Source organism: Bacillus cereus group sp. BfR-BA-01380 (assembly GCF_022663535.1).
GTDB lineage: Bacteria > Bacillota > Bacilli > Bacillales > Bacillaceae_G > Bacillus_A > Bacillus_A cereus_BB.
The window spans coordinates 1-115,343 of the sequence record NZ_JAKUFS010000009.1 but is presented as its reverse complement, the minus strand read 5'-3'; the positions used below and the strand labels follow the sequence as shown (position 1 = coordinate 115,343).

Below are 115,343 nucleotides of genomic sequence, written 5' to 3'. Positions count from 1 at the left end.
TGACCATGACACTATTAAATGGTAATGGTGTTTGGGATGTATATGGTCCTGCAGCAGCAGAAGCAGAAGTGAAAGTTGTGTCTATGCTTTCGAAATTGATTGGTTATGATCCAAATAATAGTGGTGGTTATACAACATGGGGGGGACAAGGCTGCGTATTTTCAAGTTTACGCTTAGCTATTTCAAAAAGCTTCCCACAAGCAAAAGAACAAGGTGTTCCTCAAAATGTGTATTGTTTTGCTTCTGAAAATGCACATTATAGCTTATTGAAATCGGCTGAGGCAACAGGAATTGGCACAAATCATCTAATTAAAGTGAAAGCTGATCCTTATACAAATTCTATAGACATAGAAGATTTAGAGAAAAAGATCATAGAAGTTATCGAAAAAGGAGGCATCCCTCTTTATATTTTAGCTACTATGGGTACAACAGATACATTTGCAATTGATAATATAAAGAAAGTTAAAGAGGTTGCTGAATTAATAGAAGATAAATACAAATTAAACTCTATTTATATTCACGCTGATTCTGCAATGGGCGGTTTTTATAGTTTTTTTAATAATTATGAGTTTGAACAGAATCCATTATTGTTTGAACCTTCCGTAAAAGATGCCCTGCAACAAATACAAGAACAAATGCAACACATGCATCTTGCTGATAGTGTATGCTTTGATTTTCATAAATTGGGTCAAACCCCTTATGCTACAAGTATTTGGATTGTTAAAAATCATAGTGATTTGCGCCTTATGGACGTAGAACAGGATGACACTCCTTATCTTGGTAATAGATCATATGGTAGTTATCATACGGGTTATACACTAGAATGTTCACGGTCTGGAAATGCTATTCCAATGTATGTGAATTTATTGGCATTTGGCATTGAAGGCTATCAAAAATTATTGGCAAATTATGTTCGAGTAAATCTTTTATTTAGAAAAAAATTAAGAGGGGCTTTACCTCAAGTAGCGGTAACGAATGATTACACATATGGTCCAATTACGACATTTCGCTTCTATATGCATGGCGATGGTGAAGAGAATTGGAACGAAGAAAGAACAGGAAAATCAACGCAAGAAAGTATAGAGGAAACAAACAAATTAAATATTGAAATATTTAATCACCTAGGGAAAAATCGAGATCAGATCTTTTTAGGCGATACAACCCGTTCTTGTTTAGTTAACGTTATAAATGGAAGTGAACGTATTCCAATTTCTACTCTTAAGTTTTTTTCTATCTCTCCATATACAACAGTTGAATGTTTGGATGAGATTGTAGCATTTATTAAAAAACATGTTCTTACTGTAACTAATGATATCTATGCTTGTATTTAATAAGTTCTATATACTATTGATTTAATGTTCAGGGTGTATATAAATACAAATTAAAAAATCGACATAAAAACCATCTTTCTTTTTAGGCGGACGAGAGCATCTGGCCATGCATAGAAGCGGTCAGGGCCTTTTCCTGCCACATGCAAGGTTTAAAACAAAGGGAGCAAGCGAGCCGCTGGAGCTGGATCATAAAGAAAAGCGGAGCTAGACAAAGATGTCGAAAAATGAAAATGGATTTATATAGTTCATTTTTCGTTAAGAAATATCACTAATATTTTTACAAACATACTTAGTTTACTATTTTATGAAAAGAGGAAGAATAGATGAACATAGAAATACTAGGAACTCAGCATATTAAAGATGCAGCTACGTTAATTGCACAATCGTTTGCAAATAGTGAACCCCTTGTGAGTGGTTTACAAATTCCTTTTGCTTCTTTTAATAAAATGTGTGAAGAAATGGTAAGTCAAGCTGTTTCTCAATCTATGTCATTTGTAGCAATGGAAAATTTTCAAATGATAGGCGTTATCTTGGTAAGAAAAGCGAATCAACCACTCATAGATAAAGAAAAAGCAACCGAGACATGTCCTCAAATAGACCCAATTTTTCAACTATTAGATGCGTTAGAAGTAAACTCAATAGAATTCTCCCAGCTACATAAAGAAAATTTAGTTTACCTAGATATGGGAGCTTGTCATCCAGATTGGATGGGGAACGGTGTAGTTACTACCCTTCTTTCACATGTAATGCAAGAGATAGCTCTAAAAAGAAATTTTGATATAGTTGCTGCTTGTACAAATAAAATTTCTCAACAAATACTCAAAAATCGATATAAACCTTTTCAAATTAACGAAATTGTATATAGTGACTTTCTTTATCAAGGTATGTATCCATTTTCAAATATAACATCTACTTTAACAGCTCAGTTGCTATATATACCTCAATCGGCTATTTGAAATATATAGAGACCAACACATACTGAAAGACTTAGGTGCAAATTCCACTATAATTGTATCTAAAGGAGCGGATATAAGTGAAGAATGAAGAGTTAATTGTGAATCAAACAGAAATGACATTGTTTGTTGCTAGAAAATTATCCACGCTAAAACGATAATTCATACTTGTGAGATTCATAGTAATCGATATACTTGATAGAGTGGAATATATATAGCAGGGAGCAATAACAATGATTCGTGTACGTATTGAAGGAACAGAAACTGAAGTTATGCAATTTTTAAAAGATATGCCTGAGGTACCTGGATATGAAAGAACATATTCACGTGAACCGCGAAAGGGAAATAATCCGAAGTATACAAATAGCAAGAGTGTTTTAGCGTATCTCACATATAAGCAAAAAGAACAAATAAAATAACCAAACCTATTTAGGATAACGGGTGCAGTTTAGAGGTGCAAACAAATAAAACATCAGCGGAAACACATTAGGATTCAAAAATGAATTCTAATGTGTTTTTTTGTTATAATATTTCTAAGAATCTAACAAATGTCACTTTTCTAACCGTTTGTATTGAAGTTATAAAGTGAAACTTCCATCAGTGGAGAGTTTTTTCATCTCCCACTGATGGTTAGTTGAACCAATCGGGCTTTTACGGACAGTTATCCCCCACCTATCTTCCTCGCTTCTCTCTGAATTTTGAGGTGGGGGTTTTACTGCCCGTTAATGCGGGATAAAAATAAAAACTTTGGGGGAATAATTTTTATGGTTAAACTCAATGAAATAGTGTCTAAACTGAACGTTGAACTTGATATAAAATCATTTGGGAAGGATACATCTTTTAGTCGGTTCATACCAATGGTTTATGAACCATTAAACTTTGAGTGGAAAGCAGCTTTTGAAAAAGACTTTGTGGAATTGTTTAATGGTCTGATGTTAAAAGGGGATACAAATGTAGAGAAAGTTTTTCTTGCTGTTTTCCCTACAGATAAAGTATTGGAAAGGTTTATAGAAGAAAGCAAGAGCGGAGATTTCCTTTTTATGCACCATCCCTTATTAATGGAGTGTGGAGACCCAAAAGGGGAATGGGGACAAGGCTTTGTGCCAATTAAAGAAAAATACATTAAACAAATTAAAGAGAAAAACCTATCCGTCTATACTTGCCACATACCATTGGACTGTCATAAACAATTAGGAACGAATATTGCTATGGCAAAAATGCTAAATGCCGAAATTCTTGTTGATGATACATTAAATGCTAAAAATGAATATGTCTTATACTGTAATATTGAAAAAACAAACACCGACAATCTCATTTCTACTTTGGAGAATATTTTTGAAATTCCTTATGTTGATTTTGAGGGTCAAAAATTAGAAGATATTCAAAGGATTGTGATTGTAGCTGGTTGCGGAGATGTAGTGGATTGGATGAAAGAAGCTGAAGAAAATGGTGTCCAAGCCTATATTACCGGTGAAATTCATTGTCATATTGATAATGATTATGGCAAACAAAAATACAAACAAATGATGCAGTACGCTTCAAATACTTCGATGTCTTTAATCGGCGTTTCCCATTCGGCATCAGAATATCTTGTTCATAAAACCTTGATGAAAGATTGGTTCGAGAAAAACTTTAGTATTGAGACAGTTTTAATCCCACAAGAAAAATGGTGGTTATAGAGGTATATGATATTTAAAAGAGCTTGGGAATCCAAGCTCTTTTTTTGAATAAATTAAATATATATATAATCTAAAATGTTTTTTCCAATTAAAATAAGAGTGACCACAATAAACAGTATTCTTACATACGAAACACCTTTATTAATGGCAAAGTTTGATCCTACAAAAGCTCCTAAAATCATAGCAATCCCCATTGGAATTCCATATGAAAAATTCACAATGTCTAAGTATAAAAACATGATGAGAGCGGCAATGTTACTACCAAAATTAAGAACCTTTGCATTGCCGGCTGACTGAATAAAATCAAAGCCTATCATTAAAAAGGAAAATAGCAAAAACGAACCAGTTCCAGCTCCAAAGAATCCATCATAAAATCCAATGATAAATACTGCTACCGCAAAGATTGTACCTCTTTTTCGGCTCATTCCTTCATATTTAGAATCTTTTCCCCAATCTTTTTTCAAAATTGTATAGATAGCAACTGTAATTAGTAATACTAGCACTAACGGTTTCAATACTTGTGAGGAAATGTGTTTTACCACATATGCACCAAAAAACGAACCAAGTACAGTCAAAGGGAACAATTTAGATACAAGTCGAAAATTTACTTTCCCTGATTTAATAAACGATATCGTACTTGTTAAAGCTCCCATTGAACTTGCTAATTTATTTGTAGCAATTGCTGTTGAAGGTGGCAATCCTGTAAATAGTAAGGCCGGGATAGAAATCAAACCGCCTCCTCCAACTACTGAATCGATGAATGCAGCTAAAAAACCGGATAATACTAAAAAAGCTAGTGTGTATAAGTTTATATCTTCCATAATAACTACTCCTATAAAATATTTTGTTTTTAGAGAAAGGTCCTAATCATTAGTCACTATTCAAGTAGTGACTAAATATATGTTAGCAAAATTATAAGTATTTGTGAATAAAAAATTTGAAAATAAAGAGTAATAAGGAAAATTGATAAATTAAATGATCTAAACCCATTATGATTTTTCAATATATCAGACGTTGCTAGGGGAAAAAAGTGCTCTGTATCGTTTTCTCCCTTGTCCGTGGCAGGAAAAGGCCCTGACCGCTGCTATGCATGACCAGATGCTCTCGCCCATCTAAAAAGAAAAGGGGTTTTATTTCGGTTTTTAACTTGTGTTTATATAGATGTTAGCAATTGATAACAAAATAGAAATCATTTACTAAAATGTTTTTTAACGATACTATTAGTTTTAGTAGTTAAATGTTTATTGCTATTTCTTATATTAGGAAGGTTATTATGGAAAAAATTTTACAAAAAATTCAGTCGCTAGGTTTTAATCAATATGAAGCGAAAGCGTATGTAGCCCTCGTATATTTAGGGACATCAAGCGCTTATCAAGTAAGTAAACAATCTGGTGTTCCTCGCGCTCGGATTTATGAAGTATTAGAAGGATTAGAAAAAATGGGTGTAGTGATGAAAGAAGAAGTAAATGAGGCTGCACAATACTCTTCTTTACCTGTTGATGTATTTCTAGAATCGATTAAACAAAAATGGGAAGATACATATACATCTGTACAACAAGAATTAAAAGTATTTGAGAGTCAAAGGCCAAAAGCTGATCCGCGTGTTACAACGATAAAGGGAGAAGAAACAATACTTTCATTTTGTCGTATTCTCCTTCGCCGAGCTCAAAGCAGAATTATAATATCTATGTGGGGGACTATGTATGAAAAGCTTGAAGATGACTTACAGGAGATGCAAAAAACTTGTAGTCTAAAGGGAATTGTCTTTCAAGTTGAGAATCCATTACCAAATTTAGTGATTCATCGTAAGACCGATTACGTAGATAACATTGGCGAGAAAAAGTGGTTTATTATTTCTATTGACGGAAAAGAAATGATTTATGGCCATCCTGTAGAACAAAATGGAAATACCTTTTATACTGACGATTCTGTACATGTGTCTCTATTAGAAAATTACATATGGCATGATGTACTAGTGAATCGATTCATGCAAGAAAGTAAAGAGAATTTACAACCTTGGATTTCTACAGAAAGAGAGAAGTTTTTTAATAAATGATCTTCATACTCCTTTATAAAATGTAAAAGTCTATAGAAATGTATACAGAGATCGCTTAACGTTTATTGTAAGCGGTCTTTTTCTAGTATACATTTTGTAAGTGAATAACATTAAAATACCTCATCTTTTTTTCTTCCACATAATTTCTTGTAATTTCCTTTCATTTTATGTTCGAAATTTTAAAAAAGTCTCTGAAATTGATAAGCTTCGCACTTCAAACAAAAATTTTTATGGTTATTGCGAGAGAAAAAATTTTTTCACACGTTATATAGAGTGTAAAAGCTTTTACAAAAATGTAAGGAGAGTTGTTACATGAAGTCTAATGATACAAATTTTATACGGCGATTACAGCGACAAAAAGAAGACGCGCTCGAATTCATAGTGGATATGTATTTACCGCTAATAAAAGGAATTACTTATAAAATCCTTGCTCCACTTGAAAACAAAGGAGTCATAGAAGAATGTATAAATGATGTATTTTTGTCCATATGGAATAATTCGAAAAAGTTTCATGGAGATCAAACCGATTTTAAGAAATGGATTTGCGCGATTGCGAAATTTAAAGCGATTGATTATTACCGAAAGGCTGCAAACAATATAGAATTTCCTCAAAATTTTATGGATGCGAATGTAGAAAAATCGCCAGAAGATGAACTAATTTTAATAGAAGACCGAAATGAACTTATAAAGTTAATGAATCAGTTAGAGCCTATTGATAGAGAGATTTTTATTATGAAGTTTCTTCTAGGTTTAAAAACGGAAGATATAGCACAAAAATTTGGTTTAACTAGAGCAGCTGTAGATAATCGGATTTATCGGGGGAAAAAGAAGCTCCATAAAAATGCTACAAATCTTAACTTGGGAGGTAGTGTAGTATGAAAAATATTTATGAGTTATTAAATGATGTAGATATAGATGAAACGGAATTTAAAGAAATGGAAGTAAGTGAGCTGGAAAAGGAAAAGGTGAAACGTGCTTTAAAACAATCTATACATAATAAGAAAAAAGCAAAAAGTTGGAAAATGAAAATTGTTGCAGCTACAGTTATTGTTGGCTTATTAGCTACCACTTTTGGATTAGCATTTCCCACTTATGCGGGGAGTTTACCTATTATGGGTGATATTTTTCGCTTTTTAGATAATGGGAGAACAGGTCTTTATGATCGTTATAAAGAGTTTTCTACTGAAATGAATATGACAAAAGAAAGTAATGGTATTAAAGTTACTATTAATGATGCGATTTTTGATGGGAAAACAACAACACTAACGTATTCTATAGAAAGTGAACAAGACTTAGGAGATAAGCCTGATGTATTCGATAATTTAGATTTAATGGATGCAAATGGAATGACAGGAAGTTCCCAAATTTCAAAAGTTGCTGAAAAGAAGTATGTAGGCTTAGTAACGGCTACTCATCAAGATCCAAAGAAAAAAGATTCTATAAAGGTAAGTTGGAATGTAGAAGGTATAAAAATTCCGAATCAGAAGAAAGAAATTACAGGAGATTGGAATTTTGCGTTTACTTTAAAAGCAATAGATAATAATGAAAAATCGATTAGCGGTAGTACAGAAAAAGATGGTGTGAAAGTAAATATGGAAAAATTAACAATAACACCAATGTCATTCATTGTCTACTATAACCAAGAGGTCTCTAAGGAAGTTAGAAAGACATGGGATGATGTGGATGTAGAGTTAGAAGTTAAAGACGACTTAGGAAATCAATATTCGGGAAAAGGGAATGGGGGAAGAGGTAAAGATTTGTATAATATTAGCTGGAGTAAAACTTTCCAAAAGCTTGATAAAAATGCAACAAAATTAATTATAACGCCCCATGTTAATTCGCGAATTCATACTCCTAATAATCACGGCGGAGTAGAGATGACAGGAGGGAAAGAAAAGAAAATTTCAGTGCCAGAAAAAGCTGGTGGAGAGAAGAAATTTGTTTTAGAAGATATTGTTATTTATTTAAAGAAATAACAATATAATATGAACATTTTAGCGTATTTTTCCATAAAAATGTAGCATAACTAAAGATAAGTAATTACACACTTGATGTGTTACTATTTTAAGGAGGAAACAGCACATGGCATTTTTATGGTCATTAATTATTGGCGGTATTTTAGGATGGTTTGCTAGCTTAATTATCGGAAGAGATGTTCCTGGTGGTGTTATTGGTAATATTATTGCGGGGATTATCGGATCTTGGATTGGTACAAAACTTCTTGGCACATTCGGCCCTGTGATTGGCGGCTTTTCAATTGTCCCAGCCTTAATTGGTTCCATTATTCTTATTTTTATCGTTAGCTTTTTGCTTCGGATGATGAAAAAGTAAATTAGGAGGACTGCTTGCTTGCGTAAGCAGTCCTTTTTCGTTAATTTTGTTTTATATTCATAAATCTGTTATGCTAAGGACATAACATTTGGAGGTGTCAACATGAAAAATTTCACAGTTAATTTCCATCAAGAAGATCATGCAAAAGCAACGACTGTTTATAAATTAAATGAAGATGACTTTAATAAAGCAACAGAAGGCGGTACACGTCATCTGTTTGATTTAGATACAAATGTCGGTTTTTTTGTCTTCTTTGATGCAGAAGATGCTGAAGGTAATGAGCAATATTTAATGCTTCAATATGAAGGAGATCACGAAGAACCAAGCGCGTGCTACGGTTTTGATTTAAAACTATTTTATCAATTCGTGGCCCTTTACTTAAATGATCTTGAATTCCAAGGTGAAACGGATGAAGAAGAGGAGGAATATGGTCCAATTCATCATTTAGCTCATTTACTTTATCACATCGTAGAAGATGGTAAAGAGATCGAAGCTTAATTACATAAGAAAGGCTGCTCCTTATGCGGACAGCCTTTTTGTTTTGTCTTGTTTAAGAATATAAGTTATAAAGAAATATTGGCACGTACCGCCAATGATAAGAAAAACGGCGCAAATATTAAATAAGAAGCTCCCGCTAAAGTGTTGTAATAATAGCGCTCCGGCCGCTGGGCCAAGCATTCGTGAAATATCCCAGTGTGTACCGTAAATTGAGAAGTAAATCCCTCGCATATGTTCCGGTGCTAATTCTGAAACGAAACGTAACAGATGATTTAAAGCGATACTTTCTCCAATTGTTAAAATGAGTAGTGTAAAAAATAGTAACCATAGTGTATTAGAGTAGCCGTAACCAATCGCAGCAATCGTATAGAATAACAATAATTTTTGCATAGAAAATTTCTCTGCCCATTTTACGACTCCTACTTGCAAAACAATTTCCATAATACCTTTACAAGTAGCCATAAATGTAAAAACAAACATAAAGTTCGTGAATAATTCCTTTTCGGCATATAGTCGATAGTTTGTTTCTATTTGTGCGTAGAAAAAGCTAATAGGGAGCATAAAAATCATAAGTCCAAACACGCTATAATGTTGTGACAGAAAATGTTTCCATTTTATAGAAGTGTTTTTTTGTTCGTTATGTTCAAGGATTGGAGCTGTTTCCGGAAGTTGTGTCCATACAATTAACGAATAGCAAAATAAAGCAACGGCCTCTAGGATAAAAAGAATGGTTGGATTGTCTTTATAAAAGAGATATCCAAGAGATGGGCCAACGATTGCTCCAACAGCTCCAACTGTTTGAATGAGAGCAAATACTTCGGCTTGCTTTTCTTTCTCTGTTACATCAGCAATTTGCGCTCGTTGTGCAGGAATATAAAGAGAACGACCTAGACCATTCATAATATAGAATAGAGCGAATAGTATAACGGATTCGGCGAAAATAAAACCAGTCATAGCGCATGCTTGTAAGAGTAGTCCAGTTAGAATAATTATTTTTCGCCCATATCGATCTGTAATGCTACCGCCAAAAGAAATCGAACCTCGTCTTGCTTTTTATTGGGAATACAATCATACACATAAAATATGGACATTTTATCTTCGGAAAGGTGTTCATTTTCATAATCAAAAAACGTTTACTGCCCACGATGTCTAGTATACTTTCAATCGTTTTTTAAGAACAAAAGACAATCCTTATCGCTGGATGTTACAAGATATGAAAAGAATACATATCGTAAATGAATATACAATCGAAATTCACTTACAAAGAGAAAATGAATTATTTTTACATATTTTAGGTGAAGAACACTGTTCTATCATTTCGGAATCACATGTAACAGGGAATAATCAATTCTTATTAAATGGAACAGGTCCATTCAAACTTGTTAAAAATGATGATGCACTCCTTATTTTAGAAGTAAATCCTTCATATTTTCGTGAGCGCCCATTTCTAGATCGTATTGAGCTTTGGTATTCACAAAATATAAGCAGTTATAGTGGTTATGAAGTTTTATCGGCTTCTTTGCAGCATGATAGAAAGAACGTTCAAAAAGAGATGTCTCAATTAGAAGCGAACGTAACATATATAACACTCAATATAAAAAAGCAAGGTCTCATGCAACATATGGCTTTTCGACAAGCATTAAAACAAATTATCAACGGCATGCAGATATTAAACGATTTAAAAGGTGAACGCGGAGAAGGAGCAACGAATCTGTTATTAGGAAAAACTAATGAAATAAGTGAAGAAAGTTCAATCAAAGAGTTATTAGGAAATAGTGGATATAACGGGGAAACATTATATTTATATACTTTCCAAGAGCAAGATCATGTTGAGGATTCACATTGGATTCAAAGGGAATGTGCTAAGTATGGAATTAAGATAGAATTATCTTTTTTAGATGCACATGAACTTCTTACGCTTCGAACAATACAAGAAGCTGATTTGATTCATGACAGTGCTACAATAAGTGAGAATGCTGAATTAAGTTATCTATATTTACTACTAACGACAAATAGTTTTCTTCATCAACATAGTTCTTTCAATTTAAATGAGAAGTTGAAACGTGTATGTAAGGAACAAAATCGGAGTGTACGTATGCAATTGTTAGGGGAAACAGAACAGGAGCTGTTAGAGAATATTCATATCATTCCTTTGTATCGAAATTATATGACGATACATACGCATGAGACAATACAAAATGTAGCAATTAACTCCCAGGGCTGGACTGATTTTTATCATATATGGTTTAAGCATACACATAACGTAACAAAGTAGTAAAACAAAGCGTTCATAACCCATCATTTCTTTGATCGTCACACGATGAAATGATGGGTTTATTCTTTATATAGAGCAAATAAAGATCTACTAAGCATAGTGATGATTGTAGTCTATTTTTCATAATAATGAGGAAATGTACCTTTACAGCGTAACAATGTTATGTTACATTGAATAAAAAGAAGGGAGAGCAAAATTTTGAGTCAGGACTTAATTTCGAAAAAAGATTTGTTAGATCTTACTGGAATCTCCTATGGTCAGCTATATAGGTGGAAAAGAAAAAACTTAATACCAGAAGATTGGTTTGTGCGAAAATCAACGTTTACAGGGCAGGAGACGTTTTTTCCTAAAGAAAAGATTTTAGATAGAATCGAAAAAATTCAGACGATGAAAGAAAATTTGTCTCTTGACGATTTGGCGGATATGTTCTCACCAAATGTGAATGAGATTTGTTTAACAAAGGAAGAAATTATACAGCGTCGAATTGCTTCAGAGTCAGTGGTGGAATTTTTTATAGAACAAAATCAAGAAATGATTGAATTTCATTTTTCAAAAATCCTGTTTATTTATATTTTAGAAAAGATACTTCAGTCTGGAGAGATTAGCCTTGAAGAAGGAAAAATGGTTTTACATGTTTTAAATGAGCACTATGAAACGATGAAGAACAAGCATGGTGAGCTTATTTTTATTCGAAAGTTAGGTATTTCAACATGTTTCTTACTTTCGAGTGTAGAGGATTTATATTTTGATCAGGGTACTAAAATTGTTACACGTTTACCTTTAATGGTTTGTACAGAAGAATTAAAAACAAAGTTGTTATGATGGAGGGAAAGTAGTGAAAACAGATGACTTATTAATTAATGGGCATGGAATGTCGAACGGAGGGCAGTTTCGCAATGTACAATTAAACGGAAGAGGGACAGTAAATGGGGATTTAGAATGTGTGGATTTCGAATGTAACGGCTCTGGTCATGTAAATGGAGATATAAAAGCTGAGACAGTAAAAATAAGTGGTTCCGGAAAGATAAATGGAAAAATAGATGCCATGCAAATGAGCATTGAAGGCAGCGGCAGTATACAACAGGATGCGGTTGTAAAGAAAATAAAAATTTCCGGTAAAGGAACAGTAGGAGGAAATGTATCTGGTGAGGACATGAATATTCGCGGTAAAGCAATTATTGATGGGAATTGTGAAGTAGATACATTCAATTCAGAAGGACAATTTATCGTGGGTGGCTTATTGAGTGCAGATGATATTTTTATTGATATGCACGGAGAATGTAAAGCAAAAGAAATAGGCGGTCAAACGATTAACATAAAATATAAGAAATCCGCTTTAAGCTGGCTCTTCGAAACAATGTTTACTCCTCGAATGGAAACAGAGTTAATAGAAGGGGACAATATTATAGTTGAGTATACAAACACGAACACAATTCGAGGTAACAATGTTACGGTTGGCCCAAATTGTGAAATTAATCTTATTGAATATAAAGGGGTTTGTACAATCGATAAAAACGCTAACGTAAAAGAAAGTCGGAAAATTTAAATTTTTAATAGAAAGGGAAAGATAGCATGAAAGAACAGTATAACCTTAGTTTAAATGGTTCTGGTAATTCATCAGGCGGTATCTACAAAAATGTCACAATCCGCGGAGAAGGAACAATTTTGGATGATATTGATTGCGATGTGTTTAAGACGTATGGAGCGAGTGAAGTACAAGGAAATGTAAAAGCACACATGGTAACTGTGTTTGGAGAAACGAAAATTCGTGGAGATTTGCATTCGGAAAATGTGAAAGTTAACGGTAATCTTGAAGTTAGTGGTCCGGCAGAAGTGAAACGTACAAAAGTACGAGGGATGTTTGACATTGGTGAAAATTTTACTGGTGAAGAGGTCGATGTAACAGGTGGAATAAACGTGAAAGGAAACTTAGAAGCAGAGAATTTCATATTAAATGGGGGTTTTACAATTACAGGTATGCTGAATGCTGGAGATATTAATATCATTCTAAGATATGAACACAGCAATGTAAAAGAAATAGGAGGCGAGAAAATTACAGTTCGAAAAAAATCGTCTTTCTTTCCTTTCTTGAAACACGGAGGATATCTTCATGCTAATATAATTGAAGGAGATGAAATTTTTCTTGAATATACAAAAGCTGATGTTGTTCGAGGTAACAATGTAACGATTGGTCCAGAGTGTGAAATCGGAGTAGTGGAATATCATGAAACTTATAAAAATGCAGATCAATCAATTGTGAAAGAATATAAACAAATATAGAGGAACACGGAAAACCATGATTTAAGAGCCGTTTTTTCGCGTCTTACCTCAATAAAGAAATTGATGAAAAACACTCCCTTCATTTGAAGAGAGTGCTTTTATCCCGCATTAACGGGCAGTAATACTCCCACCTCAAAATTCAGCGAAAGCATTGTCCAGCTCTAGCGGCTAGAATCTCCGGTCGTTTCGCCCCTCGGACGAGGCCAAAAGCGCCTCTCTGTCGGGTGCGTGGGCGTCCTGCGATTCTGAGCGAACCGTTTCCACTTTTCTTAAGAGGTTAGGTGGGAGATAAACTGCCCGTAAAAGCCCGATTGGTGAGGGCTGATAATCAGTGGGGGATGAAGAAAACCCCCCACTGATTAAAGTTTCACTTTATTATTAATGATTTAGAAACCACAAACTGAAATTATTCTTCAATAATTTCGTATTCTTCATCTGCTAATAATAAAATTTGTAACTTCTTACCTTTATTATGTACTTCAATTACGTCATACGTTCCTAAATTTTTCACCTTATTTGCTGAAGCATTTACCATTCCTTCAACAGAGTCGATTAAAATATCTTCTTCAATGTAGGTTTCAGGTAAAGACATATCTTCAGTTTCTAATACACATGCATATAAATTTTGTAAATCAGTAGTTGACGGGTTTAATTCCTCAACATCAATTATATTTTTTACTGCATCTACATGCTCTTCTTTCGGTTGATATACTTTAATTTTAGCCATATTCTATTCTCCTTTATTTCTTAATCTAAGAGGCTATATATTATTATAACGTTTTTTATGAAAAACATGAAACTGAAAAAGTGATATTATTTTATAAGTTTTTATCGATTTTCTATTTATGCTTTAGAAAAAAGTCATTGTTGCTTCTTTGTGCGAATACAATATAGTAGAAATATTATATGTAAAAATTTTCCCTTCCTAAATTTTTGTATTACATATATAATTTAGAAGAGACGAATCGGACTATTTATTTATAAAAGAATTGAGGTTTAACAAACAATGACAATAAAAATTATTACAGATAGTGCGACGGATTTACCGAAGGAGCTGCTCCATACTTATGATATAGAGGTTATTCCTATTCGTGTATATGATGAACAAGAAAATGAATTTTTTGACGGGGTAACACTAGATCCGATTGACTTGCTTCGAAATATGAAAGAGGGAAAAGTATATAGAACATCATTACCTTCTTTAGAAAAAATCCAAGAAGTATTTACTACATACGCAAAACAAGATGTCACTTGTATTTATTTAGCTTTTTCTTCTGAGCTCTCTGGCACATATCAATCCTCTGTTCTTGTAAAAGAGGAAGTAAAAGAAACATACCCTAATTTTTCTTTAGATATTATTGATACAAGATGCGTATCAATTGGTCAAGGATTAGTCGTAGTAGAAGCTGCCAAAATGGCACAAGGCGGAGCGACAAAAGAGGAAATATTAAACCGGATTGCTTTTATGACTAAACATATGGAACACATATTTACTGTCGCAGATTTACAATATTTAGTTCGTGGTGGACGATTAAGTAAAGTAGCAGGGTTTATAGGTGGTTTATTAAATATTAAGCCTATTTTAAATGTAGAAGATGGAAAACTGATTCCGCTTGAAAAAATACGCGGCCGGAAGAAAGTATTTCAACGTATAGTAGATATTATGGAAACAAGGGGTAAAAACCTTGAAAATCAAACAATTGGAATTTCACACGGCGATGATTTAGAAAGTGTAAACATATTAACAGAAATGATTACCGAAAAATTTGGATGCAAAGTATTTGTAGTAAATTCGATTGGTGCGGCTGTAGGGGCCCATGCCGGTCCGGGAACATTAGCTATCTTTTTCTTAAATGAAATATAGAAGAAAAAAGTCTCTTAAAATAAGAGGCTTTTTTTTGTTAATAAAGCTAACCATTAAAGAATTGAGATTTTTTAAGACAAAACAATAATTTTATTATATAATTTTTACATATTAAATATTGATATTTGAGCGTTTAAAAATTTATTTTAAGGGTGTTAATCATGAAAAACATTGATTTTATTCTTGAAAGTGATGAGGTATTAAAGCCGTCTGAACGACTTATTTTATTACTATTAGAAAAACATAGAATACTATATACAAATGATTTACTTGTATTATCGAATTTATCGTATAAAACATTAGTAGATTCTTTAACAACACTCGTTATGAAATCATATGTCAGTAAAGAGAGTGGAAAAGGTCGCAAGCAAAATAAATATAGTTTAATATAATGTAATTATCGTAAACTAAAAGAGGGAGAGCCGATTTGATAGCTCTTCCTCCCTTTGTTTTAAAACCTCGCATGTGGAAGGAAAAGGAACTGACCGTTTCTATGCAGGGCCAGATGCTCTCGTCTTCACCTAAAAAGAAAGGGGTTTTTATGTCATTTTTTAACTTGTTTATCCCGCTATTCGTGGGCAGTAAGACCCCCACCTCAAGATTCAGAGAGAAGCAAAGAAGATAGGTGGGGGATGAAGAAAACCCCCGCCGACGGAAGTTTCACTTTATATAGAATTAAAACTCATCCTCGTGAATTAAATTTCCAGCGTCATGATCTTTCATTAATCGCTGCTTCAAATAATTCTCCTTCGTTGTTCGATCGTCTTTATGACCAACAGCTGCTGCAATGATATGCGGTGGTAATTGTTTATAGTCATATAAATATTGAACATAAAAATGCCGAAAGAAGTGCGGGGTTATTTTTTCATTCTTTGTAAACGATAAACCTGTTTCTTTTATAATTTTGGTAATATATTGTGACAGGTAATTTTCTTTATATGCTGTGTAATGTTTTGTTTGAAAAATTGTACCGCCATGCTTGATTCCTAACTCAATTGGCAAGCGGCGACGTATTCGAAAAGCAATGATTCGCTCAAACACAGCTTTATTAATGGGTACGATTCGTTCAGAATCTCCCTTTGTATTTACATAAAGATAATAACGATCGCGTAATGCATCATATTCTAAATCTTCCCATCTTGCATGCGCAACTTCAGCAACACGTAATCCAGTTGTTGCTAATATGGAAAGCAAGGCATAATTGATAGGATTATTTTTATAATAGGAAAGCAATTGTTTTACTTCTTCATAAGATAACTCTCTTCTAGGTTTATGTTTTTTCGTTATCGTTGTACTTAGTATCTCAATGTACAATGGTTCTTTAATATATTCAATTTCATATAACCACTTTAAAAAAGAACGTGTAATGCGTAACTTTCTACTTATTGTTGCTGGCTTATAAGTTTCATTTGATTGATAGGAAATAGCTTCTTCAGCAAGCCACTTTTGATAATTACGAATATGTCGTTTTCGTAAATTCCTCCAAACTTTACCTTCTATGAAATGTTCCACATCCATTTGTAAAAATTCAATATGCTCCTTAATAAAAAAATAAAATTGTGATAAATCTCTAGAATAGAGAAGACGTGAAGTATCTTTCACTCGTTTTTCTTTATCAAAATGCGTTTGTCGATTTAAATAATAGTACAAAATTTCTTCATCAGAAAAACCTTCATATGAGTATGTATGTTCACGTTCATTTTGTTCTTTTCGATTTTCAGCTTCCTTTAAAAAATCTTCGTTCCATACCGCAATGGCATTTGCAAATTTTTCTCTATTATTTGTATTATGTAATAACGAATGTTGATTATGAATTGGTATCAAATTAAATTTCATGATGTATCAAATCCTTATTTATTTCTTTTATAGTATGAATGAAAGAAAATAAATTATATCTAATATTTATTTTAAAGTGCATGTATATAAAATACAATATTTATTCTTAACTATAGAAAATCACACATTTTCTATAGTTTAAAATTCATTTGTAAATCTTATATTTTATTAGTCGAATTAAAATCATATAAAATTTAATTTAAAAATAAAAAGAAATTACGTATGTTTGTAATATAATTATAGTTTCGTATTTATATGTGATATAATAAATTTATACTGTATAACATTTATCTTTTAAGTTCTATTTTCATATAAATTATATTTAGTTTTGATTAGAAAGGATTTATTTTTATGTACGATCATACATACGAACAATATATGGATACAAATGAGGTGAAAGAATATTTACATATTTCAAATTTCACATTTAAGAAATTAATGAAGGAACATAAATTAACGCCAATTAATAAAGATACGTGGCGGCTAGACGGAAGTTTTTTGTTTCGAAAAAATGAGGTTACTGCATTACAATCTCAGTTACATATAGAAGGAATTACGTTAAACCAAGCAAGTAAACAGTTTCATATTAGTATGTATCAATTATGGAAATGGATTGAAGAAGGGGAGTTATCCTATACAATTCAAATGCATAGAAATAAAGAAACAAAATTTGTAAAAGAAGAAGATGTCAAGAATCTGGCTGAAAAATTAGATGATACCAATAGTCTTTATACATATTCTCGAAAATATAATGTTGTTTTATTTCAAAAATTTATACAAGGGAATACAATTGCACGCATAACCTCTATTCCAAAAAGGGGAGATATTATCGTAACAGATGAATTTGGAAATGAGATGACATTACACCAGGCAAAAGAAGGGGGCTTTTTTGCGGCATATCAATTATCAGACATGCCGAGAAGCCACCACCAAAAATTCGTGAAGTTTCGCTTTTTGAAAACACACAATTTACGAAGCGATATTTTTCAACGAATGGATTTCTTATTGCAATATGTATCACCACGAAACATTCGAATTTCAGAAGAACACAATTTTTGGATCGTTGAAATTCGCCAATCACTCATTCAAGTTCCTATGCAAATTCAACAAGAGTGGATCGATTCTCTTATGCCATATATAATAGAAGGGAAATTAGCAAAACGCCCAAATAATAGTATTTACTTGGATAGCAATAGTGTTACGAAAAGTATTGTACTATCTTCATCAGAGTATCAATCTATCTCAAATATTGTAAATGAAGAAAAAATTTCAATAGAGGAGTTTATTACTTCAGCAATTCGAGAAAAATTAGATCGTTATATAATGAAACGTTAAAAGACTTATCATGTTGTAGATAAGTCTTTTTATATACAAAAATATCCAGAATATCTTAAAAACGACCTTTCAGATTCTTTTTTAAGAAGAGATAACATATAAAGTAATACGATAAGGTTAAATCCCTATAAAAATCCGTAAAGATGCTTATAGAGGCTTTAAATTAATTCATTATATTTAAAACCACAATTAGTTTACATAATAATTTTATGTATTAGAAGGCTATATAAAATAGCAAAGAAATAGATAACATTTTCTTATACATCTTGATAATGATAATATTATGTGATTATTTTGCAAACTCGTTTATCATGGATGCTATAAATGGGGGGATAGAAATGAATATTCAAATTGTATTATTTAATGGATTTGACGAATTGGATGCGATAGGACCCTATGAAGTATTAAAACGTGCAAATGAATTTGGAGCAAATTTCGACGTGGAAATGGTTTCATTACATTTGAATTCAGTGACTGGATTTTATGGTTTAACAGTTAAAGTCAATGATTTTCTTAGCGAAGACAATTGTCCAGATATTTTAATTGTACCAGGAGGCGGATGGAACCATAAAGGTGAGAAAGGAGCACGAATAGAAGCAGATAAAGGTGTGTTACCTGAATATATTGCTAAGTTTTATAAGCAAGGTGCCATTATCGCTGGCGTTTGTACTGGTGGAATGCTAATGGCTGTTTCAGGTATTACAGCAGGACACAAAACTACAACGCATTATCTTGCACAAAAAGAAATGGAATCATACGGTTGTGAAGTGCTAAGTGCTAGAATTGTTGATGATCATGACATTATTACTGCAAGAGGAGTAACATCCGGCATCGATTTAGCTCTATGGATTATTGAACGTTTTGTAAGTTCTGAAGTAGCGGATTCTGTTGAAAAAAGACTGGAATATGAAAAAAGAGGTACGGTATGGAGAAGAACTAAATAAATTTTATAGAAAATCAGTACTTTATAATAAGTGCTGATTTTTTATTTATCCCGCTATTCATTGGCTACAAAAAAGTGAAAAAGATATCTTTACTAATGAAAATATAGCTTTCTATACATGGAAAATAAATGATATAATTTCAATTAAAGTGTAATGTTACACTTTAATTGAAAGGGGAGGATATATTGAAAAGCACTAAGATAATAATTTCTCTCGTGATATATACAAGTTTACTAACTGTATCTATACATACATATACAAAACAACTAGCGCAACCGGTTATAGCAGATGCGGGGCGGTTACTTCCGACAAAAGTTAAGCGAATTGAGAGTGTTGAAGATGAAAAGAAGTTACAACAAATGGTTCGAGATGCAAATACTTCAAATGAAAAACTCTCTATTGCTGGGATGCAGCATACGCAAGGAGGCCATACATATTATCCGAATGCTACTGTTTTAAATATGAAAATTTACAATAAAATATTGGAGTTGAATCCGGAGCAAAAAAGAATAAGAGTGCAGAGCGGTGCAACGTGGAATGATATTCAAAGAGTAATTAATCCATATGGTCTTGCGATTCAAGTTATGCAATCGCAAAATATCTTCACGATTGGTGGTTCTTTAAGTGCAAATGTACACGGGAGAGATATTCGGCATGATGCACTTATAGATACAGTTGATTCATTTCGGTTATTAATGGCAGACGGTAACATTAAAAATGTAAGTAGAAGTGAAAATGCAGAGTTGTTCTCTCTAGTAATAGGTGGATATGGTCTATTCGGGGTTATTCTAGATGTAACATTAAAGTTAACGGAAGATGAACTATATCAAATACGAACTAAAACGTTAGACTATCATGAATATACTTCCTATTTCAAGAAACATGTGGCAGGTGATGAAGGGGTGCGTATGCATTTAGCGCGTATTTCTGTTGCACCAGATTCATTTTTACGGGAGATGTACGTGACAAATTATGTTCTTGCTATGAATCAAGAAGCGCGCGAGGAATATAGTACTTTAAAAGAAGAGACAAATGTTGCTCTGCCAAAGTTTTTTCTTGGGTTATCTAGGTACAGCGACTGGGGAAAAACAATGTTTTGGAATATCCAAAAGAAGTATTTTGAACGTACGGATGGATCTTATGAAACTCGTAATAACGTCATGAGATCAGATAGTGCATTCATGGAATATGAAAATCCGAATTATACTGAAATTTTACAAGAGTACTTTATTCCAGTTGATCACTTTTCTCCTTATATAGATGACTTGAGAAACGTATTAGAACATGAAGAACTAAATCTTCTTAATATTACTATTCGATATGTAACAAAAAATGAAAGTGCGGTTTTATCGTATGCGAAAAAGGATATGTTTGCTCTTGTCCTGCTTATCAATCAAGGACGTTCTGAAGAAGAAATAGAAAAAACAAAAAAAGTGATTCAGAAGATGGTAAACGTTACTTTACAACATGAGAGAAGCTATTATTTGCCGTATTATCATTATCCGGAAAAACAGCAGTTACAAAAAGCTTACTCACGTTCAAATGAGTTTTTTCAAAAAAAGAGGGAATATGACCCGCAAGAACGGTTTGTTAATCTATTTTACAAGGAGTATGGTCAATGACATATACAAGATTTGTAGTTTCACAAAGTCTCATCATGATGGCAGGAAGTATGGTATTTCCTTTTTATGTATTATTACTAAGAAACGTAGGAAACAGCTTTTCACAATTTGGCTGGGCATATGGTTTATTTGCATTAACATCAGCGCTTGCCTATCCTCTAATCGGTAAAGTATCTGATCGGTTTGGTGATAAAAAACTGCTAATCGTATATTCCTGGTCAATGGCTGTTTTAATGCTATGTTTTCCAATCGCTACAGAAGTTTGGCATGTATATATTTTGCAAATTATGATGGGATTGTTAGGAGCTATGCAGAAAAATGCCGAAAAAACATCGCTTGCAAGGAAGGTAGAACGTCAAGAAGCTGGGTATGAAATCGGAAAATATCACGTTTGGACATCTTTAGGAGCAGCAATAGCTATTATTTTAACAGGATATTTAGTGGACTTTTTAACGATTGGAACAATTTTTTATGTTGCTTCTATTCTATATATGATAAGTGGTATCGTACTTTGGCGTACAAACAATGAAACCATATATACCTGATAACATTTGTTTTCGGGTATATATGGTTTGCGCAGGTTTAATTCACATTTAAGTGCTGTAAAAACAACGTAGCTGATACGTAGCGCTTTGCTAATCTTTGTACATAAGCAGTATGAACAGATAACGTTGCAATAACAATTGCATTACGAATTGCTTCGCGTTGTTCCTTGTTTATATGCTCAATTTTAGCTGCCAACTGATCGGCATGTTCTTTAATCGTTTGTTCAATCGTATAAATTGTATTCGGTGTATTGAATTGAATGAAACCCCGTTGATTCAATTTTTCAAATAGAGAAGAGTAAAAAACATATAATTGAATAGGGTTAATTAAATCGTCAGTACGATCTGCAGGGTCATTGACGATAAGCTTTAACAACTTTCGAATGGAGTCAAAATCGAGCGCTGTTTTTAAATCTTCTACAATAAATAATAAGGCCGCTTGTTCAATTGAATATTTTTTTCCTTTTTGCGGAGAACCAATCATTTCTTTTATATCACGTTTCACCCAATTTTGCAGTGCCGTAACAGAAAAGTTAGTGTTTTCAATTTGATTCCCAAGAGCTACAATTTCATTTAAAGAGAATCCAATATCCGTTTCTTCTATTTTAATAAGTTTTTCGAAAATGGGTGCTAGTGCAGTTGTAATAATAGCTGTAAAACTTTGACCGCTCTCAATATCTTCTTTATGTGACTTTGCCCAGGCTTCTTGTAAAATTGCAAGAGGCTTTTTTGTATCCCATCCTCTAAGAGAAAGAAGGAGCATCGCCATTTCGTTTCGTGTGAGATGAAATGTTTCCATCTTTTCACCTCCAATAATATAAAAGTTCTTATGAACTTATATTATGCATTGTTCTATATAAAGTCAATTGTATTTTCATGATTTCCTTTGTAGTTGAAGAAGTTAATAATCATAAGAAATAACTCTTGATTATTCTTAAGAAAGTTCATATAATAGGTTCATAAGAACTTTTTAATTGACTTTAAAAATTATCTATCTTTTTTGTAATGTAAGAGAAGGATAGATATTATATATATTTATAGTAGAAGGGGAATGAATAGTATATGTTAAAAAAAATCGTTACAATATTGACAGCATTTATGTTTATCTTTGCTGCTAGTAGTTTCGTATCAGTAGATAGTGCTTACGCAAAAAGCTACAAATCTGGTAAAAAATCATTTACGCCAAGTTCAGGTCAAACACAAAAATCAAAAGTAGATTTGAATAAAAAAGATTCTAATATAAATGCAAATAAAACAACAGATTCAAAAACAAAAGCAACAAATACAGCACCAAAAAGCAATAAGGGAAGCTTTATGAAAGGTCTTTTACTTGGTGGTCTTGGTGGTTTATTGATGGGAAGTTTATTTGGTCACATGGGAGCTCTTGGCTCTGTATTAGCATTTATGGTGAATATGCTAGTAATGGTTGGTATTATAATGCTAGCGGTTCGTGCATTCAAATATTTTAAAAATCAACGTAAGAAACAGGTGGAAGAAGCTGCATGGAAACGATAAAAATCTCTGAACAAGAGCTGATCAATGCACTTTGTGTATATATTGCACAAAAACGTCAAGTGGCCCCGGAACAAGTCTTGGTGGAATTGATGTACGATGACGATTACGGTTTCTCAGCTGAAGTAGAAGTAAACGGTCGTCAACAAATTTTAATTCAAGCAAATTTAATCGAGGCACTTCGCTTATGGCTTGAAATGGAATATAACATGAATCCATTTGCTGTAAGATTACAGCTTGAGTTACATGATGAAGAAGGTATTATCGCATTTGCGAATTTAAATAAATCATATGAGTAATAGAAAAACAGCTGTTGAGATGTAACAATCTCAGCAGCTGTTTTTCATGTGTGTAAAAGAGTATAAAGATTGCATTGATTAAGGATGCTCTGATAAGGAGCTCTTAAAAGTATGCGGCGTTGCAGTAGCATTTACTGGTGGGACTGCGATGAGTCATGCTGTTACACTTGTACAGGAATGTATGGAAGAATTACATCAACAAAAGTATTAAAAGACCAAAACACCTTCATCATGGGGTTGTTTTATTACTACCTACGGATTGAATGAAATTATCTACTATATGATTAAAACGGTCCGCCTCTTCTAAAAATGGACAATGACAGCTATCCTCAAAAAGGATAAGTTGAGAATTTTTGAGGTGCTTGTGTAAATGTTCGCCTGCTGCAACAGGAATGAGCTTTTCTTCTTTTCCGAAACAAAGTAAAGTGGGGATGGTAATTTGATCTAGGTAGTCTCGATAATCCACAACAGACTGGTCGAACAAAATAGCACTTGCGATAGACTCTGGGATAGTAGTCACTTCTTTTAATATCCACTCAAAATCATCTTTAGAAAGAGGATTTTTGAACATTAATGATATAAATTCTTTTAGGAAGTCAACTCGATTCATTTGTATTTCTCGCATAATATGAATAAGGGCTGGAAGATCAAAAGCTCCAATTGGGAAATCAGCCCATTTAAAATCAGAAGCGAGTTCATCTACGATAACAGAAGCTTTCACGTTATTTTCACCAAATTGTTTTAAATATTCCCAAACAACAAATGCTCCCATAGACCAGCCAACTAATACAACATTCTCAAGAGATAATTTTTCGATAAAAGCATGTAAATCACGAGCATAGTTTGCAATGGTATGCCCAGATTGAACGTGTGAAGAACGGCCATGACTTCGTAAATCCAGTGAAATCGCGCGGTGATTTTCACTAAAATACGGTAGTTGTTTATGAAAAAAGTGGCTGCTCATCCAAACCCCATGTACGAATATAATTGGGGTTCCTTGTCCTTGATCTTCATAATATATATTTACGTCATTATCAAGTTTTATATAAGACATGCAAATAAACCTCCTTTTCACAGAAAAAATAAGTTTATATATTCGAAAATATGCTTTATTGCGACTATGTATTCAAAACTTCTTATAAAATCCAATGCTATCTTTCATATGGGACATTTTTAACATATTTCCAAAAGAATTCTCCTTTCTCAAAGAATGAGAAGGGTAAGAATTGTACCCCAATGAGTAGGGAGGGGATGAATTTTGGTTGGTGTAAGCTAAAGGAATGAAAAAGGAATTTCCTTAAATCAGACAGAATTTATGTAAAGAAGGCTTTTGGTCTCAAAGTTATTGTTTGCTGGCTGTGGTCGGTGCACCATTAGAAATGCTAAAACAATACATCGAAACACAAGGACAAAACGAATGGGAGGTGATGCCAATGTTGTTGAATCAAAAATATGAAATCTTTCCAACAGAAGCACAAAAAGAAATGTTAGACCGTTGGTTACAATATTGTCGTCAAACCTACAATTCTGCCTTGCTAGACAAAGAACGGAAATATAAGCAAAACAAAGAAAATTATGATCGTTATGATATGCAAAGACAACTTACATTGGACAAGAAGACGTATCCTTTTCTAAAGGAAATGTCTTCTCAGCCGCTACAAGAAGTTTTTGTACGTCTGAAAAAAGCGTTTGATCATTTCTTTCGTAAAGATGCAAAATATCCAAAACAGAAAAAGTATAAAGATTACAATAGTATGACGTTTCCGCAATTTGGATTCAAACCAAACGGAAAGCATCGCTATGCCATGTCTTTTTCTGATCACGATAAGTTATACAATAAAAAATTAGGAGAAATAGACATCTTACTTCATAGACCACTCGAAGGAACAATCAAGCAATTGATTCTCAAACGTCAAGGGAAAAGATGGTACGCTATTTTTAGTGTCGAAAGACAAGTGGTACCATCTGATATCGATACCAATTGTGCGATAAGAATTGACGTGGGATTACATAAGTATGCCGTTCTTTCTAATGGTTCAGAGTTTGAAAACCCTAGATTTCTCCGTGAAAAAGAAAAACAATTAAAGAATGCACAGCGAAAACTTTCTAAGAAGAAAAAAGGTTCTGCTAACTTCATAAAACAGGCCGAGCGTGTTCGCAAGCTACATGAAAAAGTAGCGAACCAGCGCAGAGATTTTCTTCATAAACTTAGTTACAATCTAGCGAAAGAGTATTCTGTTATCGTTGTAGAAAATTTGAACATTCGTAACATGGTTAAAAACAGAAAGTTATCGAAGTCTATTTCTGATGCAGGATGGGGAATGTTTCGAAACATGCTTGCTTACAAATGTGAAAATAATAGCGGTATACTGATTAAAGTAGAACCAAAGTATACTTCGCAAGACTGTTCTGTTTGTGGGAATCGTGTGAAGAAGTCCCTCTCTATTCGTACCCACATTTGTACAAAGTGTGGAATGATATTGGATAGAGACTATAATGCGAGCCGGAACATCTTACAAAAAGGATTAGAAGAATTGCTTGCCACAAACTAAAGTCTACAAACTGTAGGGCAAGGTTATGTCCGAACAGTATAATCTACGCCTGTGGAGACTGTGTAAGACGCAATGGGACACCCTACTATGCAACGGTCTATGAAACAGGAAGCCCCTTCTTCAATCCTTCAATCAGACCGTAAGGTGGATAAGGAGGGGTTATTCACACGGAATAGCCTTATACATCGGTACAAAGTCTCTATTTTTCACGTAAATCTAAAAGAAACTTTGATTATTTCTAAAAAAATTCGCCTAAAATATTGTCATATCCTGTTCTTTAAGATATCCTTTTGTAGAGAGGTGAAATCATGGAAAAAGTACTTATTTTCGGGCATAAAAACCCAGATACAGATGCAATTTGTTCTGCAATTGCATATGCAGAGCTAAAGAAAGAATTAGGAATGAATGCTGAGCCTGTTCGTTTAGGCGAAATCAGCGGTGAAACACAATTTGCTTTAAATTATTTTAAAGTAGAAGGACCACGTTTTGTTGAGACAGTAGCAAACGAAGTGGGCCATGTTATTTTAGTTGACCATAACGAGCGTCAACAAAGTGCGAATGATATCGAATCTGTTCGTGTATTAGAAGTAATCGATCACCATCGTATTGCTAACTTTGAAACGAGCGATCCTTTATACTACCGTTGTGAGCCTGTTGGTTGTACAGCTACAATTTTAAATAAAATGTACAAAGAAAACGGCGTTGCAATTCGTAAAGAAGTTGCAGGATTAATGTTATCTGCAATCATTTCCGATTCTTTACTATTTAAATCTCCAACTTGCACAGACCAAGACATAGCAGCAGCTCGTGAATTAGCAGAAATCGCTGGTGTAGATGCTGAAAGCTACGGCTTAGACATGTTAAAAGCAGGTGCAGATTTAAGCGGTAAAACAATGGAACAATTAATTTCCCTTGACGCAAAAGAATTCCAAATGGGCGATGCAAAAGTTGAAATCGCACAAGTAAACGCGGTTGATACAAATGACGTTCTTATACACCAAGCAGAATTAGAAAAAGTAATCTCTGCAGTAGTAGAAGAAAAAGGTTTAGACCTATTCTTATTCGTTGTAACAGACATTTTAACAAACGACTCTGTTGGCCTTGCAATTGGTAAAGCAGCACAAGTTGTTGAGAAAGCATACAACGTAACGTTAGAAAACAATACAGCTACTTTAAAAGGTGTTGTATCTCGTAAAAAACAAATTGTTCCTGTATTAACAGAAACATTCCAAACTCTATAAGAGAAGCTTTGGACGAAAAGGAAAGAACAAGTAGATATATAGTCTACTTGTTCTTTTTTGTTTTTAGGAAGCAGAAAATTTCGGATAGTAAGGTCTGTTATTTTAATGTTTCATATAGGAAAGATGGAAATTGACTAGGGAGAAAAGAAAAACTTGATATTTTTACCTGTGAATGAAAAATGCTATAATTTTATTACTAATTAATATTTAAAAGTAATAATGAAAAAACAAAGCAGATTATATAGGATTGAAAGAGAAAAGAGGTAAAAAGGTAACAATGAAAAGACTATGCATAATTCCATGTGGGAAAAAGAAGATTTGGGATAAGTACCCTAATATGGGGCCGACAGAAGCAAGAGAAGTGTACATTAGTCCATTCGGAAAAGCGTGCCAAGCGTATGCTTCTCAATTTTTTACACACTGGGTTATTTTATCCGCAAAGCATGGATTTTTACTGCCAACCGATATCGTGAAAGAAAACTATGATCTTGCTTTTCATTCGAAAAGTAGTGAGATTATTCATATAGAACAACTAAAAAAACAGATGATGGATAAAGACTTACTAGACTTTGATGAAATTGTTCTGCTTGCAGGCAAAAAGCATAAAAAAGTAGTGACAAAGTTATATCCAGAAGAGAGCATTTCTTATCCATTAGAAGGCTGTAAAGGAATTGGATATATGTTGCAGAGGCTGAAGATGGCAGTTGAAAATCATAACGAGATTCAGTAAAAGTGTACATAAAGGTGTTGTGTATTGTTAGAAATATAGGCTGATAAGGCGAAAAACTAGATGAGGAGATAGTAAAATGTCCTACAAAAATGAAATTGATAAATTACTATGTATGCTCGAGCGGTTAGAAACTCATGAGGTAGAAATATTAGATATTACAGAAGAAATGATGCCTGTTTATATATTTTCTAGAGATGAGTTTGAAGAAGGACAATTAGGTTATAGTGTAGGATTAGAGAATGAATCTCTTATTGGAAACGAAAAAGGGGATTGGAAAGAAAGCTGGTTTGTTATCGGATACGAGGAGTTAATGGGTGATCCATTTTTTGTTGATGTAAAAGATGTTAATTTCCCAGTGTATACAGCTGAACATGGAATGGGGGAGTGGGAGCCGCTTTTACATAGTAATTCACTAGAAGAATTTTTAGCTGAATTAACATATCGAGAGGAAGATTAATAATTATATAAATCCATTTTAATGTTCCAACACATATATCACTGCTATACAAAACACAATATGCCCTGCACTTGCTTGCTCCTTTTGTTTAAAACATGGTACGTGGCAGAAAAAAGGCCCTGACCGCTTCTATGCACGGCCAGTCGCTCACGCCCTCCCATAAGAAGGAGAACGGTTTTATGTTTTGTATATATATAAATGTTAGTAATAGTTTATCACTTGCTCCATAAGATTTCTGATCTCTTTCACTGGTGGTTTTTTATCGTATATATCAATATGTGAAGAGTAATAATTTAAATTTCTAACAAGTCCTTTTCCGATTTTTTCTTTTAGGAAAGGAAATACTTGTCCAGTATAGTCTTCAAGAGATTTACAATAATATTTTTCATCTAAATAAATGCTATATTTACATGTTAGCTCTACTAGTGGGTTACCTTCAGAATCATATACATCTTTAGAGTCAAAAATGTCTATTAGTGCAAATCTATCATTAAGATAAACTTTTTTCTTCTTTTCAAGCTTATTAGAAAGAATAAAAGCGATACCTATTGCGTTAATCAATATGTTTCCTCCTATAAATATAAAGTGAAACTTCTATCAGTGGGTGGGCTTCATCCCCCACTGATGGTTAGCCCGCCCAATCGGGCTTTTATGGGTAGCACATCTCCCAATTAATTTCTTTGTCTTTGCTGAATTTTGAGGTGAGGATCTTACTGCCTATTAATTCGGTATAAAAAAGATACTAATAAAATATATCGATATACGTTAAATGTAAAGGGATAAGGTGGATTTAGAGAAGAATCTGTTCATTATGTTGGAGAAGCAAATCGTATATATATGTACTTTCTTTTCAAAATTTATGATTATTACTTAGATAACAATGGAAATAATCATATTAAATAGAAAATGATTATTTTGATATTAGTCATTTTTTTGTTAATATTATTGTTAAAAGTGGTTTTCTCTAGCTTTACATGAGTTGTTAATAATTATTCGTAAGCATGCGATAGTACAATGACTTTTGAGTAATGGTATAATACTAATAGATGAAAGACTAAGAAAAGCAGGTGAATCTTTTTTGTTTACAAAAGCAAAAGAACTTTTAGCATCCTATTTTGGCTACTCGTCATTCCGTAGAGGGCAGGATGAAACAATTAAAAATATATTGGATGGAAAAGATACCGTTTGCATTATGCCAACAGGCGGTGGGAAGTCTTTATGCTATCAAATTCCAGCATTAGTGTTAGAGGGAACAACATTAGTTATTTCTCCACTTATTTCTCTGATGAAAGATCAAGTTGATACCTTAACCCAAAATGGTATTCCAGCTACATATATTAACAGTTCTATTTCAATTACAGAAGCAAATCAGCGCATTCAGTTAGCGAAACAAGGGCATTATAAATTGTTATATATTGCGCCGGAGCGTCTTGATTCGATTGATTTTATTGATCAACTTATTGATATGAAAATTCCGTTGATTGCAATTGATGAAGCACACTGTATTTCGCAATGGGGGCATGATTTTCGTCCGAGTTATTTACATATTCATCGTGTACTTGATTATCTTCCATTTCAGCCAATCGTACTTGCATTGACAGCAACAGCAACGCCGCAAGTACGACAAGATATTTGTGACACTTTAGGAATTGCAGAACAGAATACAATAATGACGACATTTGAACGAGAAAATTTATCGTTTTCTGTAGTGAAGGGACAGGACCGCGATGCCTATTTATCAGGTTATATTCGTCAAAATAAAAAAGAAGCGGGAATTATTTATGCAGCGACGCGCAAAGTTGTTGATCAACTGTATGAAAAATTAAATAAAGAAGACGTTTCTGTCGCACGTTATCATGCTGGTATGAATGATAACGACCGAAATGAACAGCAAGAACGTTTTTTACGAGACGAAGTAAATGTAATGATTGCGACATCTGCATTTGGTATGGGAATCGACAAATCAAACATTCGGTATGTGGTGCATTATCAGCTTCCAAAAAACATGGAAAGTTACTATCAAGAAGCAGGACGTGCTGGGCGTGACGGATTAGATAGTGAATGTATCTTGTTATATTCACCGCAAGATATACAAGTACAACGCTATTTAATCGATCAATCAACTGGAGCATCGCGATTTTCTAATGAACTAGAAAAATTGCAACATATGACGGATTATTGCCATACTGAGAATTGCTTACAATCATTCATTCTACAATATTTTGGTGAAGAGCCAAAACAAGATTGTGGCCGATGCGGCAATTGTACAGACGATCGAAATAGTGTCAACGTTACAAAAGAAGCACAAATGGTGCTGTCATGCATGATTCGAACAAATCAACGGTTCGGAAAACAAATGATCGCCCAAGTATTATCAGGATCAAAAAATAAAAAGGTGATGGAATTTAATTTTCACACGTTACCAACGTACGGATTGCTTTCAAATCAGAGTGTTAAAGAAATAAGTGAGTTCATTGAGTTTTTAATTTCAGAAGAACTTATTGCAGTTGAACATGGCACATATCCGACATTAAAAGTAACAGCAAAAGGAAAAGATGTTTTACTTGGGAACCAACTAATTTTTCGGAAAGAAAGAGTAGAAACAAAACAAATAGTGAAAGATCATCCACTATTCGAAGAGTTACGTCATGTGCGTAAAGAAATTGCCCAAGGAGAAGGGGTACCACCATTTGTTATTTTCTCTGATCAAACATTGCAAGATATGTGTGCAAAACTACCGAAAACACGAGAGGAAATGCTAGGAGTAAAAGGAATTGGGGAACATAAACTTGATAAATATGGTAATATATTTTTACAAGTTGTTACAAATTTCCTCGAACAGCATCCCGATATAGAAACGATGATAACGACCGAAACTATAACAGAACGAAAGCAGTCAAAAAAGGTAATGAAAAATTCTCATCATGCTACATATGAGATGTATAAACAAGGGAAAGAACTTTCTCAAATTGCCGCTGCGCGAGAATTGTCTTTGCAAACTGTAGAAAATCATTTAATTCGTTGTTTTGAAGAAGGAATGGAAGTAGATTGGCCAAACTTTGTTCCGAAAGAATATGAATCTATGATTGCAAACGCAATAGACCAAGCTGAGGGTGGATTGAAAGCTATAAAAGAACAACTTCCTGATTATATAAGTTACTTTATGATTCGTGTTTATTTACAAATGAAGAAATAGTAACTTGTATGAAGGCATTTCACTTTAAATGATAGGAATGATTTGTATAAAATATAAACAATCTTTATTACATGTCACTTCTAATGTATCTAGATTTTTCATATATTAAGGAATGAGAGAGGTTTGAAAGGGGAATAAGGTATGAATAACCTTGTATTTAAACAATTTGGTATGACAAGAAGTTATTTTATTAAAAACGTAGAATCACTTTCGAAGGAAATAGTAAATGTGCAGCCAAATGGTTTTAACAACACGATCCATTGGCATATCGGCCATGTATTAACGGTTGCTGAACAGTTTATGCTGGGCTTTCCACATAAAACGACCCATCTTCCTGCAAACTATATCGAATTATTTGGAAACGGTACAAAGCCGGCTGATTGGAAAGGTGATGTACCTACCGTAGAAAAACTCATAATAGAGTTGAAAGATCAGTTAGTTCGTCTTCAACAAATTCCTGCTGAACGGTTAAATGAAAAGCTGGAAAAACCATTTATGGTGCTTGAAACCTTTGGAGAATTAGCAGGTCTTACGTTAATGCATGAAGCAAATCACTTAGGACAAATTCAAGCGATGAAGCGCATCATTGAACATACAGGAGTAAAGAATTAGTACGAAAAATAATTTAGTGACTTTCAAAAGGAGCTATTCTCAGAGAGATAGCTCCTTAATAATTCAGGATTCTCGATTTCTTATACAGTCTTTGATGCGGACAATCAACTGATTGGTACATACAATGCTAATTCACCTTATGGACGCGTATTCAAAGCACAAAAAGACGGTAATATTTCTGTACAATTTCAAGCAGGAGTGAACTCTTCATTTACGAAGAAAATGAATTTTACAACTAAATTCGCGCTTTCTAAATGTAATTAATGATAAGAAATTGTTTATGTTATATAAACAATGAAATAAAAAAAGGCGTATCCTGGTTATAGAATACGCCTTTTAATTATTCTTTTTTTGATAAGGTGATCCTTTAATAATCAGAAAATATTTAGCGATCCAATTATATTATATAAAGGTCACATATTATCACGATCATTTTTCTGGATTTTCAAAATTAACGTTATCTTTTCTGATTTCTATCTGATTTCCACTTCTTGTAAAAATAAACTAATTGAAAAAGTAATATAACAACAGAAACGATTAGTAAAAAATTAGATAACTCTGATTCTATAGAATATAGCATAAATAAAGCTACAACCACTAAAGGAATTGACCAAATAGTATTATAAAAGTGCTTTTTGTAAATTGAATTATCATACGCATTATTAGCCATAAAAGAATCACCTCAATATTTTTAAATTATGAGTAAATTCATTTTAGGATTCCCGTTCGGTCAGATGCGGTAGGTATTTACTACCTATCAAGCATCTGAAAAGGTTATAATATACTTGTAGTCCAACAGCCTATGCACAGGTGCTTCTTATCATGATTCGTGCAGGGATTATCATGGTACAGGCTAAATAGTTGGGTAGCTACATTCTATTTGTTCTTTGACAAACTGAATATATGAGGTTGTGGTAGGAAGTGGTCTACCATGTAAAATATTCAGCCTGTGAGAATCTCAAGTATCTGGAAGTCTTGTGACAACCAGTAGTGGTGTTGGGTACGCCCATGATGTACCGACTTTTGTTGGGAATCCGAAGCTCTCCATTTTAATGGAGATGTAGTTCACAGATTTATACTTTTTCTTATTATAAAATTGTGTGGTGTATACCTAGTATGGAGAAAACATTAAATTCCTAACTAAATGATGCTATATATTCTTATAAAAATTACCTAAAATTAAACGCAAATACAAAAAATAGGAATTTATATAGATATATTATCATGTAATCCTTCCTTATGTCTAAAACTTTTAGGTATTCAAATATCTCGAATAATTAGATTTGATTTATTATGACAGGAATTGTCCATATAATGATCGAAGTGTTGGATAATGTGGATTTTGTTTTATTAGTTTGATATCGATAGGGTCATGCCGACCAAAGGTGAATATTATACACTAATCTGATTTTTTGAATAAAAAACCTGTTTTTCTACGCTAAGCAGAAGAATTAGGTTTTTTTTATTACCTGAGGTCCTGCCGATCGAATGACATAAAACCTACGTTCATACATTTTATGGAAAATTAAAGTTAATTTTTATTATGCTAAAGGAACGCCATCCCATAATGATCAAGTTTATAGGAAGGTATTCAAGCTAATATTTCGAGGCATTTCCATAACGAAAATTTTGTTTTCATTTTGATAGAGGAATGCTTACTTTTACCGTTTAAGGGGTTATCTATTTTTTTAGTTGATGGGCATGTAAGGTGACCATTAAAAGAACAATTTCCTTCATCAGCATGGATTAAAGAGTTAATATGAACTTTTTTAGAAAATTCCCTCTAAGCACTTGACTTATAGGTTTCATTTTTAATAAAATTAATCTTCGACTGAAAATTTCAACGAATGGGAGGGAATTACGAAAATGAAAGACATTTATGAACTAGAGTTAGAGAAATTAAATCACACGCTGTCGCAAATTAATCACCAATTGAATAAGCTAGAGAAAATTCCAGTTTATCATGGAGAAAATTTTACAGAACAAGTGCTTGAAACGATGCGAGAATCTAGTCGTCAAAGACTTCGCATTGCCAGTGAAGAACCTTATTTTGGACGATTAGATTTTCAAGAAGAGGGACACGTGCAGCCAGCACCTGTTTATATTGGTAAAGTTGGTGCTTCTGATGAAGAAACGCAGCAACCGATCGTTGTTGATTGGCGGGCACCTGTTGCCAGTATGTTTTATTCATTTACAGGAGGAGAAGATGCAGCTTTTTATGATTCTCCAGAAGGAATCGTTGAAGGAATTGTTTACTTAAAACGTAATATTGCTGTTAGGAAACAAACACTCGAACGTGTTGTGGATACATATGTAAGGGGAAGTGAGGATCTGTCACTAGCAGATGATTTTCTTCTCTATCGCTTAGGGGAAAATAAAGATAATAAATTAAAAGATATTGTTTCAACGATTCAAGCAGAACAAAATGATATTATCCGTGCTGAAAAAAATGTTCCTCTTATTATTCAAGGTGTTGCAGGTAGTGGAAAAACAACGATTGCTTTGCATCGTCTTGCTTTTTTAATTTATCAATATCATGAGCAGCTCAAGGCTGAGAAAATGATTGTTTTTGCACCTAACAGTATATTTCTCGATTATATTTCCAGTGTCTTGCCAGAACTTGGTGTTGGCAATATTCATCAAACTACGTTTCAAGACTGGGCATTACATACTTTAGAAAATAGTGTTTTTGTAAAGGATACTGATAAACAACTACAACAAGCATTCTCCATTCATAAAAACAAGCATGAGATTATGGCTGGTAAATTAAAAGGATCAATCGAGTTTCAACTCTTTATTAAGCAAAGTCTGTCTTGCTATGAGAAAAGTATAGTGCCAACGAAAGATTTTGAGCCTTGGGATGGTTCAATATTACAAGGAAAGTTAATTCAGCAATGGTTTGAAGCAGAATATAAACACTATCCAGTTGGAAAGCGAAGAGAGCGAATTGTCGCTCGCATGAAGCGTTGGATTGAGATGGAACTCAAAATGATTTCAGACACGAATAAAAAGAAACAACTTAAAAAACAAGCAACGCAAAAACTGAACAGTTATTTGAAATGTTGGCCGAAGATGACTGCATTATCCTTTTACAATATGCTGATGAAACAAGATGATATTGTAAGTGCATTGCCAGCTGAACTGGTACAAGAAACAGCAAAAAACTATCGAAAAAAAGAAGTGGCACTAGAAGATTTGGCACCGCTCATTTATATTCATCACTATCTAGAGGGAATAAAACTTGGACAAAAATTTCATCATGTCGTAATTGATGAAGCACAAGATTTCTCACCATTTCAACTTTCTATTTTAAAAGAAATAACACTTGGTAATTCTTTTACTATTTTAGGTGATTTATCACAAGCTATTCATGAGTATCAAGGCATTGACGATTGGAAGCAGTTTCAAGATGTATTTGATCACAATGCACAGTACTATGAATTAACAAGAAGTTATCGCTCAACAAAAGAGATTATTTATTTTGCGAATGAAGTGATTCAATCAGCAAATATTCCAGTAGGGCTTGCTAATCCTGTGTTTCGCAGTGGTGAAAGTGTAAAAGTCGTCTCAACAAAAGATCAATTGCAATCTATTTTATCTACTGTAAGGACTATGCAAGAACAAAATGTAAAAACGATTGCTGTTATCGGACGAACAGAGGAAGAATGCCGTGAGATATATGGAAAACTCACAGAAGCTGGTATTTCTACAAATATAATAGAAGCGAATCAAAGCAAATATGAAGGCGGTATTTCAGTTGTACCTGTTTATTTAGCAAAAGGATTAGAATTTGACGCAGTGCTGCTTATGGATGTAGATGCAACTCACTATAAACAAACAAAGCAAGATGCCAAATTGTTATATGTCGGGTGTACTCGCTCCCTACATGATTTATGGATTTTTTATTCAGGGACATGTTCACCTTTAATTGAACAAATTCCAAAAGAGTTGTACGAAGAAAGGATAGATGATTAATTAAGAAGGAAACAAATTTAGAAGCTATAACTCTAAAAGTATGTTATGTGCAATGTTACTTTTAGAGTTATGGCTATATAAATGTAAATTAAAAAGCCGACATGAAAACCTGCTTTCTTTTTAGGTGGGCGAGAGCATCTGGCCATGCAATAGAAGAGCGGTCAGGTCCTTTTTCTGCCACGTGAAAGGTTTAAAACAAAGGGAGAAAGCAAGTAGCGGTCATGTTGTATGCGACTTATATGTCAAAAAATTTAAATGGTATATAGTTAATCTTCAGTTGGCCTTGGTCCAGCGTCCATCCCTGATGTCTCTACTGTTAAAATTGGACGAACTGTCATATCTGTATTTACGTATACTTGACATGATAGACGCAAGTGATCCTCTACACCTTTTTCTGCAAATACAGATTTTTCAATCTTACCAGGTTCACAAAAATCACCTTCTAAAATTTCCACACGGCAAGTTGTACATTTTACTTTCCCGCCGCAGCGATGAAGAATGTTCACGCCATTATCTTCTAGCGCCAACACTAATTTTGTTCCTGTTTCCACTTCAAAAGTTCCTTTTCCTGGAACGGTTATTTTTGGCATTTTATACTCTCCTTATATAAAATATGAATAAGATAATTATCACCTTACCCTATAAAAGGTAAACATAAGAACGACAATATTTCTTGGATGAAAAACTTATTATAAAAAATTCATAACACCCGTAACTTTTTTCTTTTTTAAATCGTTTATTAAATAAGCGCGCTTAAAAGGAGTGATCACTTTGAATACGAAAAGAAAGATGATTTCACAATCTAATGTAGAAATGCAACAATTAAATAGATCTATCATTATTAAACATTATGCGGAACTGAAGCGTTATTGTACATTTTTAACAAAAAGCACATGGGACGGAGAAGATTTGGCACAAGAAACGATATGTAAAGTATTGAAGAAATACATGAATGCAGAATGGAACCAAAGTATTTGTTTAACGTTGCTATACAAAGTGGCTCGTAATCAATGGCTGGATCATATGCGGACAAAAGCTTATGAAAAAGAAAGTAATAAAGAAGCTTCTTATGAACCTCATGAAAATGTTGCTGAATTATATGATTTAATCGAAACAATGCTATCTTGTTTAAATGAAATGCAAACTGTTATTTTCTTATTAAAGGATGTGTTTGAATATAGCTTAGCTGATATTGCGGCCATTACTTCTATGTCAGAAGGAGCAGTAAAAGCTTCCTTGTTCCGAACACGTAACAAACTGAAGATGATAAAAGAAGAGGAACGTTTTGTAACCTTCAAAGACATGGAAGAAGAAACTGAAATACTTGTAAAAGCAATTCAACAACAAAGGCCTGAGTTATTCGTAAAACTCATACCAACACTGCAATTTTCAAAAATCTCACTACAACAACCGTTACTTTTATTACACAAAAAATCTTCTTACAACTGTTTCTTATGTGCTGCTTAAACTAAAATAGTGGAGGGATTTTTCATGAATGCGATTCCTTATGTGATAGAACAAACGAAACTTGGAGAACGTTCGTATGATATTTATTCAAGGCTATTAAAGGATAGAATCATTATGATTGGGCAAGAAATTAATGATCAAGTTGCTAGTAGTGTTGTGGCACAATTACTATTCCTAACGGCAGAAGATGCAGAGAAGGATATATCTATTTATATTAACAGTCCTGGTGGTTCAACTTCTGCAGGCTTTGCCATTTTAGATACGATGAATTATATTAAGCCGGATGTGCAAACCATTTGCATTGGTTTAGCAGCTTCGTTCGGAGCGTTATTGTTATTATCGGGAGCAGAAGGGAAACGCTTCGCTTTACCAAATAGTGAAATTATGATTCATCAGCCGCTCGGCGGAACGCAAGGGCAAGCGACTGAAATTGAGATTTCAGCAAGACGGATTTTGAAATTAAAAGAACATATCAATCAAATTATTGCCGATAAAACAGGGCAGCCAGTTGAGAAAGTAGCAAAAGATACAGAACGGGATTATTTTATGAGCGCAGAAGAGGCGAAAACATATGGCATTGTAGATGGGATTATCGGTTAAAGCTGAAAAGAGGTTATTGAACCATATCGTTCAATAACCTCTCATACTGTTGAAAAACAATCTAGTCAATAGTTTGAATAAGTTTCACCTTATATAAAGAGTAGAAAGAATCAACCAAACATTGCTATTGTACGATGTTTGGTTGATTTATTTATTTTGGAAAAGATGCAAGTGCTTCTAACCAGTAGGTCACTAATTTTGAATTCCAGCGGTCTTCATGATAAATCGCATAAATATGCCGTTGTAATTTGAAATCGGGAATGGGCAAATAACAGAGTTCATTTCGTTCTACTTCTTGTTTAATGGCCAGTTTCGAAATAAACGCAATTCCATTTCCATATTTTAAGATTTGTTTCATTGTTTCAAGTGAATCGAGTTCAATTTCGGATTGAAACACGATATTATGCTCAGTCATCCACTGTGTGAGTAGACGTCTTGTTGTAGATGACTGACGATGAAGCAAAATTTGTTCTTTCGAAATGTCTTGCAGTGATATGTTCAATTTTTTTGTGAATACATGATTGGGAGAAAAAGCAAGTACAAGCGCATCTTCTAATACAACTGTTTGTTTTAATGTATCTTCTTCGAATGGTTCGGTGGAAAGAACACCAATATCAATTTCATGGTTCCGTAATAATGTACGGATCTCTGGGGCAGGTTTTACGATAAGTGATACTTTTACATTTGGAAACTCATGATGAAAGTGATAAAAAATTTGTGGTAGCACATATGTTGCTGGAACATAGCTTGATCCAATTGTGAGAGAACCTCTATTAAACTCCGCAAATTCTGCAACTACACGTTTTGCTTCTTTCATAAGCGCATCTATTTTACAAGCATAATGATACAATGCTTCACCGGCTTCTGTTAAAAAATATCGACCTAATCTCACTTCAAATAAAGGGACTCCGAATTCTTTTTCCAAACTTTTTATATGAAATGAAATGGTCGGCTGCTTAACACCCAGTTTATCAGCTACGATAGTTAGTTTCTGGTATTTTTTCACAAGTATAATAATTTTTAATTTTAAGTGATTCATTAAGCAGTCTCCCCTTTTTTATTTTAACTATAGAAAAAATCTATAGAAATAAACAGTTGTTTATAGTTTTTTTAACTCAATCTTTACGAAGGATTAACATTGTATATAACCTTCTTAGCTAAAATAAAAGAAAGTTTCAAAAAGTGTAATAAAAGGAGAGTGATAGATGAAAACAACACGTTCTTGTAAAATTAAAACCATCACAAGAGAACAAAGGGAACAACTTCTTGATTTGATTCGTACATTTGAAAGTGCCAAACGTTATAGTTTTAATCGTTTAACAGAAGGACATCAAGATAAAGAATTGATCAAGAAATTACAGCACGTGTATTCCCTAAATAAACGTTATTGCGAAGATGCAGTTTTACAAGCACAAACCATCATTTCCTCTCAAAAAGAGCTCCTTCCTGTTTATCTAGAAAACAATCAAAAAAAGTTAGAACAAACCATACAAAAAATAGAAGAATATGAAAGTGGTAGAAAAAGACCAAAAAAAGTACCATTAGACGTTTGTTTAAACGGTTTGCGAAAGCGAAAACAAAAATTAGAACAAACAATTGCGATGTATGAAACACATATTGCAAACGGTACATTACCGCCTGTTATTTTCGGTGGTCGAAAAGCCTTTTATGAACGTATGAAACAAAACATTTACAGTCAAGAAGGGAGGGAGCCTGGTTTAAAACTTATATCTCTTTGCGTATAGTTGACTCGGATGAATGATTATACGCAAAACAAGACCGTTTCTAACAGGGACCTGCCGTTATTCTTTCACAGTAGGTGAATGAGAAGGTGATAGCCTTGCGGACAGGAAAAAGGTAAGATTCCTTTTCGGTAGTTGGCTTTTGTCTTGGTTCGCCAACGTTTTGATAGATTTTTATAAGTTTTTTAAACCAGGGTTGGGAAATGGATATTTGTATTCGTGGATTAGAAAAAACATATGGAACAACTCAAGTATTGAAACCATTTGATATTGTAATGAAACATGGTCAATTTACAACATTACTTGGACCATCAGGATGTGGTAAGACAACACTGCTCAGAATGATTGCGGGACTAGAGGAACCAGATGGAGGAGAAATTTACTTTGGAGATAAATGTGTATATTCTTCTTTTCAAAAAGTAAAAATCTCTCCTCATAAACGAAGAATTGGTATGGTTTTTCAAGATTTTGCTTTATGGCCCCATATGACAGTATTTGAAAATGTCGCATTTGGCTTGCGAGCTTCCAAACAAACTGAACGCTTACAAGAAAACGTGATGGATGTGATTAAACGTGTTCGATTAGAAGGATTAGAAAAAAGATATCCTCATGAGTTATCGGGTGGACAACAACAACGGGTCGCTTTTGCAAGGGCGATTGTGACAAAACCCCATTTTATTTTATTCGATGAACCGCTAAGTGCTTTGGATGCAATTTTACGAGAGGAAATGAGATGGGAGCTCATGGACATTGTACAATCAATCGGATTAACGGCATTATATGTAACTCATGATCAGACGGAAGCGATGTCGATGTCCAATCAAGTTATCGTGATGAAACAGGGGGAAGTGCTGCAAAAGGGAAGACCGGAAGAAATTTATGAACAACCTTCTCATGAATTTGTTGCTCAGTTTGTTGGGAAAACAAACTGGCTTGTAAAGAATAAACAAATGATTCGTCCAGAACATATTAGTTGGACGAAAAGCGATGCATGTCAATCATATTCAGGGCGAGTCAAATATGTTACATATCTTGGGGGACATTATGAAGTAAAAGTAGACATGGGGCATCTTGGGATATGGACTGCCTATCACGATACTAAGTTAAGTGTTGGAAAAGCGGTGTCATTATATGTACCGTTAAAATTTATTCATACAGTTGGAGGGGAAACACATGAAACAAGTCAGTTGGCATAAGTTTGTAATCGTATGCACATTACTCATTACCATTTTAATAACTGGATGCAGTACGAAAACGAATGGTACCGATGCAAAAAATAAGAAGAACAATGAAAAGAAAATTGTTGTATATAGCGCAGGTCCAAAAGAATTGGCAGAAAAAATTCAAAAAGAATTCGAGAAAAAAACAGGAACAAAAGTAGAAATGTTTCAAGGAACAACCGGAAAGATTTTAGCAAGGATGGAAGCAGAAAAGAAGAATCCAGTTGTTGATGTTGTTGTCTTAGCATCTTTACCAGCGATGGAAGGGTTAAAAAAGGATGGACAAACAATGGCGTATAAAGATGCGAAACAAGTAAATCAACTTCGTCCAGAATGGTCTGATGAAAATGGACATTATTTTGGATATAGTGCCTCAGCGCTAGGTATTGTTTATAATACAAAAAATGTAAAAACAGCGCCCGGTGATTGGACTGACGTGACGAAGAGTGAGTGGGAAGGAAAAGTAAATATCCCAGATCCAACTTTATCAGGTTCAGCGCTCGATTTTGTAACAGGTTATGTAAAAAAGAATGGAGAAGCCGGATGGAATTTATTTGAACAAATTAAGAAAAACAAAGCTACAGTATCAGGTGCAAATCAAGAGGCATTAGACCCGGTTATAACAGGTGCAAAGGATATAGTCTTAGCTGGTGTAGATTATATGGTTTATAGTGCAAAAGAAAAAGGTGAACCAATAGACATTGTATATCCAAAAAGCGGAACAGTTATCAGCCCGCGTGTAGCTGGGATTATGAAAGATGCTAAAAATGTAGAATCTGCTAAGCAATTTATTGATTATTTATTGTCTGATGAAGCACAAAAGCTTGTTTCAGATGCTTATTTGTTACCGGGTAGAAAGGATATAAAAGCTGGGAAACGACCAAATGCAGACGAAATTCCAACAATCCAAATTGATTGGAAAACAATCCAAAAAGAACAAGAAGAGGACAGTAAAAAATTCAAAAAAATGTTCCAGTAAGATGGTGATTGTATATGTTAAGTCGAATGATATCAGTTAAACAACTAGGAATGGCGATAGCGTTGCTACTTGTGACAATGTTAATTGTCATTCCGATTGTCCTTATCTTATTGTCTAGTGTATATGAAGATGGTGTATGGAATCTTTTGAAACCATTCGAAGTGATTGGTAGTGGCGGATTAGCAGAAGTCTTTATGAATTCTATGCTTCTTGGTGTGCTTGTTGTGATGGGAGCAACACTATTTGCACTGCCACTTGCGTTTATTATGAGTAAAACAGAAATAGGAAAGTATCGTATACTTGACATTATTTTTATGATTCCATTTATGACACCTCCTTATATTGGATCGATGGGTTGGATTTTGTTTATGCAACCTAATGGATACTTTGAGCAGTTCTTTCCATCTTTGAAAACAGTGTCAGCTTCCTTTTTTAGTTTAGGTGGCATGGTGCTTATTATGAGTTTGCACTTATTTCCATTCTTATACTTTATGTTAAAAAATACGTTACTTCAAATTGGCAGCAGTAAAGAGGAAGCTGCTGCTGTTCATGGGGGGAATTTTGCATATTGGTTAAGGAAGATTGTCTTTCCATTACTGTTATCAAGTTATGCGATGGGAGCGCTCCTTATTTTTGTGAAAACGATTGCGGAATTTGGAACACCAGCAACCTTTGGGAAAAGGATTGGTTTTCACGTATTAACATCAGAGATTCATAAATTCATATCAAGCTGGCCCATTGATTTCGGAAGTGCAACAGCCTTATCTTCTTTATTATTAAGCGCTTGTATGATGATTTGGTACATACAGAATGTGCTAAGTCAAAAGTATTCATATTCAATGGTAAGCGGGAAAGGAGTATGGTCCAAAAAGTACGCTCTTTCTCGTACTTCTCGCATTTTAACATGGGGATATGTTGTATGTTTACTCGTCATTGCAATCGGTATACCGTATTTTTCAATTTTGATTGCCTCTTTCTCCAAATTAAGAGGCGGGGGCTTACACTTTGATAATTTCTCCCTAGTTCATTATAAAACATTATTTGCAAATGGATCTTCAGGAATGAAAGCGTTATGGAATAGTTTCATTTTTTCGTTTATAACAGCAGTTATAGCAACAATTATCGGTGTGTTTTTAGCACTCATAATTCGAAAGGGAAAGAAAGTATCAGAAAAAATTATTGATATTTGCGGTATTTTACCCAATACAGTTCCGAGTATTGTTATGGTTGTAGGGCTCATTTTATTTTGGAACTCACCATTTATGCCGCTTCCAATTTATAATACATCGGTTATGGTTATCGTTACATATGTTGTACTCTTTTTGCCATACACGGTGCAATATGTGAAAGCTTCATTAGGACAAATTGATGATTCGCTTCTATATGCTGGAAATATATTTTCCGGAAGCCCATTATATATATTTCGGAAGATTATCATGCCACTTATTGTTCCGGGTATTCTTGCTGGGTGGGCCATGACATTTATTATTTCGATACGAGAATTGGTCGCATCACTTCTTGTAGTACCACCATCTGTGGAAACATCAGCAACATTTATTTTTGCCCAGTTTGAACAAGGTAATGTTTCGGTAGGCATGGCTATGGCTGTCGTTTCAGTAGGGCTAACTACACTTTGTTTGTTACTTCTTCAATATTTACAAGAAAAAAAGAAAGGAATAAGTTCATGAGAGTGAAAGTGTGGGGAGGAGCTGGAGAATATGGACGGTCCTGCTACTTTATAGAGAATAAAGCGGAAACGTTTCTGTTTGATTGTGGCATTAATCGCTCTTGTACAGATTGTTATCCCAAAATGGAAAAAGAAAAAGTCCCATTTTTACAAGCAGTTTTCATATCCCATATTCACGAAGATCATACAATGGGACTTCCGCTTTTAGCTAAATATGGATATAAGAAAAAAATTTGGATCACTAGTTATACACTGCAGCAGCTCCCATTATATTTTGAAAAATGGAAAAGCTACAATAAAGAAAAAGGAGAAGACTTACCATATAATCAATATGATATAGAAAATTTAGATTATATATGTATTGATCAAATGAGTCGTCCAAATGAGTGGGTTGATGTTACATCTAGCTTACGTTTTCAATGGGGATATAGTGGGCATGTGTTAGGGGCTGTGTGGTTTTTAGTGGATATGAACGGAGCGTATGTTTTTTATTCTGGAGACTATACACCAGAATCATATTTATTACGAGCTGATTTACCTACGAATTTAAAAAAGTCTATAAAATTAGCGATTTTGGACGCTGGATATCATACAGATTGTACGTCTCAGAAGGAACGAATTTTCCAGCTATTTGATGAAATAGACGAAACAGTAAGAAAGAATGGTGCAGTTTTATTCCCCGTTCCTCCATTAGGAAGGGCTCAAGATTTATTAATGCTCTTACAAAAACGATATCATGAGATCCCTATACTCGTAGATAGCGAAATAAAAAATGGTTTAGAAAAAATGAAACAATATACAGAATGGCTAAAAGAAAATGTGTTTCCAAAAAAAGATACAGAGGTACGAAATATATTCCTAATAGACGGAAGGATAAAACTGCAAAAGAATAATTGTGCACAAATCATTCTTATACGGGATGCAAATATGCAGACAGATGATGCGAAGGATTTGTACAAACAATTAAAAACGGACAATCGTAATACCATTATTTTTACAGGGAATATCGCAAAAGGAAGTTTCGCAGAAAAAATAAGAAATGGACGAGGACTTAATACTCAATATATTCCATATAAAGTTCACCAGGGTATAGAAGAAGTTAAGGAAATGCTTCAAAATATATCGCCCCAATATACTTTACTCGTTCATGCATCTAAAAACGATACTGATCAATTACAACAGAAATTAATGGAATGTGGATTTAAACACATCTATTCGGCTACTTTAGCTGAAGAAATAAGTTTTAAATAATATAAGGGGGAGGATTTTGTGAAAAAACTTATTTGTATTTGTATCAGTTTCTTTTCTTTATATTTATATGGCATGAACGGAGTAGGGGCAGCAAGTGTAATGGAGCCAAATTTTGAAGTAAAGCTACTATTAAAACCGGAACAAGTAATAAACGATAAAGGAAAATTAAACAAATCTGTACTAGAATATTTTCAAGCTAGTTCAAGCTCGGAAAAGATAAATGTACAGTTTTTAGATACGAATGAAAAAGATTTATATGATACAGGGTGGACAGCAAGGATTCGGAAGAAAGAGTCAGAACAAGACTTCGAACTAACATATAAGAAAAGATATCCAATTCAAAATGATGATATTCAAGAGGCGTTAGTACTAGCAAAGAAGGAAGGATTTGACCAAAAATCTAATAACTATGAAGCGCAAATTGATTGGGGATTTGAAAAGAAAACATTAAGCATTTCTAATAAAAAGAGTCATCAAGCAAAAGGATATGGTCTGCTTCAGTTACCAGGGGAAAAGGAAGCAAGGAAAATGATGATTGATAAGCTTCCAGACAAAATGAATAATTGGCTATATAAAAATTGGGCTGAAAATATATTGAATCAATCTCATATTTTTGGACCTGTGTTAGTTGATCGATATCAAGGAAAATATAATAAATTGAATACAGATATAGAAATTTGGCCGCTAGATCATACCGGAAATAAAGAAGAGGATTATATTGTTGAAGTCTCTTTTAAAGTTGATGATGAAAAAACAGCTAGGAAACAAAGGGAATTATTTATTCAAGCCTTGCAAAAGCAAGGTTGGTTGTTACCGAAGGATAGTTTGAAAACAGAACTTATTTTGAAAGGAAAATCTATGTAGATTTATTGATTATTGTGAAGGGGATAAAATGATCCTAGCAATGTTGTTGTGCAGTTATTATCTCTAGCAGCAGAAGAGGCAAAAGCGTACGGTATTATAGACGGAATTATCGGTTAATATCAAAAAAGAGGTTGTTGAATATAACGCTCAATAACCTCTTTTTTTGGTTTATCAAGGATTAACAGGCAGTAAAATTCCGTCATTAGAAGTTTTGCTCTATAAACAATTGAATTTTCCTAATTAATGGAATAGAATGAAAATATTATATATTCTTCGTTACTAATATATAAAATACATATTATTTAAGGGGTCTACAATGCAAAGAAAAAGACTAAGAGATTTAGATATTCATATCGGAAAATTAAAACCAGGAATATGTAATGCGATTACAGATGTAGAGGGTGTAATCGTCGGTCACAAAACGATTTTAGATAAGGATGTTTGTTCCGGACTTACCGTTATTCTACCTAACAATGGGAATCTAGCTGGATCGCATTTTCCAGCAGGTTTTTTTTCTTTTAATGGAACGGGTGAATTCACAGGGAGTCATTGGATTGATGAAACAGGTACTTTAGTAACTCCGATTGTTTTTACTGGCAGTCATTTACTTGGATTAGCACATCATTTTCTTTCGCGTGCTACAAGAAGAATTGAAAATTTAGAACCTTTCTCAAATGGAATAGTGGCAGAGACGTGGGATGGATGGTTAAGTGATTGGGAAAAAACATCCATGACATACGAAGATTTAGAAGAAGCAATCCTTCATGCTAAATCTGGCGTAATCGAAGAAGGAAATGTCGGCGGCGGTACAGGAATGATTTGTTTTGAATTTAAAGGCGGTATCGGTACCGCTTCTCGTATTATTGAATGTGAATCCGGGACTTATACAGTCGGTGCTCTTGTACAAACCAATTTTGGTAGAAGAGAAGATTTTGTTATGAATCATAAACCCGTTGGCAGTATATTAAATGAAATGGAAGTGCCATTACCGTGGAGTACCCCGGAAAATGCAGGTTCTCTTCTCGTTACAGTAGCAACGGATGCACCGTTATTACCTTCACAATGCGAAAGAATATCAAAAAGAGCATCGCTAGCAATGGCTAAATTAGGCGGTATCGGAGAAGAAGGTAGCGGAGATTTCTTCCTGACTTTTTCAACGGGGAATTGTTATTCTTACGATAATGAAACACATTATCCTATCAATATGTTTCCATCAGAACAGTTAGATTTTATTTTTGAAGCAGCGATTGAATCTGTTCAAGAAGCAATTGTTAATTCTATGTGTATGGCAGAAACGATAACAGGACAAAAAGAGAGACAAGTACATGCATTGCCGTTAGAGCGGTTAGTAGAAATCCTAAAAGCTTAAATTAGGCGGTGGATCGTCATCGACAGGTGGATTTTATGTTTTATAGAAGAAAGTTTTATATTGTAAAAAGCGAGTTTGTTGAGATTTTTAACAGGCATTTTAATGAAACAAATTTACCTAATCAACTGAAATATGGTTCACGGTTTATAGGTCGATGGATGAAGGATAATGGTGATGATACCGTAGAAATTTTCGCTATATGGGAATACGACAGTTACGAGGATTATGTAGAAATTGAATCCAAAATTAGAAGTGACGAGGCTCATCTTAAACGCATTCATGACTGGTACGAAAAAAATGGCGGGAGAGAGCATGTATTAAAGGAATATATACTGGAAATGAGAAACGAAGCTTTAGAATCAACTGTAATGGGCGATGAGTAATATATGAACAAGCAGTACCTTTAGATGTATACGTTTTTCTATTTTAAAAACGGGAGGTGCATGTATGTTTTCTCATGATCAAAACTGTTTTATTTGTCAGAAACACGAAGGAAGGATATCCGTACCAGGCGATGTCATTTATGAAGATGACTTTGTCTATGTTGGACATGTTTATTGGGAAGAAGAGGAAACATATTTAGGCTATCTGATGATCGATACGAAAAGACATATACCAGGATTAGCTGAATTAAGTGAAAAGGAAGCGCAAGCATTCGGGCTCATTGTTAGTAGAGTGAGCCGGGCTTTAAAAAAATGCGAAGGTGCGGAACATATTTATGCATTTGTATCTGGAAATGGCGTACCACATATGCATATGCATCTTATCCCGCGTTATCCGAACACACCGCAAGAGTTTTGGTCTCCAACAAAAATTGCAACTTGGCCAGGGGCACCTCTAGGAAGAGAAAAAGACATCGAACAATTATGCGAAAGGATCAAAATGTATTTGGTGAATGAATATGAATATAACGGATAAAGTTCTGCAATTTTCATGGGTAGGGAATGAAGAGATGTGTATCGATCAAGTGAAAATTGATCAATGCGGCGATGTAATCATCGGGAGATATGGCGGAAACAAAACCGCTGGTGCTAAAAAAAACGAAGATGGAGCATTAGTATGGGCACAAAACGACTGGGAACTCGCTATGATTTTAGATGCTCATTATAGCGCGGAAAGTACAGCACTACTAGTACAAACGATGCAAAATGAGTTTTCTAATTTAAAAATCTTGTTAGATGAACCGATAGAAACGGTATTTAAATCTGTGGAAAGACATATATTATCTATTTTTCAATCTGAATCATTTCAACAATCTTGTCAGCGGATAAAAGGAGAGACGGCTTGTTTAATTTGTGTACGAAAAGCAAATTATCTCTGGTGGTTATCCGTTGGGGATTGTTTAGTATATCTTTTGCATGATGAATTGCATAAATTAGGTCAGTACACTCTGAATCAACGGCACTTCTATGAATGGATTGGCTTTATCAATACATTTTCATTACCAGTTCCTTGTTATTCATCTGGGGTTCGAGAGTTGCGAACAGGGCATAACCGTATTGTAATGGTAACAGATGGTCTATTAGAATGCGGGGAACAATATTACGAAAAACCATTCAATTTATATACAGATCTCTATGCAGATAAAGAGAATATACAGCTAACTAATCGTATTGAAAAAGTATTACAGCATGTACATCAGCAGCATGGAAGAGATAGTGCGACGATTATAAGTTGGGATTATATAAATTCTTTACCATCTACTTATCCAAGCGATCAAATATTTCAAAAGTAAAGCTTAATACTTATAAAGAAGGGGAGTAACATGGATCTTGAAATAGCTTTTGAAGAATTTCCGATTTTGGAATCTACGAATTTAGTATTAAAGAAGATTGAAGATGTTCATTTACAGGACGTATATGCAATCTATAGTAACGATAAAGTATTTGAATATTGTGGAATTATCCCGAAACACAATTTGAAGACGGTAAGTAAAATGATTCAACACTTTGAAAGAGACTATAACAAACAAAGTAGAATTAAGTGGGGGATTTTTCAAAAGAATAATAGTGATACATTAGTTGGAATTATTGAAGCGATGGATTTTAATCGAAAGGTAAATATGGTCACAATCGGATACTTTTTAGCGGAAGAATACTGGGGGAAAGGGATTGCATCTGAAGCAGTTCATGCAGTTGTGAAGTTTTTATTCGAGGATGTCCATATAAATAGAATACAAGCTGAGGTTATGCCAGAAAATGACATATCAAAGAAGGTACTTTTAAAGAACGGATTCACAAAAGAAGGAGTATTAAGACAAGCTACTTTATGGTCTGGGAAGGGAATTGTTGATTTAGAAATATATAGTGTTCTTCAAGAGGATTATAAATGATATAGACAAATTTATAATACCTCAGCAAAACAAGTAAAAGATCTTCGTTAATGAAGATCTTTTTTCACATTAAATAACAACAATATAAAGTGAAACTTTAATCAGTGGGGGTTTTCTTCATCCCCCACTGATTATTAGTTGAACCAATCGGGCTTTTACGGGCAGTTTATCTCCCACCTAACTTCTTTGCTTTCGCCGAATTTTGAGGTGGGAGTATTACTGCCCGTCAATGCGGGATAAAATTACCCCCCACTAGTAGTTTTTACAAACCAGTTAGACTGTAACTAACCGAAATTCATCCTCCATTTTCCTGTTAGGCTATTGCTGGGCACGGACTTGAAGATGTGGACTCCTTTTGGAAGTTCGTTAAATGTAGATTTGAAAAAAGATTGATCAAAGTGGATTCTTATTCAGTAGATTTAGTAAGGGCGATCCATATTCACTATGATTATGGCAAGGAAGAAAGCCAATGATGTACAAGTGAGACCAAAATCCACCTCAACTCGAAAAAAACATGATTAAGTCAAACTAAGTGTAATGATCCCGTATTATAAATTATCCTTTAATTTTGAATTTTCCACCTACATATTTTGGGAATTTATTGTATAATGTATTTATCAGTACTGAATATTGATTAGTACTATAAATGAAAAAGTAGTGGCTTGAACACCATAAGGAGGAATTTGAATTGAATTTAAACGTCCAATTTAAAAAAGGGGTGTTAGAGCTCTGTGTTCTCATTTTAATTCGTAAGAATGACGAATATGGATATGAATTGGCTCAATCTGTTTCCAAATACATAGAGGTAGCAGAAGGGGCGCTTTATCTATTATTACGAAAATTAGTCAAGGAGATGATTGTTGAATGGGAAAAGTTCGTAAGAAGTGTATCAATTTTGATAGAGGAGGAATTTACTAGTGAATAAAAAACAGTTTATGGATATATTGGAAAGCCATCTTTCCACTCTTAATAAAGAAGAGAAAAGTGAACTGTTGAAAGATTATGAAACTCATTTTGCATTTGGTTTACAGAATAATAAAACAGAAGAAGAAATCGTTAATGATCTTGGAGATCCGTATGATTTAGCGAAAGATATGCTTGGAAATCGATTTGAGAATTATAATTTGAAAAGATCTCCTTTGAAATCTATTCTTTCTAAAAGTTTGTTTATTTTTCTTAATTTATTATTTTTACCAATTGGATTAGTAATTTGGCTTATTTGGTTAATGAGTGTTGGAGTAGTAGTTATTTTTGTAATTAGTCCAGGATTAGCTATTATAGATTTTGTGGTGAACAATATTTTTCAACCTGCAAAGCTATTTTTATCTATAGGGTTGACAGGTGTCAGTATATTAATTGGAATTCTATTATTTTTTTTAGGAAAAACTTTATGGAGAAGTACTGTATATTATGTAAAGTGGTTTGTTCGAAAGTTAAAAAAGAGGGGGTGAAAAAAGAACATGATAAAAAAATTATTATTTGTAGCATTTGGATGTATCATTATCAGTATTGTAGGAATTAGTGTTTATGGATTGGATTATGGGAATGAGCTACCAAGCTATGAAAACGAATGGACATTTTCTGCTGAGGAATTAGAAAATCTTGAAATTTCGTCTGAGTATGATACTAATATTAAATTTATTCAGAGCCAAAATAATAAAAATTCAATTAAGATTGAGGGACATATAACAAAAGAAAGTATCGAGATTGTAAAAAAAACTTCTATTATTAACAAAACGCTAAATTTAAATTTACAAACACCCAAAGCATATCATTTTCTTGATTACATAACTGGTCCGCAAAAGCAATATATTACTGTTGCGTTAACTGATGCAACTTTGTTGAATTCATTAAAAGTTGATGCAGAAAATAAAGATGTAGATTTAAATGATATTAAAGTGGAGCATGTAAAAATAACTACGAATGCAGGGGGGATTTATGTTAAGGGATTACAAGCAAATTCTTTTTTTCTGAAATCCCAATCTGGTAATGCTACATTGAATGATATTGTGGCTAATACGCAATTTAATTCGTTGACAGGTAATGCTATATTCAATAATTATAGTGGAAAAGGAAATTTTCAAAATCAATCTGGCGATATGAAGGTTGTACAGAAAGGTATAGGAGATATTGATATAACAACTGAATCAGGTAATGTAATAGTAGTACCATCAAGTGAATTTATGGGTATTTTAGATTTACAATCCAAACAAGGAACTATTCAAGCACCAAAATCATCTAAAAAAAGTACAGATACGATTAAAGTGTATACAAATTCAGGGAACATCAATATTGTTGCAAGGTAATTCCTTGAATTGATTTTCGGACGTAATAATCAGAAGATTATGCCAACTTATTTTACTAATATATAATACAAAAGGGAGAAGTGATATTGTGAAACTAGAAATAAAGGGGATAGGAAAGAAATATACTAATAACTTTTGGGCATTAAAAAATTTCGATTTAGAGTTAAAACCTGGAGTATTAGGGTTACTCGGGGAGAATGGGGCTGGAAAATCAACATTAATGAGGATCATTGCTACAATCACAAAAGCAACAACAGGGACTGTTTTATGGAATGGAATAGACATTTCTAAAAAACCAAATGCAATTCGAGAAGTATTGGGGTACTTGCCGCAGGATTTTGGAGTGTATCCACATTTGAATGCCGTGGAATTTTTAGAGTATATAGCAGCAATTAAAGGGATTAGTAAAAAAGATACGAAAAAAAGAATAGATGAACTGCTTCAGGTGGTAAACTTAACTGATGCAGGAAAACGTCCTTTAGGAGGATATTCTGGGGGGATGAGACAACGAATCGGTATTGCTCAAGCTTTAATAAATGATCCGAAAATTTTAATAGTTGATGAACCGACGGTTGGACTTGATCCAATGGAAAGGGTTCGTTTTCGGAATTTATTAACTGATCTTTCTGGAGATCGCATTGTAATTTTTTCTACTCATATTGTTTCTGATGTAGAAGCAACAGCAGAGCATATTGCGGTAGTATCGAAAGGAAATTTGATACACCATTCAGGTCCAGAAGAACTTTTAAAGAAAGTTGATGGTAAGGTTTGGGAAATGGTAGTGTCCGACCAGGATATTCCTACATTAAGAAAAAAGTTGATTATTAGCAGTACAATTCGAATTAGTAATGGAGTTCATGTTCGAGTGGTATCTAATAAGGCACCTAATTCTACTGCAAAACTTGTTGCCCCAGCAATGGAGGACGCTTATCTATATTGCATAGCTGGTAAAGGGGGAGAGAAGGTAGATGATTAGAACTGTATATCATATTGCACGTGCGGATTTTTTAGAACGTACTAGAGGATATGGATTTTTAGTAACTATTGCTTTATCGGTAATGGCGGCATATTTTTTTGTTCCTCCAGCTGATTCCAGTTATGCTTTGTTAGTAATTGATGGTCAATATAGAGGGGTGTATAATTCTGCATGGATTGGCGTTTCAGTAAGTTTGGCTATCATGAGTATTACCACTTTAATTGGTTTTTTTATGGTGAAGAACCCAATTGATCGTGATCGTCGAACGCAAGTTGGACAAATTATCTCTACAGCCCCTTTGCGTAAATTTGATTATTTATTAGGTAAATTTATTAGTAACTTTATTGTATTAACTATTATTGTTGTTGTAACATTTTTTATCGCAATTGTAATGCAATGGTTAAGAGGGGAGGATACTAATGTTTATCTGGGGACATTGCTACCATTTTTATTCATAATTACCTTGCCAGCAATGACGGTAGTAGCTGCTGTAGCTATATTATTTGAAACAATTCCTTTCTTAAAAGGTGGATTTGGAAATGTCATTTATTTTTTTGTTCTCTGGGCACCATCTGTTATGCTGTTTTTTTCAACTACAACTTTTCACTTATTTGGTGTAGAAATACCAATTAGTGGCTTCACAGGGCGTGAGATTTATTGGAATAGTATTACAGACCAATATAAACAATTATATCCAGAAGCATCAGCCCAAATGGCAGATGGTATTGTTTTGATAGAAGATCCTCCACTTAAGACGTTTCTATATACGGGCCTTAAGTGGACGAATGAGATTATAATTAGTCGCATGTTTTGGCTCGTTGTCGCTTTCTTAATAATTATTCTCGCATCATTTTTATTTAGAGGCTTTGATAAGAGTGTAAACAAAAAAAATAAAGGGTTTGCAAAAAAAATCGGAAAACAGAAATTGACTATAAGTGATAAAGAGAACAAGAAAAAATGGTTGGAGGTTCCTGATATTTCATTATCACACATTACTTTGAATTTTAATTTTTTTACTTTACTCCTAGCTGAATTCCGATTAGTTTTAAAGGAACAAAAATGGTGGTGGTATGTAGGGGCATTTGCGCTAATTATTTTATGCCTTCTTTCGCCGATGTGGTTGGTAAAAGAATTATTTGCCCCATTATCATGGGTTTGGCCTATATTGATATGGTCGAATTTAGGAGTTCGTGAAACGAGATACTTTACGAGAGATATTATTTTTTCTAGTCCATATCCTATTCATAGGCAAATTCCAGCTTCTTGGCTGTCGGGATTTGTTATTGCATTAATTACGGGTAGTGGACTTGGCATCAGATATTTAGTAAGTGGAGAGATAGTTGAGTTTTTAGCTTGGATTGTAGGTGCTATGTTTATTCCTACATTTGCGTTGGTATTAGGAGTTTGGACTGGAACGAAAAAAAGTTTTGAAGCATTATTTATGACTCTAATGTTTGTTGGGATACTGAATAAACAGAAGTATGTAGATTTCATGGGGATTGTAGAAGGTTCTATAGATTTAGGGATGCCAATTGTTTTTTTAGTGATAACATTTGTTTTAATGATATTTTCAATTTATGGAAGGAGAAAGCAAATACAGCGTTAATTTATGAATTCTATAAAATGAGATTAGTAGACTAATAATGAAAATACTACTATTTGTTGCATACTAATGAAGAAAAATAGTAGTATTTTCAATGTCTGATAAAGAATTCGATTGTCGGTGTATTTCAAGGCATTTTTTCACGTGTGAATATATGTAATATCCGCTACTCGCTTTTCACTTATTGTCATAAATTTTTTGTTTACCATACGGACAATTCCTTCTTGAAATCTATTGTAAGGACTTAACTAAGTTGTATCGATATGACTATACTTACTCCATAATTGAGCGGATATGTGTTTTTTGACTCATAAGTTGGCCATGAATTTTACAAAATAATAAATAAAGATACCTATTATCAGTGTAGGATATTCGAAATGATTAGCTTATTCACTAGAATCTTTATGATTACAGGTGTTTGCTTTGTATCACTTATTTTTTCTAATATCCTTTCCCCATCCATACCTGGGAGCATTAAATCCAAGAGTATTAATTGCCAATCTTGTTTTTCAATATAAATAACTGCTTCAGTTCCAGAGAAAACAGGTTGGGGGGAATATCCGTTTTTCCTAATAATATTGCATAGTAATTGATTAATCTCATTGTCATCTTCAACTACTAAAATATGTGTTTTTTTAGCCATACCTTCACCCCTTTAGTTGGTGGAATATCTTTTTATCTGCCCTTACATATATAAAGATTCTCTCTTTCAACCTTTATAATATTGACTCTTTTTCCATTCGCTGAATAAACCTCTGCAACTATATATTGTCTCCTGGTAATCGTATCACTTAAATAAATAAATTTTCTTTCGCCACTTCTTTCACATCCGGATTTTCTTTTGCATATTCTTCACATACCTAACTTTGGATTTATAAAATATAACACCTAAGAAAATTCAGAAAAGTAAAAAATGCCCTCTTACAGATATACTACCGAAGAGGGTGTTTTTTATCAAACTTTATTTCAAAACTACATGAAACAAACAGCAAACCCAAAAATAATCTTATCCTCAGGGTAGAAATTACATTTTATCCCATTAATTTAATAGCGATAATAAGTAAGAAACAGTCATCATTTATTCTCAGCGTTCGTAATAAAATGATACAAGAACATTCATGTTAACGGGAGGAAGAGGAATGCACCAAAACGATCGGAAAAAGAAAGGGAACGACTTTTCCAAAATAATTCCGCATTCTCTTTTAGATGTAAAAAATGAATTAAAGAAAAAATGCGAAAACAAACAGCTTCCCGTTAAAACATGGAAGTTAACAGAAGAAGAAACAATGCTAATTCATAAAATTAAAGAACAAACAAGTGGGCACAACAAAAATAACGTGACGCGAACGCACGCTTATTATCGTTTTTACCTTCGATATCCAGAAATACAATGGGCACTGCTTGGACATATGGTATCGCGTAATGGCGGTTGGAATATGACCGATTTAAAAGGGGAGTTATATACTAGACTATTGTCAGAGAAAGATCAACTCACCTTCTTTTCTTTTTTAGAACGAGGTAACTGGTTAATCTTCCAGGATGTATATCCGCAATTTTTGTTGTACGAACAAAGTGTAAAAAGAGCAAAAAATTTGTTCTATCTTCTACCCTTTTTTCATGTATCAACGTTTATGGAAACGATATGGAACTATTTTTGGAGAACAGGTGACCGTTATACATTAGCCATTGCCACCGTTATTAATGAACAAAGCTATTTAGAAAAAAGGGTTATTCAAAATGAACATTTTAAAAAGACTGTACTGAATAGTATTGTATTCAAACTTTACGATTTTTCCCGCTTTAATCATATCCTCTTTCCATTTTATAAAGATGAGACTAAACAAAAAACACTGCTATTCGGTGATACGATGAAACATTTTACTTCCCTCCATGAACGAATTCTACTCGGAAAACGATTATACTCACTATTATTTCGCCGCGAGAACATCTTACAAAGGGTAATAAACTGGACTCATGATCATCCACATACTGGTTCAAGAAAAGACTACTGGCCGCATTTGTTTTATGATGTAAACGAATCATTCTCTCGTGCATTTTATGAGCGCCGAATAAAAAACTGCCAATTAAGAAAAGGTGCGAATCGCTTATATAGCCCACGATTAATATACGCATGGAAAGACCTTAATCATGAAGAAGCGGAAAGTGAAGACTGGTTTGAAGACTGGCGCATTATGGATTATTTAATCGATAAGGGAGAAAGTACAGATGGAAAGATTTATAACGAATACTGCAAAACGCTTGAAAAAATTGAGCTTGCCATCTTGGTCAAAAAAAATGTCTTGCTCCGAGAAGAAGCAGGGGAGGAATAACCTGAAAGCTATTGTAGCCACGATCATTGTCTCTTGTTTAATCGGAACATATTTAGATTTATTATTTGTCAATAAACAAATGTATGCCTTTCCAGTGAGACCCTTCCCGCATATATTTACAATTAATATCGCATTTACGTTATTCATATTACCTACTTCCACTGTTATTTTTGTGTGGATTATGAAAATGTTACCTACATTTTCAAAAATCATATTTATCATTTTGATTGGACTTTGTATGAGTATTTCTGAACGATTTGCGGAGCAGCTAGGATGGTTTATTCATAGCGAAGCATGGCATCATTCATATTCCCTTTTGGGATACATGATTTTCCTACTTTTTATATGGAAGTTTTATCGTTGGTTTCAATAACGCGCATTATGTTGATTTTACATGTATAAAGGATACAAAAAAAACGCTGACTTTTTATCATCAGCGTTTTTTTATATAATTTTTCGGCATATCCGACACACAACCTGAACACTGAAAGCCGCGCCGCCGCAGCGATATATAAAATCCTGCATATTTCAGAATGTCCGAGAATCAGAAAAATCCTTGATACAAAAGGATTTTTGAAAGTAAATAATTTTCAATAATCATATATTATGTTAACTGAAAATGTATAGAACTTATATTTTTGGATAAATAAAGACAATAGCACAAGAAAACATGCTCTTTTTACATTTAATATACTAAATACAAAAAAGGAGCTTGATTATTCATGCCATTAAAAAATAGAGGCTTCTTTATTCCTGTGGCATTTCCTATTCAGATTCCAGAACCCATTCCAGGACTTATTCCAGAGCCTATTCCAGAACCTATACAATCAACCGAGCAGACCGGATTTGATTATATCGTGATTGGTGCCGGAACTGCCGGAGGAGTAATCGCCAAAGAATTAACGGATGACAAAAGTACTTCTGTATTAGTGCTTGATGCAGGAGCAAATATGACGAATGAGCTAAGCAGTGCTTCCATTACAGATGCAATTCATTTAGCCAGCGATAATAAGTTTACATTTAATGTTACTTCTAATCTAGAGAAAATCATTGAACGTCCGCTTTTTTCACAAAATGGTCGGGGAATTGGGGGAAGCTCAAATATTAATAACATGTATGCAGTGCGCGGGAGTAAAGAACTTTATGATAAATGGGGAGAACTTGTTGGTGAGCAATGGAGTTACAACAAGATTCGTTCCTTATTTATGAAAAATGAGACCTATATAGGAGCAACACAATGCTCTAACGAGAGGGGAACGGAAGGTCCTATTTTTGTTAGACAGCAACTTATTCCTCCTCATGGGCTGATAGAAACCTTGACTAACGCAACCGCAAAGGTTTTGGGTATCGACATTGTTGAGGACTATAATACAGGTGTAAGAGATTGTACATTTTACAAATCACAATATACCCAACAGGAAAAAAATAGTCAATTTGTTCGTTCATCGACAGCAACAGGATATTTAAATGACAATATTGTTAGTCAAGGAGACCCGTTTCGTCCAGATGGGTTTGGAGTTGATGGAAGAAAGTTGGTTATTTTAGCTGAAACAACTGTTAATAAAATCTTATTTAAAGAAATTAAGGGACTGAACATTGCGGTTGGTGTTGAATTTGTCAAGAACGGTATTTCACAAAGAAGGTTTGCAAGAAAAGGCATTATCGTCTCTGCAGGATTTTTTTCCTCAGTCATTCTACAACGTTCAGGAATCGGCAGATCGTGCGATTTGGCTAAAGCAGGTATATCAACATTAATAGAAAGCCCAAATGTGGGTTACAATCTACAAACTCATGCTTATGTTGGACTGGGAGTTAGAGTAGAGACATCTCAACTTGTATCGATATTATCGGCTGATCCTGACCAGCCCATTGCCCTAGGTGCCTTTAAAGCAGAGAATCCAGCGAGTCTGGAGGGTCGTCGTCTCCAAATGTTAGGGGCCCCCGTACCTTTATTTCTTCCCATTCAAGAGGTGATCAGTAATGGTTGGAATTTTGATGGCTCCAGTGATACCAATATCATGAGTTTCGGCATTTTAGATCTTAACCCGAAAAGTAAGGGTACGATTATGGCAGCACATAGCAATCTTGAAGCTCCTCCATCTCTTACCTTCAATCCGTTGCAAAATCGTGATGATCTAGATTTTCTTGTGGATCAATATATCAATACTTACAATATTATTCAGCATGCTCGAACTCTTAATAACGGCATAGGTGAGGTTGTATACCCTCCGGAAAATATCTTCAAGACAGGCACAAAAAAGCAACTTGAGAATTATGTTAGGGCGTCTTATTCGAACTTCTTTCATTTTGGAGGGCAATGTAAGATGGGAAGGACGGTTCAAGAAGGAGTAGTAGATGGATTCCTCAACGTCTTTGGTACAAAAAATCTTAAAGTTGCTGATCTTTCCGTTTCGCCTATTTTACCAGATGGCAACACTTCCATCGCTGCTCAGATGATTGGTTTAAATGCGGTACGATTTATCCGTGAGGATCCCCACCCTTACGTAGTAGATGATAAAGAATTTGAGGATTATAAGGAATAGCACACACATTTTAATATTTTTATACGCTAAGAGATTCTCAAAACTCGATGTTAGAGGGAGAAGGAACAATCGTGCCATAAAGTACAAAATAACTTACAGAAAATGCAGTAATGAATTTTCGATATTCCATAAGATACACAAGGATTAGTGATAAAGGCCCATGGAGGCATGACAGGATTTGTAGTACAAGATCTGATATAACTGTTCCTAAACGGTCTTTATGTTTTGTGGTGTAACAGGATTATGAATCGTAGCAAAAGAAAAGGAAGTTTAAATGAAAAGCGAACGCCTCTTTAGTTGAATCTTAAAGAGGCGTTCGCTATATAAAACATTTATTTTACTACTTTCTTAAGTATAATAAGTCACCACATCTTATACTTAATTATCGAGTTTTATATCTCAACTTGCTCTACAAGATTATGAATTTGTTCTTTTGGAGTATTCATACATACGCCTCCGTGATAACAAATGACCGATTCGATATTAAAATTTAAATATTTTTGCAGAGAAGCAAGGGCTGTATTCATGTCTAACGTTGTTCTCTGGACAGGTCCTTGTAAAGAACCGTCTGTACATATCATCGCATCACCAGCAACAAGAGTTTTGCTTTTCTTTACATACAGGCTAACATGTCCCGGAGTATGGCCTGGTGTATGAATCACTTGAATGCCTCCGCAATACGGAAGTTCTTGTCCATCTTCTAAAATCTGATTTACATTACATTTAGGAGGGTTCGTATATAACAATTGCATTTCTTTCGGAAGAGATGCCCATGCTTCTTTATCCATACGCTCAGGGTCTGTTTTTATAAGTGGGAATTTTCCCTCGATATATGGTTTATCAAGCTCGTGTGCATACACATCGATTTGCTTAGAGGATGCTTGTAGTATTTCTGGAAGGCTTCCGATATGGTCTATATCTTGATGTGTTACAATGACTGCCTTTAATTTTTCAAAAGGAACTCCTAGATTATTCATTGCAGTACGTATATGTTCTAACTGACCAGGCATACCGGTATCAATCAAAACAGCTTCTTCATCATTCCAGATAAGTGTAGGATGTAAGACGAAACCTTGTATGTTTAATTCAAGTGCAGCAACCCCATTTGAAATCTTCATTGATTAAGCCTCCTTAGGAAATGTGTTTGTATAGTAGTTAACTACTACATATGATAATTTACCACGCCTTATGATTCTAATCAACAGATAAAATAATAATCATAACATAAATAAATTTTCTTGTCAAGTTTTTGTTTGTTTTTATGATTAAGTTTAAACAAAGAGGATTTCCAAACTATATATAGAATAAGAAAAAGATATTTTCAGACAAGGAGATGTTCACATGGATCTTATAGCAAATGTAAAAGGAATTGTTTTAGACTTAGATGGTACGTTACTAAATTCACAAAAAGAAGTATCGAAAAGAAACTTACAAGCGATCCGAGAATGTTATAGAAACGGAATAACTGTTATTTTCGCAACAGCAAGACCCCCGCGCTCAGTAAAAGCCTTTCTTCCACAGGAACTTCAAGACATGGCGGCGTTTGTGTATTACAACGGCGCTTTAATCATTGATAAAACATCAGAATACAAACAACATTATCCGATTGAATCAGCTATTACAGATGAAATTTTTGAGTATATAATTACTCATCATTCAGATGCTTGTCTTTCTGTCGAATCTGAAGATATGTGGTATAGCAACAAGACGCTAGATTATAGTAAAGCTATGAATGCAATTGTAAATCCAATTGTAGTTTCGTTAGATGAATTGAAAGAAATTAAGGCTTCAAAATTATTAATCACACAATATCCGTATTACGAGAAATTAAAAAAGCAATTTGAACATAAAGTAAACACTGTATGTACTGATTCGGGAACTTTAATTCAAATTATGGCTAAAGGTGTTTCTAAAAAACAAGCTATCATGGATCTTTGTGTTCAAAGTCAAATACCTATGAGCAGCATAATGGCATTTGGTGATGATTGGAACGATTTAGATCTTTTCCATGCGTGCGGTTTTCCGATTGCTATGGAAAATGCAATACATGAACTAAAAGAAGTAGCATATGTTATTACGAAATCTAATGATGAAGATGGTGTAGCGGAAGTGTTAGAGAAGTTAATTTGTACTGTTAATAAGGGTTAAAAATGTATTTGAAGAAGGGAATTAGCAAATGTGGAAATGAGAATGGAACAAATAATAGAGTTTTTACGGATAATAGATCAGTTTAAATCGATTGAAAGAAAAACAAAAGTTTCTCATACTAATCGTCATGAAAATGATGCAGAACACACATGGCATATGTGTATGTTTGCTCTTTTGTTACATAAAGAAATAGGAGAAAAAATTGATCTAGAACGAGCTTTAAAATTAATATTAATACACGATCTTGGTGAAATATATGCTGGTGATACTTATGCGCATGATTCTTTTGCTAGAATAAATAAGAAACAACGCGAAGAGGAAGCGATCAAAAAATTATTTAGTGAGTTGCCAGATGATTTAGAAGTTGAATTTCACGAACTTTGGAATGAATACGAAGCAAATGAAACGAAAGAAGCACGTTTTGTTCAGGCAATAGATAAAATGCAGGCATTTACACAAAATATACATACAAACGGAGAGGTATGGCGGGAAAATAAGATAAACCCTGATAAAATTATTAAATATAATGAGAATTGGACAAAACAAAACAAGACATTTGAAGAGTTATTTCATTATCTTTGGAATATCGCTGAAAATAAAAAAATGTTTTATACCGAAAAAGAGATCGAGTCTTTGGAATAAAACTATTGGCGTAATGTTTATTTTAAATCTTAGAGCACTTTTAAACATCTTATTCTATGTAAAACAAAGATTAAGAGGGTGATACATGACTAATATGTATCACCCCATATTTTTTATAATTTAGTTTTGATAAGATTATATTGTCTTTTTGACACTATTTAAACCGTTTTAAAACGAGAAACTCCCACCATTTCCACGGCAGCAGATTTTTTAATAGAATCATTAACTTTACACCTTTCCCAATAGGATAACGTAAAGTTGGATGCTGTGATTGTGCAATACTTACGATTTTCTCAGCAACATCTTGCGGGTCTCCAAAACTCTCACTCCCGTTATGAATATGTTGTTCAATTTTTTTCATGTATTCTTTGTAAGGAGATTCTGTTTCAGAAGTAGCTTCTGCAAGTTTTTGTCCGATTTCCCAAATGTTTGTGTTATACGATCCTGGTTCAACTAATGAAACATCAATTCCAAACGGTTTTACTTCTAGACGAAGAGATTCACTCCAACCTTCAAGGGCATATTTAGAAGAAACATAAGGGGAGAGGCCAGGGAATCCCATTTTTCCGCTAATGCTACTAACATTAATAATTTTCCCTCGCTTTTGTTTTCTCATGATTGGAAGAACAGCTTGCGTTACTGCGATAGTTCCAAATACATTTGTCTCAAATTGTTTACGATACTCTTCAAGTGGAATTTCCTCGACAAAACCACCACTTGCGTAGCCTGCATTATTAATAAGTATATCTACACGTCCAAGATTGTTTATAAAAGATGTAAAATTCTCAATAGACTTTTGAGAAGTTACATCAAGCTGATGGACTTTTATATTACGCTCTACATGTAACAACGCTGCCTGTTCAAGCAATTTTGTTTGTTTTTCAACATTGCGCATCGTAGCGATGACAAGATAGCCTTTTTTAGCAAATTCTAATGATGTAAGAAGTCCAAATCCGCTTGATGACCCTGTAATAATCACGATTTTTTCTGTCATTTGTTTCTCACTTTCTATTGAAATTCAGTTTGATTTCATCATATCGAAAGGAGGAAGGAGAATTCAATAGATTATTGAAATAGATATATTTATATTCTTGCATAAAAAAGTAGATTTTTAGGGAATTTGCTTTTTATATGTCAAAATATGCGCTTGCCAGGGAAATATTATTAAAATGCTTTTATTCCCTATAAATAATCTAAACAGTATAGACAAACTAATTTTTATGAATAAAGCCCGCCCATATACATTTCCGTTAATGTATATACAATGTCTTCGAGAGAAAATTCTCGTTCATTTCGTACAATTTCCCATAAAAACATTTCATTCGCAAAGAACCAACTTCTTGCTGCTAAAAAACAATTCAAATCGGTACGTGTTAAACCGTTGTTTTGTGAATATGTAATATCTTGAACAATTCGTTCAATAAATCGTTCTCGAATAGCATTCCATCGGTTTCGAACTTCTTTAGAAGTACCAATTGCTTCTTCAACAACTTGTAGTAGTTGCCTTTCCGTTTCTGCCATTTGTAAAAATGCATGAACTTGCTTTTGAATCATACGATGAGCTTCTTTCCTTGTTGTTGGTTGAAAAACACGTTCTGCAATCATATAAAATTGATTCATCACATCGTCCATTAACACAATGAGTAAATCATCTTTATTTTTAAAGTATACATAAGCTGTTCCATATCCTGTTTCAGCTTTTTTTATAATTTGGGAAATGGTTGTTTTTTGGAATCCTTGTTCGATAAATACTTCACGGCCAGCCAATAATAATTTCTTTTTTGTTTCTAGTGAACGGCGTTGTCTTGCCGAAAAAGTATCTTTAGTCATATGTATCACACCTTTATACTGAAATATCAGAAAAATTAACTTTATTGTAGGGGAAACAGTAATATAATGTCAACTGACATTATGTCATTGACGCTATGTCAGCTTCGGTGATATATTTTAACTAATTAGAATTAAGAGAAAATTCAGGGGGAAGGTGACAGAATGTACGCAAAACCATTTGAATCATCTTGCGAGTATGCTCGTCAATGTGATCGGTATGATGAGCTTGCATCGTTTCAACATGAATTTTATAAAAAAGAAGGAACTATTTATTTAGACGGAAATTCACTTGGACTTTTGTCAAAACGAGCTGAGCAGTCTTTATTAACATTGCTAGATTCATGGAAACAATTCGGTATTGATGGTTGGACAGAAGGGAAGTATCCTTGGTATTTCTTATCCGAGCAATTAGGAGAATTAAGTGCTCCTCTTATTGGCGCCACGTCCGAAGAAGTAATTGTAACCGGTTCCACGACGGCGAATTTACATCAAGTTGTTGCTACGTTCTATGAGCCGAAAGAAGGAAAAATAAAAATCCTTGCCGATGAATTAACATTTCCATCTGATATTTATGCTTTGCAAAGCCAAATTCGTTTAAAAGGCTTGGATCCTGCCCAGCATCTCGTTCAGGTGAAAAGCAGGGATGGAAGAACGCTACATGAAGAAGATATCATTGCAGCAATGACAGAAGATATTGCACTCATAGTACTTCCAGCTGTGTTATATCGAAGCGGACAAATTTTAGATATGAAACTTCTTACGAAAGAGGCACATAAACGCGGTATTCATATCGGCTTTGATCTTTGCCATTCTATCGGTTCTATTCCGCATCATTTTCAAGAATGGGACGTCGATTTTGCAGTTTGGTGTAATTATAAATATTTAAATGCCGGGCCAGGCGGTGTTGGCGGCTTGTACGTAAATAAAAAACATTTCAATCGTCTACCAGGATTAGCAGGTTGGTTTGGCTCTCGAAAAGATAAACAGTTTGATATGGAGCACGAACTTACACCAGCTGAGCATGCCGGTGCCTATCAAATTGGAACACCGCACGTATTAAGTGTTGCACCGCTTATCGGTTCTTTAGAAATTTTTAAAGAAGCAGGTCTAGAGCGCTTACGACAAAAATCATTACATATGACACGTTATATGATAAACCTTATCCAACATGAGTTAACAGATATGGGCTTTACACTTGGTAATCCGTTAGAGGATGAAAAACGAGGCGGACACATTTATTTAGAACATAAAGAAGCAGCGCGGATTTGCAAAGCATTAAAGGCAAATGGAATTGTTCCTGATTTTCGCGCACCAAATGGCATTCGTTTAGCTCCTGTCGCTTTATACAATACGTATGAAGAAGTATGGAACGCTGTCCAAATTTTGAAGAAAATTATGGCAGAAGAGGAGTATAAACAATTTGAAAATAAACGAGAGGTTGTGGCGTGAAAATGAAAGAAAACAAGTGGATTGATATTTCTCAACCTCTAAGCAATGATATTGCCACTTGGCCTGGCGATACACCTTTTTCTTATGAAGTTTCATGGACAAAAGAGCAGAGCGGTTCTGTAAATGTTGGGAAAATTTCGATGAGTATTCACACTGGCACACATATTGATGCGCCGTTTCATTTTGATAATGATGGTAAAAAAGTAAGTGATTTAGACATTAACATTTACATTGGCCCTGCACGAGTTATAGATGTAACAGGTCATGAAAGCATCGGAGCAAAAGAACTTGAAAAGTATGATTTAGAAGGGGTTAGTAGATTATTATTACGAACCTCATCGAAAACAAATCCACATGTATTCCCTGAAGCGATTCCGTATTTACGTGCGGATCTTGCACCCTTTCTCTATGAAAAGGGAATATGTTTAATTGGTGTGGACGTTCCATCTGTGGATCCGCTTGATGATAAAGAATTGGCAGCACACCATGAGTTATTTAAACACGGAATTCATATTTTAGAAAATGTTGTTTTAGAAAATGTACAAGATGGGGACTACGAACTTATTGCTTTGCCGCTTTCGCTAACAGATGCAGACGGTAGTCCAGTGCGTGCCGTATTAAAACCATTATAAAAATAAGTATATACTGCATAGAGAGGATGTACACACATGAACGAAAATGAAAAAGTGATTATGGAGAAGGGGATTCATACAGATTTTCGCAATAATATGACATACGGGGAATATTTACAACTAGATAGTTTACTTTCGAGTCAAAAGCGGCTCTCTGACCATCATGACGAAATGTTGTTCATCGTGATTCACCAAGCAAGTGAACTTTGGATGAAATTAATTTTACACGAATTAGAAGCAGCTATTGAATCCATTAAAAATGATAATCTTGCACCTGCTTTTAAAATGCTGGCACGCGTTTCAAAAATTCAATCGCAAATTATTCAGTCGTGGGATATTCTTGCTACGCTCACACCATCTGAATATATTGAATTCCGTGATTCACTTGGTCAAGCATCCGGATTTCAATCGTATCAATATCGCATGATTGAATTTGCACTCGGTTATAAAACACCACATGTTCTTAAAATCTATGAAAAAGATGCAGAGTTGCACGCTCGTCTACATAAGGCACTTCATACACCGAGTCTATATGATGTTGCGATTCAAACACTTGCAAAAGAAGGCTTCCCAATTAACGAAAGCGTTCTTCAAAGGGATATTACACAACCGTATGAAGTCGATGCGACAGTAGAAGCAGCGTGGTTAGAAGTGTACTCAGATGTGAAGAAATACTGGGATTTATATCAATTAGCTGAAAAGCTAATCGATATTGAAGATTGGCTGCAACAGTGGCGCTTCCGTCACATGAAAACGGTAGAGCGTATTATTGGTCATAAGATGGGCACTGGCGGTTCATCAGGCGTTTCGTATTTAAAACGTGTGCTTGATCAATCATTTTTCCCAGAGCTTTGGGCTATTCGGACAAAACTATAAACGATTAAAAGATAAGCATAAAAGTTTTCTCTATGAAAAAGCTTTTATGCTTGTTTTCATATTGATGGTGTAACAAAAGATTTAGCTGATCCAGCATTTTTCCTATACTCAGACGAATATGGCGACCCTTGCCAAGCACCTTGGAAACGCGAAGAGTGAGATTAAGTCTTCTGTTGTCAATATCTCGTAAACTATTTGTTTACTATTTAATTTAGACATATAGAGTAAATATACAAATTAACACTTTCAGCAAAAAGAAGTTTCGCCTTATTGGAATTTCATTTAATTTCATGTCTAGATAAAGTACCTAATCGTTTAACAGGGCCAAAATAAAAACATAGAGATAAAAAAATCTCTATGTTTTTATTTTCAGATCTATAACAGGAACCATGTCACTATTCCTAAAGATTACTTATATGGAAATTTAGAACGTTCAACAAATGATCGGAAATCATCTGTATAAGTGATAATTTCACCCCACTGCATATAGTCTTCATCAGATAATTTCCATGTGTGTTTATTGTTGTCATGACGTATAACAGCAAAATTATGTCTATCAGTAGAATAGATTTTAAAACCATTCTTTTTACAGGTATCTATAAAAAAATAATCTTCAGCTCTATTTACTTTTTCAAATTGAACTTTTTTAAATACGTCTTTTTTGAAGATTAGTGTAGCTCCTGCTACAGAATCAGTAAAGGCTTTTTCTGTATTTGATACCAACATCAAAGCTTGTTTATTTTTAAAATAAACATAATAAGAGCTTTTACCTAAAATAGCAATATCTTTATTATTAAATTCGGGTATCGCATGAGCTAGGTAGTATGGACCGTAGTAATCATCATCATCAAATTTGGCTATATAATCATACTTAGATTTCTCCACCCCGAAATTTAAACAATCGCCTAAAGTTGCCTGTTCATGTAGCTGAAATATACTGACATTAGGATAATCTTCAGCTTTCTTTTTCCATTTACTTAAATTCATAGTATCCTTATTTAAAATAATAATTAATTCTTTATCTTTCCATATTTGCTGTTCATAGTTTCTAAAAACGTTCTTTATATACTCTTCTCTTATTGTACAAGTAATGATTGAAACCATTTACTTTTCCACCCCTAATATAATATATAACTTAGTCAAAGAAAGGATAATAAAATATAAAGATTTAAACTTCTGCAATTATTTTAGGAACCCTCTCTATTTTAATTTTGGTCCAATAATTTTTTCTACAATATAAATCAAATTGTTATACGCTTTTAAGTTTTTAATTTTATTGACATCAGATAAAAGCTCATTTCTTTGATCTAAGTCAAAACCTACTGCGTTTAATATGTTTATATGTCGAATATCAATCTTTAACAATAGTACAATAGTTTTTAGAATCTCAATGAATTTTTTTCGAAAAGATAGTGACTCATTTGGATGATTTTGAACGAGTAACTTATACTCGCCTAATACTTTGTTCATCATTAATAAATCTGTAATTTGAGCAAGCTCTAGGCCAAGAATAAGAACGTCTACGTCAGGGTGTTTTAGTGTGAATAAGTGGTAATTCCTCATTGCTTCTTGCCATCTGTTCTCTCCAACAGGATGCTCTTGATGATAAGCTGTAACAGTCTTACTAACTAAATATTTAGCTCCAGCCTTATATAAGCGATATCCTAACTCCCAGTCTTCATAACCATAATTTATAAAATTTTCATCAAATTTTCCCACTTGTTCAATTAACTTTTTACGTAAGGAAACATTTCCGGTTAAAAAGGCCATCCATGGAAAATGAAATCCATTTAATTGCGCATCAAAATTATTTAGTATTGTATTATACCAATGTACTGAGGGGGTCTTAACTTTTAATTCTCTATAAAGCTTTGTATCAATGTCTTTTCTTTCTAATAACGGATATGAAGCGATCATGTTGGAATGTTTATAGTTTTCAATTCGGTCGTAGAGCACTTGATTATTTTTTGTCTTGGTGTATATTTCTTTTATTTGTTCGCGATCAAATTCCGGGAATATACAAGAATATACTGCGTTATAATACATACCTCCTGATAAAACTAAGTTATCCATTAATTGATGATACTTAAAATGATTTTGAACAAATTCAGGCTCTGTAATCATTTCTGCATCTAAAAATATAAGAATATCCCCCCTTGAATATTTAATGCCAATATTTCGAACTTTCGCTCTACCGAGATTTCGTTTACATTTAAAATACCTAAAATGATAAGAAAATTGATGATTTTGTAATATCTGTAAAGTTTGATCAGTTGAGGCATCGTCTATAAAGAGGACTTCCATTTTTGAAAGGTCGAATGTTTGTTTATCTAAAGAATATAAAGTTAATAAATTTAGCGGATATTTATTATAAGAGGGAATGATAATACTAACTTCTATATCATGATCTTTAATTAGTTTCTTTTTATTTTGACTAGAAGTATTCGACTTTTTTTCATCCATAAGATTAGGAGATTTAGTTTCAAATCCTTTGTTTTCCATCTTTTTTTACGAAATTCTAAAATGTTTATACTCTTATCCAGGTTAAAAACAATCATAACAAAAAGAAATTGGATTACTATTAAATACTATGCTTGTTCTGATTATTGAACATGTAATGGAGGTGGAATAATCCAACCTTTTTTCTTATTCATACGAAGCAATATAGCTCCAGCTTGTGCTTTTTTCATATGGAATTGACTAAACATCATTCCTGCATCTTCTCGAAGAGATTGTCCCATAGCTTGGCTACATGCTACTAAACCAGCAGCAAGGTCCATAGAAACTTTAGCAGCAATTTCTGCATCATTAATACGAGCGCCAGGGGGGATCGTTTCAATAGATGCAACTGGTCTTTCTGGAGGTGCTGGTGGCAATGCAATACCATTTAATTTTAATAAATTTTTTAATTCTTCAACTTCTGATTGGATATCATTTTCTACAAGGTTTTCTAAAAACTTCTTTAAGTCCTCATCTCCTGTATGGTTAATGAGAACTTGATAACCAGCAATTGCACCTTGTACCGCTGCAAGATAACTCCAAATTCCAAAGACTTCTCCGTAATGCATTGGTTCATGTTGTGGATTTCCACTTAAAACACCCATTAAAATGTTCCTCCTTAAAGAAATTAAACGCTTAACAATAATGCTTAGTATAGAAAAAAATTTCCTAACCATGTTCAGGATTAGAGAAAATAAGTTCTTATAAATAACACATGTATTTTAAGTAACATAATCCATTGTCATCGATAGAAAAATACAAATACTTAAATCTAAAAATAATTTCAAAGAATTCTTTGAATAAGATAAATAATAATATAAAAGCAGCATTCCAAAACATCCAGAACTTAATGATACGCGAACGTCTAGTTGGTTTCAAAGAACTTAACGGATGCGGCTGGTCATGCTGGTTCAATTTCAGGTGAGTTAGACCTTATAGAAAAACGATTGAAAGAGAAGAGTGAGATGTACGCCAAACATTTTGAGCAGTTTTATTTAAAAGCTGTTGAAATGACGGGGTATTTACGTACAGAACTTAAGCATTTTCCAGCTTTGAAGAAATTTACGAAAGATGTTTCATTGCAAGAGAGGAATGCTATTATTTATTAAAATTAGCACAATCATCTGGTTTGGAGATGCAAAAGTGTAACCCTCTTTAAAAGTAGATAAAAGAGCCACAATCATGTGGCTTTTTTTTCGTTTATTCCTTCTGTTTTCTTGTCTTTCTGTTGTTTTACTTGCTCAATACTAGCATTTAATATTTCTATAATATTGATGATATTTGGATTAGAATATATAATTTCATTTTTTTCTTGTTGTTCGATTTTTTCTTCTATAAAATCAGCAAGCGTTACTTTATATTCATCTACATATTCTTCAGGTTCAAATGGAGTGGTTAGATGATGAATTAGATTTATTGCTGTAGTTAATTCTTGTTTTTGAATCGGGTGCTCTTCATTCTTCGGAAGACCGGGCATGTTTTTTATATTCCGAATCTCATCAGGATAATGGATAGTCTGTAGAATAAGGCCTTCTTGGAAGCTACGAATAATAGCTAGATGCGGTTTCTTACGGATAGTAATATGAATAAGACCAAGTTTATTTGTTCTCTCTAAAGCTTCTTTTAATAACAAATAGGGCTTTTCATTCCCATGGATAGGACCCACAAAATAGGAACGATCGAAAGAAATTGAATCAATCTCATTATTTTGGATAAAAGATGAAATGCGAATTATTCGCGGCTCATCTTTTTTTTGTAGTGCTTCTAATTCTTTATCTTCAACAATTATATATTTATGCGGCGCATATTCATAAGCTTTTACAACTTCTTCATCACTTACTTCAGTATCCGTACAATCAGGAGCAATCTTTTTATATTTAATGGGAGTAAGACATTCCTTATGAAGACTTAAAAATTTAATATCTTTTTCTTCTACAGCACTATATAGCTTAATGCTGATGTTTAATAATCCAAGTGAAAGAGAACCTTTCCATACCGTATGCATTTAAATCTTCTCCTTTCATAAAAAGAAAATGAATAGATATATTATGAGGTAATAAGAAAATTCATATGCATTTCTTATATTTTCTGTATTTGGGGAGAGACTAAAAAATACTTTGAAAAGCAGGATTTAAAAATGCAACTAGCTACATTAAGTGAATTAATTGTTGGCTGTTACAATACAATTAATACGATGAGTACATACATTCAGCAAACATAAGATTTAGAATTAATACAATTATTACAGCATCATTTTCCACTCCATATTGAAGACTATAATTTAAAAGTAGAATTTGTCTAAAATTAAAGTACACCCGCTATTGAGCGTTTCCAGCCCTCTAAGTTAAATTCAGTATTGATTTCTTATTTAAAAGCACCGCTTGAACAATATCCACCTGTTACACCTAGTATAAATGGAGAACCTCCCAATGATCGAGCAATTGCTATGGGCTATCTCTTAAATCAAAAATCAGCTGCATTAAATTATGATGGAGCTGTATTAGAATGTGCGAATCCAAATTTGAGATCTTTTTTAGAAAAATCTTTTTTAAATAGTAGTAGACATGCGTATGATATTTGGCAATACATGGTGAAAAAAGGCTATTATCCGTTATCTCTAGCACCAGATTCTGAAATAAAAGCTATAGCAAGTATTTATCAGCCTGTGAATCAGACGTTACAATAATATAAGAAATAGTAAGATGTAAATTAAATTGTACTAGATAAAGTAGAATTTAATCTTATCTTTAGCATTAAAAATAATCGATTAGAAAGGAATGTAGCTTTAAGGTTTCAAAATAACTTTTATACAATTGTCTTCACGGTTATTAAAAATTTGATACCCGTAGCTCGCTTCTTCAAGGGGAATTTTGTGTGTAATGACCTTCCTTGGATCAAACTCATTTTTTGTTATTTTTTCAAACAGTTCAGGCATAAAATGAATGACAGGTGCTTGGCCCATTCTAAGGTTAATATTCCTAACCCAAAATGCACCGAGTGGAAATGCATTATAGTTGCCACCATAAACACCTGTCATTTGGAAAGTTCCATATTTTCGTACGGCTTTTGTAGCAATTTGAATAGGACCGAGAGTTCCCCCTTGTAATTTTAGTTTTTGTTCAAGAAATTCCAAAGGTGATTTCTTTCCATCCATGCCTACACAATCAATGACCACATCCGATCCACCATGTGTAATTTCTTTTAAATGTTCTCCCATATCGGGATATTTTGTAAACTCAAATACCTCAACATTGTTAATCTTTTTTGCATAATTTATCCGATAATCTAAGTAATCAACTGCAATTACACGCTTAGCACCTTTCATCCAAGCAAATTTTTGTGTCATCAATCCAACAGGTCCACAGCCAAGTACGATAACAGTGTCACCTGACTTTACACCTGCATTTATTACACTCCAATAAGCGGTCGGTAAAACATCGGATAAAAAAAGCAGGGATTCATCTTCAAGTTCGCATGATTCAGGTATAACAAAGGGAGTAAAGTTACCAAAAGGAACTTTCAAATATTCAGCTTGTCCACCTGGATGGTTACCAAATTTCTCTGTATAACCAAAGTATCCACCAGAATCATAATGAGGATTTGAGTTATCACATTGACTTTCCATTTCATGTTGGCAATAAAAACAATGCCCGCAAGCAACATTAAAGGGGATAACAACACGATCTCCTTTTTTTACTTTAGTGACATCAGGCCCCACCTCTTCAACAATTCCCATCGGTTCATGCCCAATAATGTATCCTTGGGGTAAAGGCATGTTACCTTGATATAAATGTAAGTCAGATCCACAAATAGCGGTCGAAGTAATTTTTACAAGAATATCATCTTTTTTTTCTAATCTCGCATCCTCAACTTGTTTAACTTGTACCTGATTTGGCCCTTGATAGGTTACAGCTTTCATAATTACATGTCTCCTTTTTTAACATTTTCTCAAAACATACTTTATATTTATCTCTTTGGACTACAGCAATCATTTTCTTAGTTATTAAAGGGAGATTAGAAATAAATCTGGAGGAATACATAACATTGTATGAAAGTATTTCATAACCCCTTCTTTCCCTAGCCTTATTTTAAGAAGAAAATCCATATTTATTCATAATGAAAAGAAACTAAATTACCATAAAAAGGGATAATTATTTTTTCATGATTCGTAGCATATTAAAAACATAGGAGGTGATACAATATGGCAAACAATAATAGCGGAAGTCGTAATGAATTAGTAGTTCGAGGCGCTGAGAATGCAATTGATCAGATGAAGTATGAAATTGCACAAGAGTTTGGTGTACAACTTGGTGCAGACACAACCGCTCGTGCAAACGGTTCTGTTGGTGGTGAAATCACAAAACGTTTAGTTGCAATGGCTGAACAACAGCTTGGCGGTGGAATTAATCGCTAATTTTAACTATAAATAAGAGTGAATTGGTATAAGTCGTAGCAAATATTTAAAACAATTTCTTATGTGTATTTATTTTAAAAATAAATCCTCATAGCAAAAAAGTTTTCACTCAAAGATTATTGATAATCTTCCATAATAATCTTTGGGTATTTTGTTTGCAAATTTCTTTACTAGACTACAAACACACATTATTGGGAAGGTGTTTCCCATGCATGATAAAAAGTTCTTTGTAGGAAAAAACATACTTAAAAATTTCTTTTCAATATTGAAAAATATACTTATGATGATATTTTCGAAAGGGAGGCTTTTTAAAATGGGTGTATTAAGTGGAAATCCTCAAAATGAACCTTTACATTATGGAGAAGTATTTGATATTTGGAGTTATCTTCTTGCCGCACAAGGGGCTGTTGCCGGACATCAAGTATTTATGAATCACACAGGTGATGAAGATTTAAAAAAGTTTTTACAAAACTTAATTGAGAATGATATGACTCCTGAAATAGAAGAGCTAAAAACCCTTTTAAAGGTAAATGGAGTGGCTTTACCACCAGCACCTCCTGAAAGACCGGTTGCTTCTATTGAAGACATTCCTCCTGGTGCACGCATCAATGATGCTGAAATCGCAGCAACTGTTGCAGCAGGTCTTGCAGCAGGACTAGTAACTTGTAGTCAAGTGATGGGAAAATGTCTTCGAGAAGATGTAGGCATGCTTTTTGGACAATTTCACATGAAGAAAGCGCAAGCAGGAGTAACTTTACTACGGTTAAGCAAGAAGAAGGGGTGGGTAGTTCCTCCACCATTACATGTTCGAAATTCTGAGCAAGCTTAATTATTGAAATAAAAAAGTGGCTGAAAGCCACTTTTTTATTTCAATTTATCAGTTCCATCCTCCACTTTTCTAGATGGATGAACCTTGTTTATTTTAGAATAGTCTACATACTCGTCAGAAATCTCCATAGCATATTTATTATGACTAATATTAGTGGTCGTCTTCATGTAAAACAACTTTCTTCATATAGATATGAAAGAATATTTCTGCCACACTGATAAGCAAAGCTACAAAAAAAGCAGATGCTCCAATATTACGATCTATGTCTATATCTTTTACAAGATACGTTAATACCCAAATTCCTACAAAATTCAAACCCAAATCAGCAATGGTAGCTACCATGTTTCCATACTTAGGTAAAATAAATAAATCTCCTATTAAATAAGCCTCCCAGTAATTACCAATGAAAGAAATAATATTCTTGGAATTGAAATACCTTGGAAAATGCTTAGTATCATCAATAATACAGCACTAATAGCTGTGTATTTAATTAACAAAGCAACAATATGTTTCATTAGTATTCCTCCATTCTTTTAACTTTTATGTAGGAGAAAACTCCTTAATAAAAAATAGGCTGTGCCTTTATAAAGCACAACCTATTTTCATCGTGTTCTGGAGGACTGTTTCATACATGATACTCCTATGGCAAACACTTTTTATTTCGCTCTCCTACACAATACTATTTTGTGAAATATATGTATTATTTATGCTTTAATAAACTGGAAAATTGATAACAAAAAAAGGAATATGTATTTTCAATTACTTTTTATCATATTAAAAACATAGGAGGTGACACAATATGACAAACAATAATAGCGGAAGTCGTAACGAACTATTAGTTCACGGTGCTGAGAATGCAATTGATCAAATGAAATATGAAATCGCACAAGAATTTGGCGTGCAACTTGGTGCAGACGCAACCGCTCGTGCAAACGGTTCTGTTGGTGGTGAAATCACAAAACGTCTAGTAGCAATGGCTGAACAACAACTTGGCGGTGGAGTTCATCGTTAACTTTAAATATGTATGGATAAAAAGGAGAGACACAGCGTCTCTCCTTTTATAAAATTTAAATTTATTAATAAATAAAATGCTTCTATTATAAATTGAGTAATTTGCTTCATAGGTTGTATTATAAATGGAATTTAAAATAAAGATTGTTTTTCTATTCAGCCCACCTCAAATAAGATTGTAATTAGTAGAATCCAATTTCCTCTGGATAAAAGAAGACATATTTTTATCCACTATAGGAAAAAATTTATAATGTATAACTTTGCACATTGAATTTTATAAAAAGAAAAGGTGATAAAATGGAATTTTCTAATGAAAGTAATATTTATCATGCTGGAGATATTGTTTATATTTTTTATCGAAACCCCCACACTCAGGACGTAGCAAATATACAAGCTGCAGCAGTTGTCAATAATCCTGAGAGACCAAATGAATTAGCATTATTTCTTTATGAAACTTATTATCCACTAACAAATGAGATGGCTGTTTATTCTACTGAAGAAGAGGCAAACCAAGCCTATACCTACTATTATGGGGGTGTTTCAGAAGGGATGTTAGAATGAATAACCCGTTTATGCCTAAACTTGTATACTTTGAACCCAAAGCATTAGATTATCCATTAGGGAGAGAGCTTTATGAGAAATTTTCAAATATGGATGTTGAAATTCGTCATACTACTTCCCATAATCAAGTGAGAGACTTGCCAGGCGAAAACGATTTTCAAAAGTATCGAGTAGCAAAATCTACTCTTGTCGTTGGTGTTAGAAAAACACTGAAATTTGATACTTCAAAGCCTTCAGCAGAGTATGCTATTCCCTTTGCAACGGGGTGTATGGGACATTGTCATTATTGTTATTTACAGACAACGATGGGAAGTAAGCCGTATATCCGAACTTATGTAAATGTTGACGAAATTCTAGAAACTGCTGACAAATATATGGAGGCTCGCGTACCTGAATTGACAAGATTTGAAGCTTCGTGTACATCAGATATTGTAGGAATTGATCACTTAACTCATACTCTTAAACATGCAATTGAGCATTTTGGAGAATCTGAATATGGAAAGCTGAGATTTGTTACAAAATTTCATCATGTGGATCATTTGCTTGATGTAAAACATAATGGGAAAACAAGATTTCGGTTTAGTGTAAACGCTGATTACGTTATTAAAAACTTTGAGCCAGGTACTTCCCCGTTAGCTAAAAGAATTGAAGCAGCGGGAAAAGTAGCCAGAGCAGGATATCCGTTAGGGTTCATAGTGGCTCCTATCTATCTTCATGAAGGTTGGCAGGACGGTTACTATCATATGTTTGAACGTCTCGATGCTGAATTACCCCTTGATGTAAGAGATGATATTACATTTGAATTTATTCAACATCGTTTTACAAAGCCTGCTAAGAGGGTAATTGAAAAAAACTACCCTATGACAAAATTAGAATTAGATGAAGAGAGAAGAAGATATAAATGGGGGAAATATGGGATTGGTAAATATATTTATCAAAAAGAAGAAGAAGAAGATATAAAAAATCACCTTTATTCTTATATGAAAAAGTTCTTTCCAAATGCAAAATTGGAATATTTCACATAATGGGGTACAGCTGCATGCCCATCAAGCTAAGAAAAGCGAATACCCCAAAATGAGAAAATTGATATCTTTAGATGAAAATATACAATTTTTTTGTTTTGGGGGCGTTATAAAATTCTTAAGTTGATGGGTATGTAAGGTGACCCCTAATAAGAGTGACCGTAAACAGATTTCAGAGGATGGTATGCTTGTTATAGTCATAACTCTTAGTAAAACAGATAGAAAAATGATTTTTGATCCAGATATAATTTTTCGTGGATTTGTATACGTACGTGATTCGGAAGATTTTTTGAAGAAAATTAATCAATTAGCTGTAACAATCATTAATAATTTACAAAAAACAAATATTAACCAGTGGAACATTATTAAAAAAGAAATAAAAGAAACACTCGGACAATTTTTATATGAACATACAAAAAGAAAGCCAAGGATTCTTCTTATAATAATTGAAGTTTAAAATGCCCACTTTCCCCCTAAGTAGGAATTTATTTAAATTTGAATTAACAGTATCCTTATTAAACTATATCCATTTAGTTTAATAAGGATACTGTTGTAAATTCCTATATGATGTTAATAATATATTCGCTCTAAATAAGTAGAAAAATCTTTCTTTGTATGTGATGTGTTTATAAATGTTTAGTTAGTCTAACAAAGCTTCAAGTGAAAAATCCCAATTGGAGGGGAATTAGGGAAGTGTTTTATTTACAACCTTGCTAGGAAAGTTAAATTATCTTTATAAAACGTTTAGTTTAACTAATAAAGCTAGTAAAATTTGAAGAAGGATTTGAATATTTACTGCTATATCAGTATCTGTAGTAGTTACTGAAACATTTCTAGAATTTCTAATAATAGTACGTTGTTTATTAACTTGTGAAATAGCTGATTTTTGAAAAAGCTCTTGTGCAATTTTATCAGCTTTTTCGCTATCTGCGATAGATATGCTTAAAATAGCAATAATTGCTGCTTGTAATGAGGCTTGAATCGATAGTGCTACTTTTGTATCTGTTGTAGTAACTTGAACATCAGCGGAATCAACAATCGCTATATATTCTTCGGATAATTGATAAATTTTATTTTTTTGCTTAGCTTCTTCTGAAATTGTTGGATCGTAGAATGATGGATGAGGCTTTGAAGAATCTAGTGCGTTCCACTTTTTATCTTGGTTTGGATACCAAACTCCGGACATAAACTCTCTCCTTTTAGTCTAAAATATTATTAATTTGATTTTGTAATTCAGAAAAGATTTTTTTGATTTGTGCTTTTTTCTCTGAGGGTAATTTTTTTAGAGATGAATCTGTTATACCATTTCTATTTAAAATATCTGAAAGTACTATATTGAATGTTTCATTTTTTTGTTTTCCATCAAGTGTTGAAGAAATCATTTTTTTCAAATCATCCATTCCAATATCCCTCCAAATTGGGTTTAAATTATTAGTTAGTATTATCTAACTAGAATCATCATATGAAATATGAATAAATATGGTTTGGACAAATATCATTTAAAAAAAGTTTCTACAATATTTTTTAGTAAATAATGGCTTGTGTTGGTCTTAATAGCCGGACAAGATTATTTCACTTTTTTTCGGTACTCTGCATCTAGACAGTAAATCCGTTGACCACGGCAAGACTTTATCAATTTCTTCTTTATTGTTTAAGTTGTTCCGTTTGTATTTATAAGAGCCATTGCCTTTGTAATTAATACCTACTTATTAAAAGGAAAAGAAAATAAGAGAAACGGCACGTTTAATACAGGATTACTACGTAGTTTTTGGTTCAATACAATAATGTGGTTTGTGTGGAACCTTTTTGCGTTAGATATAAATCCTGAAGGGTCTTTAGTGGAGTGGTTAACTGAATTAATAGGATTATATTTTATCAACCCGTTGTGTATATTAGGATATGTGGTTCTTGTCATGATGTGGATATGGAGATTAGGGAAAAAACTACAAAAGAGTTGGACAGCTCGAAAGAAAAAAAGAAAATTAATTTGGATAAGATATGATAAGTGTATAGGAAAACAATCCAATATGTTACTGAATAATAAAGTTGTTGAAAAGTAATAAATTCATTTAGGGATAGCACTACATCACTATCAAGCTAAAAAGAATGGGTTACCCCAATACAATAAAAACGAGCAAAATGCACAAGTTTTTCGTTCTGGGGAGTATTATGGGATGTTAGCTTGATGGGCATGCGTCAGGACCCCTAAAAAGAGTAGAAAAAATCTACTCTTTTTTTGTTTCTCATATTAAATTTCGTTATAATAAGTCAAATTAGCGCTAAGTAGTAATGGAGGAGTTTCTATTGAACTTGTCAGAATTAGAACATACATTGAAAAAGAAAAAAGTAAATGCTTTTCTCGTTTATCAACAAGGTGAAATCGTTACAGAATATTATAAAACAGAGAAATGTGCACAAAGTGTATATAAAATTAATTCCATAACGAAAAGTATTGTCTCTATTCTAATTGGCATTGCAATTGAAAAAGGATTTATCCATAGTATTCATACCCCCATTGTAGAGTGGATTCCAAATATGCCAAAAGATAAGCAAATACTAACAATGTATCATTTATTAACGATGACAACGGGAGAGGACTGGAAAGAGTTTGGTGACGGTGTTATTTTCCCAAATGATTTCGTCGAGTCAAAAAACTGGATTGACTATATTCTTAATAAACCGATCACCAAGCAACCAGGGACAAAAATGAACTACAATTCTGGTTCTTCACATGTATTAAGTTACATTTTGCAACTGGCGACAGGGATGACAACAGCGGCGTTTGCTGAGAAATATTTATTTGAACCGTTACACATTACGAACTATGAATGGCAACAAGATCCACAGGGCATTTTTGTGGGTGGTTTTGGCGTAAAAATGAAACCAAAAGATATGCTGAAAATCGGTCTATTCTGTCTACAGAACGGTTATTGTAATGGACAGCAACTTGTGTCTTCAAACTGGATCGAACAATCGCATCAAAACCGATTTACTACCTATAATCATATTGGAGCATACGGATATCACTGGTGGGTGTTAGATAGAGAGACGTTCAACGTGCCATACCATACATATTTTGCGATGGGATACGGCGGGCAATATATTTTAATTGTGCCTCAATTAGAGCTCACTGCAGTTATTAGCAGTCAAATGCCTAAACGAGGATTAGTACCTCTCAAACTGTTTGTGAAATATTTACAAGAAATGCACTAAAAAGACAGGTTTTGTTCGTCCAATCATGTTGTAAAGCAACAAAACCGCTCACTGAATTTATACTACATACGATTTTAAAGCCATGATTTCTAGACTTCTGCAATGGAATAGGGTTTACCTTATATGACACTTACCAAGAAAATAACTTCTTTTCTTGGCATGCCGTTTTTTCTTATCTCGGAGTTTCTTTGAATGAAATGTTGATAAATGTTTCTGTTTTTGCATCAAACTCTACATCAACAAATACTCCAAATTCTTTTCCGCTCTTGTCACGCAACCATAACTTGAATTTTTCAACCGATACATTTACTGTTTTCGGTCTTCTTCCAATATGAAGATAATCGATAATATCAGCTTGCGGGTATTTTTCTTTCGTCTTTTGCACCGCAATTTTTCCCCATTTCGCATATGGAGGCTGCGCATGAACAGCAGAGAGAGGTTTATAAATAAATAAAACAATTGCAGCAAGACTGATACATATAAATAAACGAGTATATAACCGTGTCATATTAAAGCTCCTTTATAGCATTTTTTATCCCGCTATTTGTGGGAGTATTACTGCCCGCAAAAGTCCGATTGGTGAGGGCTAATAATTAGCGGGGGATGAAAAAAAACCACTGATTAAAGTTTCACTTTATAGTGTTTACACTTAGGCATATTCATATGAATATGCCTTTTTTTGTCTTTGTTACATAAAACCGCATTATTTACAAAAAATAACCTCGAAATCATCGTCATATTCAAAGGAGGTTGAACTATGCAGCGTAAAGCTTTCTTCAAAGTACCGCTTTTACTTATTACGGTGGCGATTACTTTGTTGGTAAGTAGTGTTCATGAAAAGCAGGTAGGGGCTTTTTCCAATCAAGTTATTCAAAAAGGAGCTTCTGGAGAAGATGTAATCGAACTACAATCAAGACTCAAATACATTGGGTTTTACACTGGGAAAGTAGATGGTGTCTTTGGTTGGGGTACATATTGGGCACTTCGAAATTTCCAGCAAAAATTTGGGTTAAAGGTTGACGGACTTGTTGGCACAGCAACAAAACAAAAGCTCGTAAAAGCTACCAAATATGAAAAGCAACCAAGTAACACAGCGAAAAATCAAGGTAATAAACCGTCACAAAATAATAAACCAGCACCAAATAAAGGCACAAATGTTCCGAATGGATACTCGCAAAACGACATTAAAATCTTGGCAAATGCTGTATATGGAGAATCGCGCGGTGAGCCTTATATCGGACAAGTTGCCGTTGCAGCAGTTATTTTAAATCGCGTTAGCAGTTCATCTTTTCCGAACACAGTCGCAGGCGTTATTTATGAACCGCGCGCCTTTACTGCTGTTGCAGACGGCCAGATCAATTTAACACCAAATGAAACAGCAAAAAAAGCCGTACTTGATGCAATTAACGGATGGGATCCATCTGGAGGAGCAATTTATTATTTCAATCCAGATACTGCAACAAGTAAATGGATTTGGAGCCGCCCACAAATTAAGAAAATTGGAAGACACATTTTTTGTCACTAGTTAGGAGGTGGATGAGATATGTTTAGAGGTTTACTTATTGTTTTATTAACAATTGGAGTTGTAGGCACAGGTTATTGGGGATATAAAGAGCACCAAGAAAAAAATGCGGTATTAATACACGCTGAGAATAACTACCAGCGGGCTTTCCATGATTTAGCCTATCAAGTCGATTTATTACATGACAAAATTGGGACAACATTAGCGATGAATTCACGCACATCATTATCACCTGCATTAGCCGATGTGTGGCGCATCACATCTCAAGCACATTCTGATATTGGCCAATTACCACTAACGTTACTCCCGTTTAATAAAACAGAAGAATTTCTATCAAATATCGGAGAATTTAGTTACCGTACAGCTATACGTGATTTAGATAAAGAACCATTGAATGACGGGGAATATAAAACACTCCAGCAACTATATAGTAATGCTGCAAATATTCAAGATGAACTGCGTAAAGTACAACATCTAGCCTTAAAAAATAATTTACGTTGGATGGATGTTGAGCTAGCGCTTGCTTCTAATAAAAATCCAGCCGATAACACGATTATAGACGGATTTAAAACAGTAGAAAAAAACAGTAACTCTTATTCACAAAGCCCTTTTGGACCAACGTTTACAAGTTTGCAAACAGCAAAAAAGGGTGAAACGCACATATCCGGTCCAAAAATTTCAAAAGAACAAGCAATAAATATCGCAAAATCTTTCCTTAGCTTGAAGGGATCTGAAACGATTTCTGCTGAAAAAAGCGGCAAGGGAGCAAAAGAAAAATTTTATAGCATTACAGTAAAAGACCCAAAGACAAATAGTGAAACGAATATGGACATTACTGAAAAAGGCGGCTTTCCAGTTTGGGTTATGAACAACCGTGAAGTAAAAGAACAAAAGATTAGCTTAAATGAAGCAGGAGAAAAGGGGCTTTCCTTTTTAAAACAAAATAAATTCAAAAATATGGAGTTATATGAAAGTTCACAATACGACTCTATCGGTGTTTTCACATTCGTAACGAATCGGGACAATGTGCGTATATATCCAGAATCCATTCAAATGAAAATTGCGCTTGATGACGGTTCGATTGTTGGTTTCTCTGCCAGAGACTATTTAGCTTCTCGTAAAGATATAAAAATCCCGAAACCAACACTATCGGTTTCGGATGCACGGAAGAAAATCAATCCTAATTTAAAAGTTATGGAAGAGCGTGAAGCAATCGTTGTAAATGACTTGCATAAAGAGGTACTATGTTATGAATTTTTAGGAACACTTGGAAAAGACACCTATCAAATCTTTATTAATGCCAATAGTGGTACCGAAGAAAAAGTGCAAAAACTGCAAAGTGTAGAACAAATTTTTGATTAATGAATAGGAGTGACACCTTTGAGGAAAACCTTATACTTTTGTATCTGTTTACTTCTATTAGCAAGTTGCAGTACAAAAAAGAATGATCATGCAGCTAATCCGAAACCAACTTCAAATACAAATCAATATACAACAAGAAACGTAACATATAAAGAAAATACGCGTAAAACAGAAGAAACAAAAGCTGATCATCTTGCAAACATTGCTTCAAACATACCTGGTGTAAGAGATGCAACGGCTGTTGTTCTTGGTAAGTATTCCATTGTTGGTATTGATGTAGGTGCTAAGTTAGACCGTACAAGAGTAGAAACAATTAAATACTCTGTTGCAGAGAGCTTAAAACATGATCCACAAGGTTCAAATGCAGTTGTAGTGGCCGATTTGGATACGTACGAGCGTTTAAAACAAATTGGAAAACGGATTAAAGAAGGAAAAGCTGGTGAAGGAATTCTCGATGAACTTGCGGCAATCGTAGGGCGTGCGATGCCACAAGTACCAAATGATTTATTAGAAAATAAACGGACCAATCCAGTTAAAGAAAACAATCAACAATTACCAAAAGACGAACAAAATGAATTAAAACAAGAACAAGTTGACCAATCGAATCAACATTTAAAACGATAAAACAAAATCTCCCTTTGGATTTGAGTATCTAGAGGGGGATTTTTTTGAGAATAATCAAGATATTTGATTTAAAAGTTTGATGAAATGAACTGATGAGTGGAAAATGTTTTGTTAAAAATTAAAAATATGAAGAGGTCATGAATGTAAAAATGAAGTTATAGTAGATGTTATAGATAGGTAATCTAATGTTTTTTCATTGAGAAAAAATTTTGGGTTTATGGAAAAACAGACAAGTTAGGAAAAATAATTAAAAAGATATGGGATTAATAATATAAGAATGACACCTACAACAGTCACGGATATAATTTTTATCAAATCCCTTTTTACTTTTTTATCCAAGAAAAGCACCTCCTAAATCATTTATTGTTACTTTGGGATAATTAAAGATCTGTTGTAATAAATGCTAACATAATTTTCTGGTAATTCCCATCGGTAATATTCATTTTAGTAGTTGAAAAAACTTGTTTATATAGATTTGGAAAAGGAAATTCGGTAACGATTATAAAAGTGTTAATTTTATTTTTACTAATACATATATTTAAGACTGAAAATTTCATTTATTCCTAAAAATAGTGTATGATTTTGTATGAAAGGAAACATACGTTTTATAACTGGGGGAATAAATGTAATGAAAATGAATCAATCTATTCAACTCGTTCCATATACAGAGAAATATAAAGAAGCTTTACAAACCTATACGTTACCTGAAGAACAAGTGCAATTTACTGCACATCCAATGGAACTTTTAGACATAGTAAAGCAGGATCCAACCCGAAATCCAATTGTTATTTTAGCTGATGAAAAGCCAGTAGGTATTTTTTCATTGCAATCAGGAAGTCGTGTGCAAGAATATACAACTAAAGAAAGCTCTTTGTTACTCACTTCATTTTCGATCAATTACACTGAACAAGGAAACGGATACGCAAAACGAGCGTTGCAACTGTTACCAAGTTATGTAGAATCATACTTTCCGAACATAGAAGAAATCGTTTTGGCAGTCAACGAAAGAAATATTTCAGCGCAAAAATTATATATAAAAGTTGGATTTGAAGACAGAGGACAACGCCGCATAGGAAAAATTGGACCGCAGCTGGTTTTAAATTTACCTTTAAAAAATTAACATGCAAGAGTTAGCGGAGGATCTTATGCAAATCAAATTAATACTTGCCGGTTATGGCACCGTTGGAAAAGAATTTGTAAAACTAATTCATGAAAAATCGTCATTTATTCAAAAAGAATTTGGATTAGAGTTAAACCTTGTTGGAATTATTGGACGCGATTTAAAGGTATATCATCCAGAGGGGCTTTACATTGATAGTTTACTTAAACAAGGCGAAGGGTCAGCAGCTTTACATAGATATATCGAACAACATCCGGTTTATAACGAAAACATGATGGGGCATGTTTTTATCGAGTCTACACCAACCAATCTTCAAAATGGAGAGCCTGGAAAAGAATATATATTAGAGGCAATAAAAAAAGGAATGGATATTGTCTCTATTTCCAAAGGAGCACTTGTTACATCGTTTAAAGAAATAGATAAAGCAGCTCGAGTTGCAAATGTACGCATTCGTTATAGCGGTGCAACAGCCGCTGCACTACCTACACTAGATATTGGTCAGTTTAGCCTAGCGGGATGCAAAATTGAGCGTGTTGAAGGCATCTTAAATGGGACAACAAATTACATTTTAACAAAAATGCATGAAGACAACACTTCATATGAAGAAGCATTGCAACAAGCGCAAAACAAAGGAATTGCTGAAACAAATCCTGTATTAGATGTAAGCGGAATGGATAGCGCATGTAAATTATTATTGCTATCGAATAGTTTATTACATACAGAATATACACTTGAAGATATAAGTATGAAAGGAATTGAAAACGTATCAAAACAAGATATCCAGAAAGCAAAAGAACAAGGAAAACAAATCAAACTACTAGCAAGAGCTTACATGGACGATGACGGTAAAGTTCAGCTAGAAGTACAACCATCTGCAGTAGACTCAAACCACTCACTCGCAAGTGTGACCGGAACCGAAAAAGGAATTACTTTTTATACAGACACGATGGGATCAGTGACTTCCATTGGCGGAGCTTCCAATCCAAGAGGAGCGGCAGCCGCAGCTTTAAAAGATGTGATCAATCTATATCGAAAAGACAATATATAATCTTACATACAATGATGAAACAAATCCCGCTTATTTATAAAAAGCGGGATTTGTCATTCCCTCATATAAAAGTAATAATCTATTGTCAATTATCGTCATGTTTTTTTATTTACTTTTTGGTATAAGTAGGATTAATATATTTTTTAAGTATGTATACAAAACAGAAAAATACTATTATGCTATAGAAGTTAGAAAACTGAAAGGGATTGAGAATTGTGAAAAAACTTGATGTACTGTTAATGGTGCTCAGCATCCTGTTTCCAGTTACAGGTATAATGAAACAAATGCCGCTACAATTATCATTATATATAGGCGGGTTATTGTTTTTAACTAGTTTTGGGAGTTATCATGCAAAACGAATGCATTCACGAATATGTAGCTGGATAGCTTACGCAGCATTTATCACACTCTTGCTGGCAATTTGGAATCAATACATAACAGTCGATTCTTTAATAGCAAACGCAAAAATTGCTGCATGTATTGCTGTAATCCCATTTTTATTCCGATTCCGTACATATGCCATTACGCTAGGATTACTCGCATTATGGGGCGCAATGCTTTGGGATATAAAACAAATTCAATCACTAGCAGTTCTTCAGCGATTGATGAACCTACTCACTTCAGAACGTTTGTATTTAGTTATTTTAGTGGCAGGTTTCTTACTCGGCGGATTGCTTGCAAACGCATTGCATCGTGATAATAGTAAGCAAGAAAAAACAAGCACATTTAAACAAAAAAAGAAGCGAATGAGACCTACATTTAAAATTCGCATTCCAAGTTTACCAAGATTAAAATTTAAAATGCTTAAGTTCGGTAAAAAATCTTCTAAACAGCGAGACACTCGTACGTATGAACGAAATCATCAAGAAACAGCACCAACTTACAGTGCAACGCCAACAGAGCAACATAATGATGTTGGAACAGCGCAAGGACAAACGAGAATGGAACGAAGAAGAAATCGTTATAATGCATAGAGAATGTTCTTGTATAACTATAAAAACCCGTAATGTCCGGATTTTAGGGCATTGCGGGTTTTTTCGCTATATAATAAACCTATTAAATATCAAAAATCCGAATAAGAAATAATTTAAAAGTACGTTTTTTGTTTAAAATTAGCCGTTGTTCAATCGGAGGGAATATTTTATAGTTATATATATAGAAAAAATTAACAACGGGAGGGCGTCATGAAAGATAATTATGTACTCTCCTTTTTACAACCGCAGCATCTCAATCTAGCCGAGATTGCATATAGCATAGAAAAAAGCGTCTACGATGATCCCCATGAAGCAATTATGAAGGCTCGTCTATTTGGAGAAGCTGTCACAAAAGAGATTTGGGATAAAGAAAACTTACAAAGTGTATATGAGATAAAGCATGTAGAACGCATACATAAGTTATTTCGTGAAGGAATTATCGATGAAACATTCCTTGGTTATTTTGATTTAATCCGTTCCATCGGCAATAAGGCTGCTCATGATGCCCAATACGGAAGTATGGTAGATTCAATCCGAATGTATCGAATTGTTTTTAAAATCGCAGTTTGGTTTATAGAGTCGTATGGCGATGTAAACTTTCAAGCTCCAAAATATCGAGATCCAGAGATGCCGCAAAAGACAGCCGAGGTTCATAACGATGAATTGACAGAACTATTAAGTAAAACAGTGGAAAAAGCTATTGAAACATCCATTCAAACAACGATACAAGAAGTATTCGGAATGATGCAGCAGCAAGAAATGCTTAATGTCGTTCTCAAAAATCAAGAAGAAACAAAAGTTGTTACTTCAAATGAAGAGAAAACGGAACCGGTACTTGATACAACTTTTGATTTAATTCCATACCTTCAAAAGTACAATTTAGATGTAATTGACAAACGTGAATTTGGAGGTACATTATGGGTGCTTGGCGGCTGGGAGTTAAATGCAATTTTGTTCCCATTAAAAGAGAAGAAAATATTCTTTCGTTATACGGCAAAAGGAAACCAGGTAACGAAAGGAAAAGCAGCTTGGTTTTTATTTGGTTCATACGTAACAAATGGAAAATCAAAAACGAAAACAAACAAGAAAAATGAAATAACATCCAAACAAGATGTACAGCAAGAGCAGGCAGGAACACCGCAATTTGATCTTATGACATATTTGAAAAAACAAAATGTTGAAGTGATAGATAAGCGCGATTGCGGCGGAGCATTATGGATCATCGGCGATTGGGAGCTTAACGAAATTTTATTCCCTCTAAAAGAATATAAAATTTATTTTCGCTATGTGGCGAAAGGGAATCGGACGACAAAGCATAAACCGGCTTGGTTTTTGATGGGAAAATAATGTAAAAAAAGCGTACCTCTTTATCATTAGACGTACGCTTTTTTATGTAAACGATGGTATACCTATTTTGTATATTTATTAGAGCTTTAATTTCATTGATTTCAAATAGTTTTTTTTACAATTCAAGGGGCTTTCTTTTTAATATAAGAAGAGGATTTTTTGGCTTATTAGATAATATAAACAACAATATAAACAAAGGAGTGGTCACTTTTGCAAAAAATAAAAATCCCTACGCTAAAAAAAGAATTAAAAGAATATAACCAGACCGAATTAATTACGTTAGTTGTTGATTTATTTAAGATGAATAAAGAAGTGCAACAATATTTATCTAGCAAATTTTTAGGTGATGAAGTAAACGAAGAATTACATAAACAATTGCGAAAGAAAATTGAAAATGAATTTTTCCCAGAGCGTAGTTTACCAAAATTAAGACTTGCTGATTTAGAAAAAATGATTCTCAGCTTTCAAAAAACAACAGAAGATCCGATTAGAACGATTGATTTAATGTTGTATTATGTAGAAATGGGTGTAGACTTTACAAGATCGTATGGAGATATAGGTACAAAATTTTATAATAAAATTTTATCTATGTTTGCAAAATTAGTAGATTTATGTGAAGAAGATGAGACCTATTATACACCCTATGCTGAGAGATTATCAGACCTTTTAAGTAATAGTATGGAAATCGCTTGGGGATTTCCTGAAGAATTAAGTGAGTTATATTATTGTATCCCTTGGCTAGAAGAGGAAGAGGAATAACATATAGGTTCTACCGATTACATGCTTAATAAAAAAACGTTCATAGAGGAGAAACGATGCTAAAACACTTACAAAAAGCAATCAATCATTTAACTGAAGGAGAAGCAAAAGAACTGCTTTTCAAGACACTTACACAACTTCATTCACTAGAAACAAAACTTAATAAGGAAGAGTTATCCTTACTTACAACTATACCGACAGAACTGATCGAACAGTACATACAAAAAACTGATATCACGAAAAGTAAACATGTTCATATCATTTTTGGTCAGTCCGCCGCAGGATCGCTAAAATACGCTTTTAAAAAAGCAAACATTCAAGAAGAGCATGTTTTGTGCTTTTCGGATACGTTTTCTGTTGGACCTCTTTTTCATTTAGATGAAGAAGTAGGGCAAGTCGCGCGTCAACAATGGCTTCAGGAGAAACTACTAATAGAAGGTTACTGTTACGAGGAATATTTGCCAGAAATGAAGGCCGCTTTAGAAAAATTACAAGCAATCCCGTCTCACGTTCCGATTACAATTTGGACAGGAAATAATGCGTATGAACATGTAGGGCTTATTTTTGTTTTATATGTATTAAAAGATATAACTCATAATGTGTATGTTATAAATACAGCTGATGGCTTCGATAAGTTGTTCCGCAAACCAAACTTAGATTACACTGTACGTCATACTGGAGAAATTGTTCCTGAAAAGTTAATAGCTATACGCGGGGCATACAAAGAGCAAAATCCTTTAACAAAAGAAGAGCGACAAGTACTTGAAAATGAATGGGAAACATTACGAGAAAAGCACACCGTTTTACGTATTTGGGAGAAGAATCGAGTTGTTTCTGTTTCAGAAGATTATATTGACCATTTTATCGTACAATGTGCTAGAAGTTTAGAAACTGATGGATATATAGATCAATTCTATAAGGCCGCCCGATTGGTCGGAGAAGTTTTAGGACATTTTGAACAATATGTAGGAGATTCTTTTATCGAATATCGTTTAAAAACATTAATACAGAAAGGGATTTTTCATATGACAGGATCTTTACACGCTATGAGATTTTATAGCGTACGATTAGCACAGCCAGAAAAATGATAGAGGACAAAAGGAAATGTATATGACAACATCTCCTTTTGTTCTTTTTTAATAAAAAGTAATATATAATTGCAATTTTCTAAACTTTTATAAAACCAAATGCGATATAATTATTAAACGCTTCGATTACCAAATATTTCTGAATCCAAAGATTGTAGAGAAATCTTCAAAAAAGAAATAAATGGTAGCTTTAGATCAAACAATAGATACACACTTTGAGGAGAGTAACAATGGTATATTTACGACAATTAATTTATTTTGGCTATCAACAAGCCCTTTCCTGCATTTTTCCTGTACTAATCTTTTTGACACTTGCTCTTTCGAAGGTGATCCATATTCCTGGTCTATACCGATATGATTTCATCTTACTCGTCTGCCTTCTCATTCAATACGGCATGTATAAAAGCGGGCTCGAAACAAAAGACGAGCTCAAAGTGATTACTGTTTTCCACCTTATTGGGTTGGCATTAGAAATATATAAAGTGCATCAAGGTTCTTGGGCTTATCCTGAGCAGGCGTGGACAAAAGTGATGGGAGTGCCGCTTTATAGCGGCTTCATGTATGCGAGCGTTGCGAGTTATATATGTCAGGCATGGCGCAGATTTCACTTGCAAGTAGAAGGATGGCCAAATGCGATATGGACGATGCTACTTGGAGCAATGATTTATTTTAACTTTTTCACACATCACTTTATGTATGATTTCCGCTGGGTTCTAACGGCTTTATTATTTGTAGTTTTTTTTCGTACTTATGTACATTTCTCTTTGCAAGAGGTCACATATAAAATGCCGCTTGTTCTTTCATTTTTTTTGATAGGTTTTTTTATTTGGATTGCAGAAAATATTGCAACTTTCTTTGGAGCGTGGCAATATCCTAATCAACATGGAACGTGGAAACTCGTTCACATTGGAAAGATTAGTTCATGGTTTTTACTCGTTGTCATTAGCATAATAATTGTGGCACAACTAAAACAAATTAAAATTAAAAAAAGCAAAAATCCCTCTAAAAGTATGTCTTCATCCTAAATAAAAGCGGGTGATTAGTCTTGAAAAGAAGAAGAAAAATAGCCTTTTTTATATGTATTGGAATAGTTATTTTTGGAATAGTGCTTGCTGCTAATAAAATGAGTCATGAAAATGATTTAGATTGTAGAGCGAGTGCTATTCAAATCAAAGCTGTTGTGGTAGATCATACGGATCAGCCGCTATCTGATGTAAAAGTGTATGAAGATTCAATTGCCAACAAAGAACGCGCTGTTACAAATTCAAAAGGGGAGTTTCAATTTTACTCCGGTGTTTGCGGTAAGATCACTTTACTATTTGTTACACCTGATGGAAAAATATACACAAAAAAATATGACAGGGAAGACGTACCTAACATCATAAAGTTAGAGTAGTAAGTCATATAGTTCAACAAAAAAGAGATGTACATTTATACATTTCTTTTTTTTGTTTCAATATAAAAGGCAATATTCAGGCGGAATTTTTTCAACTTTTATAAAAGTCAATACGTTATAATGGTCATTAGGTGCAATGGTCACCAAATATTTCTAAAGGTGGAGGTTATCGGTATGTCTTCAAATAACGAAATGAATCGTAACACATTGCCTGAGATCCAATTAACGTCGGCTGCCTTTAAACATGAAGCATATGACATTTACAAGGAGTTACGCGCATCGCACCCTGTTTATCAGGTATATCCTCATGCATGGCTTATTACAAGGTATGAAGATGCAGTAAGTTTATTAAAAGATGCACGTTTACTGAAGAATGCTAAAAATATATTTAGTAAAGAAGAGTTTGAAGCCTCTTTTACATTAGAAAATGGAGAATATTTGAGAAAACATATGTTGAGATCTGATCCACCTGACCATAGTCGCCTACGATCCCTTGTTCAAAAAGCGTTTACGCCGCAGATGATTCTACAGCTGAAAGGTAACATTCAAGCCATTGCTGATACTTTATTAGACAAAATAGAACATCAGCACACTATAAACCTCGTAAATGATTATGCTTTCCCACTTCCAATTATTGTGATTAGCGAGATGCTTGGTATCCCTCAAGAAGACCGAGATAAATTTAGAATTTGGTCACATGCGGTTATTGATTCTCTAGATACACCAGGAGCTATTCGAGAAACTGATAAAAAGTTAGGTGAATTCATTGATTATTTACGAGATTTAGTAGATAAAAAACGAGAAAACCCTTCAAACGATTTAGTAAGTGCATTAATACAAGCGGAAAGTGAAGGAACAAAATTAAGCGCCCAAGAATTATATTCAATGATTATGCTGCTTATCGTCGCTGGACACGAAACAACGGTCAATTTAATCACCAATATGACTCTAGCATTGCTTGAACATCCTGATCAATTGCTACTTCTACGGCAAAATCCAGATTTGATTGACTCAGCAATTGAGGAGTCATTACGATTTTACAGTCCAGTTGAAATATCGACTATGCGCTGGGCAGCAAAATCATTTACATTACATGGTCAAAATATTCAACCAAAAGATGCGGTTATTATTTCCATAGCTTCTGCGAACCGTGATGAAAAGATATTTCCAAATGCTGATATTTTTGATATTACAAGAAAAAATAACCGTCATATTGCCTTTGGTCATGGTATTCATTTCTGCCTTGGTGCACCGCTTGCTCGTTTAGAAGCGAAAATTGCAATTCCTACTTTATTACATCGTATGCCTAATCTTAAAATAAAAGGAAGAAGAGAAGACATAAAATGGAGTGGTAATTATTTGATGAGATCTTTAGAAGAATTACCATTATCTTTCTAGGCGAATGGATACGAAATAGTATGACACCTCTCAATGCTGTTCATACTAAACAAAAAAGGAGGTGTCATACTATGGCTCAAGATGTTCTTTGTGAAGTAAACAATTGCCAATATTGGGGAAATGGAAATAAGTGCAATGCTGAATCTATTTATGTAGTAAGTCATACAGGGAAAGAAGCATCTGATAGTAAAGAAACAGATTGCAAAACATTTATACCAGAAGTTTAAGTCTCTAAGGGTAGCCCAATGTTGGTTACCCTTGTCTTATGTGTATTATTGATAATAACAATCATTTTCATACTTTTTTTACATACAAAGAAAACAAAAATTTTTGCTGAACCTCTATATAACAAATAACCGAACTCATTTTAATCAATCTTTGTTCAAAATGAGTTCGGTTCCTTTTAGTTGAAATCAACATGTATATGATGCTTTTGATCCATCTTTATTCCAATCCAATAGCTAATTCGACCATCATGGGTACTAATGTCGCATCACAGGTTAGAAAACCACTGGTAGATTTGCAAGAGAACGGAATTTGCTATAGTTATAAATCAGTTGATCTGGTTCGATTGCTAAGCGAAGATTAGGAAACCGCTGTAACAATGTACCAAATGCAATTTGTCCTTCTAGACGCGCTAGCGGAGCTCCCAAACAGTGGTGGATACCAGTACCAAATGCTAAATGATTATTTTCCTTCCGTGTAATATTCAATGTCTCTGGAGAAGGGAATTTCTGCGGATCAATATTTGCGGCAGCTAGAGAGAACAGAACTAATTCGTCTTTGCGAATCTTTTTTCCATGTATTATCATATCTTCACCAGCAAAACGGTTAGCAATCATAATTGGACCAGCATAGCGCAATAGTTCGTCGACGGCGGAAGGGAGCAGGGAAGGATCGTGCCGCAGTAAATTCATTTGTTCAGGATGTTGAAGCAACGCCAGTACCCCATTACCGATTAGATTAACTGTCGTTTCATGTCCGGCGATAATGAGCAGCCAGATTGTCGAAAGAAGCTCGTTCTTACTCAATTTGTCTTCTTGCTCTTGCGCTTGAACTAGTGCGCTCATCAAATCATCATCAGGATTTAGGCGCTTTTCGTTCAGCAATACTTCGATGTAATGAATAAACTTTTCAAGTGTTGCAGTAACTGCAGTCACCTGACGAGGATCCAGAGCAGCGTTCATGAGTTCTTGTGTCCATTCGCGAAACTGGTTTCGATCAGCTGCAGGAATCCCGAGCATCTCTGAAATGACAATAAGAGGGAGTGGATAAGCAAAATCCACAATAATATCCATCTTTCCTTGTTCCTGTACAGCAGCCAACAATTCGTCGGCAATTTGCTGAATACGGGGACGAAGGTTCTCGATTATACGCGGTGTAAAGGCTTTAGAGACTAGCCGACGTAGGCGCGTATGATCAGGAGGATCTACCGTAAGCATATTTGGCATATTCATCATCCATTCAAACAGTTTACTCACAGATGTATTCTCCTCAATGGATGTCTGCTTATCATGGGACGGCGTGAATTTCCGCAAATCTTTGAGAAAACGGGGGTCTTTCAGTATAGTAACAACATCATCATAGTGCAATGCAACCCATGCCCCTCCCATGCCATAAAAGTCATCAAGGTAAAAAAGACGCTCTTGTTGCTCGATGAGGTTTTTATAGAACATAATCGGATTACGCATAGTTTCCGGCGAGTTAAAATCGCCAATAGTGATTTTTTTCATTCGTTTCCTCCTTGTCAGTATAACTAGTGAATAATATGGCGTTCATACTCCTCTTTAACGTACAGCTCTATGACCATAAAACGATTCATCTGATTCTTAGACGTAATCAAATGACTATATTTCTCTTCAAGAGCAAAGAAAACAATTCCTTCTTTTTCAACCTAAGTAGAAGAAAAAGCAAACACGTATCTTGGCTGAATCCCAATAAAGTGAAACTTCCATCAGTGGGGGTTTTCTTCATCCCCCACTGATGGTTAGTTGAACCAATAGGGCTTTTACGGGCAGTTATCCCCCACCTATCTTCTTCGTTTCTCTCTTAACCTTGAGGTGGGGGTCTTACTGCCCGTTAATGCGGGATAAATGTTTTCTCTTGACCTGAAATGCGTTTCATACATTATAACTAAGATGTTGCACATGAGAACGATATCATTTATCGCATATATAGAAACGAAAGTAGGAGACAGTGATGAAACTTATCGCAATTGATTTAGATGGAACTCTTCTTACATCAAAGAAAGTAATTAGTGAAGAAAATATAGCAGCTATTAAGGAGTGTCAAGAAAAAGGGCATGTTGTAGCTATTTGTACAGGGCGCTCTATGACAGATGTTCAAAAGCTTTTGGAAGAAACAAATTTACAATGTCCAATCATTGCAGAAAATGGTGCGATTTTGTATTTGGATAATGAAATGTTACAACGATATCCAATTACAAATGGACATGCAGAAGAAATCGTTGATTATTTAGAAGAAAAAAATATATCTTACCAATTGTATACAGATCAAGGTGTATATATCCCAGAATACGGAGAAAAAATCATTCAACTTGAGATGGATTTTATCATTAACTCGGATATGCATGCTGATGAAGAAGAACTGAAACAAATCGCAGCACTATATTTACAGCATACTGAAACGAAAAGAATCGAAAGTTGCAAACCACTATTTTCAGAGCCAGTTCATATTCATAAAATTCTCCCATTCTCGTATCAAAGGGAAAAATTAAAGCTATTAAAGAAGCAATTCATAGATAACGAGGAGCTATCGATTACGGCATCTTACTGGCACAATCTAGAAATAAATCATATTCATGCTCAAAAAGGGAACGGTTTATATACACTAGCAAATCATTTAGGAATATTAAAAGAACATACCATTGCAATCGGTGATGGTTTAAATGATATGTCTATGATGGAAAAGGCAAATATATCAATTGCAATGGGGAATGCAGTGGAAGAGATTCAAGCACTTTGTCGTTACAAAACACTTTCAAATGATAATCACGGTGTTGCTCATGCACTTCGCCATTATGTTATAGGATGAACTTATTTTGCTATTTAGACCACGGCCTAAAAGTGTTGAAGAAGCAAAGAAGATATGAGCAGAAAATTGTTCTTATACGTTCGATTATTTAAACTTCATACTATATAAATACAAATAAAAAACCGCCATAAAAACCCTCTTTCTTTTTAGGCGGGCGAAGGCATCTGGCCATGCATAGAAGCGGTCAGGGTTTTTCTACCACATGCAAGGTTTAAAACAAAAGGAGAAAGCAGGGAGTGCAGGTCATGTTGTATTCTGCATAGCAGCGACTTATAAAGAAAAGCGGAGCCGACTGTTTAGGCCTGTTGGCTAAGGTTCTTTCACACAGAAGGTGTTTTTTACCTTCTTGTGTGGAAGGTTCTTAGACATGAGGGCCTAGGAGGCAGAGATAGACAAAGATGTCGAAAAGTTAAAATGAATATATTGTGAAACGTGCAAAAAAGAACAAATTATGTCGAGATTTGTTCTTTTTTGCGTATTTTTATCCACTTTTCTTCTCTATCGTATTGAAAAATAAAAAAATTCCTAAATCACACTATTTTTCTATGTACCTTGATGAATTTAATTCGTATAATGGAAAAGTTGAGTAAATTTACAAATTAAACACAATTGAAAAATCAACATATACATGTGAATTACAGATATAGGAGTTGGCGGATATGTATCGGCTTACAGAACTTATTGATATACAAGAAATACAAACAATGGCAGAACAATTTTATTTTTTAACACATATTTCACATCAGCTTCTTGATTGCGATCAAGAGGCAATATTTCATTACGGCACACAGTCCAATGATACACATTTACATACAAAAATTCATATCCCGATTATAATCAATGAACACGCGATTGGTGATTTTATCATTTTTTCTCCACAAGATCATATTGATTCTTGTACAATATATTTCAATTCTCTTGTAGCACTTATGACCAATATAGGAATGAATAAATTGCAACAACTTCAAGAGAAGCGATCAATACCTACCGAAAATTTATATACTATTTTACAAAACATGCCTGTGATGGTTGATGCATTTGCTGAAGAAGGTACGTTTTCGATATGGAATCGAGAATGTGAACTCGTAACAGGGTATAGTGCAGCTGAAATTATTAACAATCCTCACGCATTAGAACTGCTTTATCCTGATGAAGGATATCGAAATCAAGCGCTACATGAATTTTCCGTTTGTGGTAAAAACTTTCGTGATTGGGAAATGACGCTTACTTGTAAAAATGGTGATAAGAAAACGATTATGTGGTCAAACCTATCAGAAGAATTCCCTGTCCCTGGATATAGCCACTGGGCAATTGGCGTGGACATTACACATCGAAAAAAGATTGAAGAAGAGCTCATCCAAAAATCCTCAGAGTTAGAATTAATCTTTAAAGCACTTCCAGATTTATGCTTTTTAATAAATCTGGATGGAACAATTTTTGATTATAAGGCTGGGTGTTCAGAGAAATTTTATATGCATACTGAACAATTTATGGGTAAAAGGTTTCAAGATGTTTTACCTTCTGATGCTGCCGAGCAGTTACATGAAGCAATTATAAAAGTACAAGAAAACAATTCTATAGAAGTTGTAGACTACTCCTTACCGATGCATGATAGTGTGTATTATTTTGAAGCACGATGTTTACCGCTTTTAACAGATAAAATTATGATTCTTGTTCGTGATATTACAGAACGAAAAAAGACAGCTGAACTATTGAATAAATCAGATACATTAGCCGCAGTTAGTCAACTTGCTGCAGGAGTTGCGCATGAAGTACGAAACCCTTTAACTGTTATTAAAGGATTTATACAATTATTACAAACTCAAATAACATGTGATACGCAGTATTTTCAACTTATGCTTTCTGAAATTGAACGTATTGAATCTATCATTCATGAATTTTTATCGATTGCTAAACCTGAGGTTATTCCTTTTGAAAAGAAGAACATTTTCCTTATATTAGAAAATGTTGTGTCGTTAATTAACACAAAGGCTATTATGACAAATATTCATATCACATTCCAAACAGATCCTGACGCCCTGTATATTGATTGTTGCGAAAATCAATTAAAGCAAGTTTTTATCAACATTTTACAAAATTCTATTGAAGCAATGCCAAATGGAGGAGAAATCGTAATTACTACTAAGAAAGTGAATGACAATGAGGTAGTAATTTGTATTTCAGATGAGGGAATCGGTATTCCAGAAGAAAGGATTATAAAACTCGGAGAACCTTTTTACAGCACAAAAGAAAAAGGAACAGGTATTGGCTTAATGATTAGTTATAAAATTATTGAAAGTCATCAAGGTAGAATTCATATAACGAGTAAAGTTGGGGCAGGGACTTCGGTAGTAATTCACTTACCAATTTCTCAAACCAATTCATTGAAAAACGAACAGAAAACTTTTTAGATGCGAGAGAGGGTCTGGCCATGCATAGAAGCGGTCAGACCCTTTTTCTGTCCCATGCAAAGGTAAAATAAAGAGAGAAAATGAGTGCAGGGCACTTCTGCATATACGTTTTATCCAGTAAACTGAACTGCCCTCTTTGCATGTAAATAAGCTGTATCAAATCAAAAATGTTTCAAACTTTTCCTGTTTTCAAAAGTGATTCTGCATTTTCTCATCTGATTTTAATCTTCCTTTCATTGTCTTTTCCATTTTTATGGTTAGAATATAAACGAACAATTACTTTACATAATTACAGAAGGAGGGGGATTAAAATGTCAAGAAGCCTACTAAATCAAATTTTTCATGTGTCCATAAAAGTTATAGGAGCTTGTATTATTGCATGTAGTGTTACAATGTTAGTGTTAGACTTTATGGTAGGAAATCAAATGGCATTAAAAGGTCTGAATAAAAATCTTGGATCCCTTGCAGAATACGGGGCCATTGCAGCTGCTTCCTTATGGTTATTTCGTAATATTTGGTTGTATTTACATAAGGAAAAAGTAACGGTTGCCAAATACACGAAAGAACTTTATATGTTATTAAAGCAGTATCATACGTTTATCGGGTATGCAGTTTTTGCAGTCGCTGTTAGTCATGGGATATATTTTTTAATAGTAGGTAGCCGTCATATGATCCGAATTTATAGTGGGATTTTCACTTTAATAGGATTAATTCTTGTTGCCATAGCTGGTATACTATTATACAAACTGAAAGATAAGAAAAAATATGTAACCTATCGTAAAGCTCATCAAATTGTGGCTATTATATTTGGAATTGGATTACTCATTCACCTTGTTGTATAGGAGTGATAATATTGCAACGTATTTTAATTATTGAAGATGAAGAAAGTTTAGCGGAATTTTTAGAGTTAGAACTAAAATATGAAGGATATGCAGTAGATGTTGTGTATGATGGGAGAAAAGGGTTAGAAACGGCTCTTGAGCATAATTATGACATCATTCTTCTTGATTTAATGCTTCCCGGTCTTAACGGAATTGAAGTATGCCGCCGATTACGTGCAACAAAAGAAACACCTATTATTATGTTGACAGCTCGTGATAGTATCATGGATCGTGTAACTGGATTAGATAGCGGTGCAGATGATTATTTACCAAAGCCGTTTGCCATTGAAGAACTATTAGCAAGAATGCGTGTGATTTTGAGACGAAATCAAAAAGACGAGCATAAAAATAAACTTCTTTTAAGATTTAAAGATTTAGAACTCGATGTAGAATCTCGAACTTTGCAAAAAACAGAAGAGATTATTGAATTAACAAATAAAGAATTCGAGTTACTTATGATGTTTATGAAAAATATTAATCGCGTATTGACAAGGGACATGCTTTTAGAGCAAGTTTGGGGATACAATGCAGTGGTAGAGACGAACATAGTAGACGTATATGTTCGTTATTTACGTAATAAATTGAATAGCCAAGACAAAGAAAACTATATACAAACTGTCAGAGGCGTAGGGTATGTGATGCGATGATGCAGCAAATAAAACATTACATCCGAAACTTGCCTATAAAATGGAAATTAACGCTATGGTCCAGCACATTATTATTTGTCTTATTCTTTTTATACAATATTTTACAATATGTGATTATTGACCACTGGACACTTGATTATGAGAAAAAACAAATTAGCAGACAAGTAACAGAAATAGAAGCTTATTTTAATAATGAGAATATAAATTTTTCGGCAGATACGATTGAAAGCAGCAAGGATTTTCTTGAAACTATAAATGATAAACATCAAATGATTCGAATTTTGGATGAAAAAGGAAAGGCACTTGTCACTGTTTCCCGTGACTTTAATTCAAAATTGGTTATGCCAAAGCACGTCGATCAATCTGAAACTTCTATGACAAGGCATTATGAAGATAGAATATTTGTGCAGCGCATGCCGATTACGACACGCACTTTTACTGGCACAATTGAAGTTGGACAAAACTTCGAAGCTTTCGATCATTTAATGAAGCTTATATTTCTCGTTATGATAGCTGCTGGTATTGGCGGATTAATACTTAGCTTTTTAGGCGGTACCATTCTTGCAAAGCAACTTTTATTGAGTGTGCAAGCTATAACAGATACAATGAACAAAATTAAGACAAATGGATTAAAAGAAAGGGTGCCAATTCACGAAAACAATGATGAATTTGCCAAACTCGGATTGCTTTTTAATGAACTAATGGACAATTTAGAAACATCCTTTATGCAACAAAAGCAATTCGTTGAAGATGCATCCCATGAATTACGCACACCACTTGCGATTATACAAGGACATCTCTCTATGCTAAATCGTTGGGGAAAAGATGACCCTGCTATTTTACAAAAGTCGCTAGATTCTAGCTTAAAAGAAGTAAATCGTCTCAATAAGCTTGTATCAGAGTTATTAGAATTATCCCGAGCAGAATCAGAACAAATGTATCCTATTGCAGCCGAACCAGTACATGTAGATGCAGTAATAGAACAAGTTACGCAAAATTTTGAATTGCTGCATGCGAACTTTCACTTTGATAGACAATTACACGCGAATTATGCATGTGTTTCTATTCCTACTTCTTACCTTGAACAAATTTTAGTCATTATACTAGATAATGCGATCAAATATACAAAAGAACATGAAAAATACATTTGCTTGCAAAGCGAGGTAGAAGAAGAAAAAATTAAGATTACCATTACAGATCGCGGAGTCGGAATACCAGAGTCTGATTTGCCATATGTGCTAAATCGTTTTTACCGGGTCGACAAAGCAAGAAGTCGAAAACAAGGCGGAAATGGATTAGGACTTTCCATCGCAAAGCGCCTTGTAGAAAAATACAATGGACGTATTATGATAGATAGCAAAGAACAAGAGGGAACAACAGTTACCTTATTGTTTTGTAATTACTCAGCCACTCTATGAAAAAAAGGAAGAAAAGCATTTTTTAAGATGGGCGAGAGGGACTGGTCATGTATAGGAGCGGTCAAGGCCTTTTCCTGCCACGTGCAATGTTTTAAAACAAAGAAAGTCAGCAAGGTGCATTGTAATTTGTAACTTCATGACAGCAATCTAGATGCTGAAAAATGAAAATAACTTGTATAAAAGGCGAGGGGTAGTGTACATACCTCTCGCTTTTGTTTGTGGACGTAGCATAAATTTTATCCCGCATTAACGGGCAGTAATACTCCCACCTCAAAATTCGGCGACAACAAAGAAGTTAGGTGGGAGATAAACTGCCCGTAAAAGCCTGATTGGTGAGGGCTGATAATCAGTGGGGGATGAAGAAACCCCCCACTGATTATAGTTTCACTTTATCAATGCCAAAGAAAAATGAGAAAAAGATGAGAAAAATTTAAAGAACATTTCATATTGCTAGTGTATACTGAGCAAATCAACGAAATACGTGATCACCACGTACGGAATGTATACAAGGAGAGACTAATATGAATTACACAATATTCCACTGGATTAATAATTGGGCAGGATCCTCTGCTTTGTTAGATAAGGGGATGATATTGATTACAAACAGCGCCCCCTATGTTGCAATTATCTTGATGCTTTCTTTATGGTTTAGCAACGGTCAAAAAGAAACAGCTATTCGTAAGCAGTATACAGTTTTGTACACAGCCCTTTCTGTTTCTGCAGCACTAATTTTAAATGTTTTGATTCATGCACTTTATTATCATCCACGCCCATTTGTCACATATCATGTACACAAATTAGTACCGCATGCTACTGATTCTTCATTTGTAAGTGATCATGCTGTACTTGTATTTTCTATAGCATTTACAATGATTTTACGAGGGGAATCTTGGAAAAATATCGCATTGCTTTGGGCTATACTAGTTGGTATTTCACGTATATATGTTGGTGTTCATTACCCAGCAGATATTATAGGCGGAGCTGTTTTATCTTTCGTAACAAGTGCTCTAGTCGTCAAATGTACAAATATAATAGAACCTTTAGCACGTTTCATGCTTCAAATTTATGCTAAAATAACAAAACGAATTCCATTGCTGTCTAAGTACAATCACACTGCTTAAATTGGTCACCGCCTACAAATACGATATGTCTTATTTGTAGATTAGAACACAAATAACTGGTAATAATAGTAATCATGTATACCAATTTAAAGGATGATATGATGATTTATATTTATACTGATTACGGCGGGACACATACAACTTCACTAGCAGCAGCGTATCATTTAAAAAAACTACCGACCAATCGGAAGCTCACGAAAGATGAGATATTAAACGTTGATTATTTTAATAAACTAAAAACTTCTGATATGGGAAAAATCATTTTTCATGGACGAGACGAAAATGGAGATTCTGTTTATACAGTCGGCCATGGTGCATCTAAAGTTGTAGTTCCAGCATTAAAAAATTTAAGTATATTATTACAAGAGAAATATCAAAACCATGAAAAAATTGTGTTTTCTAACACATCACCAACCGTTCCGTTTGCTATGACAATCGGTGGTTTATTTTCGAGAAGATTAAAAATTGATTTTATTGGTGTACCGCTGTTAGTTTTCGGTGCAAAACAAGCTTGTGATAATATTATTAGGCTCGTTGAATATACAAAACAGGCCGGAAGATTAACAAATGAAGATGTTGTAGTATTAGAAAATGAAAATTTTAAATAATAGTTATAACAAAAAGGATGGCTAATCATATATTAACCATCCTTTTTGTTATAATATCTCAACTTTTTTTCGAATGACAATCTTATCAATATCATCTTCTTCATCACCAATATATAAACCGCGTTCTTTCAAATACATCTCAAAATATAAATCAGCTTCCGCGCGTTCATCGTATGGCTTTACAGATAAAACAAATCCCAATTTATGTTGCTCTTCCAATTCAACAGTAGAAATGTATGCTGGAATTTGATTACGTAAAAATAACTCCTTAACGGGAATAATCATGTCTTTCATCAATTTTGATAAAAGGCTCATTTCAAATTCGAAATTAAAGCGATCAATGCTTGATAAATCTGCAAAAACAACACCAATGAAACCAGTATTAAAAATTTCTTGATAATGTTCCTCTTCTATATTTCCGTTGTAAAAATTCTTTTCAATTAAGTAATTTTTAAAATAAGCAACGCCTTCAGCTTCTTTGAAAGGTTTGGTAGAAAGAACAAAACCAATTTTCTTTTGTTTATGTAGATACGCACATGATAAGTAAGCAGTAATATCATGTTCAGCGAAAAGAGAACTTGTTGCTTGCGCAAGACCATCTAACACATGATGCACAATATGTAGTTGTTTACGAGAGAAGTAATATGATTTTTTTTCAAGTTCCAATGTATCGATAAACACAGAGCCAATAAAGCCTGTATTTGAAATAGTAGGAGTATGCTTTTTTCTTCCTCTGCGTTTATTTTGAGCCAATGAAATCCATCCTTCCTAGTACATGTCCCATAGGGGAGAAGATATAAACGAACGTTTGTTCTTATGTTTGTATTGTACTATGTATTAGTTGAAAAGTAAATGTTTTATTCTCAAAATAAACAAAAAGATGCCTCAAAAAGGCATCTTAATTAAGAATAGGGAAGAGTACTTACCCCGTAATATTATGTATATTTATATTAAGAAACAGATACAAATTCTTCCGCATCTTCAACATCTAAATGGCAATCCATTGTACGTACATCTTGATCTTCATGGCTTCCAAAATAAATAGTAATTTTCATATGTATCGCTCCTTTATTTTAGGAATACCTAAAATAATCATTTGTTGTTTTCTATTATATACCACTTTACACATTCCTACAATCTTATCATTAGTTCAAAAGATGTTTCTTTAATATTAAGAAAATTGTTATAATAGATTCATCTATATTGAAGGAGGAAATAACATGCAAAAAACATTAAAAACATTTTCAAATGTAGGAAGAGGAGTGAATATCAACTAACGTAATATAGCACTCCTGTTTCCTAAAATCATCATTAAAAATGAATAACGGAAAGTAGGAGAACAATTGAAGAAACAAACTATCGCAATGCATAATATTTCGATTTTATTTTGGGTACAGTTTTTTGGAACGATTAGTTTTTTACAGCCGGTAATGACACTTTTTTATATGGAAAGAGGCTTAACAGCAGCAAATATATTTATTGTGATGATGTGTTGGAGCGTGGCAGTACTTGTTGGGGAAATTCCAGCTGGAGTTTTTGCTGATCGCTTCGGTGCAAAATTATCGTTTTTGACAGGATCGATCATAAAAACGTTTAGTATTTCTATCTTATTATTTGCAGATAACCTATGGTTGTTTTGTCTATATAGTTTATTGAACGGTTTGTCAGTTACATTTTTCTCTGGTGCGGACGAAGCGTTAATTTATGAGTCACTAAAAGAAAACAATGAGCAACACGTAATGGATCAAGCAATGGGAAAAATCCAATCAGCAGGCTTTATTTCCATGTTAATCGCCGTAATCTTCGGGTCGTATTTTGCTAAAGATTTACGAGAAGAACAATTTACACTTTTAATTGTTCTTGGAATAGTATTTCATTTGGTAGAATTTATTTTACTACTTTTTATCAAAAGTCCAAAGAAGCTATCATCCTACCGAGAAGAATCTTTTTCACAAGTAATTGAAGGGATAAAGGTAATTCGTAAAGCACCGCAATTACTTATTATGTTTTTAAACGTCTCGCTTGTGTTCATTCCTGCAAGTGCAGTATATGACACATTTAACCAACCGTTGTTTACGGAAGCAGGCCTTCCTGTATTTGCAATTGGTATTATGTATGCTCTAGCTGCCATTCTTGGATATTTTTCTTCGATATCAATTGGATGGTTTACTAGTAGATTTTCACGTGCAATTTTAATGAATGTAACAGGTGGTTTAGCTGTTGGTGGTTTATTGTTATCAACATTTTTCGGGGATACATTGTGGGTTATATTAGGAGCATTCTTTATGTTACGGTTCGTACGTGCCATTCGATATCCGATTTATTCGCAGCTTAGTAATGACATGATCCCGTCTCATGTACGTGCAACAACGATTTCGTTATTGTCTGTTCTAGATTCGATATTAGATCTTATTATTTTCGGAACACTATCATTCGTAGCTGTTAAATCATTACCATTTGTATTCGCCGGCTGTGCATGTATTGCATGTATCGGAACGTTTTTACCGATACAAAAAAATGCTGTGGGCGTTACGGCGCAGCGTAGAATGGATCGAAATATAAAATAAAATACGCCCCCAAAGTGTTCTGTAAACTTTGGGGGATTTTATGTTTACATTATAAAAAATTATCAGTAGGCAATATAATAGTTTGAAATATATGGAGGTCAACCCAATGTTACATATAGAGAAAGCAAAACTTGATGATTTACAATGGATTAATTCTCAATACGAAAAGGCTGATTTTGTACCATCTCATTTAGAAAATGAAGAGATTGTAATTGCATATTTTAATAGTCAAAAGGCCGGCTTAGGAAGGTTAGTAAAAGTTGATGAAAACACCTTTGAAATGGGTGGGATATATACGTTAGAAGACTATAGAGGAAAGAAAATTGCTGATAGTATCGTTACATTTCTTATTCAAGAAGCTCAGACACTTCAAATTCAAAATGTATATTGCATTCCATTTGAACACTTAAAACCTTTTTATAGTAAACATGGATTTCAAGAAGTAGTAGACTTAGCTGCAGTTCCTAAGCAGGTTATAGATAAATATAATTGGTGCTTAGAGCAATATAATATAAAAACATTATTAATGAAATTATAAATTTGAAAACACACATAGAGTGTGTTTTTTCTTTTTTTAAAAGCTAGAAGAGCATACGTGAAATTACATAATTCTAAATTAGGCATTTGAACAAGTCACAATACCTAATTCGAGGTCATATTTTGTTGGGGAGCGCATTCAAGTTGGTCTATCGTCCCATTGGTTACAAGTCGTTTTTTCGGTATGACTTGCAAATTATATACATGGAGGTAATGAAATGAATAATTTTCAACAAGAACTTCAAATGTTAAATTTAAATGATTATAATGCTGGAAATGTCGTGTATTGGGATAGTCAAGTTCCTTCTCTATATTATATGGATGATGACTATACTCGTCGTTGCGGAGGATGTGGTCGCTGCGGAGGATTCGGTCGTTGTGGAGGGTTCGGTCGTTGCGGAGGATTTGGCCGTTGTGGATTCCGTTGCTTTGGATGCTTTGGATGCATTGGATTTGGATGCGGCGGTTGCGGTGGCTGTGGCGGTTGTGGTGGTTGCGGCGGTGGATTCTGCTTGGACGGAATATGCGTTATTTAATTCCTATTTTTTAATGGAAACTTTACTTAAAGAAAAGCGTTTCTACATGATTTTTCTTGTAGAGACACTTTTCTTTAAGTATGATAAACCACTCTTCTCCTTTCCGTTTGACATAAGAAAAAATAGTATACATAAAATTGTTATGATGGAAGTTATCATGCTCATTCAAGAACAATGAACAGAGAAGGAGGAGTACAATGACAAACTTAAACGCTTCGACACGTTTGAAAATGAAAAGAGATACCTTTTTTCTCTCTGATCCAAAAGGAGAGGTGTATTTTAGAAATAATGCCAGTTCATTCCGAATGGACGGGAAGTCTATCAATCAATGGGTTGAAAAACTAATACCAATGTTTAACGGAGAATACACATTAGGAAATTTAACGGAGGGCTTACCTGAGCCATATCGAAAGCGAGTATTTGAAATAGCAGAAATACTATACCAAAATGAATTTGCAACAGACATAAGTCAAGATCATCCACACCAATTGCCAGAAAATATTGTCAAGAAATACGAATCGCAAATTGAATTTTTAGATAACCTCGGCGTTTCGGGTGCATATCGTTTTCAATCTTATCGCCAAACGAAAGTATTAGCTATTGGTTCTGGTTCTTTTTTTGTTTCCCTAGTTTCTGCTTTACTTGAATCGGGATTACCACGATTCAAGATGCTGATTACGGATTCCGTACAAACCAATAAAAAAAGATTAAAAGAATTAATAGAACATGCACAAAAAACAGATCCTGAAGTATTGATTGAAGAAATTTTTTTACAAAAAGAAAAAAGAAATGTTTTGAAAGATGCGGTGCAACCATTTCAGGCGATTTTGTATGTATCACAAGGAGAAGACATAGAAGAATTAAAAATTATTCATGCTATTTGTAAAGAAGAAAAAAAGATTTTCATCCCTGCCATATTTAAGCAAGGAGTCGGATTAGCCGGGCCACTCGTACACCCAGAAAGTGATGCTTGCTGGGAATCAGCTTGGCGACGTATACACAAGTCTACATTTTCTAAACCTTCAGGGGAACATACTTTTTCTTCTACAACGGAAGCAATGGTAGCTAATGTAATTGTATTTGAACTGTTCAAAAAGGTTACAGATGTAACAAAACGTACGCAAACAAATCAATTTTTTCTGCTCAATTCCGAAACGTTAGAAGGAAACTGGCATTCCTTTTTACCTCATCCCTTAGTAACTGAGAACATGGAAATCGAATGGGTCCAAGATTTCGGTGCGAGAATCAGACAGAGCTCAAATGAAAATGAATTGAGTGAATCTACTCTGAACTTGAATTCCCTTGTATCAAAAGAAGCTGGGATTTTTCATATTTGGGAAGCAGGTGACTTAAAACAGCTACCATTGGCTCAGTGTCGTATTCAAACAGTTGATCCGCTGTCAGAGGGCCCTGCTGAATTATTACCAGATATGATTTGTACAGGTTTGACGCATATGGCAGCAAGGTACGAAGCTGGATTAGCCGGAGTTGAGACCTATATATCACGAATAGCTAGTTCAAAGCTTTCTGAACATGAGCAATTTATAGGAATCGGAGCTGGAGAAACGATTGCAGAATGCGTGTCTAGAGGTTTACAAAAATGTTTGGATGAAGAACTTCATAAGAGACAGATGAGCCAAAATATTGTTGTTTCTCGAGTAGAATTAGACGCAATAGAGGATGAGAGCTGCCGCTTTTATTTGCAAGCACTTACCACTCTGCAAGGAACACCTACAATTGCTTTTGGAGAAGCAATTTTCGATTTCCCTGTTATATGGATTGGCACGAATAATCGTTGGTACGGAAGTGTAGGATTTAATAAAACAATAGCAATGCGAAAGGCATTACAGCAGGCACTTACAGAAGCGCAAAATTGTGATGATTCCTTCATATCACAAGCACTAGAGGCCTCATCCGTTTTATTACAAGATAAAATGCCACTCCGCTTCGCTATTTCTTCTTGTGAAAACATGACACAAGAAGAAATATTACAATCTGCTGAACAGACATTAAACCAAAATGGAAAACGGCTTTGCGTATTTGAAATATCGCTAGAAGCAATCTGGAAGGAGGAATTGGCAGGCATCTTTGGAGTAATATTGGGAGAGGAGGAATCCCAATGAGCGCTTCGGTTTTAATTATTGGAGAGGGACTATTGGCAAATCGTGTATATGAAGAATTATCAGTCCAATATGAAATCACCAGGCACATGGATTTTGATCGGAAAATACCCGCAACAACCGATTTAGTTCTCGTATTACATGATACTTGGAATCCTTCTTTTTATAAACAGGCAGAAAGTGTACTTCAATCAACGAATATCCCTTGGCTGCGAGCCTTCGTTTCATTTGGAGAAGGAATAATCGGTCCGCTAGTTCGCCCTGGCACACCAGGATGTTCAGAGTGTGCAGATATACGCCGTACTTTCGCAGGAAATGATTCTAAAGAAATGTGGAAGATATTGCAGACCCTAGCAACAAAAAAGGAAATGCCTCGAGACATATGGGCATCAAGTAATGGATTATTACAAATGACGCATATTTTGCTAGAAGAAGTGCGGTGTATTTTACAAGATGATCATGCACGATCAGAAGCACACATGTTTTTTGTTCATTTACAAACATTGAAAAGCTCATATCATTTTTTTCTACCTCATCCTTTATGCTCAAATTGTAGTCAATTGCCTAATGATTCATCAAGTTTAGCCGAGATTTCATTCCAATCAAGTCCGAAGATTAACATAAATGATTATCGTTGCCGTTCAATCTCTGAACTAAGTAAAGTATTAACCAAGGATTATCTAGATTATGAAACTGGGTTTTTAAATGATAAAATGTATAACCTTACACCTCCATTTGCCGAGGTAACTGTAAATCTTCCGTTTCTCTTTGGAAATGAAGTAACAGCTGGCCGTACCCATGCATATGCAACTAGCGAATTAACCGCTATTTTAGAAGGATTAGAACGATATTGCGGTCTAGAACCTCGGGGAAAACGTACAGTTATTCAGGACACGTTCCGCAATTTAGCTCATCAAGCACTTAATCCTCTTGAAGTGGGTGTACATGCAGAAGAACAATATATGCAGCCTAATTTTCCATTTAAACCGTTTCATCCAGATCGTCCAATGAATTGGGTATGGGGTTATTCATTTTTGCAAGAACGTCCCATTTTAGTTCCAGAACTACTTGCTTATTATAGTTTAGGCGGGAGAGATGGTTTTGTTTATGAGACTTCCAATGGTTGTGCATTGGGTGGCAGTTTAGAGGAAGCGATTTTTTATGGCATTTTGGAAGTGATTGAGCGCGATTCATTTTTGTTAACTTGGTATGCTAGGCTTCCTCTCCCGCGTCTTGATCTTTCTGCTGTTAATGATCAAGAGTTGCAGTTGATGGTAGAACGTGTACGTGCAGTAGGAGGATATGATATACATTTGTTTAACTCGACAATGGAGAGCGGAATTCCAAGTGTCTGGGCACTGGCAAAAAACAGAAAGGAGAATGGATTAAATATTATCTGTGCAGCTGGAGCTCATTTAGATCCGGTACGAGGGGCGAAAAGTGCAATATATGAATTAGCTGGCATGATGTTAACGCTTGATAAGGAATTTGAGGCGAATCGCAAGAAATATGTACAGATGTTCCATAATCCTTTCCTCGTGAAGCAAATGCCTGACCATCCTATGGTATGCGCTTTGCCAGAAGCGGAAGAACGGTTTCAGTTTTTGCTAGATAATAATCGCCCGTTACAAACGTTTGCTGAGGCATTCAAACAAAAAACAAGACATGAAGATTTGACAGATGATTTAAGAGAAATACTTCAGATGTTGCACCAGTTGAACCTCGATGTGATTGTGGTAGATCAGACGACACCAGAATTACAGCGAAATGGATTACATTGTGTGAAAGTACTTATTCCAGGAATGTTGCCGATGACATTTGGGCATCATCTTACGCGCTTAACAGGTCTAGAGAGAGTATTGCGGGTGCCAATGAAACTTGGGTATACGAAGCAATCGCTAACGTTGGAACAACTCAATCCACATCCGCATCCGTTTGCGTAGGTGATGATTAGGAGGGAGAAGGATGAGTTTAGAGACATTTTTGAACAATTTACATTTTCATACTGACGAAGCAACCTCTTCGACTTGGGAGGTAGATTGGGAAGACGGACCACTTTCATATAAACTTTATCGGGACTTACCGGGAATTCCGTTATCTTCAGAAGTAACATTGACACTTGAAAATCTCGAAGTATCAACAGAACCGAATCTTCGCGAAATCGGTCATTTTCTCTGGTATGTATTTGGGATTACTCAATTCTATCAGTCAACCTTACCAACATCAGAAATAAATTTTATGCAGTCGTATCGGAGATTTGTTCCCTCGGGCGGAGGTTTATATCCAAGTGAACTGTATATATATTTAAAGATGGAAAATGTGCCTGTTGGGATGTACCACTATGATGTAGCACACCACCGCTTAGTGTTAGTGAGAGAAGGGAATTTTGATGCATATGTAACCCGGACTCTTGGAAATAGCTGTGACACATCTGCTTGTTTTGGTGTTATTTTTGTATCGACAATGTTTTGGAAAAATTTCTTTAAATACCATAACTTTTCTTATCGTCTGCAAGGGTTGGATGCAGGCGTATTAATTGGACAATTGCTAGAAGTAGCAAAACGATTCCACTATACATCAAGTGTGCATTACCAATTTTTAGACCGTGCTATTAATCATTTACTAGGGTTATCCGAACAAGAGGAGAGTGTATATGCAGTTATCCCTCTATCGGTAAATCCTATAATCACACAGTTTAATAATGAAGATGATGCTACGGATAAAGAAGTCTCTGCTACTCAATTATGCGAAGAATTACCAGTTATTTATCATAATCACTATGTCCGATCACGAAAGATTGCAGAGTATCCGATGCTAATTCAAATGAATGAAGCATCTATGCTTGAATCTACTCGATCGTTTCAAAAAATCAAGAATGAAACGAATAAAATGCGTGATGGTCAAGCGTTAGTTCTTCCCCGTATAAAGCGAATGTCGTACGACTTAACAGATGCGTGCCAAAATCGATTTTCACCGGAAATGGATTTTACTTTTAGGAAAATGAATCAAGAACAATTGACTACGTTACTACATGAAGCAACTACTTCTTTTGCCTATCAAAACGATTTAGATACAAAGCATGAAGAACTCGCATCCCGTGTTTCCATATACGTATGTTTATTTGGCGTTGAAGGTATCCAAAATGGCGCTTATCATTATGACAGTGATGCTCATGTATTACGACAAGTACATCTTGGAGATCATCGATTATTACTGCAAAGCGGGCTGACATTTCACAATGTGAATCTCTTCCAAGTACCACTTTGTCTACATGTAGTAGGGGATAAAAATCATCTTAAAGCAGAACTTGGATATAGGGGATACCGAATCCAACAGATGGAAGCAGGCATCCTTGTACAGAAATTATTGTTAGCAGCTTCTGCCCTTGGGCTAGGAGGACACCCGCTTCTTGGGTTCGATGTCAACTTGTGTGATGAACTTTACAGGTTGGATTCAGAAGAAAAAACGAGTCTCATTCAAATTCCAATTGGTTTCCATCGTCAGCGTCCTTGGTTGAAAGGGAGTTTGCATAGTTAAATAGTACAAATTAAAAACAGCCTGGTTTATAAGAAGCATCAGATAGCTTGGGTTCAATTGAATTCAAGCTTTTTTCTCGTGTATTTTTTTCGTTAAGGAAAAGTTAAGGAACATGTCCGATAATTCTACTTGTAACTTTATTAAGTATTTTAGGAGGATATTCAAATGAAACTAAGATCAAGTTTAATTGTACCCGTATTAGCTGCATCAATATTGGCTCCAGCAGCTGGAAGTGCAGTAATGAACCATTTCAATACATCTAACAAATCAGTTACACAAGAAACAGCAAAACATCATCATAAAAGTAACCATGAGAAGGATCTTACAAATATCATTAATCAATACGCTTCTTCTGATTTGAAAAATAAACTTACACAAGATTTAGCAACGCATAAAAATTTAGAAGGGCAATTGCATAAAACAGCTGGTTTCCAAAAACAAAAGGCACAAGAGAAAGCGCAACGACAAGCCTTTTACGAAGCGCATAAACAAGAAATTGATGCTATTCAACAACAAGTAAAAGATGGAAAATTAACAAAACAACAAGCGCATAAACAATTAGAAGCAGTATTCGGAAAGCACGAAGGTAAAGATCGAGATCATGATAAAGGTAAAGAACAAGGTAAACGTAATATTCAGCAAGAATTGAAAGCGGCTGTTCAAAAGAAAGGCAAAGCAGCTATTCAAGCTGCATTAGAAAAATTTGATCAACAATTACAACATTCTAATCAGAAATTACAGCAAGAAATAAATGCAAATCAATAAGATGAATTTGAAATTACAACTAACTCGCATCAAAGTCGTTAAAGATTTACTCAAAACATTCTTTGTTTTTCAGAATCTTGATGCAGGAGTTTTATTATTCGTTAGTGTGGGATAAAACAAATGAGATAATAAAAATGAATGCCTAATTTCATTTACCGTATTTTTACAGTTAATTAAAAAACAAATGAGAAAACATGTAAATCAACTCCTAATTATTCAAACAGACTAGAAAAGAGTAGTATAGGACATAATTACATTTGAAAAGACGTATAAGGAGATGATTCAGATGGAAAAACAGCCTAATTACAATAAAAAACCAAACATAAAAAAATTAAATACGGAGGAAAATGCTATTTATAGCGATCCGAAAGATGCGAGTAATATGCAACCAATACCACAACCAAAAGATTATGATGAAATAGAGTATTAATACGGTAGTAAAAAGGAACAGAAACGATATCGTTTCTGTTCCTTTTTTAGTTACTCAGCAGCTAATGATAATTTGCGAAATACATTTTTCTCGTTTATTCCTCATTAGAAGGCGGAAGAGAAAGAAAAACAAATGAATCAATTAGTTCAACGGAAATGCTGAAATCATCATGAAGCGTAATTACTACACAAGCAACTAACGGTAACGTAATGATAATTACGTTACCATCAATTACAACCCCTGATGAACATGTGTCGTAGTCACTTAGAGACAGCTCTATTTCTGTATCTGGAGCAATTAAAATTTCCAAACATAAATTCATGCATTTTTCGAATACATAAGCGATTGTAGACCTCTCCTTTCTAAATAATCCATAATTCATATGTAGATAGACACATAAAGTAACGTTTATTAGAACAAGAATGGATAGAAAACTACAAGATATGTTGGCTATCTTTTTAATTACACCTTTGAAGATAGTTCTCATACTATTCTATTTACAGATATGTCCTCTTGATTGGACAGGTTATCTATTTATAAAAAAATAACGTATGTAATAAGGAAATGGTTGAGGAAATGATCTAGAGTAAAAAAGTAGTATATAGGCTACTTTCCTTTCAAATGAAGCGCAACAGCAATTCCTCCTAGATCGTTATTGGAGGTTTTATCCCGCATTAACGGGCAGTAAGACCCCCACCTCAAGGTTAAGAGAGAAACGAAGAAGATAGGTGGGGGATGACTGCCCGTAAAAGCCCGATTGGTTCAACTAACCATCAGTGGGGGATGAAGAAAACCCCCACTGATGGAAGTTTCACTTTATCATCTCATATGTGGAATAGAATCTTATTCATATATTACTCATTTGTTAAGGGGGAATTGTAATCAAATTTAAATTAGCCTCTGTAATACTAGCTACAGCCGTAGCATTGATGGTGCATCCTATAAGATTAATGGAGGGACAGGAAAAGGAGCAACAGTCAGTGTAATCGACAGCGGTATCGATGCGAATCATCCTAATCTAATAAAAAACTATAGTGGTGGCCTTAATTTTGTACCAGCTGGCGTGGTGTTGATTTAAAATAAAGTTCGATTATTTATAATAAAGATTGATAACTTGTAAAAAAGTTTGATAAAAAGATCCGTTTTGTAGAGTATTTCTTTGTTTCACAATCGGGCCATTTAATGGAATAAAGCTTATTGAGTTAACCGGGACAGGTTGATTAATAAGAAAAGGAAATGAAACCGGTTTTATAGAATTAATTAGGTAATTCATTTTCCTGGAGGGATAACTGAATGGCTGAATTGATTTATCATGTTGCAGTTTCACTAGATAACTTTATTGCAGATCAAGGTATGATAGATAGAAATATTAATAATTCTAGCTTTTTATTTGATGGGGATCATGTCCCAGACTTTTTATCAGATATTCATCAATACGATGCCCTATTGATGGGTAGAAAAACATATGAGTTTGGATTTCAATTCGGTGCTAAACCAGGTGAACCTGGCTATAAGGGCATAAAACATTACATATTTTCAAACTCCATGCAGTTTG

General features: G+C 34.1%; 110 protein-coding genes and 11 pseudogenes (1 of these 121 running past the window's edge). 96 read left to right on the top strand and 25 right to left on the bottom strand.

Annotation, left to right across the window (positions count from 1 at the left end):
• The 4 genes from MR076_RS11055 to MR076_RS11040 form a co-directional block, all read left to right on the top strand.
• Positions 1–1,331 carry the 3' portion of a pyridoxal phosphate-dependent decarboxylase family protein gene (locus MR076_RS11055; protein ID WP_242220531.1) on the top strand. The gene continues 322 nt to the left of window position 1, outside the view, so only the last 1,331 of its 1,653 coding nucleotides appear in the window; its start codon lies beyond the left edge, outside the window; the stop codon is at positions 1,329–1,331.
• A gap of 323 nt (positions 1,332–1,654) precedes the next feature.
• Positions 1,655–2,287 (top strand): hypothetical protein, encoded by a 633-nt coding sequence (locus MR076_RS11050; protein ID WP_242220528.1) that lies wholly within the window; start codon positions 1,655–1,657, stop codon positions 2,285–2,287.
• A gap of 230 nt (positions 2,288–2,517) precedes the next feature.
• On the top strand, positions 2,518–2,703 hold the full coding sequence (locus MR076_RS11045) for a DUF3970 family protein (protein ID WP_242220525.1): 186 nt from the start codon (positions 2,518–2,520) through the stop codon (positions 2,701–2,703).
• A gap of 345 nt (positions 2,704–3,048) precedes the next feature.
• Entirely contained in the window at positions 3,049–3,963 is a 915-nt protein-coding gene (locus tag MR076_RS11040; protein ID WP_242220524.1) for a Nif3-like dinuclear metal center hexameric protein, read from the top strand.
• Between the two features lie 53 nt (positions 3,964–4,016).
• Here the strand turns inward: MR076_RS11040 and MR076_RS11035 are convergent, their stop codons facing one another.
• Positions 4,017–4,784 (bottom strand): sulfite exporter TauE/SafE family protein, encoded by a 768-nt coding sequence (locus tag MR076_RS11035; RefSeq protein WP_242220522.1) that lies wholly within the window; start codon positions 4,782–4,784, stop codon positions 4,017–4,019.
• Positions 4,785–5,236: 452 nt separating this feature from the next.
• Here MR076_RS11035 and MR076_RS11030 point away from each other — a divergent pair, with 452 nt between their 5' ends.
• The 5 genes from MR076_RS11030 (at position 5,237) to MR076_RS11010 (ending at position 8,848) form a co-directional block, all read left to right on the top strand.
• Positions 5,237–6,019, top strand: coding sequence for a TrmB family transcriptional regulator (locus tag MR076_RS11030; protein ID WP_242220520.1), 783 nt, complete (start codon positions 5,237–5,239; stop codon positions 6,017–6,019).
• 312 nt (positions 6,020–6,331) lie between these two features.
• On the top strand, positions 6,332–6,898 hold the full coding sequence (locus MR076_RS11025) for a sigma-70 family RNA polymerase sigma factor (protein WP_242220518.1): 567 nt from the start codon (positions 6,332–6,334) through the stop codon (positions 6,896–6,898).
• A complete protein-coding gene (locus MR076_RS11020) occupies positions 6,895–7,995 on the top strand; it encodes a DUF4179 domain-containing protein (RefSeq protein WP_242220516.1) in 1,101 nt (366 codons plus the stop codon). The genes MR076_RS11025 and MR076_RS11020 overlap by 4 nt, the downstream gene beginning before the upstream one ends.
• 106 nt (positions 7,996–8,101) lie before the next feature.
• The gene (locus MR076_RS11015) at positions 8,102–8,350 is read left to right on the top strand and encodes a GlsB/YeaQ/YmgE family stress response membrane protein (RefSeq protein ID WP_242220515.1); all 249 of its coding nucleotides are present in this window, start codon (positions 8,102–8,104) and stop codon (positions 8,348–8,350) included.
• Positions 8,351–8,452: 102 nt separating this feature from the next.
• Positions 8,453–8,848, top strand: coding sequence for a cytosolic protein (locus tag MR076_RS11010; protein ID WP_242220513.1), 396 nt, complete (start codon positions 8,453–8,455; stop codon positions 8,846–8,848).
• A 21-nt stretch (positions 8,849–8,869) separates the two neighbouring features.
• On the opposite strand, the pseudogene MR076_RS11005 reads toward MR076_RS11010, so the two are convergent.
• Positions 8,870–9,871: pseudogene (locus MR076_RS11005) on the bottom strand (MDR family MFS transporter); the annotation flags it as partial.
• Between MR076_RS11005 and MR076_RS11000 the strand changes: the two are divergent.
• From MR076_RS11000 to MR076_RS10985, 4 genes and pseudogenes are all read left to right on the top strand, one after another.
• A pseudogene (locus tag MR076_RS11000) lies at positions 9,864–11,123 on the top strand (ABC transporter substrate-binding protein). The pseudogenes MR076_RS11005 and MR076_RS11000 overlap by 8 nt on opposite strands.
• Before the next feature lie 198 nt (positions 11,124–11,321).
• A complete protein-coding gene (locus tag MR076_RS10995; RefSeq protein WP_242220512.1) occupies positions 11,322–11,945 on the top strand; it encodes a YhbD family protein in 624 nt (207 codons plus the stop codon).
• Between the two features lie 13 nt (positions 11,946–11,958).
• Positions 11,959–12,669: a polymer-forming cytoskeletal protein gene (locus MR076_RS10990; RefSeq protein WP_242220511.1), complete on the top strand. Its 711-nt coding sequence runs from the start codon at positions 11,959–11,961 to the stop codon at positions 12,667–12,669.
• Between the two features lie 26 nt (positions 12,670–12,695).
• Positions 12,696–13,403 (top strand): cytoplasmic protein, encoded by a 708-nt coding sequence (locus MR076_RS10985; RefSeq protein ID WP_242220510.1) that lies wholly within the window; start codon positions 12,696–12,698, stop codon positions 13,401–13,403.
• 406 nt (positions 13,404–13,809) lie between these two features.
• Here the strand turns inward: MR076_RS10985 and MR076_RS10980 are convergent, their stop codons facing one another.
• Positions 13,810–14,130 (bottom strand): hypothetical protein, encoded by a 321-nt coding sequence (locus MR076_RS10980; protein WP_242220509.1) that lies wholly within the window; start codon positions 14,128–14,130, stop codon positions 13,810–13,812.
• Between the two features lie 279 nt (positions 14,131–14,409).
• Here MR076_RS10980 and MR076_RS10975 point away from each other — a divergent pair, with 279 nt between their 5' ends.
• Entirely contained in the window at positions 14,410–15,267 is an 858-nt protein-coding gene (locus tag MR076_RS10975; RefSeq protein ID WP_242220508.1) for a DegV family protein, read from the top strand.
• Between the two features lie 161 nt (positions 15,268–15,428).
• Positions 15,429–15,659, top strand: a complete 231-nt coding sequence (locus MR076_RS10970) for a hypothetical protein (protein ID WP_242220507.1) — start codon at positions 15,429–15,431, stop codon at positions 15,657–15,659.
• 283 nt (positions 15,660–15,942) lie between these two features.
• On the opposite strand, the gene MR076_RS10965 is transcribed toward MR076_RS10970, so the two are convergent.
• Positions 15,943–17,103 (bottom strand): tyrosine-type recombinase/integrase, encoded by a 1,161-nt coding sequence (locus tag MR076_RS10965; protein WP_242220506.1) that lies wholly within the window; start codon positions 17,101–17,103, stop codon positions 15,943–15,945.
• A 351-nt stretch (positions 17,104–17,454) separates the two neighbouring features.
• On the opposite strand from MR076_RS10965, the gene MR076_RS10960 reads away from it, so the two are divergent.
• The 4 genes from MR076_RS10960 (at position 17,455) to MR076_RS10945 (ending at position 21,549) form a co-directional block, all read left to right on the top strand.
• A complete protein-coding gene (locus tag MR076_RS10960) occupies positions 17,455–18,438 on the top strand; it encodes a DNA-binding protein (RefSeq protein WP_242220505.1) in 984 nt (327 codons plus the stop codon).
• Between the two features lie 338 nt (positions 18,439–18,776).
• Positions 18,777–19,382, top strand: coding sequence for a DJ-1/PfpI family protein (locus MR076_RS10955; RefSeq protein WP_242220504.1), 606 nt, complete (start codon positions 18,777–18,779; stop codon positions 19,380–19,382).
• 185 nt (positions 19,383–19,567) lie between these two features.
• Positions 19,568–21,004 carry an FAD-binding oxidoreductase gene (locus MR076_RS10950; RefSeq protein ID WP_242220503.1) on the top strand — a complete coding sequence of 479 codons (1,437 nt, stop codon included), beginning with the start codon at positions 19,568–19,570 and terminating at the stop codon, positions 21,002–21,004.
• Positions 21,001–21,549, top strand: a complete 549-nt coding sequence (locus MR076_RS10945) for an MFS transporter (RefSeq protein ID WP_242220502.1) — start codon at positions 21,001–21,003, stop codon at positions 21,547–21,549. The genes MR076_RS10950 and MR076_RS10945 overlap by 4 nt, the downstream gene beginning before the upstream one ends.
• A 37-nt stretch (positions 21,550–21,586) precedes the next feature.
• On the opposite strand, the gene MR076_RS10940 is transcribed toward MR076_RS10945, so the two are convergent.
• On the bottom strand, positions 21,587–22,348 hold the full coding sequence (locus MR076_RS10940) for a DUF1836 domain-containing protein (protein ID WP_242220501.1): 762 nt from the start codon (positions 22,346–22,348) through the stop codon (positions 21,587–21,589).
• Between the two features lie 263 nt (positions 22,349–22,611).
• Here MR076_RS10940 and MR076_RS10935 point away from each other — a divergent pair, with 263 nt between their 5' ends.
• The 3 genes and pseudogenes from MR076_RS10935 to MR076_RS10925 form a co-directional block, all read left to right on the top strand.
• Positions 22,612–23,064: a hypothetical protein gene (locus MR076_RS10935; RefSeq protein ID WP_242220500.1), complete on the top strand. Its 453-nt coding sequence runs from the start codon at positions 22,612–22,614 to the stop codon at positions 23,062–23,064.
• Positions 23,052–23,360 (top strand): YxcD family protein, encoded by a 309-nt coding sequence (locus tag MR076_RS10930; RefSeq protein WP_242220499.1) that lies wholly within the window; start codon positions 23,052–23,054, stop codon positions 23,358–23,360. The genes MR076_RS10935 and MR076_RS10930 overlap by 13 nt, the downstream gene beginning before the upstream one ends.
• Before the next feature lie 82 nt (positions 23,361–23,442).
• Positions 23,443–23,571: pseudogene (locus tag MR076_RS10925) on the top strand (carboxymuconolactone decarboxylase family protein); the annotation flags it as partial.
• 18 nt (positions 23,572–23,589) lie between these two features.
• On the opposite strand, the gene MR076_RS10920 reads toward MR076_RS10925, so the two are convergent.
• Positions 23,590–24,414 (bottom strand): alpha/beta fold hydrolase, encoded by an 825-nt coding sequence (locus tag MR076_RS10920; protein ID WP_242220498.1) that lies wholly within the window; start codon positions 24,412–24,414, stop codon positions 23,590–23,592.
• A gap of 373 nt (positions 24,415–24,787) precedes the next feature.
• Between MR076_RS10920 and MR076_RS10915 the strand changes: the two genes are divergently transcribed.
• The 4 genes from MR076_RS10915 (at position 24,788) to MR076_RS10900 (ending at position 28,340) form a co-directional block, all read left to right on the top strand.
• Positions 24,788–25,912 (top strand): RNA-guided endonuclease InsQ/TnpB family protein, encoded by a 1,125-nt coding sequence (locus tag MR076_RS10915; protein ID WP_242220619.1) that lies wholly within the window; start codon positions 24,788–24,790, stop codon positions 25,910–25,912.
• A gap of 308 nt (positions 25,913–26,220) precedes the next feature.
• On the top strand, positions 26,221–27,153 hold the full coding sequence (gene ppaC, locus MR076_RS10910; RefSeq protein ID WP_242220497.1) for a manganese-dependent inorganic pyrophosphatase: 933 nt from the start codon (positions 26,221–26,223) through the stop codon (positions 27,151–27,153).
• A gap of 277 nt (positions 27,154–27,430) precedes the next feature.
• On the top strand, positions 27,431–27,883 hold the full coding sequence (locus MR076_RS10905; protein ID WP_242220496.1) for a DUF6884 domain-containing protein: 453 nt from the start codon (positions 27,431–27,433) through the stop codon (positions 27,881–27,883).
• 76 nt (positions 27,884–27,959) lie between these two features.
• Positions 27,960–28,340: a hypothetical protein gene (locus tag MR076_RS10900; protein WP_242220495.1), complete on the top strand. Its 381-nt coding sequence runs from the start codon at positions 27,960–27,962 to the stop codon at positions 28,338–28,340.
• A 201-nt stretch (positions 28,341–28,541) separates the two neighbouring features.
• Here MR076_RS10900 and MR076_RS10895 read toward each other — a convergent pair whose 3' ends face one another.
• Positions 28,542–28,901, bottom strand: a complete 360-nt coding sequence (locus MR076_RS10895; protein ID WP_242220494.1) for a cytoplasmic protein — start codon at positions 28,899–28,901, stop codon at positions 28,542–28,544.
• Between the two features lie 517 nt (positions 28,902–29,418).
• Between MR076_RS10895 and recQ the strand changes: the two genes are divergently transcribed.
• The 4 genes and pseudogenes from recQ (at position 29,419) to MR076_RS10875 (ending at position 36,123) form a co-directional block, all read left to right on the top strand.
• The gene (recQ, locus tag MR076_RS10890; RefSeq protein WP_242220493.1) at positions 29,419–31,536 is read left to right on the top strand and encodes a DNA helicase RecQ; all 2,118 of its coding nucleotides are present in this window, start codon (positions 29,419–29,421) and stop codon (positions 31,534–31,536) included.
• Between the two features lie 141 nt (positions 31,537–31,677).
• A complete protein-coding gene (locus MR076_RS10885; RefSeq protein ID WP_242220492.1) occupies positions 31,678–32,148 on the top strand; it encodes a DinB family protein in 471 nt (156 codons plus the stop codon).
• A 54-nt stretch (positions 32,149–32,202) separates the two neighbouring features.
• Positions 32,203–32,412, top strand: a pseudogene (locus tag MR076_RS10880) (hypothetical protein); the annotation flags it as partial.
• Positions 32,413–34,014: 1,602 nt separating this feature from the next.
• Positions 34,015–36,123 carry a HelD family protein gene (locus MR076_RS10875; protein ID WP_242220491.1) on the top strand — a complete coding sequence of 703 codons (2,109 nt, stop codon included), beginning with the start codon at positions 34,015–34,017 and terminating at the stop codon, positions 36,121–36,123.
• A 266-nt stretch (positions 36,124–36,389) separates the two neighbouring features.
• Here the strand turns inward: MR076_RS10875 and MR076_RS10870 are convergent, their stop codons facing one another.
• Complete coding sequence (locus MR076_RS10870; protein WP_242220490.1) at positions 36,390–36,713, bottom strand: 2Fe-2S iron-sulfur cluster-binding protein; 324 nt, start codon at positions 36,711–36,713, stop codon at positions 36,390–36,392.
• 181 nt (positions 36,714–36,894) lie between these two features.
• Here MR076_RS10870 and MR076_RS10865 point away from each other — a divergent pair, with 181 nt between their 5' ends.
• Together MR076_RS10865 and clpP are read left to right on the top strand one after the other, a co-directional pair.
• Positions 36,895–37,590: an RNA polymerase subunit sigma-70 gene (locus MR076_RS10865; protein ID WP_396021693.1), complete on the top strand. Its 696-nt coding sequence runs from the start codon at positions 36,895–36,897 to the stop codon at positions 37,588–37,590.
• Between the two features lie 24 nt (positions 37,591–37,614).
• Positions 37,615–38,190, top strand: coding sequence for an ATP-dependent Clp endopeptidase proteolytic subunit ClpP (gene clpP / locus MR076_RS10860; protein WP_242220489.1), 576 nt, complete (start codon positions 37,615–37,617; stop codon positions 38,188–38,190).
• A 151-nt stretch (positions 38,191–38,341) separates the two neighbouring features.
• Here the strand turns inward: clpP and MR076_RS10855 are convergent, their stop codons facing one another.
• The gene (locus tag MR076_RS10855) at positions 38,342–39,229 is read right to left on the bottom strand and encodes a LysR family transcriptional regulator (protein ID WP_242220488.1); all 888 of its coding nucleotides are present in this window, start codon (positions 39,227–39,229) and stop codon (positions 38,342–38,344) included.
• 166 nt (positions 39,230–39,395) lie between these two features.
• Here MR076_RS10855 and MR076_RS10850 point away from each other — a divergent pair.
• The 16 genes and pseudogenes from MR076_RS10850 to MR076_RS10775 form a co-directional block, all read left to right on the top strand.
• Positions 39,396–39,902 (top strand): annotated as a pseudogene (locus MR076_RS10850) (IS200/IS605 family accessory protein TnpB-related protein); the annotation flags it as partial.
• Between the two features lie 233 nt (positions 39,903–40,135).
• Positions 40,136–41,128 (top strand): ABC transporter ATP-binding protein, encoded by a 993-nt coding sequence (locus MR076_RS10845; protein ID WP_242220487.1) that lies wholly within the window; start codon positions 40,136–40,138, stop codon positions 41,126–41,128.
• Positions 41,106–42,131 (top strand): ABC transporter substrate-binding protein, encoded by a 1,026-nt coding sequence (locus MR076_RS10840; RefSeq protein WP_242220486.1) that lies wholly within the window; start codon positions 41,106–41,108, stop codon positions 42,129–42,131. Before MR076_RS10845 ends, MR076_RS10840 begins: the two co-directional genes overlap by 23 nt.
• A 14-nt stretch (positions 42,132–42,145) precedes the next feature.
• On the top strand, positions 42,146–43,819 hold the full coding sequence (locus tag MR076_RS10835; RefSeq protein ID WP_242220485.1) for an ABC transporter permease: 1,674 nt from the start codon (positions 42,146–42,148) through the stop codon (positions 43,817–43,819).
• Positions 43,816–45,069 carry an MBL fold metallo-hydrolase gene (locus tag MR076_RS10830; protein WP_242220484.1) on the top strand — a complete coding sequence of 418 codons (1,254 nt, stop codon included), beginning with the start codon at positions 43,816–43,818 and terminating at the stop codon, positions 45,067–45,069. Before MR076_RS10835 ends, MR076_RS10830 begins: the two co-directional genes overlap by 4 nt.
• A 22-nt stretch (positions 45,070–45,091) precedes the next feature.
• Positions 45,092–45,933 (top strand): annotated as a pseudogene (locus tag MR076_RS10825) (hypothetical protein); the annotation flags it as partial.
• Positions 45,934–46,249: 316 nt separating this feature from the next.
• Positions 46,250–47,302 (top strand): P1 family peptidase, encoded by a 1,053-nt coding sequence (locus MR076_RS10820; RefSeq protein ID WP_242220483.1) that lies wholly within the window; start codon positions 46,250–46,252, stop codon positions 47,300–47,302.
• 35 nt (positions 47,303–47,337) lie between these two features.
• Positions 47,338–47,685, top strand: coding sequence for an NIPSNAP family protein (locus MR076_RS10815; RefSeq protein ID WP_242220482.1), 348 nt, complete (start codon positions 47,338–47,340; stop codon positions 47,683–47,685).
• Between the two features lie 64 nt (positions 47,686–47,749).
• Positions 47,750–48,220 carry an HIT family protein gene (locus MR076_RS10810; RefSeq protein ID WP_242220481.1) on the top strand — a complete coding sequence of 157 codons (471 nt, stop codon included), beginning with the start codon at positions 47,750–47,752 and terminating at the stop codon, positions 48,218–48,220.
• On the top strand, positions 48,198–49,037 hold the full coding sequence (locus MR076_RS10805; protein WP_242220480.1) for a PP2C family serine/threonine-protein phosphatase: 840 nt from the start codon (positions 48,198–48,200) through the stop codon (positions 49,035–49,037). Before MR076_RS10810 ends, MR076_RS10805 begins: the two co-directional genes overlap by 23 nt.
• Before the next feature lie 30 nt (positions 49,038–49,067).
• On the top strand, positions 49,068–49,634 hold the full coding sequence (locus MR076_RS10800; RefSeq protein ID WP_242220479.1) for a GNAT family N-acetyltransferase: 567 nt from the start codon (positions 49,068–49,070) through the stop codon (positions 49,632–49,634).
• Positions 49,635–50,322: 688 nt separating this feature from the next.
• Positions 50,323–50,559: a PadR family transcriptional regulator gene (locus tag MR076_RS10795; protein ID WP_242220478.1), complete on the top strand. Its 237-nt coding sequence runs from the start codon at positions 50,323–50,325 to the stop codon at positions 50,557–50,559.
• Positions 50,552–51,085 (top strand): HAAS signaling domain-containing protein, encoded by a 534-nt coding sequence (locus MR076_RS10790; protein ID WP_242220477.1) that lies wholly within the window; start codon positions 50,552–50,554, stop codon positions 51,083–51,085. Before MR076_RS10795 ends, MR076_RS10790 begins: the two co-directional genes overlap by 8 nt.
• A 9-nt stretch (positions 51,086–51,094) precedes the next feature.
• Positions 51,095–51,940 (top strand): DUF4097 family beta strand repeat-containing protein, encoded by an 846-nt coding sequence (locus tag MR076_RS10785; RefSeq protein WP_242220476.1) that lies wholly within the window; start codon positions 51,095–51,097, stop codon positions 51,938–51,940.
• An 88-nt stretch (positions 51,941–52,028) separates the two neighbouring features.
• A complete protein-coding gene (locus MR076_RS10780) occupies positions 52,029–52,916 on the top strand; it encodes an ABC transporter ATP-binding protein (RefSeq protein ID WP_242220475.1) in 888 nt (295 codons plus the stop codon).
• On the top strand, positions 52,909–54,522 hold the full coding sequence (locus tag MR076_RS10775; protein WP_242220474.1) for an ABC transporter permease: 1,614 nt from the start codon (positions 52,909–52,911) through the stop codon (positions 54,520–54,522). Before MR076_RS10780 ends, MR076_RS10775 begins: the two co-directional genes overlap by 8 nt.
• A gap of 355 nt (positions 54,523–54,877) precedes the next feature.
• Here MR076_RS10775 and MR076_RS10770 read toward each other — a convergent pair whose 3' ends face one another.
• Entirely contained in the window at positions 54,878–55,162 is a 285-nt protein-coding gene (locus MR076_RS10770; protein ID WP_313897325.1) for a response regulator transcription factor, read from the bottom strand.
• Between the two features lie 496 nt (positions 55,163–55,658).
• Here MR076_RS10770 and MR076_RS10765 point away from each other — a divergent pair, with 496 nt between their 5' ends.
• From MR076_RS10765 to MR076_RS10755, 3 genes are all read left to right on the top strand, one after another.
• Positions 55,659–56,849, top strand: a complete 1,191-nt coding sequence (locus tag MR076_RS10765) for a DUF2515 domain-containing protein (RefSeq protein ID WP_242220473.1) — start codon at positions 55,659–55,661, stop codon at positions 56,847–56,849.
• On the top strand, positions 56,815–57,222 hold the full coding sequence (locus tag MR076_RS10760; RefSeq protein WP_242220472.1) for a CBO0543 family protein: 408 nt from the start codon (positions 56,815–56,817) through the stop codon (positions 57,220–57,222). Before MR076_RS10765 ends, MR076_RS10760 begins: the two co-directional genes overlap by 35 nt.
• A 349-nt stretch (positions 57,223–57,571) precedes the next feature.
• Positions 57,572–59,392, top strand: a complete 1,821-nt coding sequence (locus MR076_RS10755; RefSeq protein WP_242220471.1) for a GMC family oxidoreductase — start codon at positions 57,572–57,574, stop codon at positions 59,390–59,392.
• 392 nt (positions 59,393–59,784) lie between these two features.
• On the opposite strand, the gene MR076_RS10750 is transcribed toward MR076_RS10755, so the two are convergent.
• Entirely contained in the window at positions 59,785–60,510 is a 726-nt protein-coding gene (locus tag MR076_RS10750) for an MBL fold metallo-hydrolase (protein ID WP_242220470.1), read from the bottom strand.
• A 223-nt stretch (positions 60,511–60,733) separates the two neighbouring features.
• Between MR076_RS10750 and MR076_RS10745 the strand changes: the two genes are divergently transcribed.
• Together MR076_RS10745 and MR076_RS10740 are read left to right on the top strand one after the other, a co-directional pair.
• Positions 60,734–61,540, top strand: a complete 807-nt coding sequence (locus tag MR076_RS10745; protein WP_242220469.1) for an HAD family hydrolase — start codon at positions 60,734–60,736, stop codon at positions 61,538–61,540.
• A gap of 42 nt (positions 61,541–61,582) precedes the next feature.
• Positions 61,583–62,182, top strand: coding sequence for an HD domain-containing protein (locus MR076_RS10740; RefSeq protein ID WP_242220468.1), 600 nt, complete (start codon positions 61,583–61,585; stop codon positions 62,180–62,182).
• Positions 62,183–62,336: 154 nt separating this feature from the next.
• On the opposite strand, the gene MR076_RS10735 is transcribed toward MR076_RS10740, so the two are convergent.
• Positions 62,337–63,176 (bottom strand): oxidoreductase, encoded by an 840-nt coding sequence (locus tag MR076_RS10735; protein WP_242220467.1) that lies wholly within the window; start codon positions 63,174–63,176, stop codon positions 62,337–62,339.
• A 224-nt stretch (positions 63,177–63,400) separates the two neighbouring features.
• Positions 63,401–64,012 (bottom strand): TetR/AcrR family transcriptional regulator, encoded by a 612-nt coding sequence (locus MR076_RS10730; protein ID WP_242220466.1) that lies wholly within the window; start codon positions 64,010–64,012, stop codon positions 63,401–63,403.
• A 162-nt stretch (positions 64,013–64,174) separates the two neighbouring features.
• Between MR076_RS10730 and kynU the strand changes: the two genes are divergently transcribed.
• Genes kynU through kynA form a run of 3 tightly spaced genes read left to right on the top strand, consistent with a single transcriptional unit; the run spans position 64,175 to position 66,969 of the window.
• On the top strand, positions 64,175–65,461 hold the full coding sequence (gene kynU / locus MR076_RS10725) for a kynureninase (RefSeq protein ID WP_242220465.1): 1,287 nt from the start codon (positions 64,175–64,177) through the stop codon (positions 65,459–65,461).
• A gap of 2 nt (positions 65,462–65,463) precedes the next feature.
• Positions 65,464–66,093 carry an arylformamidase gene (gene kynB, locus MR076_RS10720; RefSeq protein WP_242220616.1) on the top strand — a complete coding sequence of 210 codons (630 nt, stop codon included), beginning with the start codon at positions 65,464–65,466 and terminating at the stop codon, positions 66,091–66,093.
• A gap of 36 nt (positions 66,094–66,129) precedes the next feature.
• A complete protein-coding gene (gene kynA / locus MR076_RS10715; RefSeq protein ID WP_242220464.1) occupies positions 66,130–66,969 on the top strand; it encodes a tryptophan 2,3-dioxygenase in 840 nt (279 codons plus the stop codon).
• A 408-nt stretch (positions 66,970–67,377) separates the two neighbouring features.
• Here kynA and MR076_RS10710 read toward each other — a convergent pair whose 3' ends face one another.
• From MR076_RS10710 to MR076_RS10700, 3 genes are all read right to left on the bottom strand, one after another.
• Entirely contained in the window at positions 67,378–68,073 is a 696-nt protein-coding gene (locus MR076_RS10710) for a glycosyltransferase family 2 protein (protein ID WP_242220463.1), read from the bottom strand.
• Between the two features lie 96 nt (positions 68,074–68,169).
• A complete protein-coding gene (locus MR076_RS10705; protein WP_242220462.1) occupies positions 68,170–69,471 on the bottom strand; it encodes a glycosyltransferase family 2 protein in 1,302 nt (433 codons plus the stop codon).
• Positions 69,472–69,572: 101 nt separating this feature from the next.
• The gene (locus MR076_RS10700; RefSeq protein ID WP_242220461.1) at positions 69,573–70,073 is read right to left on the bottom strand and encodes a DUF3231 family protein; all 501 of its coding nucleotides are present in this window, start codon (positions 70,071–70,073) and stop codon (positions 69,573–69,575) included.
• A gap of 279 nt (positions 70,074–70,352) precedes the next feature.
• On the opposite strand from MR076_RS10700, the pseudogene MR076_RS10695 reads away from it, so the two are divergent.
• Positions 70,353–70,627, top strand: a pseudogene (locus MR076_RS10695) (DUF2935 domain-containing protein); the annotation flags it as partial.
• Positions 70,628–70,648: 21 nt separating this feature from the next.
• On the opposite strand, the gene ku reads toward MR076_RS10695, so the two are convergent.
• A complete protein-coding gene (gene ku / locus MR076_RS10690; protein ID WP_242220460.1) occupies positions 70,649–71,473 on the bottom strand; it encodes a non-homologous end joining protein Ku in 825 nt (274 codons plus the stop codon).
• A gap of 132 nt (positions 71,474–71,605) precedes the next feature.
• Here ku and MR076_RS10685 point away from each other — a divergent pair.
• Positions 71,606–72,154, top strand: a pseudogene (locus MR076_RS10685) (spore coat protein).
• 99 nt (positions 72,155–72,253) lie between these two features.
• Here MR076_RS10685 and MR076_RS10680 read toward each other — a convergent pair.
• The gene (locus MR076_RS10680) at positions 72,254–73,387 is read right to left on the bottom strand and encodes a zinc-dependent alcohol dehydrogenase (RefSeq protein WP_242220459.1); all 1,134 of its coding nucleotides are present in this window, start codon (positions 73,385–73,387) and stop codon (positions 72,254–72,256) included.
• Positions 73,388–73,669: 282 nt separating this feature from the next.
• Here MR076_RS10680 and MR076_RS10675 point away from each other — a divergent pair, with 282 nt between their 5' ends.
• A complete protein-coding gene (locus tag MR076_RS10675) occupies positions 73,670–73,882 on the top strand; it encodes an alpha/beta-type small acid-soluble spore protein (protein WP_035431108.1) in 213 nt (70 codons plus the stop codon).
• A 313-nt stretch (positions 73,883–74,195) separates the two neighbouring features.
• Entirely contained in the window at positions 74,196–74,711 is a 516-nt protein-coding gene (locus MR076_RS10670; RefSeq protein ID WP_242220458.1) for a DUF3231 family protein, read from the top strand.
• A gap of 35 nt (positions 74,712–74,746) precedes the next feature.
• Here MR076_RS10670 and MR076_RS10665 read toward each other — a convergent pair.
• Positions 74,747–75,226 (bottom strand): annotated as a pseudogene (locus MR076_RS10665) (YndM family protein).
• Positions 75,227–75,510: 284 nt separating this feature from the next.
• Between MR076_RS10665 and MR076_RS10660 the strand changes: the two are divergent.
• From MR076_RS10660 to MR076_RS10645, 4 genes and pseudogenes are all read left to right on the top strand, one after another.
• Positions 75,511–75,723 carry an alpha/beta-type small acid-soluble spore protein gene (locus tag MR076_RS10660; RefSeq protein WP_098916878.1) on the top strand — a complete coding sequence of 71 codons (213 nt, stop codon included), beginning with the start codon at positions 75,511–75,513 and terminating at the stop codon, positions 75,721–75,723.
• A 296-nt stretch (positions 75,724–76,019) separates the two neighbouring features.
• Positions 76,020–76,283, top strand: coding sequence for a transcriptional regulator SplA domain-containing protein (locus MR076_RS10655; RefSeq protein ID WP_035431117.1), 264 nt, complete (start codon positions 76,020–76,022; stop codon positions 76,281–76,283).
• On the top strand, positions 76,280–77,308 hold the full coding sequence (gene splB, locus MR076_RS10650; RefSeq protein ID WP_242220457.1) for a spore photoproduct lyase: 1,029 nt from the start codon (positions 76,280–76,282) through the stop codon (positions 77,306–77,308). Before MR076_RS10655 ends, splB begins: the two co-directional genes overlap by 4 nt.
• 154 nt (positions 77,309–77,462) lie before the next feature.
• Positions 77,463–77,762, top strand: a pseudogene (locus tag MR076_RS10645) (ribonuclease J); the annotation flags it as partial.
• Between the two features lie 276 nt (positions 77,763–78,038).
• Here the strand turns inward: MR076_RS10645 and MR076_RS10640 are convergent.
• Positions 78,039–78,491 carry a spore coat protein gene (locus MR076_RS10640; protein WP_242220456.1) on the bottom strand — a complete coding sequence of 151 codons (453 nt, stop codon included), beginning with the start codon at positions 78,489–78,491 and terminating at the stop codon, positions 78,039–78,041.
• Positions 78,492–78,504: 13 nt separating this feature from the next.
• Positions 78,505–78,705 (bottom strand): hypothetical protein, encoded by a 201-nt coding sequence (locus tag MR076_RS10635; protein ID WP_035431128.1) that lies wholly within the window; start codon positions 78,703–78,705, stop codon positions 78,505–78,507.
• Positions 78,706–79,143: 438 nt separating this feature from the next.
• Here MR076_RS10635 and MR076_RS10630 point away from each other — a divergent pair, with 438 nt between their 5' ends.
• Positions 79,144–79,365 (top strand): hypothetical protein, encoded by a 222-nt coding sequence (locus MR076_RS10630; RefSeq protein ID WP_242220455.1) that lies wholly within the window; start codon positions 79,144–79,146, stop codon positions 79,363–79,365.
• A gap of 244 nt (positions 79,366–79,609) precedes the next feature.
• Entirely contained in the window at positions 79,610–80,518 is a 909-nt protein-coding gene (locus MR076_RS10625; protein ID WP_396021692.1) for a serine hydrolase domain-containing protein, read from the top strand.
• Between the two features lie 172 nt (positions 80,519–80,690).
• Here MR076_RS10625 and MR076_RS10620 read toward each other — a convergent pair whose 3' ends face one another.
• Entirely contained in the window at positions 80,691–81,026 is a 336-nt protein-coding gene (locus MR076_RS10620; protein ID WP_242220453.1) for a YqzG/YhdC family protein, read from the bottom strand.
• Positions 81,027–81,275: 249 nt separating this feature from the next.
• On the opposite strand from MR076_RS10620, the gene sleB reads away from it, so the two are divergent.
• From sleB to MR076_RS10555, 13 genes are all read left to right on the top strand, one after another.
• Positions 81,276–82,043: a spore cortex-lytic enzyme gene (gene sleB / locus MR076_RS10615; RefSeq protein WP_242220452.1), complete on the top strand. Its 768-nt coding sequence runs from the start codon at positions 81,276–81,278 to the stop codon at positions 82,041–82,043.
• An 18-nt stretch (positions 82,044–82,061) separates the two neighbouring features.
• Entirely contained in the window at positions 82,062–83,402 is a 1,341-nt protein-coding gene (ypeB, locus tag MR076_RS10610) for a germination protein YpeB (protein ID WP_242220451.1), read from the top strand.
• Positions 83,403–83,420: 18 nt separating this feature from the next.
• On the top strand, positions 83,421–84,026 hold the full coding sequence (locus MR076_RS10605; protein WP_242220450.1) for a YhcN/YlaJ family sporulation lipoprotein: 606 nt from the start codon (positions 83,421–83,423) through the stop codon (positions 84,024–84,026).
• Positions 84,027–84,654: 628 nt separating this feature from the next.
• Positions 84,655–85,146, top strand: a complete 492-nt coding sequence (locus tag MR076_RS10600) for a GNAT family N-acetyltransferase (RefSeq protein WP_396021691.1) — start codon at positions 84,655–84,657, stop codon at positions 85,144–85,146.
• 25 nt (positions 85,147–85,171) lie between these two features.
• Entirely contained in the window at positions 85,172–86,194 is a 1,023-nt protein-coding gene (locus MR076_RS10595; protein WP_242220449.1) for a homoserine dehydrogenase, read from the top strand.
• 215 nt (positions 86,195–86,409) lie between these two features.
• The gene (locus MR076_RS10590; protein ID WP_242220448.1) at positions 86,410–87,168 is read left to right on the top strand and encodes a DUF3959 family protein; all 759 of its coding nucleotides are present in this window, start codon (positions 86,410–86,412) and stop codon (positions 87,166–87,168) included.
• A gap of 210 nt (positions 87,169–87,378) precedes the next feature.
• Entirely contained in the window at positions 87,379–88,515 is a 1,137-nt protein-coding gene (locus tag MR076_RS10585) for a DUF4145 domain-containing protein (RefSeq protein ID WP_242220447.1), read from the top strand.
• Between the two features lie 210 nt (positions 88,516–88,725).
• A complete protein-coding gene (locus tag MR076_RS10580; protein ID WP_242220446.1) occupies positions 88,726–89,274 on the top strand; it encodes a DUF6155 family protein in 549 nt (182 codons plus the stop codon).
• Positions 89,275–89,330: 56 nt separating this feature from the next.
• A complete protein-coding gene (locus MR076_RS10575; RefSeq protein ID WP_242220445.1) occupies positions 89,331–90,362 on the top strand; it encodes a DUF1835 domain-containing protein in 1,032 nt (343 codons plus the stop codon).
• 230 nt (positions 90,363–90,592) lie between these two features.
• The gene (locus MR076_RS10570; RefSeq protein ID WP_242220444.1) at positions 90,593–91,387 is read left to right on the top strand and encodes a DUF817 domain-containing protein; all 795 of its coding nucleotides are present in this window, start codon (positions 90,593–90,595) and stop codon (positions 91,385–91,387) included.
• A 20-nt stretch (positions 91,388–91,407) separates the two neighbouring features.
• Complete coding sequence (locus tag MR076_RS10565; RefSeq protein WP_242220443.1) at positions 91,408–91,758, top strand: hypothetical protein; 351 nt, start codon at positions 91,408–91,410, stop codon at positions 91,756–91,758.
• Between the two features lie 174 nt (positions 91,759–91,932).
• Positions 91,933–93,156 carry a cytochrome P450 family protein gene (locus tag MR076_RS10560; RefSeq protein ID WP_242220442.1) on the top strand — a complete coding sequence of 408 codons (1,224 nt, stop codon included), beginning with the start codon at positions 91,933–91,935 and terminating at the stop codon, positions 93,154–93,156.
• 71 nt (positions 93,157–93,227) lie between these two features.
• Positions 93,228–93,383, top strand: coding sequence for a DUF1540 domain-containing protein (locus MR076_RS10555; protein WP_242220441.1), 156 nt, complete (start codon positions 93,228–93,230; stop codon positions 93,381–93,383).
• A 273-nt stretch (positions 93,384–93,656) separates the two neighbouring features.
• On the opposite strand, the gene MR076_RS10550 is transcribed toward MR076_RS10555, so the two are convergent.
• The gene (locus MR076_RS10550; RefSeq protein ID WP_242220440.1) at positions 93,657–94,889 is read right to left on the bottom strand and encodes a cytochrome P450 family protein; all 1,233 of its coding nucleotides are present in this window, start codon (positions 94,887–94,889) and stop codon (positions 93,657–93,659) included.
• Between the two features lie 466 nt (positions 94,890–95,355).
• On the opposite strand from MR076_RS10550, the gene MR076_RS10545 reads away from it, so the two are divergent.
• The 7 genes from MR076_RS10545 to MR076_RS10515 all read left to right on the top strand — a co-directional run bounded on the left by MR076_RS10545 (position 95,356) and on the right by MR076_RS10515 (position 103,296).
• Positions 95,356–96,210, top strand: a complete 855-nt coding sequence (locus tag MR076_RS10545) for a Cof-type HAD-IIB family hydrolase (protein WP_242220439.1) — start codon at positions 95,356–95,358, stop codon at positions 96,208–96,210.
• A gap of 659 nt (positions 96,211–96,869) precedes the next feature.
• Positions 96,870–98,621 (top strand): PAS domain-containing sensor histidine kinase, encoded by a 1,752-nt coding sequence (locus tag MR076_RS10540; RefSeq protein WP_242220438.1) that lies wholly within the window; start codon positions 96,870–96,872, stop codon positions 98,619–98,621.
• Between the two features lie 311 nt (positions 98,622–98,932).
• A complete protein-coding gene (locus MR076_RS10535; protein WP_242220437.1) occupies positions 98,933–99,463 on the top strand; it encodes a hypothetical protein in 531 nt (176 codons plus the stop codon).
• Positions 99,464–99,474: 11 nt separating this feature from the next.
• Positions 99,475–100,149 (top strand): response regulator transcription factor, encoded by a 675-nt coding sequence (locus MR076_RS10530; protein ID WP_242220436.1) that lies wholly within the window; start codon positions 99,475–99,477, stop codon positions 100,147–100,149.
• Positions 100,146–101,567: a HAMP domain-containing sensor histidine kinase gene (locus tag MR076_RS10525; protein ID WP_242220435.1), complete on the top strand. Its 1,422-nt coding sequence runs from the start codon at positions 100,146–100,148 to the stop codon at positions 101,565–101,567. Before MR076_RS10530 ends, MR076_RS10525 begins: the two co-directional genes overlap by 4 nt.
• A 521-nt stretch (positions 101,568–102,088) precedes the next feature.
• The gene (locus MR076_RS10520) at positions 102,089–102,688 is read left to right on the top strand and encodes an undecaprenyl-diphosphatase (RefSeq protein ID WP_242220434.1); all 600 of its coding nucleotides are present in this window, start codon (positions 102,089–102,091) and stop codon (positions 102,686–102,688) included.
• A 101-nt stretch (positions 102,689–102,789) separates the two neighbouring features.
• Complete coding sequence (locus MR076_RS10515) at positions 102,790–103,296, top strand: DUF3189 family protein (protein ID WP_242220433.1); 507 nt, start codon at positions 102,790–102,792, stop codon at positions 103,294–103,296.
• Positions 103,297–103,344: 48 nt separating this feature from the next.
• Here the strand turns inward: MR076_RS10515 and MR076_RS10510 are convergent, their stop codons facing one another.
• Positions 103,345–104,049: a hypothetical protein gene (locus tag MR076_RS10510; RefSeq protein ID WP_242220432.1), complete on the bottom strand. Its 705-nt coding sequence runs from the start codon at positions 104,047–104,049 to the stop codon at positions 103,345–103,347.
• Between the two features lie 590 nt (positions 104,050–104,639).
• Here MR076_RS10510 and MR076_RS10505 point away from each other — a divergent pair.
• From MR076_RS10505 to MR076_RS10465, 9 genes are all read left to right on the top strand, one after another.
• Positions 104,640–105,863: an MFS transporter gene (locus tag MR076_RS10505; RefSeq protein WP_242220431.1), complete on the top strand. Its 1,224-nt coding sequence runs from the start codon at positions 104,640–104,642 to the stop codon at positions 105,861–105,863.
• Between the two features lie 106 nt (positions 105,864–105,969).
• Positions 105,970–106,401: a GNAT family N-acetyltransferase gene (locus MR076_RS10500; RefSeq protein WP_242220428.1), complete on the top strand. Its 432-nt coding sequence runs from the start codon at positions 105,970–105,972 to the stop codon at positions 106,399–106,401.
• A gap of 217 nt (positions 106,402–106,618) precedes the next feature.
• The gene (locus MR076_RS10495; RefSeq protein WP_242220426.1) at positions 106,619–106,936 is read left to right on the top strand and encodes a heterocycloanthracin/sonorensin family bacteriocin; all 318 of its coding nucleotides are present in this window, start codon (positions 106,619–106,621) and stop codon (positions 106,934–106,936) included.
• Complete coding sequence (locus MR076_RS10490) at positions 106,854–107,114, top strand: hypothetical protein (RefSeq protein ID WP_242220625.1); 261 nt, start codon at positions 106,854–106,856, stop codon at positions 107,112–107,114. The genes MR076_RS10495 and MR076_RS10490 overlap by 83 nt, the downstream gene beginning before the upstream one ends.
• A gap of 19 nt (positions 107,115–107,133) precedes the next feature.
• Positions 107,134–109,059: a putative thiazole-containing bacteriocin maturation protein gene (locus tag MR076_RS10485; RefSeq protein ID WP_242220424.1), complete on the top strand. Its 1,926-nt coding sequence runs from the start codon at positions 107,134–107,136 to the stop codon at positions 109,057–109,059.
• Entirely contained in the window at positions 109,056–110,999 is a 1,944-nt protein-coding gene (locus tag MR076_RS10480; RefSeq protein WP_242220423.1) for a TOMM precursor leader peptide-binding protein, read from the top strand. The genes MR076_RS10485 and MR076_RS10480 overlap by 4 nt, the downstream gene beginning before the upstream one ends.
• A gap of 22 nt (positions 111,000–111,021) precedes the next feature.
• Positions 111,022–112,593 carry a SagB family peptide dehydrogenase gene (locus MR076_RS10475; RefSeq protein WP_242220422.1) on the top strand — a complete coding sequence of 524 codons (1,572 nt, stop codon included), beginning with the start codon at positions 111,022–111,024 and terminating at the stop codon, positions 112,591–112,593.
• Positions 112,594–112,758: 165 nt separating this feature from the next.
• Positions 112,759–113,358 carry a hypothetical protein gene (locus MR076_RS10470; RefSeq protein WP_242220421.1) on the top strand — a complete coding sequence of 200 codons (600 nt, stop codon included), beginning with the start codon at positions 112,759–112,761 and terminating at the stop codon, positions 113,356–113,358.
• A 286-nt stretch (positions 113,359–113,644) separates the two neighbouring features.
• A complete protein-coding gene (locus tag MR076_RS10465) occupies positions 113,645–113,788 on the top strand; it encodes a hypothetical protein (RefSeq protein WP_242220420.1) in 144 nt (47 codons plus the stop codon).
• A gap of 94 nt (positions 113,789–113,882) precedes the next feature.
• Here the strand turns inward: MR076_RS10465 and MR076_RS10460 are convergent, their stop codons facing one another.
• Positions 113,883–114,170, bottom strand: coding sequence for a hypothetical protein (locus MR076_RS10460; RefSeq protein ID WP_242220419.1), 288 nt, complete (start codon positions 114,168–114,170; stop codon positions 113,883–113,885).
• A gap of 911 nt (positions 114,171–115,081) precedes the next feature.
• On the opposite strand from MR076_RS10460, the pseudogene MR076_RS10455 reads away from it, so the two are divergent.
• Positions 115,082–115,343: pseudogene (locus MR076_RS10455) on the top strand (dihydrofolate reductase family protein); the annotation flags it as partial.

What these genes read in the sequence shown, in the direction of transcription:
- MR076_RS11050 (WP_242220528.1), top strand. Translation starts at nt 1,655, where the DNA reads ATGAACATAGAAATACTAGGAACTCAGCATATTAAAGATGCAGCTACG.
- MR076_RS11045 (WP_242220525.1), top strand. Translation starts at nt 2,518, where the DNA reads ATGATTCGTGTACGTATTGAAGGAACAGAAACTGAAGTTATGCAATTT.
- MR076_RS11040 (WP_242220524.1), top strand. Translation starts at nt 3,049, where the DNA reads ATGGTTAAACTCAATGAAATAGTGTCTAAACTGAACGTTGAACTTGAT.
- MR076_RS11035 (WP_242220522.1), bottom strand. Translation starts at nt 4,784, where the DNA reads ATGGAAGATATAAACTTATACACACTAGCTTTTTTAGTATTATCCGGT.
- MR076_RS11030 (WP_242220520.1), top strand. Translation starts at nt 5,237, where the DNA reads ATGGAAAAAATTTTACAAAAAATTCAGTCGCTAGGTTTTAATCAATAT.
- MR076_RS11025 (WP_242220518.1), top strand. Translation starts at nt 6,332, where the DNA reads ATGAAGTCTAATGATACAAATTTTATACGGCGATTACAGCGACAAAAA.
- MR076_RS11020 (WP_242220516.1), top strand. Translation starts at nt 6,895, where the DNA reads ATGAAAAATATTTATGAGTTATTAAATGATGTAGATATAGATGAAACG.
- MR076_RS11015 (WP_242220515.1), top strand. Translation starts at nt 8,102, where the DNA reads ATGGCATTTTTATGGTCATTAATTATTGGCGGTATTTTAGGATGGTTT.
- MR076_RS11010 (WP_242220513.1), top strand. Translation starts at nt 8,453, where the DNA reads ATGAAAAATTTCACAGTTAATTTCCATCAAGAAGATCATGCAAAAGCA.
- MR076_RS10985 (WP_242220510.1), top strand. Translation starts at nt 12,696, where the DNA reads ATGAAAGAACAGTATAACCTTAGTTTAAATGGTTCTGGTAATTCATCA.
- MR076_RS10980 (WP_242220509.1), bottom strand. Translation starts at nt 14,130, where the DNA reads ATGGCTAAAATTAAAGTATATCAACCGAAAGAAGAGCATGTAGATGCA.
- MR076_RS10975 (WP_242220508.1), top strand. Translation starts at nt 14,410, where the DNA reads ATGACAATAAAAATTATTACAGATAGTGCGACGGATTTACCGAAGGAG.
- MR076_RS10970 (WP_242220507.1), top strand. Translation starts at nt 15,429, where the DNA reads ATGAAAAACATTGATTTTATTCTTGAAAGTGATGAGGTATTAAAGCCG.
- MR076_RS10965 (WP_242220506.1), bottom strand. Translation starts at nt 17,103, where the DNA reads ATGAAATTTAATTTGATACCAATTCATAATCAACATTCGTTATTACAT.
- MR076_RS10960 (WP_242220505.1), top strand. Translation starts at nt 17,455, where the DNA reads ATGTACGATCATACATACGAACAATATATGGATACAAATGAGGTGAAA.
- MR076_RS10955 (WP_242220504.1), top strand. Translation starts at nt 18,777, where the DNA reads ATGAATATTCAAATTGTATTATTTAATGGATTTGACGAATTGGATGCG.
- MR076_RS10945 (WP_242220502.1), top strand. Translation starts at nt 21,001, where the DNA reads ATGACATATACAAGATTTGTAGTTTCACAAAGTCTCATCATGATGGCA.
- MR076_RS10940 (WP_242220501.1), bottom strand. Translation starts at nt 22,348, where the DNA reads ATGGAAACATTTCATCTCACACGAAACGAAATGGCGATGCTCCTTCTT.
- MR076_RS10935 (WP_242220500.1), top strand. Translation starts at nt 22,612, where the DNA reads ATGTTAAAAAAAATCGTTACAATATTGACAGCATTTATGTTTATCTTT.
- MR076_RS10930 (WP_242220499.1), top strand. Translation starts at nt 23,052, where the DNA reads ATGGAAACGATAAAAATCTCTGAACAAGAGCTGATCAATGCACTTTGT.
- MR076_RS10920 (WP_242220498.1), bottom strand. Translation starts at nt 24,414, where the DNA reads ATGTCTTATATAAAACTTGATAATGACGTAAATATATATTATGAAGAT.
- MR076_RS10915 (WP_242220619.1), top strand. Translation starts at nt 24,788, where the DNA reads ATGCCAATGTTGTTGAATCAAAAATATGAAATCTTTCCAACAGAAGCA.
- ppaC (WP_242220497.1), top strand. Translation starts at nt 26,221, where the DNA reads ATGGAAAAAGTACTTATTTTCGGGCATAAAAACCCAGATACAGATGCA.
- MR076_RS10905 (WP_242220496.1), top strand. Translation starts at nt 27,431, where the DNA reads ATGAAAAGACTATGCATAATTCCATGTGGGAAAAAGAAGATTTGGGAT.
- MR076_RS10900 (WP_242220495.1), top strand. Translation starts at nt 27,960, where the DNA reads ATGTCCTACAAAAATGAAATTGATAAATTACTATGTATGCTCGAGCGG.
- MR076_RS10885 (WP_242220492.1), top strand. Translation starts at nt 31,678, where the DNA reads ATGAATAACCTTGTATTTAAACAATTTGGTATGACAAGAAGTTATTTT.
- MR076_RS10875 (WP_242220491.1), top strand. Translation starts at nt 34,015, where the DNA reads ATGAAAGACATTTATGAACTAGAGTTAGAGAAATTAAATCACACGCTG.
- MR076_RS10870 (WP_242220490.1), bottom strand. Translation starts at nt 36,713, where the DNA reads ATGCCAAAAATAACCGTTCCAGGAAAAGGAACTTTTGAAGTGGAAACA.
- clpP (WP_242220489.1), top strand. Translation starts at nt 37,615, where the DNA reads ATGAATGCGATTCCTTATGTGATAGAACAAACGAAACTTGGAGAACGT.
- MR076_RS10855 (WP_242220488.1), bottom strand. Translation starts at nt 39,229, where the DNA reads ATGAATCACTTAAAATTAAAAATTATTATACTTGTGAAAAAATACCAG.
- MR076_RS10845 (WP_242220487.1), top strand. Translation starts at nt 40,136, where the DNA reads ATGGATATTTGTATTCGTGGATTAGAAAAAACATATGGAACAACTCAA.
- MR076_RS10840 (WP_242220486.1), top strand. Translation starts at nt 41,106, where the DNA reads ATGAAACAAGTCAGTTGGCATAAGTTTGTAATCGTATGCACATTACTC.
- MR076_RS10835 (WP_242220485.1), top strand. Translation starts at nt 42,146, where the DNA reads ATGTTAAGTCGAATGATATCAGTTAAACAACTAGGAATGGCGATAGCG.
- MR076_RS10830 (WP_242220484.1), top strand. Translation starts at nt 43,816, where the DNA reads ATGAGAGTGAAAGTGTGGGGAGGAGCTGGAGAATATGGACGGTCCTGC.
- MR076_RS10820 (WP_242220483.1), top strand. Translation starts at nt 46,250, where the DNA reads ATGCAAAGAAAAAGACTAAGAGATTTAGATATTCATATCGGAAAATTA.
- MR076_RS10815 (WP_242220482.1), top strand. Translation starts at nt 47,338, where the DNA reads ATGTTTTATAGAAGAAAGTTTTATATTGTAAAAAGCGAGTTTGTTGAG.
- MR076_RS10810 (WP_242220481.1), top strand. Translation starts at nt 47,750, where the DNA reads ATGTTTTCTCATGATCAAAACTGTTTTATTTGTCAGAAACACGAAGGA.
- MR076_RS10805 (WP_242220480.1), top strand. Translation starts at nt 48,198, where the DNA reads ATGAATATGAATATAACGGATAAAGTTCTGCAATTTTCATGGGTAGGG.
- MR076_RS10800 (WP_242220479.1), top strand. Translation starts at nt 49,068, where the DNA reads ATGGATCTTGAAATAGCTTTTGAAGAATTTCCGATTTTGGAATCTACG.
- MR076_RS10785 (WP_242220476.1), top strand. Translation starts at nt 51,095, where the DNA reads ATGATAAAAAAATTATTATTTGTAGCATTTGGATGTATCATTATCAGT.
- MR076_RS10775 (WP_242220474.1), top strand. Translation starts at nt 52,909, where the DNA reads ATGATTAGAACTGTATATCATATTGCACGTGCGGATTTTTTAGAACGT.
- MR076_RS10770 (WP_313897325.1), bottom strand. Translation starts at nt 55,162, where the DNA reads ATGGCTAAAAAAACACATATTTTAGTAGTTGAAGATGACAATGAGATT.
- MR076_RS10765 (WP_242220473.1), top strand. Translation starts at nt 55,659, where the DNA reads ATGCACCAAAACGATCGGAAAAAGAAAGGGAACGACTTTTCCAAAATA.
- MR076_RS10760 (WP_242220472.1), top strand. Translation starts at nt 56,815, where the DNA reads ATGTCTTGCTCCGAGAAGAAGCAGGGGAGGAATAACCTGAAAGCTATT.
- MR076_RS10755 (WP_242220471.1), top strand. Translation starts at nt 57,572, where the DNA reads ATGCCATTAAAAAATAGAGGCTTCTTTATTCCTGTGGCATTTCCTATT.
- MR076_RS10750 (WP_242220470.1), bottom strand. Translation starts at nt 60,510, where the DNA reads ATGAAGATTTCAAATGGGGTTGCTGCACTTGAATTAAACATACAAGGT.
- MR076_RS10745 (WP_242220469.1), top strand. Translation starts at nt 60,734, where the DNA reads ATGGATCTTATAGCAAATGTAAAAGGAATTGTTTTAGACTTAGATGGT.
- MR076_RS10740 (WP_242220468.1), top strand. Translation starts at nt 61,583, where the DNA reads ATGGAACAAATAATAGAGTTTTTACGGATAATAGATCAGTTTAAATCG.
- MR076_RS10735 (WP_242220467.1), bottom strand. Translation starts at nt 63,176, where the DNA reads ATGACAGAAAAAATCGTGATTATTACAGGGTCATCAAGCGGATTTGGA.
- MR076_RS10730 (WP_242220466.1), bottom strand. Translation starts at nt 64,012, where the DNA reads ATGACTAAAGATACTTTTTCGGCAAGACAACGCCGTTCACTAGAAACA.
- kynU (WP_242220465.1), top strand. Translation starts at nt 64,175, where the DNA reads ATGTACGCAAAACCATTTGAATCATCTTGCGAGTATGCTCGTCAATGT.
- kynB (WP_242220616.1), top strand. Translation starts at nt 65,464, where the DNA reads ATGAAAGAAAACAAGTGGATTGATATTTCTCAACCTCTAAGCAATGAT.
- kynA (WP_242220464.1), top strand. Translation starts at nt 66,130, where the DNA reads ATGAACGAAAATGAAAAAGTGATTATGGAGAAGGGGATTCATACAGAT.
- MR076_RS10710 (WP_242220463.1), bottom strand. Translation starts at nt 68,073, where the DNA reads ATGGTTTCAATCATTACTTGTACAATAAGAGAAGAGTATATAAAGAAC.
- MR076_RS10705 (WP_242220462.1), bottom strand. Translation starts at nt 69,471, where the DNA reads ATGGAAAACAAAGGATTTGAAACTAAATCTCCTAATCTTATGGATGAA.
- MR076_RS10700 (WP_242220461.1), bottom strand. Translation starts at nt 70,073, where the DNA reads ATGGGTGTTTTAAGTGGAAATCCACAACATGAACCAATGCATTACGGA.
- ku (WP_242220460.1), bottom strand. Translation starts at nt 71,473, where the DNA reads ATGCATACGGTATGGAAAGGTTCTCTTTCACTTGGATTATTAAACATC.
- MR076_RS10680 (WP_242220459.1), bottom strand. Translation starts at nt 73,387, where the DNA reads ATGAAAGCTGTAACCTATCAAGGGCCAAATCAGGTACAAGTTAAACAA.
- MR076_RS10675 (WP_035431108.1), top strand. Translation starts at nt 73,670, where the DNA reads ATGGCAAACAATAATAGCGGAAGTCGTAATGAATTAGTAGTTCGAGGC.
- MR076_RS10670 (WP_242220458.1), top strand. Translation starts at nt 74,196, where the DNA reads ATGGGTGTATTAAGTGGAAATCCTCAAAATGAACCTTTACATTATGGA.
- MR076_RS10660 (WP_098916878.1), top strand. Translation starts at nt 75,511, where the DNA reads ATGACAAACAATAATAGCGGAAGTCGTAACGAACTATTAGTTCACGGT.
- MR076_RS10655 (WP_035431117.1), top strand. Translation starts at nt 76,020, where the DNA reads ATGGAATTTTCTAATGAAAGTAATATTTATCATGCTGGAGATATTGTT.
- splB (WP_242220457.1), top strand. Translation starts at nt 76,280, where the DNA reads ATGAATAACCCGTTTATGCCTAAACTTGTATACTTTGAACCCAAAGCA.
- MR076_RS10640 (WP_242220456.1), bottom strand. Translation starts at nt 78,491, where the DNA reads ATGTCCGGAGTTTGGTATCCAAACCAAGATAAAAAGTGGAACGCACTA.
- MR076_RS10635 (WP_035431128.1), bottom strand. Translation starts at nt 78,705, where the DNA reads ATGGATGATTTGAAAAAAATGATTTCTTCAACACTTGATGGAAAACAA.
- MR076_RS10620 (WP_242220453.1), bottom strand. Translation starts at nt 81,026, where the DNA reads ATGACACGGTTATATACTCGTTTATTTATATGTATCAGTCTTGCTGCA.
- sleB (WP_242220452.1), top strand. Translation starts at nt 81,276, where the DNA reads ATGCAGCGTAAAGCTTTCTTCAAAGTACCGCTTTTACTTATTACGGTG.
- ypeB (WP_242220451.1), top strand. Translation starts at nt 82,062, where the DNA reads ATGTTTAGAGGTTTACTTATTGTTTTATTAACAATTGGAGTTGTAGGC.
- MR076_RS10600 (WP_396021691.1), top strand. Translation starts at nt 84,655, where the DNA reads ATGAAAATGAATCAATCTATTCAACTCGTTCCATATACAGAGAAATAT.
- MR076_RS10595 (WP_242220449.1), top strand. Translation starts at nt 85,172, where the DNA reads ATGCAAATCAAATTAATACTTGCCGGTTATGGCACCGTTGGAAAAGAA.
- MR076_RS10585 (WP_242220447.1), top strand. Translation starts at nt 87,379, where the DNA reads ATGAAAGATAATTATGTACTCTCCTTTTTACAACCGCAGCATCTCAAT.
- MR076_RS10575 (WP_242220445.1), top strand. Translation starts at nt 89,331, where the DNA reads ATGCTAAAACACTTACAAAAAGCAATCAATCATTTAACTGAAGGAGAA.
- MR076_RS10570 (WP_242220444.1), top strand. Translation starts at nt 90,593, where the DNA reads ATGGTATATTTACGACAATTAATTTATTTTGGCTATCAACAAGCCCTT.
- MR076_RS10560 (WP_242220442.1), top strand. Translation starts at nt 91,933, where the DNA reads ATGTCTTCAAATAACGAAATGAATCGTAACACATTGCCTGAGATCCAA.
- MR076_RS10555 (WP_242220441.1), top strand. Translation starts at nt 93,228, where the DNA reads ATGGCTCAAGATGTTCTTTGTGAAGTAAACAATTGCCAATATTGGGGA.
- MR076_RS10550 (WP_242220440.1), bottom strand. Translation starts at nt 94,889, where the DNA reads ATGAAAAAAATCACTATTGGCGATTTTAACTCGCCGGAAACTATGCGT.
- MR076_RS10545 (WP_242220439.1), top strand. Translation starts at nt 95,356, where the DNA reads ATGAAACTTATCGCAATTGATTTAGATGGAACTCTTCTTACATCAAAG.
- MR076_RS10540 (WP_242220438.1), top strand. Translation starts at nt 96,870, where the DNA reads ATGTATCGGCTTACAGAACTTATTGATATACAAGAAATACAAACAATG.
- MR076_RS10535 (WP_242220437.1), top strand. Translation starts at nt 98,933, where the DNA reads ATGTCAAGAAGCCTACTAAATCAAATTTTTCATGTGTCCATAAAAGTT.
- MR076_RS10525 (WP_242220435.1), top strand. Translation starts at nt 100,146, where the DNA reads ATGATGCAGCAAATAAAACATTACATCCGAAACTTGCCTATAAAATGG.
- MR076_RS10520 (WP_242220434.1), top strand. Translation starts at nt 102,089, where the DNA reads ATGAATTACACAATATTCCACTGGATTAATAATTGGGCAGGATCCTCT.
- MR076_RS10515 (WP_242220433.1), top strand. Translation starts at nt 102,790, where the DNA reads ATGATTTATATTTATACTGATTACGGCGGGACACATACAACTTCACTA.
- MR076_RS10500 (WP_242220428.1), top strand. Translation starts at nt 105,970, where the DNA reads ATGTTACATATAGAGAAAGCAAAACTTGATGATTTACAATGGATTAAT.
- MR076_RS10495 (WP_242220426.1), top strand. Translation starts at nt 106,619, where the DNA reads ATGAATAATTTTCAACAAGAACTTCAAATGTTAAATTTAAATGATTAT.
- MR076_RS10485 (WP_242220424.1), top strand. Translation starts at nt 107,134, where the DNA reads ATGACAAACTTAAACGCTTCGACACGTTTGAAAATGAAAAGAGATACC.
- MR076_RS10480 (WP_242220423.1), top strand. Translation starts at nt 109,056, where the DNA reads ATGAGCGCTTCGGTTTTAATTATTGGAGAGGGACTATTGGCAAATCGT.
- MR076_RS10475 (WP_242220422.1), top strand. Translation starts at nt 111,022, where the DNA reads ATGAGTTTAGAGACATTTTTGAACAATTTACATTTTCATACTGACGAA.
- MR076_RS10470 (WP_242220421.1), top strand. Translation starts at nt 112,759, where the DNA reads ATGAAACTAAGATCAAGTTTAATTGTACCCGTATTAGCTGCATCAATA.
- MR076_RS10465 (WP_242220420.1), top strand. Translation starts at nt 113,645, where the DNA reads ATGGAAAAACAGCCTAATTACAATAAAAAACCAAACATAAAAAAATTA.
- MR076_RS10460 (WP_242220419.1), bottom strand. Translation starts at nt 114,170, where the DNA reads ATGAATTATGGATTATTTAGAAAGGAGAGGTCTACAATCGCTTATGTA.